This is a genomic window from Shewanella mangrovisoli, from assembly GCF_019457635.1.
In the GTDB taxonomy this organism is placed as follows: domain Bacteria; phylum Pseudomonadota; class Gammaproteobacteria; order Enterobacterales; family Shewanellaceae; genus Shewanella; species Shewanella mangrovisoli.
In genome coordinates this window covers 3,630,041-3,744,180 of sequence record NZ_CP080412.1, presented here as the reverse complement: position 1 = coordinate 3,744,180, position 114,140 = coordinate 3,630,041, and the positions used below count along the sequence as shown (strand labels likewise).

The following is a 114,140-nucleotide window of genomic DNA, read 5'->3' as shown; positions in this document are numbered from 1 at the left end:
TAAGGTCGCGCCTTTTAAGCCGCAGAATATGGCGCTCAACAGCGCAGTCACCATTGATGGTGGCGAGATTGGCCGCGCTCAGGCGCTGCAAGCCGCAGCCTGTTTTCTCGCGCCGCACACGGATTTTAATCCCATCCTGCTTAAACCAAGTTCGGACACGGGCGCGCAGATCATAGTGCACGGCAAAGCCTTAACCACCTTAGAGGCCTCGGCCTTTTTCGGGGAAAAGTCTAAGAATTATAAAGTCATGGCGCTAAATGCCGTGTTGGAGTCCTTTGCGCGTTTAGGTCAGCAATACCAAACGATTGTGGTTGAAGGGGCGGGAAGCCCGGCGGAAATCAATCTGCGCGAAGGGGATATTGCCAATATGGGTTTTGCCGAGGCGGTCGACTGCCCTGTGATCATCATTGCCGACATTGATAAAGGCGGGGTGTTTGCCCATTTAGTGGGTACCTTAGCGCTGCTGTCACCCTCCGAGCAGTCTAGGGTAAAAGGCTTTGTGATCAATCGTTTTCGTGGCGATATCAGCCTGCTACAGTCTGGTCTCGATTGGCTCGAGGCCCATACGCAAAAACCTGTGTTGGGAGTGTTGCCCTATTTGCATGATTTGCATTTAGACGCCGAGGATGCGCTTATCGAATCGCCCACTAAGCAGGAAAAAAGCCGTTTTAAGGTGCGGGTATTAGTGTATCCCCGCACCAGTAATCACACGGATTTTGACCCGCTTAGACTGCACCCAGATATCGATTTTGATTATGTGTCGCTCCAGACTCAGGCCTCTGCCCAGACGCAGGAGATTGCCGCCGATCTGCTGATTTTACCCGGTAGTAAGAATGTTCGAGCGGACTTGGCTTTTTTGCGCGAGCAAGGTTGGGACAAACAAATTGCCAAGCATCTGCGCTACGGCGGTAAGCTGCTGGGGATTTGCGGCGGCTATCAAATGCTGGGTGAAAGCATTGCCGATCCCATGGGGATTGAAGACACGCTCGGCGTGAGCCAAGGTTTGGGATATTTACCCATTACCACCGAATTTAAGACTGAAAAACAGCTACGTAGGGTCACTGGCCATTTAGCGCTGCAAGGGCAACAAGTAGAGGTGAAGGGCTATGAGATCCACTGCGGTGAGTCCGAATATCTCACGTCCAGTGATGCCGCCAAGAGTGCGCCATTACGCTTGAAAAGTGAGAGTGCTTGCGATCAACAGGCAGAAAAGTCTTTTGCCGATGGCTGTTTAAGTGACGACGGGCAAGTGCTTGGCAGCTATTTACATGGACTATTCGACTGCCCAGAGGCCTGCCAGCTAGTCCTTCACTGGGCGGGGTTGGAGAATGCTCAAGCGATTGATATCAATGATATTCGCGAACAACAGCTGGATCGTTTGGCCGATGTATTAGCCGAGCACCTCGATATGCAAAAACTCGCATCCATTATAAATGCATAAGTGTTAGCAGTAGGAAGAACAAAAGATCATGACAGTAGAGAACGAAAAACAGCTCGACAACGAGCAAGCGCAAATCAAAGCCGAACGCCATAAGGCGCGTCAGCAAAAAGTGAAGGCGGGTGTGGACGCTAAAATTGCCGCCGCCCAAGAAGAAAAAGGCATTCTGCTGGTGCTCACAGGCAATGGCAAAGGCAAGTCGACCTCAGGTTTTGGCACGGTTGCCCGCGCAGTCGGCCATGGCAAAAAAGCCGCGGTAGTGCAATTCATCAAGGGCACATGGGAGTGCGGCGAGCGTAATTTGCTTGAAGGTGCGGGCGTGGCCTTTCATGTGATGGGCACTGGATTTACCTGGGAAACCCAAGACAGAGAAAAGGACACAGCCGCCGCCCTCGTGGCGTGGGAAGCCGCCGAAGCCTTGCTCCAAGATGAGAGTATTGATTGTTTAATGCTCGATGAGCTGACCTATATGGTGAGTTACCATTACCTCGATGTGGAGCGGGTACTCACTGCACTGAAAAACCGTCCGCCGATGCAGCATGTGATTATCACTGGCCGTGCTTGCCACCGCGCGATTATCGAACTGGCGGATACTGTCAGCGAAGTGCAGCCGATTAAACATGCCTTCGAAGCGGGCATTAAAGCGCAGCCGGGATTCGACTATTAAGCCGAGCGGCTAAGGCGGATGGGTGACACCGCGAGCCGCCCTTTAAACCCAATTAGGGCTGTTGTTCCTCGGTAAAATCCGTTAGCGTCTCTATCGTTAGCGTTTTTATCGATAGCGTGAGTAGCATGGGTAACTCAAGGATGATGCGATGAATAAACGTATTGTGATTTGTGCCGACGGTACTTGGAATCGGCCAGAGAAAGACCTTAAGGTGGATTTTCCCACCAATGTGCTGCGTCTGGCGCGGGCTATCAGCCCGATGGCGGCCGATGGTAAACCCCAGCAGGTGTTTTACGACTGGGGCGTTGGTTCTTACTACGATCAAGCCATCGGCGGCGCGACGGGGCGTGGGCTGCACAAAAACATTATGGATGGTTACCGCTACATAGTACAGAACTACTCCCCCGGTGATGAGATCTATCTCTTTGGCTTTAGCCGAGGCGCTTACACAGTGCGCTGTTTGTGTGGTCTTATCAATAACTGCGGCATCCTCAAGCGCCACGATGCGAGGCTGATTCAACAAGCCTTTGACCACTATAAAAAAAGCAGTGCACCCTTTGCCCCAAGCGGCGATAAATCCGTTGAATTTAGACAACAGCATAGCCACGAATCGCGGGAGATTAAGTTTGTCGGCGTGTGGGATACGGTGGGCGCCATGGGGATCCCGATTTCGTTCCTCGGCTTATTCGAAGATAAAGACGAGTTTTACGACACTAAGATTGGCCGCAATGTGCGGGTTGCCCGCCATGCCTTGGCGATAGACGAACACCGCAGCGACTTCGAGCCTACGATTTGGCAACTGCGCGACAATATGGATATGCAGCAGGTCTGGTTTGCAGGCGCCCATAGCAATATTGGTGGCAGTTATCTGCCGGATAAGGATGGCTCGCTATTGTCGGATAATGCGCTCGCGTGGATGATGGCCGAGGCTGAGCGGTTTAATTTGAGCTTAGAGCCGCACCTAGCGGCGAGTTTGCACCGCAATCCGTTAGCAACCTTACACGACTCGCGCCGCAGCTTTTACCGAATTAAGCAATCCTATTTGCGCCCAATTGACCCTAAGGTCGCGCCCGTGTTGCTGCATCGCTCGGTGAAAACGCGCTGGGATCAAGACCCTAAATATCGGCCTAAAAACCTGCAGACCTACCTTGAGCAGTACGGCTGGCCAGAAGAGTTCATCGATTAAATCATAAGGAATATCATGTTAATGCGACGCTTTATTGCCCTCGGTCTGAGCTTGGCGCTGTTACCCATAGCGGCGATGGCCGAGCCTGCAAAACGTATTATTGCGCTTTCGCCCCATGCGGTTGAAATGCTCTACGCCATCGGCGCAGGGGAGTCGATTGTGGCCGCGACAGATTATGCGGATTATCCTGAAGCGGCGAAACAAATCCCCAGTATTGGTGGTTATTATGGGATCCAGATTGAGCGGGTATTAGAGCTTAATCCCGAACTGATTGTGGTGTGGGATACGGGCAATAAAGCTGAGGATATCAATCAACTCAAAAACTTAGGTTTTAAACTCTATAGCAGCTCCCCAAAGACACTTGAGGATGTCGCCAAAGAAATTGAGGAGTTAGGTGAGCTGACGGGACACACAGAGCAGGCGGGTCGAGTAGCGGCGGATTATCGCAGTGAGCTACTGCGATTACGCAGTGAGAATGCGGCTAAATCCGAGCCAAAGGTGTTTTATCAGCTGTGGTCGACGCCCTTAATGACGGTCGCGAAAAACAGTTGGATCCAGCAAATCATCGGCGTGTGTCATGGCAAAAATGTTTTCTACGATGCGGCGAGTGATTACCCGCAGGTGAGTTTAGAAAATGTGTTACTGACCTTGCCCGAGGTGATTTTACAGAGCGAAGAGGAAGGCAATGTCAAAGGGGTTGATTGGAGCCAATGGGCCGAAATCCCCGCGGTTAAAAACCAGCATATTTATCAATTAAATGCCGATTTATTACACCGCGCGACGCCCAGAGCGTTACTCGGAGTAAAAGCCGTATGTGATGCCTTGGATAAAGCGCGTTAGCTAAAGCGTGTAACTAAAGCGTGTTACTAAAGTGCGTTAATCGTCTATTGCAGCAGGGAATGTAGGTAAGGGGATAAAGATGTCGACACCAATCAATGTCAGTGTAGATATCAGTTCAGGCGCCAATTCAGAAATCAGTAATAAGGGCACACTCGTGCTGCTGTGCGGCAAGATGGGCGCGGGGAAATCGACCTTGGCTCGTGAACTGGCCAAGGGTGAACACTGCGTGCTCATCAGTGAAGATGAATGGCTAGCGACTTTATATCCAAATGAAATTAAAGACTTTGATGCCTATATTCATTACGCCGCTCGCCTAAAGCCGCTACTGAAGCGCCACATTGAGGCACTGCTGCAGGCCGGATTAACTGTGGTCATGGATTTTCCTGCTAATACCCTCAATCAAAGGCGTTGGTTGCTGGGCTTGAGTCTCGATACGGGGGTGGCCCATCGACTGATTTATCTAAAGCACAGCGATGAGTTATGTCTGAGTCGCCTTGCCCTGCGCCGCCAAGCAGAGCCAGAACGCGCCCAGTTCGATACCGAAGCCGTGTACTGGCATGTGAGCAGTTTCTTTCAAGCGCCCACGGAAGAAGAGGGCCTTAATATTGAAATCCTTGAGTCATCAGACTGTTGAGTAATGAACTATGTACCAAGTGATAGAGCAAGTGGCGTCGGTTGAAGATTTTATCCGTTTACGGCAGATTTCGGGCCTAAGTCCTCGACCTTTGGCGGGCGTCGTCAAGGCGCTGCCAAAGAGTTTATACGGCGTGCAAATTAAGTGTGGTACCCAAACCGTGGGTATGGGGCGGGTTGTGGGGGATGGGGCGATTAACTTTGAGATCGTCGATGTGGCTGTGGATCCTGAGCATCAAGGCAAGGGGCTTGGCCGATTGATTATGCAGCATATTATGGCCTACCTAGACCGTGAGGCTTTTACGGGGGCTTATATCACCTTAATGGCCGATGTGCCTGAACTCTATGAAAAATTTGGTTTTAAATTCAGTCGTCCCGCCAGCGAAGGCATGTATCTGGTGAAATAGGCGCAGGCTTGCATACACAACAAAAACAATAGGATCCCTTAAAGATGAACACGTTACTGATTTGCTTATTTATCGCTATGTTATTGCCGTATTTGGCCAAAGGCCCTGTCGCATGGGCAATGGCCAAAGCTGGCGGTTATGATAATCATCATCCGCGAACTCAACAGGCGCAATTAACCGGATTTGGTGCGCGGGCACTCGCTGGACATCAAAACGCCTTCGAATCTCTACTGATTTTTGGTTTAGCCGTAGTGACAGTTATCGCCACAGGCAAAGTCACTGCGACTGCTGAGTGGTTAGCGGTTGTGCATATCGTTGCGCGGGTGGCGTATCAGATCTTGTATCTACTGAACAAAGGCACGTTGCGTTCATTGTCTTGGTTTGTGGCGATTTTCAGCGCCTTTGGAGTCTTCTTCCAAGCGTTTTAACGGCCTGGTGTTGGTTAACAGTGATGTGAGTCTCTCAGACCGAAGGAGTTGAGATGAGAGTAGTGGATACTGAGAATCGAGCCTGGTTTTTGTTTGAACATGAGGGCGAATTTTATCTGGATGCCAACTGCAGTATGAGTGCATTTGGTTATCACTATTTGATCCCATTAAATGAACAGGAATCTGTGCGCTATCGTGATATGGGTCGGGCATACTTAAAGCAACTCGCCTACGACATTCATGATTCGGTACCTATTGCTGAAAACAGCCGCTCAATTTATCGAGGCAGAGATCAATCCAGAGAATTTGAACCCTTAACTCGTCGCGCTATTCTGCTATGGCGAGAAAGGCTTCCTCCGACAACTTAAGACTGCACTATAGCCTAGGCTTGACTTGCTGTGTCAAAAATCACAATTGATGAATTTATCGTCGACTTTCTGACATTAGTTAAGCAGTACATGATTTATTGTCACTTAAAAATCTATGTCAAATAATCGCTCATTTTTAATGGTTAATCACCAATTTTGACGGCTAGATGCTGACTTTGGCCTCAAATAGCTAAATTTATGTAATTAAAGGTTTTTGTGTTTTTGTATCCTATTGAATAAAGGTGGTAATTTGACAATTTCAAGCCATTAAATTGACAGTTTTCTTTATGAAAAACCTCAGTTATATTGCAGTTGTTGATACAATTGTTGAGGTTTAAAAACCATGTTACGTCAAATGACCTATGGCATTGTCGCCTTTGCATCTTGGTTTATTTATCAGGATGTTTCCGACCATTTTGGGATGGAGACCTTTGATAAGGTCTTGGTGGAGAATGTGCAACATAAGGTAGAGGCTCGAAAGGCAAAAGCAGCGGCGGAGCAATATGCTCAGCAGCTTAAGCGACAGGCCGCAGCCGACTGCCAAACGACAAACGCATGCACTCAATAACGGCGGTGTATCATCTTTGTTCTTGCTGCGCATAAGTAAGAAGCTGTTCGCCACAGTGTCAGAGTAGAGGGGCAAATAATCCTATTTGCCCCTCTCGGGCTTATGAGCCTTCATTTGCAGAGTTGCCCTGCGAAAACCTGCCAACAATCCTCTTGGTTAATCACGGTTTCTGTTTTACTTCCGCACATTATCTAATCCTACTTAAGCTTATTTTCCGTAAACGTTGGCACAGTCTTGAGTCGATAAGAATCAAAGCGATGGAGCCGAGCAAACTACGAGCTTATTTTGCGAAAATGGCATATCTCAAATTAGTCTGTGAAGATGAATAGTAAACGAAGTGGAACTTTAGCGATGGGATAGAAGCCAATACCAAAATCCGCTAGATTTAGCTGCTCGCTCACTTGGGTGAGTATGTGCAGGTTTTATATTTAAGGATGAAGATGAGAACGCTACAGCTTTTTGGATTTATGCTGACTGTTGCTGGAATTATTCTAGCGACAGTTATGTTCGCGCCTGTAGATAGTAAAATCTCGGAAGCCTCAGCTGGCGCGAGCGGTTTAGGATTCCTGTTTATGGTATTGCCTATGCTGGGCTGCTCGGCATTGATGCTGGTACCTTCTTCAACGGTATTGTTTTTCCACGACGTTAGAAGACGTACCTATTTCACTGGCCATTTCTGGTTAAATCTCTGGAGAGTGAATCTGATGATTTCCCTTGGATATATTGCCCTAGTGCTTTACCTGGCTTTGGTATGGCTAAAGGTAAGCAGTGGTCATTAGAAAGTCATAATTAACACGCCCCAATCACCTTTCGCATGGGGCGTATTATCACTGATTACTTTTGTGTGGCGCGGTAGTGGTCGAAGTTTTCGATATAGTCTTCGAGATTGGCGTCGATCATCTCTTTATAGCGCTCGATATAGTAATCCATCATTTCCTGTTTTTTGGCCTGCATTTGTTCTTTGGATTCAAAGCTGGTGGAGCCAAACCAAGCGTTGTAGCGGGCGACGGCCCACATAAAGGAAGCGCTGACCTCACCGGTTTGGATCTCGGTGTTTTGGTTTTGCTGGTTCGCGAGCTTAATCATCTCGGTGGCACGTTCGTAAAAGGCTTGTTGGTTATCAGACATCAGCAATTCCTATTGTTGGGCAAAATGAAGAGGGCGTTGCGTGCATCGCCCTTTAGGCTGTTACTAATAACCCTAAGGTATTTTGTGGTTGAGGGACAGTCGTGCGCTTCACAGAATCCGTTGATATCACACCAAAAGGCGGCGCCGAAATGAAATATGGGATAGGCGTAACATTTTTCACTGCTTTAGCGAGCGCCTTTGCCGCAGATGCTTGTTGTTACGCCAGTCAGTTTGATATGATCATTTAGCGCTCGCCCTAGTTAGCGGCAAAGCTCCACATCGCTTGGATAAGGCCATTAGCGACTTCAAACACCACCATGACTTCAAAGGGCTCCTCGCGGATGCCGCTGATCCGTTCGTGATCGACCACTTTATTACCGACTACCATACGATTGAGGATCTCGGCGTGCAGATGCGGCAAGTTAAAACGTTCATTCTGATAGAAATCACTAAAGGCAGCCTTGCCTCGGATCACGGGCTCTGTGGCGGGTGGGCGGTAAATACAAACATCGTCGCTAAAAAACGCTACAAAGCTTGCAAGGTCGCGTTGGTTATAGGCGACTAACTGGGCTTGCACTAAGGCTTCGGCTGTTTGTTCTGCTATATGGGGCATTTGCTGGCTCAAGCTATCTTCCTTTAAAATAGGGGCTGAGTCTGACAAGAGACCTTAGCCCGTTAAGGTAAACGAGAAAGGGCTTTCAACGCTTATTATCGTTATCTCAGCCTGCTTTCCCGCTATCGCGATTAATGATGAATCTATATTAAATGCTATTACTCCAATAGCTTAAGCTGCGTTTGCCCCCAAGGTGTGGCAAAGGGCATGGCTTCTTGAGGGGTTAAGATAAACTCCTGCTCACAACCATCGCCATGGGGCATTTCCCAAAACTTAATCCCATTCGCCTCGAGGGTGAGTTGAAAATACCCAGAGCCATCGGCACTTGGGCATTCGGCATCTGGTGCCGCATTGGCAAACAACTTTTCCTTAAGTGCTGGTGGGAGTGGATAACTCATGCTTTCTGGCAAGGTTTGCGTGGGTTTATCGGCGATAAACCACTGCCACGGATGGAAAGGTTTGCCATCGGCGAGGGAGAAGCTAACAAACTCTTGGCTGATCCCATTGGCGCCAAAACCCGCCGCCCAGCGATATAAGCGCACGCTGAGCCAATGCTGATTGAGGAAAATCGGTTCCGCATAGGTTTCATCGGCCACAAAATGGCCCATTTGAGACAACATTCTGCGGCGCGTGTCAAAGGTTTGTGCCAGCTGAGTATCATCGGTGAGCTTTTCCTCAAGCCACTGATTAATGGCGGGAATACCTTTTTGTGGGCCGTTAAATTCGATACCGACTTCGGTGCCATAGGTTAGCGGACGGTATTCAATGGTTTGAAAAGCTTGCCATTTTCCACGGCTCAGTGAAGGTTTGGTTTCAAGCGGCAGATTGTAGGCATCGGCGCTGCAGTCATCCTGGTTGTCGGGGCTGAGTTGGCGCTCAAGCTTTATGGGTAAGGATTTGCCTGAATTGTCTTTAAACCAATGGCCGCTGAGTTGCTGCGCCGTAGCGCTATCGAACTGCCAGTTTCCAGTATTGTTTTCTTCTTTCCAAATACCGTTTTGCAGCTCGAGCTGTATTGGGGTTAAGTAGCGTTGATAGTAATAACTGCCGCTGCCGTATTGGTTAAAGCAGACTCTAATACTGCTTTTACCCAGCGTGCCCTGCCAAATACCTGAGAGTTCATCGGCGGCAAAAGTGCTTAAAGGCAGCGTAGTGGCAAGCAATAGGCTTGAAGACAACAGCTTAAGTAACGTCCGTGTATTCATACTTTTTCTCTTAAAAGATAATAGGTTATGGTTTTACGTATCGGTTATAAAAAAGTCGCCCTAAGGCGACTCTTAACGGTGTCGAGCTTGATAAACAGCAGGCTCACAGTTTATCGCGTCAAAAGGCCTGTTTATTCGACCTGCCAATCGATTTGTTCGCCGGCGCGAATTGGCACAACGTTGTTGTCACCAAGTGGGTAACTGACGGGCACATCCCAAGATTTTTTCACTAGGGTGATGGTATCGCTGTTGCGGGGCAGATTGTAAAAATCTGGGCCGTTGAAGCTGGCAAAGGCTTCTAATTTATCCAGCGCATTGACCGATTCAAAGGCTTCGGCGTACAGCTCAATGGCCGCATGGGCAGTATAAGAACCCGCGCAGCCACAGGCGGCTTCTTTACGATCTTTAGCGTGCGGCGCAGAGTCGGTACCTAGGAAGAACTTCTTATTGCCACTGGCCGCGGCACCTAACAGCGCTTGCTGGTGGGTATTGCGCTTTAAAATTGGCAGGCAATAGAAGTGCGGACGAATACCGCCAGCCAACATATGGTTGCGGTTATAGAGCAAGTGGTGCGCAGTGATCGTGGCGGCCACGTTGTCAGAGGCGGCTGTCACGAAATCGACCGCATCCTTAGTGGTGATATGCTCGAGAACGATTTTAAGCTTCGGGAAATCGGCCACGATCTTGCTGAGGATATTCTCAATAAATACGCGCTCGCGGTCGAAAATATCAATCGATGAATCAGTCACTTCACCATGCACTAGGAACAACATGCCCACTTCCTGCATCGCTTCGAGGGCGGGGTAGATGTTCTTCAAATCGGTCACGCCAGAATCCGAGTTGGTAGTCGCGCCTGCTGGGTAGAGTTTAGCGGCAACGATTTTACCCGAGGCTTTGGCTTTACGGATTTCTTCTGGGCTGGTTTTGTCGGTGAGATACAACACCATTAAGGGTTCAAATTGCGAGCCTGCTGGCACTTGCGCCTTGATACGATCGTAATAAGCCAAGGCGGTTTCGGTATCGATAGCGGGAGGAACCAAGTTAGGCATCACGATAGCGCGGCCCATATAGCGGCTGATATCGCGAACCGTGTCTTTTAATTGTGCGCCGTCTCTTAGGTGAATGTGCCAGTCGTCAGGACGAGTAATAGTGAGTGTTGTCATAGGGCGATTCATCTTGTTGAATGTTTCTGCTGCGAGGGTGGCAGGATCTTATGTGGCAAGGATTTAGCTGTAAAGGGAAACTCAGCCATTTCACCAATAAAAGTGTTAACGCATGTTGAGTGTCCGCACTCTGTCTTCCTCTTATTTTACAAACTGCTTTTCAGCGGACACTTTCGCGAAAACCAGCGGACACTTTTTAATAAAGCCCTCGGTGTCCGCGGACACTTTTATCTTAAATTTTACTTAACTTTATGAAAGTAAATGTTTTAATCAAATTGGCATAGGCGTTGCTATTACTGGATATCGATTTTTAATAGTGTCCGTAGCGATGGGCCTATCCAGCCCTCCGACAGGGAAGCGAGAAACGCCATGATTAAAGATACCAGCGGCCAAGATAAAGTCCTTGTGCCATCGACCGCCAAACGCCTCAAGTTGCCTCTGATGATTGGCGGCTGCACCTTACTGGTCAGCGCCTTAGTGTGGGCCAGTTTTGGTAGTGATAAAGTCAGCCAGTCCATCAGCCGCAGTGAACTCACTACCGCCACTTTATATGTTGGCACGCTCACTCGAGATGTGGCCACCACGGGCAAAATTGTTGCCGCCAATGCGCCGATCCTCTACAGCACCGAAGAAGGCACAGTGACGCTACTGAGCAACCCTGGGGATAGCGTCAACAAAGGTGATGTGGTCGCAAAGCTGGAGAGTCCAAGATTAACCAATCAATTAGAGCAGGCCAAATCACTTTTGGCGGGATTAGAGAGCGCCCTTGAGCGTGCCAAGCTAGACGCCAGACGTAACCAATTACAAGTCAATCAAACCTTAGACATGGCCTCGGTCGATTTGGAAGCCGCCGATCGGGAGAGCCGTCGTGGAGATTTACTGATCCAATCTAAACTGATCAGCCAAATCGACTATGAGAAGGGCAAGGACGATCTGCACAAGGCAAAACTCAAATTTAAGCATGCGGAGCAGGAAGTGGCCTTAACCAAGGATACCTTAACCTTTGAGGTGAAAAACAAGGCCTTGGAAATGGAGCGCCAGAGTCTGGCGGTAAAAGAGCTTGAGCGTCAGGTTGACGCCTTAAATATCAAGGCGCCGGTGAGCGGCATTATTGGTAACTGGTTGACCGAGCAAAAAACGCGTCTGAGCGCCAATCAACCCATTCTGACCGTAGTCGATTTAAGTGCTTATGAGGCCGAGTTAGCGGTGCCGGAATCCTACGCCGACGAGTTAGGACTCGGAATGGAGGTCGAACTGAGCTTCGGTGAAGTCAAACTCATGGGCAAACTATCCTCGATTTCCCCCGAAGTGCGTAACCGTGAAGTGACCGCCAGAGTGCAGTTTGTGCAGAGCGAAAGCTTGAAGCTGCGCCAAAACCAGCGGATCTCCGCCAGAGTTTTGCTCGAACACAGGGCGAATGTGTTGATGGTTAAACGCGGAGCCTTTATGACCAGCGGTGGTGGCGATGAGGTTTATCAAGTCGAAGGCGATATTGCTACCCGCCGCGAGATTAAGCTCGGCAGCACCAGCATGAGTCAGGTGGAAGTGATCGAAGGCGGTAAAGCGGGTGACGAATGGGTGATCTCCAGTGTTGAGTCCTTCAACCATGCCGAACAGGTCAAAATGCATTGATGACCGATAGTCAAAAATTACTTATTAATCAAATTGATGTAATTAACGCCGCTCTGACTAAAAAGTCTGCGGCTAAGGTGTACAAGGAGTTCATTATGCGTACTAAAAACGTCGATCTTGGTCTGTTGATGTCATCCAAATTGTTTGGTGTTCTGGCCTTAGCCTTACTGGTGGTGGCAGTGGAGCTGGGCATAGGTGAGGCCAACAGCTGGTTTTTCCTCGGTTTAAATATTTTGGAATGGACGAATCCCCTAGAAGAAGCGCGCCAGGTGGGTGATGTCTCGATGGAAAGTGTGAGCTTTATATTCGCCTGTCTCAATGGGTTGTTCGATGCCTTGAGTGGGTTTGTGATGGGCCGTTTTGCGGGGTGAGGGCTTTGTGTAGCCGTTACCACTTAAAGATAAGAAACTTGCGCATTTTATAAGCCGTTTGCGCGCAAAGATAAAAATTAATCAAGGAAATTAAAATGTTATCAATGAAGAATATCAGCAAGGTTTTTAAAACGGACTTAGTGGAAACCCACGCGCTGCGGGATTTCAACCTTGAGGTGAACGAGGGCGAGTTTGTGGCGGTTACAGGTCCTTCGGGCTCAGGTAAAACCACCTTCTTAAATATCGCAGGCTTGCTCGAAGGCTTCACCCATGGGGATTACTTTTTAGATGGGATTAATGTCTCCAACCTCAGTGACAACAAGAGTGCCGCCGTACGCAACGAGAAGATTGGTTTTATCTTCCAAGGCTTTAACTTGATCCCCGATCTTAACCTCGCGGAAAACATAGAAGTGCCGCTGCGCTACCGTGGTTTTAGTGCCAAGGAACGCAAACGCCGTGTGGAACAAGCATTAGAGCAAGTAGGCTTAGGTGCGCGGATGAAGCATTTGCCGACCCAATTATCCGGCGGTCAGCAGCAAAGGGTCGCGATTGCTCGCGCTTTAGCGGGGGAGCCTCGTTTTCTGCTCGCCGATGAACCTACGGGTAACCTCGACAGCTTAATGGCCCGCCAAGTGATGGAATTATTAGAGAATATTAACCAATCTGGCACCACGATCATCATGGTGACCCACGATCCAGAACTGGCTCGCCGAGCTCAGCGCAATATCCAAATTGTCGATGGTCAAGTCTGCGACTTTACCATGTATCAACCCAATGCGGCCCGCAGTGCAAGCCACGGCAGTGTCGATAAACTGGTTGCTAACGCCCAAGGCTAGGAGCGGTTATGTTCTTCTATTACTTAGATTTAGCTTGGCGTAGCATCAAAAAAACGCCCATGTTATCGGCATTGATGATCATGGCGATTTCCATCGGCATTGGCATCACTATCACTACACTCAATATCTATAAAATGATGTCGATTAACCCCGCGGGGGAGAAGTCGGGCCAATTGTTTGCGGTGCAGCTGTGGAGCCAAGGGCCAGATGCCTGGGATCGCTTCGATCAACAGATCACTTATCAAGACGGGATGAACTTACTTAAGAGTGATATTCCGAGCCTGCAAACCCCCATGTTTCGCACGGGCGGCGCGGTGCAAACCGAAGATCCGGCTTTTTTACCCGTGCTGCAATCTCGGGTTAGGGTAACCAATAACGACTTTTTCCCACTGTTTGGCCTCGAGTTTCAATACGGTCAGGCATGGGATGACAGTGTCGATAAAGATGCTCGCTACGAAGTGGTGTTGACCGATGAGCTAAATAAGACGCTGTTTGCGGGCCAAAATAGTGTCGGCAAGACGATTTATTTCAATGCTAAGCCCTATCAAGTCGTTGGCGTTCTTAAGCCTTGGGCTCCGAGTCCAAACTATTACGATCTTAACAACGGCGCCTTTGGCAATGTGGATACCTTGTTTGTGCCCTACAGCTTAGCGCCGATTGAGGAATATGGCAGTTGGGGGAATACCAACGGCTGGAACTATGAAAGCATCAACAACTATGCACAACGTTTAACTTCGGAAAAGCATTGGACCCAGTATTGGGTGCAACTGGATACGCCTGAGCAAGTAGCTGAGTACCGTCAGTGGGTACGCCAATATATTGAACAACAAAAGAAATTAGGCCGCTTCAGCTCACCTAAGGCCGATGTACAGTTGTCCAATGTTGACCAATGGTTAGCCATCAATAAAGTGGTACCGGAGGATAACAAGGTGCTGGTGGGCCTGAGTGCACTCTTCTTGATCGTCTGTTTAGTCAATATGTTAGGGTTGTTGCTGTCTAAGTTTTTACGTCGTGCTCCCGAGATTGGCGTGCGCCGCGCTATCGGCGCCAGCCAAGGGCAGATCTTTGCCCAACATATGGTGGAAGTGTCCTTGATGGGGTTATTCGGCGGTTTACTCGGCTTGGCTTGGGCCTGGGGCTCATTGATGCTGCTGACCAAGAAGTTTGACTTGGAGGCGTCTTTAACTCACCTCGATACCAGTATGTGGTTGATAGCACCAATGATCGCGATTTTGGCGGCTGTGGTGGCTGGTATCTACCCCGCGTGGCGAGTGTGTACGACTAACCCAAGTGTTTATCTTAAGAGCCAATAATCGGGGGCAATATGTTACATATCAAACCTATTCTCAGCAGTTTATTACGCAGTAAAAGCGGCCCCTTGTTGCTGTTATTGCAGATCATTTTATCAGTGGCTATCGTCGCGAATGCGAGCTTTATTATCGCCGAGCGTTTGAATTTAATGGCGCGTGATTCGGGGGTTGTTGAAAGCGAAGTTTTCGATTTCAGTATTTATCATTTTGATAAATCGACGGATTTAGTCGCGCAGGATAAACGGGATTTGGAACTTCTGCGTGCGATTCCTGGGGTGATTGATGTTGCGCCCTCCTCTATGGCTCCCCTGAGCGGCGGCGGTTGGTCGAGTAACTTTACTTTGGGGCCTGAGGAGCGTGCTAAATCCACGCCCAATACGGGCATGTATATGAGTGATGAGCATTTCATCAACTCCCTAGGGCTGAAGTTAGTCGAAGGACGTAACTTCTATCCCCAGGAGATCACCACAGAGTTGCTGGAAGATGGTGGCAAGATGCTCGTCACTAAAGCCTTTGCCGATAAGGTATGGCCGAATGAAACCGCGCTCGGGAAAAGCGTCTATATGGGCACGCAGCACTTTGTGGTGATTGGAGTGCTGGAGCGCTTACAAACCGCGTGGGTGGATAACAAAAACTTGGAGTTTAGCTCAGTGTTGTCGGTGAATTATCCCGCTGACTATAAACGCTATTTAGTGAGGGCTAAGTCGAGCGATATGGCTCGCCTCAAGGAAGTCATTCCCGAGCTGCTGCACAAGGAATATCCGAGCCGCGTGGTCGAAGGTTTTACGACCATGGGAGAGCGCCGTATCGAGGCGTATCGTGACCATGAGTTGATGGCAACCGTACTGACCATGATGGTGGTGTTACTGCTGCTGATCACATCCCTTGGAGTGACAGGCATGGTGATGTTTAATATCCAGCGCCGCACTAAACAGATCGGCACTCGCCGTGCGTTAGGGGCAAAAAAGCGAGATATTATCAGCTACTTCCTCGTCGAGAACTATTTGCTCTGCTTGCTCGGCGGCGGCATTGGTGTGCTGTTAGCGATTCAGCTCGGCCAGCAATTGATGAGCCTCTATAGCCTGCCGATGCTGGAGATAGTCTATCCATTGTTGACTGTAGCGGGGCTGTTTGCGGTAACCACCCTTGCGGTGTACTTACCGGCTCGCAAGGCCGCGAAGATTTCTCCGGCGACAGCCACCCGCAGTGTTTAAATAAGTTGAAGGGCATTAAGTGCGATAACAGTAGGATGTTATTGCACTTTTTGTTACTTTAAGGTTAATAGTTTTACTCTGGACGCACATGCTCACATGGACACTATTCTGATTGTCGACGATAACCATGCCATCTGCCAGGCCTTAGGTTTAATGCTGGAGATCAATGGTTATCAGGTGTTGACCTGTCATACGCCCGAAGATGCCCTTAGCCTAATGGCAACCCAAGATGTTGATTTGGTTATCCAAGATATGAACTTCACCCGCGATACTACCTCGGGGGAAGAAGGGCGGCAGCTGTTTTATGCCCTGCGTGAGCGTCAGCAAGATCTGCCGATCATCCTGATGACGGCGTGGACCCAGTTAGAAACGGCGGTCGAGTTAGTGAAAGCGGGCGCCGCCGATTATATGGGGAAACCGTGGGATGATGCTAAGTTACTCAACAGTATCACTAATTTAATCGCGCTACATAAACTTGCCCGTGCAAACCAGCAGCTCGAACGAGTGAATTCCCAGCGTCAGGTGGCGATCGCCGATGCGGATCTCTGTGGAATCGTGTTTGGCAGTGGTGCCATGCAGCGCTGTATCGACTTAGCCTTGCAACTGGCACGTTCCGATGTGTCTGTGTTGATCACCGGCCCCAATGGTGCGGGTAAAGACAAGCTTGCCGATATTATTCACGCCAATTCCCCCTTAAAAAACAAACCTTTTATCAAGGTGAATGTGGGCGCCTTGCCGATGGAGTTGCTCGAAGCCGAACTCTTTGGTGCCGAGGCGGGAGCTTTTACCGGCGCCAATAAGGCGCGTATTGGTCGCTTTGAAGCGGCCGATGGCGGCACGCTGTTTTTGGACGAAATAGGTAATTTACCCCTGTCGGGCCAAGTAAAATTGCTGCGGGTATTACAAACCGGGGAATTCGAACGTTTAGGCAGCCATAAAACCTTAAAGGTGAAGGTGAGGGTGATCAGTGCGACTAACGCCGACCTGGCCCAAGATATTGCCGAAGGGCGTTTCCGTGAGGACTTATTCTACCGTCTGAATGTCATTGAATTGGCCTTACCGCCGCTGAATCAACGCATTGATGATATTTTGCCCTTAGTGAAGCATTTTGTCGGTGAGGGTTTTAGCCTGAGTAAACCAGCGCAGCAAGCTCTGTTGCAGCACCGCTGGCCGGGCAATGTGCGCGAGTTGGAAAATGCCTGCAAACGTGCGGCGCTGTTGGCCCAAAGCCGAGTGTTAACCGAAGCCGATTTTGGGTTACTGCCCGCCCATGGAAGTCATTCCAGTGCAATAAACACTACGACATTTGGGCGAACCCTGTCCGCAATAACACCGATTGAACCGCAGGTGAAAAGTTTGCATCATGACGTGCCTGCTCAATCGGACTCCAGCGACGCTATTATGGATGTTAGCCGTGAGCAGATTGAAATGGCCCTAAGGCAACACAAGGGCGTGATTGCGCGCGTGGCTAAATCCCTAGGCTTGAGTCGACAGGCCTTGTATCGCCGCATGGATAAATTTGGTCTAGAAAAATAGCCATAGCATGATAAACACTGAGCATTAGGCGGAATTTTAGGTGCAACTGCGAACAAAATTAATCATTTATTCAACCGTTTGTTGCGCCTTAGGTGTGCTCTTGACCTTAGGTGTTGTGAGCTATCGCCCGACTATCTCGCCCGTTGAGGTCGCTGAGCCCATCAAGATCCCCGATATAACTATACCGCCCCTCGATGTAGATAAGCTGCAAGAGACTGTCGAGGCAGCGATTAAAAATAATGAGCAATTACAGCAAACTCTGCCATTGCAGGAGCGTTTAAGGGCGGAACAGATTAAGCATGAGCTGCAAAAGTTGGAGCAACTTAAGCAAGAACAGCTGCAAATTAAGCTCTATAAACTCGAGCAACTTAAAGACGGACTCTTTAGCCCTTCAGTCCATCCTGAAGTGCCCCCCATAGCGCCACCTGCTGAACCTATCTCGCTGCCTAAGTTGAAGTTAGGTCACGAGGCTGTGTCCACACCGCCAATCACTGAATGGCTATTCATATTACTGTTTGCCTGCGGAATTTGTGCCTTGGGTGTGGCTTGGTTTACCCGCCATTTAGCCCGCAGTCTCAATGCATTAGAGGTTGGTTTACTCAACTTTAATGACAATGACTTTAGCGTCAGCATTCCAGCAAATGGTGAGGGGCAGTTAAAAGCATTGGCTGAGTTATTTAATGATTCGGCGGCTAAACTGCGTCAAGAGCGGCAATATATTTACCAGCGGGAATTGCTGCTGGATAAGGTGATTCAAAGCTCTCCAAATGTGATGCTACTGTTTAACGATAACCAAAAACTCATGTATGCCAACGATGCGGCGCGGCATCTTTTTCATATAAAAGGCAAGATGGAAGGCTTGAGCCTCGACGAGCTGCTGCAAGATTTACCCGAAGCCCTTGCCTTGGCACTTAAGCAGGAAAAGAGCGGCCTGTTTACCATGGGCGAGGATGATACTGAGACTTGGTATCTGAGCCGTGGCCAGTTTTTGCTGAATAACCAACAGCATAACTTAATTTTGCTCAAGCAGATGACCCGAGAGCTAAATCGTCAGGAAGTGGCGGTATGGAAGAAAGTGATCCGCATTATCAGCCATGAGTTGAATAACTCTGTCGCGCCCATCGCCTCCATGGTGAACTCGGGGCGTTTACTGACGAAAGATCTCGATAATCCCAAGCTTAAGCTGATATTCGACACCATAGAGAGTCGCACGAATCACTTGAGCCAGTTTATTTTCAATTATGCGCGCTTTGCTAAATTGCCTTTACCGCAGCGACGTGACGTGCCGTGGCAGCAGCTTATTGAGCATTTAACCCAACATTATCCCTTTATCTTAGCCAATGAGTTACCTGCTGAGATGGGCTATTTCGACCAAGGGCAAATGGAGCAAGTCCTGCTGAATTTACTGAAAAATGCCCATGAATCAGGTTCTAATCCCGATGAAGTCACGCTCTCGATTCGCCACCAAACCATGGTGGATGGGACGGGCTTTAGTATCAAAATCGAAGACCGTGGCAGTGGTATGTCCGAGGAAGTGTTAGAGCAAGCCCTATTACCCTTTTACTCGACTAAACAATCGGGCACGGGTTTAGGCCTGCCACTTTGCCGCGAAATTATCGAAGCCCACGATGGCAGCATTAGCATGCATAACCGCAACGACGGCGGCCTATCGGTACACTTGTGGCTGCCGCAATAAACCGCGTTTAAGTGTGTATCAAGAGGTTTCACTCCTTAGACGAATGTATTACCCAAATGGGCTATTTTGCGGTTTTTACCTTAGCTTTTCGGGCTAATTTCCCCCTCCCTCTAATGACGAAAGATCGGCTGTCCTGTTACCCTGCGTAAGCGAAAATGTTGACTAAGGGCTGGCCCTTAGTTCGGCTTTGGATATCGCGCAATGGGTGGCTTTCATCAACAGGGAGAGGAAAGTGAGATCGTTAAAAAAGCGGTTGTTCGTCTGCATCTTGTGTCCCTTGCTGCTTGTCAGTTCCCCCAGTGTTTTGGCCGATGATGACATTGAAATCAGTGGATTAGTTATAGACAGAACCTTAACCCGTTTTGGTAAGGATTTTGGCTTTTACTATTCAAGTTATTGGCGCGAATTGCCCTTTACCCAAGGCTTTAACGTGACCCTATATGAAACCGTGTTTCCGCAGGCGGGCACGGTTTTAACCTTAGAGGTCAACGGTACGCGCATCTATACCACGCACTTTGGCCGCCGCGCCAATCCGATTAAGGAAAGCGCAGAGCAGGCCATATTGCTGACCATTGATTACTTAGCTCAGGTTCGAGCTAATGCCATTACGGGTGATTTTTCAGGAACAACGGACGACTTTTAGGATAATAATAATGACTTACAGGACGTTACTTTCTCTTGCCGTGCTCTGCATGGCATGCACAAGCCAAGCAACCGAATTAATCTATACCCCCGTGAATCCCAGCTTTGGCGGTAATCCGCTTAATGGCTCCTTTCTGCTGAACAAAGCGCAGGCTCAAAATGATAACAAAGCCAGCTCGACCGAGAAGGACTTTGTTACCCGCTTTAAGGAATCCTTAGAACGTAACATCATTAACTCCATTACCCGTGGCGTGGCCGACGGGGAGATCACCGATGGGGTGTACGATACGGGTGATTTCCGTATTGAAGTGGCTTCAACTGGCACAGGGGTGATGCTGACCATCACCAATATCGAAACCGGTGAAGTGACAGTGATTGAAATGCCAACCTTCGGAGGCGGAAACTAATGACTCGTTTCGTGTTTATCGCCCTGATGCTGCTGAGTATGTCAGCCTGTAGCTTGATCCCAAAGCCTGACTTAAATATCACGCCCGCTCAAGTTAATCCGATGAGTGAGGTGATGAAAGGGCTACAGAGTCAGCCTGGGCCTAAGTTTCCTATCCCTGTGGCCGTGTACTCGTTTCGCGACCAAACGGGCCAGTATAAGCCTCTGGCGAACGTGAGTTCATTTTCTACTGCGGTCACACAAGGGGCGACATCGATGCTGATGCAAACCTTGATTGACTCTAAATGGTTTACCCCCGTCGAGCGTGAGGGCCTGCAAAACCTACTGACCGAGCGCAAAATCAGCAATAAACAAAATGGTACTAAGGGTGATGATATTCCAGTGTTATCGACGGCGAGATTGCTATTAGAAGGCGGTATTATCAGCTACGAGACCAACACCAGCACCGGCGGTACTGGGGTGGAATACTATGGCATCGGCGCCTCAGAAATGTACCGTGAAGATTTAGTCACTATCTATCTGCGCGCGGTCGATGTGCACACGGGTAAAGTGATGATGTCTGTATCTACGAGTAAAAGGGTACTTTCGCAGGAAATGCGTGCAGGTCTGTTCCGCTATACCAGTTTGAATCGTTTGGCCGAGGCGGAAGTCGGTTTTACCACTAACGAGCCAGTACAATTTTGCGTGTTGCAGGCTATCGAACTCGCGGTCGCCGAGTTGATTGATAAGGGCATTAAGCAAGGTTATTGGAGTCAGGCTCAGGTGACACAACCCGCTGAAAGACAGCAGGAGTTGAGCCAAGGTTAATTCCCGTTGCGATAACAAGCACCGAGCCAGCGACATGTCTGGCTCGGTTTTTTTATGGTTAATCGGCCTGTAATGCCTTCCAAAACAGTGCAAAGCTGGCATCGCGGTAATGTTTATCTTGGCCTAATTCTGGATTATCGATAAAAAAGCGCGTGGCGGCCAAGTATTGGCCGTGACAGTTTTCCAACATCAAATCAACGGGATAGTGTGCAATCAGTCCCATTAACTGCCCCTGTTTTATCAATTGCGCGATAAAGCCTAGGATGCTGTTCATCGCCTGCTCACGAATATGCAGTGCGATCTGCGGCGACATAGAATACTGCTGGAAAAACAATTGTTTGACTGGATTTTCAATCGACCAATCGATCGCACTCTGCCAGAGTGTTTCGGCATTGTGCTTAAGATCTTCCCCCTCGCCGACCTTTAACAACAAGGCATCGGCAAATTCTTGCTTGATGGTAAGAAACAGGCTTTCCATCAGTGCTTCCTTGGTCGGAAAATGATGGAAGAGGGTGCCGGTGGCGACGCCCGCCTGCTTGGCTATCGATGCGGTCGAGGTGCCATGAAACCCTTGGTCGACAAATAAGCGTAAGGCGGTCTCCAAAATGGCCTGACGTTTATCTGTCATGGGTTTAGTGTCTGTATCTGTTGGTAATAAGCTCGGCATAACTACTCCTAAGCGCCCGTATTAGCGTAAAAACAGCTTCATCAACATGCGTTGGATAAAAGTGCCATAGGGAGGATGGACAAACTTACCCGTGTTGAAGCGACCTCGGCTAAGCACGGTTTTAGCGTGGCTAAAGGTGAGGAATCCTTCCTTGCCGTGGTAATGCCCCATTCCTGATGGGCCGATACCGCCAAAGGGGGCATCATCGGCCGCCACATGGAACACGGTTTCGTTGATGCACACACCGCCGGAATGGGTTTGCTTGAGGATTTTTTGTTGGCTCGCTTCATCAAAGCTCATCACATACAGGGCTAAGGGGCGGGCGCGATGGTTCACGTAGCTAATGGCCTCATCTAGGTTGTCATAACCAATCACTGGCAGCAGTGGGCCAAAGATTTCTTCTTGTATCAATAGCATATCTTCAGTTGTGTCAGTAATGAGCTGAGTGGCGAGTTTACGATGCTGGCTATCAATCACGTCATTCGAGGCGGGGATCACCTTAGCGCCTTTAGCCTTGGCATCTTCAAGCACTGTTAGCAGACGTTCAAACTGGCGGGCATTAATAATGCTGCCGTAGTCTTTGTTGTGAGTAATGGCGCCATACATGGCCTGGAATTTCGTCTGATAGGCTTGGATAAACTCTGCCACTTTCGCCTTAGGACAAAGCACATAGTCAGGTGCTACACAGATTTGTCCAGCATTCAAACACTTACCATAAATCATTCGTTCTACTGCTATCTCAAGTGGCATATCGGGGGCGATAATCACTGGCGACTTACCGCCCAGCTCGAGAGTCACTGGCGTGAGATTATTAGCGGCGGCGCGCATCACATGGCGACCGACAGTGGTTGAACCGGTGAACAGCAGATGATCGAAGGGCAGAGCGGAAAATTGCGCCGCGACATCAGCTTCCCCTTCGACCACGGCAACATGGGATTCTTCAAACACTTCGGCGAGCAATTGCTTGATGACGCTATTAGTCGCGGGGGTGAATTCCGAGAGTTTGAGCATGGCATGGTTGCCTGCGGCGATGGCCGTGACTAAGGGGCCGATGGAGAGCATGACGGGGAAGTTCCAAGGCACGATTATCCCAATCACCCCGAGCGGTTGATAATGCACTTTCACTTGGGCGGGGGCGAGTAAGATGCCCGCATGACGGCGGCTTGGCTTGAGCCATTTCTTTAGGTTTTTCAAGCTGTACTTGATGTTGTTGACTACGGGCATAATGTCGGAAATCAAGCTATCGTCGACCGATCTGTGGCCATAGTCCTGTGAAAGTGCCTCGACGAGCGGCTGTTGGAATTTCAGCAAGGCGGCCTTAAGGCGTAGTAAGCGTTCTTTACGGATAGCGTAATCGGGATTCGGAGCGGCCAAGTAACTAGCACGTTGGCGCTGGAGTAACTCGGTGAGTGGCGAGATTTTTGCAGGGTCTGTTGCCATATTCATAGTGATCCCTCGGGTGCAAGCCTTAAGCTTTGGAAGCGATTTGTGGTGTATAAAAATAAACCGACTGATTAGTCGGTTTATCCTAACGAACAGCGTGAGCATACGCAAGTGTTATGGTGCTTTTATGAGCAAGATCACGGCCTGTTATGGGCTTAACTTCTACACTTAAAAAGTAGTTTGTTAGACAAGGAGTAGGTATGACTTTGTTAAAGCATGGTATTTCTGTTGGTATTGAGCGTTATGGCGACGATGATTTTTTTGTTGCCTTTAAAGCGGTTGGTACCTTAACTCATCAAGATTATGAGGTGATGGTGCCCGTGCTCGAGGCCGCGTTAGCAGGGGTAAAAGATCCCGATATTTATGCCTTAGTCGATGTGACTGAGCTCGAAGGTTGGGAACTTCAAGCCGCTTGGGACGATCTAAAACTAGGGGTTAAGCATGTTCGTCACTTTGAGCGGATTGCCATAGTCGGTAAAACGACCCTACAGGAGGTGATGGCAAAGCTGGCAAACTGGTTCACTCCGGCCGAGGTTAAGTTTTTTGTCGATAAGCTGGATGCTATTACTTGGCTCAAAGATGAGCTTAACGATGACTAGCCATTAAGGAGAACAGATTATGCGTTCAGGTCAAATACTCTGGCCCACAGATTTTTCGGAAACTGCGGCCCATGCGCTACGTTATGCTATTGAAATGGCAAATCTATACCATGTAGGGCTAAAGATATTACACGTTGTTGAGCAACCAATCGGTGACGAGAACTACATGATCTTAGCGATCACGCCTGAGGAACTCGCTAAGAGTATGGAAGAAGCCGCCGCAACCAAGATGCAGGCTTTGCTCGAGGGCCTCAAAACCGAATTACCTATTACCACCCTGATTCGCCGTGGCGACCCCGTCGATCAGATTTTAGAAGAAGCCAATGGTAAGGATGTGGGCATGGTGGTGATTGCGAGCCATGGCCGGACGGGGATCTCGCACTTTTTACACACCAATGTCGCCGAAGCCGTTGCCAATGGCGCCGCTTGCCCTGTTCTGGTAGTGAAATAGCATTTAAAGCTCTGATAAGAGGGCGCTAAGGCGCCCTTTGTTTTTGATTGCTAAAGCATAATTAATTTTACGACCTAGCTGCTTGCCCCGATTTACTGCTATAAAATACAGATTATCAGCCCCCATTATTGGGCGAAACAACCATAAGCGATGGATAAGATTATGCGTACTCAAGAAGTGTTATGCCCGACGGACTTTTCGGCAACTGCCGCCCACGCTCTTAAATATGCGGTTGAAATAGCAAATCTTTATCAGGTGGATATCCGCTTGTTGCATGTCGCTAGCCCGGCGCGAAGCGCACACTTTTACGGTGTGGCAGTGGAGACGCCTGCGACGTTAGAGCAACAGCTCACCGAATTTGTTGAACAAAAAATGCAAAGCCTACAGCAGGAGATGCAACAGGGATTAAAGTCAGGCCTGAGTATCAAACCCGTCATTCGCCATGGTGATGCCAGTGAAGAAATTCTCGCCGAAGCCACCGATGTGGGCATGGTGGTCATTGCCAGCCATGGTAGCACTAGCTTAATGGACTTTTTAAAACCCCATGTGAGCCAAAATGTGGTGCGACTCGCTAAGTGTCCGGTACTAGTCGTTAAGTAAGGATCAGAGCGGATCATGCTTTAACACTGAATGATCCAGCAGGGTATTAGCCGCCTCGGCCTCATTATCTAGGGACACTAAACGTCGATATTTTTCCTGTAGCGCGTTGAGTGTTCCATCTTCGGTGATCTGCTTTAATCCCTGATTAAAGTCATCACGAATTTGTTCATTTAAGAAGGCAAATTTATATTCTGTGGGTGGGAAAATACGATTGCAAATAGCCACTTGTTTGATTTCTGCCTCGGTCAATTTCCCCTCGATAAATGCCTGCTTGAGATAGTATTTAAAGATATTCTTATCCATCACCACTACATCGGCCCTGTGCTTCATCAGCATATACACCTGTTGTATCTGTCTGGCCTGTTCCTGATAACTGGGATTGGTTTTCGCCATTTGGGTAAATTCTTCCCCAAGCAATATCGAAGCGCGTTGGAAGGCCACCACCTTCTTACCGTCTAAGTCTTTAACGCTATTGATAGTGAAGTCTTTATCATCGAGGCTGATGGCGCAGTTTTGGTAGCGGATGGCGACATCGGAGTAAAAGACTTTATCAACCATGCCGTCTTTAATGTTGATAATGCCGTCGAGTTTGCCTTCCTTGAGCTCATGGAAAGTACGGGCCAAGGGCAGGTAGTGAATGCTGGCGTTGTGACCTTTAACGGCTAATGCTTGATATAACAATTCAAGCTCTAAACCGCTGTTGGATTCTTGAATGACATAGGGGGGAATAGAAAGGCTTACCCCAATTTTCAGCTCCGCCGCCTGCATTATTTGGGGATGAATTAGGGCGGCTAAGCCCAACAATCGGAAACGAAGCCGGGACATTCTGGCGGAACCTGAAGCAACTTTAGCGTGTTTCATCACTCATCAATACCTCGTTGTGAGTCACCAACCTGTATTGGCCGCTCCATGACCTACAGCAATAAGTGTAGTTTGCTAATTTATAGTTTTAGTTATTTTATTTAGCAAAAGCACAATCAGGCTTTTAGAAGGAGGACCCTGGTTGGCTTAAAAAGGCGATCTCTTCTGCGGTAGATTCTCTGCCTAATATCTTGTTTCTATGAGGATAACGACCAAATCTGTCAATAATCTCCTTGTGCCTCAGTTCAAATGCTAAATTGGCGATGGCCGCTTCTCGGTTGAACAATTTCACCGCAACTTGATGAATAAGCGGCGACTCGCTATGCATGTAGGGCATAAATAAAAAGGGCACTTGTTTTGGCTTAAGTGCTTGGTCAATCTGCTGGGCGACGGCCTCTTGGGCAAGGACGAGGGCAATGGCATCGGCCTCAAACGCGGCGGGCTTATCGCGATAAATATTTCGGGAGAATTGATCCAGCACTATGATTTCGGCTAAACGACCTTGAGGCGTGACGCGCCAATCGGCAAGCTCACCCCGCTTGGCTTGTTTGAGTAAGTCTTCAAAGCGTGACTGGATTAAAGCATCAAATTCAGGGTCTTTGATCCACCAAGATTTAGGTGAGATTTCCTCAAACCAGAAATGTAACACTTGCTTAGCGGTAATCATTTGGCTCATCACTTACTCCCATAGATTGACTCCTCTTAGAAATAACAGCCATGGGGGGATAAACACAAGTCAATGAGGATAATTTGTTCAATATTGGCGGGTGTAACCCTGTAAACTCTGCCTAATAATTTGCGCTGAGGCTATTTCTTATTCACTGAATATCAAGTAATTTTATAGTCTCTTGGTCAATTTTTGGATCGTTCCTCTATGCCCCTAGAAGCCGCAGCCACTCAATCGATGTCGAAACAGCATAAGGCATTTTTGCGTAAGTTATATTTAGCGCATTTAATGGATGATGAACGACATAACCTTTTATCACTCAATAAATTAACTGGAATGCCGCGGCGCACGCTGCAGGATTCTATCGCCGCTTTTGAAGATATAGGGATTCGAGTCGAGTTTGTGCAGGACGGCAGCCGTAACAACGCAGGTTATTATCGTATCGTTACCTGGGGGCCTATCAGCAGCGCTTGGGTTGATACCCATGTCGATGAAATTGCTGCAATCATTGGTGTTAATGCCTCGAGTGAAGCGTTGGCGTGAAAGAGCGCGGATTTTGGTTCGACACTGAGCCTCAGTTAAATCAACGAGCCGTTTTACCACCCTTAGAGCAGGATATCACCGCCGATGTTGCCATTATCGGTGCGGGGTATTCCGGGCTTTGGACGGCTTATTATCTAAAGCAATACCAGCCAAATCTGTCTGTGGTTATCCTTGAGGCCGAATGCATAGGCCAAGGTGCATCCGGTCGCAATGGCGGTTGGTTGATGGGCAGTTTCAGTGGCGATGTGGCCTATCTTAATCGGCTCGAGGGCGAGCAGCGCCTTATCGCTAAAGCCATTATTCAAGAAACTATTTCTGAAGTGGCCACAGTTTGCGCAAAGCATCATATCGACTGTGATTTACACCATGGCGGTAACTTGCGGGTGGCGGCGCGTTATCCCGAGCAATTAGCCAATATTAAAGCCGAATTAGCGCAGTGGCGCGCAGAAGGTTTTGGTGAAGAAGATATTCGTTGGCTGGATAAGCTCGAGCTCGATAAGCAAGTGTCTATGGCTGAGGGCCAAGCGGCACTTTTTACGCCCCATTGCGCGCGAATACATCCGGCGAAACTCGTCTGTGGTTTGGCTGACCTCGTACAAAAGTTAGGGGTGAATATCTACGAGCACACGCCTGTAAATCACATGGCGCATCTTGGTGATGCACTTACTCAATTACAGACGCCGCAAGGAAATGTTCGTGCGGCGATTGTGGTGCCCGCAGTGGAAGGTTATCTGCGTCAGCTCAGTGGACTGGGGCGATTTACCTTACCCGTGCAGAGTTTACTTATCGCCACCGAGCCGTTAACGGACGCCGCATGGGATGTAATTGGCTTAGCTAATCGCGCGACCTTTAGTGATGCCAGCCGCATAGTGACCTACGGTCAGCGTAGCCCTGATAATCGGCTGATATTTGGTGCCCGTGGCGGCTATGGCTTTGGGGCGAAAATACGCACCGAATTTGGTTTTGACCCTAGGCTCTTTAATGCGAAATTTCCCGTATATCAAAGTCCGCCCCAGCGTGCTTTCGAGGGGGAATTTGGCTTTCGTTATCAATTATTATTGGCGTTATTTCCTCAACTTAAGGGGGTTGAAATTACCCATGGTTGGGGCGGTACCTTAGCCCTGGCGAGGCGCTTTGCTCCCCATGCCATTTTTGATAAGAGTCTTGGTTTAGGCCTGATTGGCGGCTATGGCGGGGAAGGTGTCGGGGCGGCAAACCTATTTGCCCGCACGCTGGTGGACTTAATATTAGGACGTGATACACAGCTTGTATCTATGCCTTGGGCGTTTAATGCTCCAGTTCAACAGGTATTAGCTCCCTGGGAGCGCGAGCCTTTACCTTGGCTCGCTTACCATGGCATGAACAAGATTTTTGCGTGGGAAGATAGGCTCTACAGCCAGCCAAAGAGTGCGGCTTGGCAAAAAGGCTTAGCTAAGCGGTTCGCGAATCGATTAGAAGGCTTAATGAGTTAATCTACTTATAAATCAGATGGTTAATTAGGCCATTGCCGAGTCATTTTTATTCATACACGATTCATTTATACACAATAAGTACTTTGATGATCTGAATATGTTAACCGAGCAGTTTTTTCTACAGGGCCGCTTTAAGCTGGAAACCATTCCCCATGAAATGCGCATGTCCCATTGGGTATATGCGCCCAGATTAACCGACACCCAAAGTGGGCAAGTGCTGCTCGATCTTGTCGGCCAATGCTGGGATTGTCAGTCTGCGATAGAGCGGGACAATACGCTTTGTCTAACACTCGATGGTTACCCCGACAGAGCCAACTGGCTTGAGTTGGCCTTTTTGCCCGAGACGGGGCGAGTCCAGCTAAAGGCTGGCAATATCAATGCTAAGGCGCTAATTGCAAAAGCGTTTCTGCCAGAAGAGCTTGCCAGCTACCTTGATATGTTACGCGTTAATCTCCTGAGTTAAAGGAAGATATATGCCCCAAAACCCAGCCAGCTAAGGAGTAGCAAGGCGATTGCAGCCCATGTGACAGGAGTAAATTGAGTCTGCGGCAGTGAAAAATCTTCGCCGTCATCCATCTCGTCGGCCGCGCTCGTTTGTTGGTTTCTTGCCCTTAGCTGTTGTTTTCTTAGTTTATCGCGCTCACGGGCCTTGGCTTTTTGGCGTTTTTTGTATTCGGCAATGCCTTTTTCAATCCCCTGCGCGATAAGCTTGGTCTGTTCCTTCGTTTGCCCCGGTTTTTGCGTGGCTTTGGCAATGCTTAAGGCGTCTTGTTGCGTCTCGGTGGAAATTGTGTTTTTCATCTGCTCAATGTACTGGTGATATCGATTGGCACGATTATACCCTTAACCTTAAGTGAAAAAGCTTAGCGAGTTTGATTTTGGATTAAAAAATCAATGGGTAACCGCCCTGTGGTGCAGGAATAAACTCAGGTTCATAATCCCATACCTGCCGAATTATCTCGGCCGATAAAGCCTTGCTTGCCGAGCCTTCACTGACGATTTCACCCTGCTTGAGGACGATAACTCTGTCGCTGTAACGGGCGGCTTGATTGAGATCGTGTAGTACCACAATCACAGTGTAGGCGTGTTTGTGGGCGAGATTTTTTGCCAGCGCTAATACCTTGTGTTGCTGCGCCAGATCCAGCGCCGAGGTGGGTTCGTCGAGCAGTAAAATCGGCGGGAAGGGGGATTGGCTCAACTGAGTTAATACCCGCGCAAGTTGTACCCTTTGTTTTTCGCCGCCCGAAAGGGTGGGGTAGCTACGCTGCGCCAAGTGCACTATCTCCATCTCTGTGAGCCATTTTGTAACTAACTGCTGTCCCTCTTTTTGACTCAAGGTTAACGGATAAAGCCCCATGGCGACCACTTCATGCACCTTAAAGGGAAAGGTTAAACTTGCGTGCTGTGGTAGCACCGCGAGCGATTTTGCCAGTTCTGCCCTTGGCCAATCGACAAGCGGGCAGTGCCCAAGCTGAATGCTGCCGCGCGCGGCGGGGATCTCTTGGCACAGTGCCTTTAACAGTGTGGACTTACCCGCGCCATTAGGCCCTAACAGCGCGGTGACACTGCCCGGTTGAAATTGCACACTAATGTCCTTTAACACCGCTTTATCGCCGATAGCGTAGCTGAGTCTATCCACGGTTAGTTGAGTACGTTCAAAATGTTGTTTAGCGACGGGCGCAGCCGATAAGCTCATAGCCATGGGGTTCTCGCTTAGATTGATTTGCTGCGTTGTTGCAGGAGTAAAAAGATAAAGAATGGTGCGCCAATGAGCGCTGTCACTAAGCCAACGGGGAGTTCCGCTGGGGGTAAAAAGGCGCGCGCGCCGATATCGGCAAGTGCCAACAAGGCGGCACCTAACAGGGCGCTCATGGGGAGGAGGCGTTGATGATCTGGCCCTAGCAACATACGCACTAAATGGGGCACTACTAAGCCAATAAAACCGATAATGCCCGTTGCCGCAACACTGACGCCGACCCCTAAGGCGCAGAGCAGGATGAGTCTCAGCTTGAGTGAATCAACATCAATGCCTAAATGCCTAGCCTCGGCCTCACCGAGCAATAGGGCATTAAGTGCCTTAGCATCACGATTAAATTGCCAACTCAGCAGGGCCAACACCACTAAACACAAGCCCACATATTGCCATTGTGCGCCGGCAATACTGCCCATCTGCCACAGGGTTAAGTCCCTAAGCGCCATATCATTGGCTAAATAGGTCAACACGCCAATCCCAGCTCCGGCGAGTGCGGCAACGGCGACGCCAGACAACAGCAATAACACGACCGATGTGCCTAAAGCGCTGCTGGCAAGACGATAGACAATAAGAGTAGTGATTAAACCAGAGGCAAAAGCACTGACAGAAATCATGACAGATTCGGCGTGGGGTAATAGCACTATGCAGATAGCCGCACCTAATGCCGCGCCGGATGACACGCCAATAATCCCAGGATCTGCCAAGGGGTTACGAAATAATCCCTGCATCACCGCACCGCATTGGGCCAACATAGCCCCAACGGCAAGGGCTAATAAGGTGCGAGGTAAGCGGACATTGCTAACAACCAGTTGCTCGTGGGGAGCAAGGTTGCCAATGTTTTGCTCCGTGGCCCAATTAAACACCGCGCTGAGGGAGTCGATAAGGCTGATATTCACCGGCCCGACACTGACGGAAAGCAAGCTGCTGAGGATAAGCAGCGTTGCCATGGTGGGCCATAGCCAGCGATGTTGTAACATACTCATCAACCCCACAACTTATTGATCTTGCTTGAGCAACGTGGCAGCCAAGGTTTCAGCCGCACCGATAGCGCTAATGCCTAATCCGCCGAGTAAGGCTTGTGGGGCAAGGGTTTGGATATGGCCATTTTTGCCTGCGGGAGTGTGGGCGAGTAACGGCATTTCCTTTAAGAGTGCTTGCGCGGTTTGTTCATCCGTTTGTGCATCGCTCTGCTCGCTGCGCTTAGAGAGTAAAATCACATCGGGCTGGAGTGAGAGTATGCCCTCTTGGGATAGACTCTTATAACCTTCAAAGTCGGCAATATTCTTCGCCCCCGAGAGCGCGATAATGGTATCCGCCGCAGTGCCTTTACCGCCGACGCGGGCGCCGCGTCCTTCCTGTAATAACATAAACAGAATTTTCGGCTGGGCCTGCTGTTGGCTCAATTGCTGTTTATTTAGCCCTTCAAGCCTTCGATGCAAATCTTGTTTTAACTGTGTCGCTTGGTCAGTGCGTTTCAGTAGCTGAGCTAGGGTGTCAATATTCGTCATCAGTTGTTTCTCATCGGCACTTGAGGGTAACTTCACCACCTCTATCTTGGCCTGTTTGAGCACATTGAGTGTGGTTTCTGGGCCCATTACTTCAGAGCCGACAACTAGAGTTGGTGACAATGCCATAATGCCTTCGGCCGACAACATTCTGTGATATCCCAGTTTGGCAATCGTCGCTAAATGCTTGGGAAGATAGCTGGTGGAGTCCACTGCAACCAGCTCGTCGGCTGCATCGAGGGCAAGCACCAGCTCAGTCACCCCAGCGCCCGCGCTCACCAGTTTTATCTCCTGCGATAAGGCATTGGTCGAGAATAAGGCCGCGAACGTTGAGAGGGTGAGTGCCTGGAAAAATAGCCGCCAGTTATTGGCGGATTTATTGGCATGACGATTGGCTTGAAACAACATGGGTAAACTCCTACTTCATCTGTGTGCAAGGCAGGCAAAAGGTACTGCCAAGGGAAATGGTTTCAAAAAATGTTCTGCTTTTACCTAAGCGATTAATGTTCCATCAAAATCTGCGTCTGGCTGATGGCATTGCCCTGTAAGAGCGCTAACAACTGCATTAAGGGTTCTACTGGCGCGGCTTTATCCGCCGCGATAACAATACTGGCCTGAGGATGACGTTTTAGTCGTTCTTCAAATGCCGAACTGAAGGTGCGCAAGTCGGAATAGGTCTCACCGTTTAGCGCCCAGTGGGGAGCGCTTGCCATAATATTGATGGCGATGGATTCTTTTGGTTCGACGGCCGTGATGGCGCTGCTTGGGCTTTGCGGCACTTCCACGGGTAAACTCATCAAACGGCTATTGGCGGTCAGTAATAGAAACACTAAGACGATAAAAATAATGTCAATCAACGCCGTAAGATCGATGCTCGGAAGAGGCTCTAAGGCCGAGATCCCCGCTTGAGGTAATGAGGCTCTATCGGTACTGATCATGGCTGTGACTCTAGTTGAGTGTTAGATGCGGGTTTCGTGCGATTAACGTCGGCAAAAGCCTGGTAGTGATTCTGCTCGAGGGCGATATGTTCAACCCCAGATAGCCACAAATTGAGTTGATTCAATACATGACTCACTTTTACGCACTGACTATGGGCCCAGATCCCAAATAAATGGGCGGCAGTAATGGTCGGCACCGCGATAATCAGGCCCGCTGCAGTGGTGTTCATCGCCAGCCCAAGCCCTGCACTGAGCTGTGATGGGGTGACAGGACCTAGGGATAGCCCTAACTGTGCGAACATCTCAATCAGCCCCAGTACCGTTCCCAATAAACCGAGCAATGGGCTAATAATACCAATTACTTGCAGTAACTTGAGGCCCGCTTGTAGGTCCCTTTGCTGCTTGTTCAGCCACAGGCTGAGTAATTCTTCCCTGAGCTGCTTTGGCTTATCGGCTTGTTTTAGCAGTAAATTGGCGCCCCTTGTCAGTAAGTCCTGCTGACGACTCGTACTCTCGATAAGTGCTTGAATAGTTTCACTGTTGGCCTTGGCATCGGATAGACGCAGCGTTTTCACCCAAGCCTGTTTTTTGGGCGACATAGATGCAAAGGATTGCTGTAAAAATAAGGCGCTACGTTCGAGGCAAATCATTAACGCGATAAAAGCGCAGATAAGTAGCGGCCAAGTCAGGGCGCCGAGTTGAGCCTGTAGGGTGGAAAAGTCAGTCATGGGCATTAAGCCTCTTAGGTTAAATTCTTTATTTAATAAGTGGTTATCAAGCTATCAGCGATAACTGGAATACTGCGGTAAGGGACGTTCAATTTAAGGCGAACCGAATAGGCACTCTCACCTTGTAATGGCTGGCAAGTTTGTTGGTGGGCGCTTGAAACTCCCAGGTTTCAACCGCCTCTAATGCCGCTTGATCTAGCAGCCCCACGCCCGAGCTTTTCACTAAGGTGAGGGCAAGCTGTTGTCCAAATTCGTTAAACATCACTTCTACCGTCGCCGTGCCTTCAAGCCCTTTTTTACGTGCCATGCGTGGATAGGTAGGTTGTGGCGGTTTACTAGCAAAAGTCGGTGTTGCCAGCTCGATAACCTCGGGAGTGGCTTTAGTGTTCTTGCTGGCGTAGGTAGGCGTCACATTGGTGTTGTTAATAACGGTTTTATCTTGAGTGTTGCTTTCTGCCATTTGCGACAACACTCGGTCAGAAGGTTTTGTTATCTCTTCAGTTTCTTTCTGATGTGGAGTATTAGCGGCCATAAGCGGCATAGCCGTTGTCGCATCAGCTTTCGAAGATGTGTTTGGCGTTTGCTTGTTCTTTACATCAGATTGAACCGTTCGCGGCTTAGCAGTGGTAGGTGCAGGTGCTTGCCTTGCTATTTCAGTTACTGGTGTATCAGTGAGTGTTGGCGCTGTTTGGGGCTTACTGGTATTGGGCGCATTTGTTGAAATCGCATCTTCGGCAATCGTATTCGCAGGCGTACTTTTTACCGCAGGTATGGCCGCTGATTTTTCTGCGGCACGAGGAGTTGCAAAGCTTAAAGTTACCGCTGTATTTGCTTCTTTGAATGCGGTCATTTGTGCCGATTCATTGAGACTACTTGGTAATGGCATAGCAGGCTGCGATGCAATCACACCCGTTTGGATTGCAACGGTTAATGCGCCAAAAACCAGATATCGTTTCGGTGTCACAGTACGCCTTCCAAGTTCAAAAAACAGTCGCCCATCAATCAATGCTAATTAAGATACGTGAATATAAATAAGATCGCAAATGATAATGATTTCTATTTGATCAATTTTCCAATCTCAGTTAGAGTGCCAGCAATTACGAAAATGGATGCTCAAAAATACAGCAGCTCGACCTAGGTTGACGGACTAACCACACATGGTCGATTTGAATTCTAATCGATTAATATCATTGATGATTTAAGGATGTAACCATGCAAAAAAAGCCGTTAGTTATCGCCATTGCGATCGCATTAACGACTACGGCGCTAAGCTTCACGTTAGCGGCTGAAGAAGGTGTGACTGCGCAGCAAAAGGAAAAGAAACCGGAATTAGTCGAGACTGAGTTTGATGAAGTATTAGTCAGCGCGACACGCTTGAGTGAAAAAGTCTCCCAAACGAGCCGCAGTGTTACCGTTGTAAGTGAAGAACAGCTCAATGTGGCTCAGGCATCATCGGTTGCCGAAGTGCTAAAAAATGAAGCCAACATCACTTTAACCAATGGTCCGAGAGCGACGTCTCAAGGGGTTGAGATCCGTGGTTTAAGCGGCGATCGTGTATTACAAACCATTGATGGTGCAAGACAGAATACCAGTTCTGGTCACCGTGGTTCTTACTTTATGGATCCAGAATTACTCAAATCAATTGAGGTGATTCGCGGTCCTGCCAGTAGTCTCTGGGGCAGTGGTGCCATCGGTGGTGTGGTGGCACAGAATACTAAATCGGCTCAAGATTTCTTAGCCCCTAATGAAACCTTTGGTGGCTATCTAAAGCAAGGCTATGACACTAATGGTGACCGCACTAAAACCAGCGCTGCCGTGTATGGCCAACAAGATACTATTGATTGGTTAATCAATGGATCTTACTTCGACTCCAATAATATCAATACGGGTAATGACGAAACCTTAGCGAACAGTGCTTCTTTGGGGAGCAACGGTTTGGCTAAGTTTGGATGGCAAGCCGATGAGGCTTCACGCTTAGAGTTATCGGCAAGAGTTGGCAAGATTAATGAACTCGTGCCGAGTAATCCTTCCGCTGCGGTGAGCAGTTCAGTGCCTTTAGTGCGCCGTAAAACGGACGATCAAAACGTCACCCTTAATTACAGCTTGGCGCCGGCAAATAATCCGTATTTGGACACGAAGGTGCAGGTCTATTGGAATAGCACGGATTATGACGAAGACAGGGTGACCAAAGGTCAATTCGATAGCACCGAATACCGCACCATTGGGATTAATCTCAACAACAGTTCGCAGTTAGGCAACACTAAGCTGACCTATGGTGTCGATGGTTATCGCGATACCCTTAAAACCGTCAGAGACGATAGGGGGCAAGTGGGGCAGCGCCCAGGGGATATTGATGGTGAGACCACAGTGTGGGGCGCCTTTACCCGTGCCGATATTCAATTGACGCAAACCGTTAATCTCGACGCCGCCTTACGTTACGACAGCTTTAAAAACGAGAGCCACAATCTCAATGCTTCTGCAGATGACAATGAGTTATCGCCTTCGCTGGGTTTGAGTTGGCAGACTCAGCCGTGGCTAACCTTAAGTGCCCGTTACGATCAGGCTTTCCGTGCGCCCACGGTTGAGGAAATGTTTTCTACCGGAACCCATTATTGCATTCCGCCGATCCCCGGTTTTTTACCCCAAGGTCTGTGTAATACCTTTGCGACGAATCCTAACTTAAAGTCTGAAGTCGCCCGCAATAAAGAACTGAAAGCTGATTTTCGTTTCAACGACTTAGCTGGAGATGATGAGCTGGCTTTCACCGTAAACATCTTCCGTAACGATGTGGACGATTTTATCGTTCAGCAAGTCTCCAATCCGTTAATGGGGATCCCAGGATTTGAGCAAACCACCTCATGGAATAACGTAGAAGATGCGCAGTTAACTGGCTTTGAGCTCAGCGGCCGTTATCGCATTGGTCAAACACGGCTGGCAATGAATTACGGTCAGACTCGCGGCGAAGACCGAAAGACTGGTGACTATATCGAAGGTATGCCCGCCAATAAGTTCAACGTCGATCTCTCCCAAGGCATTATGGAAGGTGATATGAAACTCGGCACCCGAGTGACCTATGTCGCCAGCCAATCCAATACACCCGAAGGTTATCGCGTGGCTAAGTATGACGACTACACCCTGTGGGATGTTTACCTCGCTTGGGAGCCTGCGATGGGGGCTATGTCTGGCCTGAGAGTCGACTTCGCCATTGAAAACATTGGTGACGAGAAATACCAGCAGGCATGGCAGACCCTTTATCAACCTGGCCGCAATATGAAGTTGTCAGCACGTTATATGTTCTAGACCCAGCTTTAGGAGACGCAAATGACACTGACAATCGACACTGAAATCGCTCACTCGAGCCATCACATAGATGCCGACTCGCAGTCAATGTTAAGGCAGCGTTTTGTCAGCCAGCCCGATTTAATGCCTGCACAACTGGCGAGTGAATTAGGGATTGCCGAGCTTGATGTGGTCGCAGCACTGCCGCAAGCGCAGCGAGTGTTTCTACCTCTAACACAAATCGACGAGCTGCTGCAGAGCTTACCCGAGTGGGGACCTCTGACCACGATAGTGATGCTCTCGGGCAGTGTGTTTGAATTTAAAGGTGATTTTCCTCAAGGGAAATTTGCCCATGGTTACTACAACCTCTACAGCAAAGGCGATGGCCTTCATGGCCATCTCAAGCTGGATAACATGCGAGCGATCGCGTTAGTTAGCAGACCATTTAGGGGCAGCGAGAGCCATTCGATTAACTTTTTTGGCCCTCAAGGCGAAGTGGTATTCAAAGTTTATTTAGGACGAGACAAGCAAAGAGTGCTTTTTCCTGAGCAAGTTCGCCGTTTTAAAACGCTAGCGGGCACCTTTGCTACTCAATAGTCACCGACATAATTTATTAAGGTATCCAATATGAAGCCTGAAATCTCCGAGCAAGAACAACGTTTAAGGGACAAACTGTTACCCGAAATTGAGGCCTTTAAACAGCAGCGCCATACTTTGCAACTCGCTACAGTGGATGCGGATGGGCAACCCAATGCCAGTTACGCGCCATTTGCCTTAGCTGACGATGGTTTTTACATACTAGTGAGTGACTTAGCTCGCCACGGCCACAACCTTAAACAGTCGACCAAAGTGTCTGTGATGCTGGTGGAGGATGAAGCCGAAGCTAAGTCGGTATTCGCCCGTAAACGCCTCACTTTCGATGCAATCGCTCAAGCGGTTGAGCGCGATACGCCCTCGTTTAGCAAAGGAGTCAGCCTGTTATCAAAACGCTTTGGCGACATGTCCGATAACCTCGCGGCACTGATGGACTTTAATCTGTATAAGTTAGCGCCCCATCAGGGATTGTATGTGAAAGGTTTTGGCCAAGCTTTTAGTCTGACGGGCAGTGAATTACTCGATGTTAACTGGAAGCGAGATGGTCACCATGGCACGCCTAAAGCGCCCGAAGATATGCAAGTAGCTTAAGTGACTTTAGCTTAAACATTTGTGTTTTGAACATCAGCTCTTTGAGCTTGAGCGACTCAAGGCGCCAGCATAAACCCGCTATCTAGGCGGGTTTATTGTTATATTCCTCAAGGCATTTTCACTTTTACCTTCATCCTTTGTTATTGCCTTCTTTAAGCGACGCCTTGCTAAACTCACTTTGTTTATCCTTAGGGCTTTCGGGTATGCTCTGTCGATACTCGCATGTGCTAAGGTTGATGGGCGCATAAAGCCTAAGGATATCAATAGTGAACAAACCGCTAACTGAGCCTACAGAATCGAGTACACTTCCCCCACGATCATTATCAGAGTCCACTATGCCTCACAACGCTGCTAATACCTCGATTCGCCAACGGGCGGTATTGCCCTGGATTTGGCAATTTCTTAAGCCCTATCGCCTGCGGGTGGTCGCGGCGATTGTATTTCTTTTGATTGGCTCCTTGGCCTGGCTATCCCTCGGGCAGGGCGTGCGGCTGATGGTGGACGAAGGTTTTATTAAGGATAACGCCCAGCGTCTCAATGAAATTATTCTGTTGGTACTGCTGATCACCGCCGTGAGTGGCACTGCGGTGTTTTGTCGTTTTTATTTGATGACTTGGCTCGGCGAGCGGGTCAGCGCCGATATAAGGCTGACGGTTTACAATCAACTGCTGAAGTTGTCTCCAGCCTTCTATGCCAAGGTGCGTACCGGTGAGGTGATTTCGCGCTTTACCGCCGACTCGACTCTGCTGCAAACCGTGGTCGGCTCGAGTCTCTCGATGGCGCTGCGCTCCGGCGTGACAGTGATCGGTGGGCTGGCGATGATGGGGATCACCAGCGTGAAGATGACGCTGCTGGTGCTACTGGCCGTGACTTTGGTGCTCGGGCCTGTCGGTTTCTTTGGCCGAAAAGTGCGAACCTTAGCGCGGGAGAGTCAAGATAGGGTGGCGGATTTGGGGGCCTATGTGGATGAAACCTTACATGAAATCCACACAGTGCAAGCCTATGGTCATGAGGATAAGGACCGCAGTTTGTTCAATGGCCGTGTCGAAGATGTGATGACCGCCGCCAGTGGTCGCATTCGTTACCGCGCCATGTTGATTTCCTCCGTGATGTTTTTAAGTATTGCCGCCATTGCATCGGTGACTTGGGTCGGCGCCCACGATGTGATGTCGGGTAAGATGACGGGCGGCGAACTCTCGGCCTTTATGTTTTATGCCGTGATGGTGGCAGGTGCCGTCGCCACCATTAGTGAAGTCGTGGGTGAGATCCAACGCGCCTCGGGCGCCGCCGAACGCTTAATCGAACTGGCCGAAACTGAAGTCGATATTCCAGCGCCGCTGGTGCCTAAAAAACTGCCTGCGAAAGTGCGTGGCGAGCTGCAACTGCAACAGCTGAATTTCCATTATCCCGAGCAAACTCAGTTAGTGCTCAGCGACTTAGAACTGACGATAACCGCGGGCGAGCGGGTGGCCTTGGTCGGGTCAAGTGGAGCCGGCAAGAGTACCTTATTTCAGTTATTGCAGCGGTTTTATGTGCCGTCATCTGGCAGCATTCATTTGGATGGGATTGATATTGCTGAGCTTTCGCCAAAGGATTTGCGGGCGCAATTTGCGCTTGTGCCGCAGGACTCAGTGATTTTTGCCACCAGTGTATTGGAGAACGTGCGCTATGGCCGCGTCGATGCCAGCGAGCAGGAGGTGATAGATGCCTGTATCGCAGCCCGTGCCCATGAGTTTATCAGTGAGTTTAGTGAAGGTTATCAAACCTATTTGGGTGAGCGCGGCGTGCGCTTATCCGGTGGTCAAAAGCAACGTATTGCCATTGCGAGGGCCATTTTAGCCGACAGGCCTATCTTGCTGCTCGATGAGGCGACCAGCGCGCTCGATGCCTTAAGCGAGCAAAAAGTGAAGCAGGCACTCGATGAATTGATGACGGGAAAAACCACGCTTATCATCGCCCATCGCCTCGCCACTGTGATCAATGCGGACCGAATTATCGTGTTCGATAAAGGGCGTATCGTCGCCAGTGGTAAGCATCAAACTCTTATACAAACCAATGCTCTATATCGTGAGTTTGCCAGTTTGCAGCTACTCACGGATGAAGTGAGTGTGCTGAGCGAGTAAGGTTTGAATGGGGAATGTAATGCAAATAAAACCCCAGAGTGTTGCTCTGGGGTTTTATTTTGGATTTCAGACTGCTCACACATCACTAATGTTTAGGTAAGTTTAAGCCTGATGTTTCAGTTCTCTGCGCAGAATTTTACCCACGGTACTTTTAGGTAGCTGCGGCATAAATTCAATCAACTTGGGTAGCTTGTAGGCCGTGAGTTGCTCGCGGCAGAAGTTAAGAATAGCGGTTTTCATCTGCTCATGATCTTGGCTGTCATCTTTTAGCACAACAAAGGCTTTGACCGCTTCTCCTGAGTGTTCATCCTTTACGCCAACCACGGCACATTCAATGATATTTGGATGGCTGGCGAGCACGTTTTCGACCTCATTCGGATAGACGTTAAAGCCGGAGACAATAATCATATCCTTTTTGCGGTCAACGATTTGGTGGAATCCTTCCTCGTTCAAAATCGCAATATCCCCGGTTTTAAAGAAACCATCGGCAGTCATCACATTGGCCGTTTCTTGGGGATTATTCCAATAACCTCGCATCACTTGTGGCCCACGGGCGGCGAGTTCACCCGCTTCCCCTTGCGCGACTTCATTGCCGTTTTCGTCTAACAGTTTGACCTCAGTGACGAGAACGGGCTTACCGATAGTGCCAATCTTCTGATATCCGGGGGCATTGAGTGAAATTACCGGTGAGGTTTCGGATAACCCGTAACCTTCACTGATGGTATTGCCCGTGGTTTGCTGCCAGATATTGGCAGCGGCAGCGGTGAGTGCCGTACCACCCGAAATAGTGATTTTTAAATGACTGAAATCCAGCGCCTTAAATTCAGGTTGATGACACAAGGCGACAAAGAGGGTGTTAAGCCCTGCAAAGCCGGTAAAAGGGTATTTCGCCAGCGTCTTGATTAAGCCACCAATATCACGGGGATTGGGGATTAATACCGAGCAACCACCACATTCAAAATACAGTACTAAGTTCACCATAAAGGCGTAGATATGGTAAATCGGCAGTGGCGCGACAAAAATATCTTCCCCATCGCTGATAACGCTGCCAATACGAGATTTTACCTGCGCCGCATTGGCGAGCATATTACCGTGGGTCAGCATGGCACCCTTGGAGAGTCCTGTTGTGCCACCTGTATATTGCAGCGCCGCTAAATCATTTACTGCGGGAACAAAACGGCTAAAGGGCAGCTCGGCCCCTTGTTTTAGCACTTGGCAGAATTCGACATTTTTAAGCCCCGTTTTGGGCTGTACTTGTGGATCAATAAGATCTAACGGGTGAGTGGAAATCACCAATTCAATTGGTGTGGTCGCAACCACTTTAGCAAGGGTTGGCAATAGATCCGACAGCACCACTAAGGCCTTAGCACCCGAGTCATTAAACTGATGAATAAGCTCTCTTTCGGTGTAGAGCGGGTTAGTGTTAACTAGAATAAGTCCCGCCCGCAGCGCACCATAGGCCGCGATAACGAACTGGGTAATATTGGGTAATTGAATCGCGATTCGATCGCCTGGTTTTAGGTTAGTGTTATTCTGCAAATAGGCGGCAAAATAGCGTGAATCGCGTTCTATATCATTGAAGCTGCTGGTTTTCCCCAAACAAGCATATGCCGTTTTATCACCAAAGCGTTGGCTAGTGCGTTCGATTAAGTCTATGAGTGATGAGTATTTGCCAAGTTCGAGTTGTGACTCTTGATCGTATGCCATGCCTAACTACCTCAAATAGGTTTATCGTTGTTATTATTTTAAAATCAAACGAGTGTTTAGATTAGAAGGATTCAACCTGTCAGGTCAACGTTTATCGTTAAATTATTGTAGCAATTTGCACGGCTATCCAATTGTAAAAATAGAATTTTTACTCTAATGAAGGGCGGTGAACTGCAGTGCAAATTTACTACAGCACACCTGAATTTGAGATGAAAAAGCGAGAGTTAGCGTCGAAATTAGCGGGGAGATTGCTCATCGTGGCGTAGGGTGAGCACTTCGTATCCCGTAGAGGTGACAAGTATCGTATGTTCCGATTGCGCCGAGAGTTTTTTATCGCGGGTAACAACCGTCCAACCATCTTTTTTGAGCTTTATCTTTTCAGTGCCCTGATTCACCATAGGCTCAATGGTAAACACCATGCCCGCTTTGAGCTTAAGGCCTTGATTCGGCTTTCCATAGTGAAGGACTTGCGGCTCTTCATGCATTTCTTGACCGATCCCATGGCCACAGTAATCTCTGACAATGCTATAGCCAAAGGATTGGGCATATTGGTGAATCGCATGGCCAATATCGCCTAGAGTCGCCCCAGGTTTTACCTGTTTGATCCCCTGCCACATGGCAAGATAGGTAACATCGGCCAGTTTCTTGGCTGGGGCGGGTGCCTGTGGCATCACATACATTTTACTGGAGTCGGTAATATAGCCGTCTTTCTCGAGGGTAATATCTAAGTTAATGATATCTGTGCTTTTGATGACCTCATTCACTGAGGGCACCCCATGGCAGACCACTTCGTTAATGGACGAATTCAGCACATATTGATAGCCATACTGACCCTTACTGGCGGGACGCGATTTTAGCTCATTGACGATAAAGGCTTCGACCGTATCGTTGATGTCCATGGTGGTAATGCCGGGGCGGACATAGGTATCAAGCATTTGAAATACTTGAGCTAGTAATTGCCCCGCACGGCGCATCAGTGCAATTTCTTCGGCAGATTTTATCTTCACCTGATTATTCATCGGCCATTTCCTTTACTTGGGTCACATTGGCTAGGTTCACGTCCGCAGATTTCATTAAGTCGGCGACTAACTGATTAAAGGAGAGCTGTGGATGCAACTCTGCCAGCATCCCGATCCTTATCCAGAATTCCGCTTGTGAGTTGATTGAACGTGACATGACCGAACTGGCTTTTCTCAGTTCATCATGCAGCTCTTCGGAAATTTTAACTATGCCCATGAATACACTTTATATATGTTTCGTATATTTATTGTATTCGATCTATACGGTGATTCGTCAATGATAAATCGACATTGATTTACCGCAATGACAGATGAGTCACTTCTGATGCTGTCATCGTAAGCGCAAGAGAAGTGGCTAGAAGGCATTGCTTTGAATTAACGCACGAGATCTTTTTGCAGGTGAAATTGAGGCTATTTAGCTGATTTAACGAAATAAGGTGGGCAAAAAAGCCCGGCGAACCACAATGATCCAACGGGCATCATTCATAGAAGTGACTAACGGTCATACAGTGTGTTTGTTTATCAGCGAGCACACTGCTGCATTACGCTAAGGGCTAAAGAAGCCGGTTTCTTGGCTAACGCTTTGTTCAGGTTTGTTCACATCCGTTACCGAAAATTCGATAATTTTGCGCCCCGCAGGGATCGCATCCTTATCGGCTAATACTGTCACGGGATAATCCGATTGCTCGCCCGGAGCGAGGGTAATGACTGCGTCGGCAATTAAGCTGAAGGGCATTTCGCTGTTGACCGCGAGTTGATATTGCTTGGTTTGCTGAGTCTTGTTACGGATCTTCAGTTGGTAGGTATTTTCAACTTTGTTATCGGCGGTTTCGCGGTACAGGCTCTGTCTGTCGCGAATAACGTTAAGCTGAATCTCACTGCGACTAGAAAGATCTAAACCTATCACAACCAACATAATGACAACGGCGGCGCCGTAGCCTAAAAAGCGTGGCGAGCGCCAGTTGGAATGGGTGACGCCCTTTAATTCATTCTCGCTGACATAGCTAATTAGGTTTTGTTTGTAGTCGAATTTTTGCATGGTTTCATTACAGGCATCGACACAGGCGCCGCAGTTAATGCACTCGTATTGGAGGCCTTGGCGAATATCAATCCCCGTCGGGCAGACTTCGACACATAAGTTACAGTCAACACAATCACCGAGTTCAGTCTGCTGTTTGCGCTTACGTGGACCGCGCGCTTCGCCGCGTGCGACATCATAGGTCACGGTTTTAGTGTTGGCATCGAACATAACTGCCTGAAAACGCGCATAGGGGCAGCAGTGTAAGCACATTTGCTCGCGCATCCAGCCTGCATTTAAGTAAGTACAAATGGCGAAAAACCATACCCAGCAGGTTGTCCAAAAGCCGGCGTTGCCGGTAAAAATATCTAAGTAGAGTTCGCGGGCAGGGATGAAATAACCGATAAATCCACAGCCAGTAATTAAGGCGGCTAATCCCCACAGACCGTGTTTGAGGCTTCTTTTACCGAGTTTATTGGCTGACCAAGGCGCCTTATCGAGCAATTTACGTTTGTTGCTGTTGCCCTCAATCCGGCTTTCGAGCCAGACAAACATAAAAGTCCACGCGGTTTGCGGGCAAAGATAGCCACACCAGACGCGGCCCCAAAACACTGTGATGAAAAACAATCCAAAGGCGGCGGCAATAAACACCCAAGCGAGCAAGGTGAAATCCTGTGGCCAGAGCGTGAGGCCAAAAAAGAAGAACTGTTGCTGACTCACATCCAACAATATTGCTTGCCGACCATCAAAGGAAATAAAGGGCAGGGCAAAAAACAGCAATACTAATAGGCTATTCATTGTGGTTCTCAGGCGTTGAAAATAGCCCTTCTGTTCACGGAAATGAATCTGGCCACTGCTTTTATGTGCAGGCTTATCGTCCGCCTGGATATTTTTTACGGGGATAAATTGCTCGGCAGAGGGGCGTTTGGCGTTCTCACTCTGTAGGGTGTCACTCTTGGGCATATGCTGTCCTAACGGCTTAAATAAGATTCGGCTCCCTATAGCAAGCGTTAGGCCAAGAGTTTTGTGTTTTAACGTATTGATATTTAATGGTTAAATTAAATGATGATTTAACGCATGTCGCGATATATCGTTAATTGGCGATATATCGCGTTTTTTAAGGCTATTCTTCCGCAGGGGTTTGGCGTGTAATCCCGAGTTTCTTCATTCGCGATCTGAGTGTACTTGGCGGAACTCCGAGCACATTGGCCGCCCCATTGGGGCCTGAAATACGCCAATTGAGCTGCTTTAATGTTTGCTCTATATGCTGTGCTTCCACCTCGGCCAAGGTTTGTAATGGTGAAGCCGCGGTTTGAGTCTGCAGATGATGCGTAGGCATGGCATGGATTTGTAAAATATCCGTTTGGGATAAAATGGCCTCCCGTTCGAGGATATTCTGTAATTCGCGCACATTGCCAGGCCAGCTGTAGGCCATCAGTTTTTGCAGACCTTTTTGGCTTACGCCGCGCAGTTTCTTACCGAGTTTGCGGTTTAGGGAATGCAAAATGTGGCTGACAAGCTCGGGCATATCTTCAAGCCTTGCCCTCAGCGGCGGCACTTGAATTGGGAAGACATTCAAGCGGTAATAGAGATCCATTCTGAATAAGCCCTGTTCAACGCGCTTGAGTAAATCATGGTGGCTGGCGGCGACTAAGCGAATATCGACCTTGATGGTTTCACTGCCGCCGAGTCGTTCAAAGGATTGCTCTTGGATCACTCGCAGTAACTTAGATTGCGCCTCCAAACTTAATTCGGCCACCTCATCGAGAAACAGTGTGCCTTGATGGGCGAGCTCGAAGCGGCCCTTGCGCTGCTGAGTCGCACCCGTAAAGGCGCCTTTCTCATGACCAAACAACTCACTCTCTAGCAGTGAGGCTGAAAACGCCGCGCAGTTAACGCTGATCATGGGTTTCTCTTTACGGCGACTCAGTTGATGTAAATTACGGGCAACCAGTTCTTTGCCTGTGCCATTCTCGCCACAAATCAACACGGTACTATCGGTATTGGCCACCATATGCAGTTGCTGGATCATATGGCGGATCACCGCGCTACTGCCCGAAATATCCACATCGCCGGTCTTATCGGCTAACTCGGCTTGGAGATAGTGATTTTCGCTGGCAAGTTGCTCCGACAGAGCCTGAACCTGCGCCAAAGCTTGGCGTAGCGACTGCTCGGTTTGTTTCTGAATGCTGATGTCGCGAAATATCGCGACTACGCCGATAAGCTTGTTATCCCGATAGACGGGCGTAGAGCTGTAATACACTGGAAAGCTGCTGCCATCCTTACGCCAGAACACATCGTGGGTAATTTCCCTTGCTATGCCATCTTTTAACGTATTGTAGATGGGGCAATCTTCCTGCGGATAATGACTACCATCCGCGTGGCTATGATGATGGCAATTATGGATATTTTTGCCGAGTAACTCTTCATTTTTCCAGCCCGTCATGCGCTCGGCGGCGGGATTGATAAAGACAGCATTACCATTTAAATCAAATCCATAAATGCCTTCACCCACGGCATTAAGTAGTAATTGGTTCTCTGGCAGAAAATGTTTATCCAAGGGCATTGCGGCGGGCTCTATTGATGTCATTCAGCTGATTCCCTAATACGAATGAGTGCCCTAAGTATAACGCCTTGAATCGTGTCGCGATATATCGCGAGTAACTCAGTAATGCTTGAAGTGAATGCTTTAGAGGCAAGCTTAGAGGTCTGACCATTAACCTGTTGATAATAAAAAGCTTATATTTTAATCGTTCGAAAGTTGTATTTAATGCTGGCGTAAAGGATTAAATTGTTATAAAAATGTTTCATAAATATCTTTGGCTAAGTTGACCTGAACAAAGCAGGCTTGCCCTTAATACTGGGGATTCACGGCAACGCGGGGATGTTTATTGAAGTACGGTGTGAGTGATCGAGCGAGTTAAATAGCGTTTTGGGGTTAGACGGTTGTTAAGAGTACGGAGTAGTTTTCTGCCCACCTTTCCGGAAAATTGCTTTCTACTGATTTGAAGTGTGCAAAAAGGCTGCGATGCAGCCTTTTTTTTACGCGAGTGTTGAGCTTTACGGCTTCGATTTTTGAGGTTTAAGCCAAGTCAATATACCACTTACAGTGCTTTCGCCTGCGCTAAGCCATTAAGCACGGCATCTATGGTGAGTGTTGAAGGCAGCACTATGCCGTTAGGCGCCCTTGGGCCATAGACTTTATTGTAAGGTGTGCCCGGTACGCCTTCATGCTTCATGTAACCCGCAATAGTGGAATCGGCTTCGCTCCAATTTCCCTGCATCAAAATAACCTTGTCGGCCATCAGTGCATTCACCACTTGTTCCCTATGCGTGACTTCAGCCTTGTTGGTTTGGCAAATGCTGCACCAATCAGAGGTGATATCCACAAACACTGTGTAGCCATCGGCGACCAGCGGCGCGATTTTTTCAGGTGCCAGTGTGTGCCACTGCAGCTTTTGATAGGCTTGATAATCTTCGCCTTTATGTACAAAACCGATAATTCCGCCTAGGCCGACGGCGAAAAATCCCAACACAAAAATTACCGCCAGTGGAATGCGTTTACCTTTGCTGCGTTGCCAGATTAACAGGCCAATTGCACCCACAAGTAATGCGAGAATGACCAGACTGATAAGAGTGATAGTGCCCATAGATGCCTACATGAGTTTCCAATAATCCAATCTATCTTAGCGGCTAACAGCTTAAATCTGCGTGAATTTATGCTTTAAAAGCCGATTAAACCTTTGACGCATTCGGTTGCAATTGTGCTTTTGCGCCGAGTGCACAGTCTTTGTAAGCTGGTGTATTAATAAAAAGACCACAAAATAATTACAACGGAAGGGAAGGACGATTAATGCGAGCGCTAACAGAGAAGCAAACGCCCTCAAGGCTGATATGGGCAAGTGTGTTGCTGCCCTTGTTATTCACTGTGTCCATGGTCGGCCATGCCGAGCCAGCTAAAAAAAGCGATGCCAAAGTGGATAAGCTAGTGCCAGAGGTGGTGACCACTAAGCACAGAATGACGATTCAAAATCAGAAGATCAGTTATCAGGCCATCAGTGGTGAGACCATTTTAGAGGATGATAAGGGTGAGCCTCAGGCGAGCATCTTCTCTATTACGTATTTACGGGATGATGTGCAAGACAGCAGTAAACGCCCGGTCACGTTTATTTTTAACGGTGGCCCAGGTTCTGCCTCGCTGTGGCTGCACATGGGGCTCTTTGGACCAAAACGTGTGATTGTGCCAGGTGATGCTAAAGATGATGGGGCGGCGCCTTATCGGATTGAGGCCAACGATTACTCGTTACTCGATGAATCAGACTTAGTGTTTATCGACCCTGTGGACACGGGTTTTAGCCGCGCCCTCGGAGAGAAGAAAGGCGCCGATTTTTGGGGCGTGAAAGAAGATGCCCAATCCATCGCCGAGTTTATGCGCCGTTGGTTGATTGAACATAAGCGTTGGAATTCGCCCAAGTATCTGGCGGGGGAAAGCTATGGTACGACGCGAGCCGCGGCATTAGTGGATGAGCTCCAAGGCGGTTGGACCGATATCTCGGTCAATGGCGTGATGCTGATTTCATCGATTCTCGACTTTAGCCACGCTCGCTATCAACCGGGTAATAACCAACCCTACATTGGTTTTTTACCGACCATGGCGGCTACCGCGTTTTATCACCATAAAGTCAGCGAGGCCGACAAGGCCTTGGGGCTCGAAGCGTTTGTCGAACAGGCGCGTCAATTCGCAATCAAGGATTACGCCTTAGCTCTATTGCAGGGTAGCCGTTTGGCGCAAAGCGATTATCAGAGTGTACGCAAACAGTTGGCGCGTTTTACGGGCTTGAGTGAGTCTTATCTTGACCGAGTGAATTTACGGGTGAGTGCGAGTCGCTATACCAAGGAATTGCTCAGGGATCAGGATTTGACCGTTGGGCGATTAGACAGCCGCTACACCGGCAAAGATTACGACAGTGGCGGTGATTCGACCGATAATGACCCTTCGGGTTATGGTATCGATGGCGCTTATACGGCGGCTATCCATCAATATTTATATGAGGATTTAGGGGTTAAGTTATCGCGTCCCTTCAACGTGCTCTCCACCGATGTTAACCGTGGCTGGAACTGGAATATCAGCGGTAAGCAAATGCATTATGTGAATGTGGCGCCCTATTTAGGGCAGGCGCAGCGCGAGAATAAAGACCTACGCATTTTTGTCGGTAACGGTTATTTCGATTTTGCAACGCCCTTCTTCGCGACCGAAAACACCTTTGCCGATAATGGTATAGATAATAGCCGCGTCACTATGCATTACTACAAGGCAGGCCACATGATGTATATAGAGCCCGCATCGCTTGCGCAACTGGTGCAGGATATCCGCGCTTTTTATCATCCTAACGCGGCTAAATGAGAGTGACCGTATTGTTTGGCCAGTGTTAAACTGCCACTCCTGTGAAGGCCCTATAGAGGGCCTTTTTATGCTTTAAAGGGTTAAAAATGAGCTTTAGTACTTGGTTAGGGCTGTTGGCGATTTGTTGCTTGGGCGCTATGTCTCCCGGGCCGAGTTTGGCCATGGTTGTGCGTCATACCTTGGGCGGTGGTCGCGGCAAGGGGATCGTTTGCGCTTGGGCGCACTCGATTGGTATTGGCATTTATGCGTTAGTGACGTTACTCGGCCTGGCCGTTGTATTGAAAAAAGCGCCATTGATTTTTAATGGGATCGCGATTTTAGGCGCGCTGTATCTCGCATGGATGGGGATCCAAGCATTGCGCTCAAACGGTGGCATGCAGGCAAAACTTGCGGCGGGGGAGGCGACGGATACGCTCACTGCGGCGCGCGATGGTATTGCAATTTCCCTGTTCAATCCTAAGATTATGTTGTTCTTCTTAGCGCTGTTTAGCCAGTTTGTAATGGTGGCCGATAGCTTGACGGGTCAAGCACTTATCGTGCTTACGCCTTTGGTGGTTGATGGGCTTTGGTACACCTTGATTGCCTTGCTGCTGTCGCATTCGAGTGTATTGCCTAAGTTACGGGAAAAAGCGGGACTTATCGATAAACTTTCTGGTGTGGTACTGATCCTGCTCGCGATACGGGTAGTGTACACCCTCTAACGTATCACAATGCGTATTGATGAGTGCGAAGAGATAAAAAAACGCCATCACAAGATGGCGTTTTTTATGGGATTTTAGCAGGCGATGCTTGGCTTTTAGCGCATCATCAGCCTTTAAAAATTTGTACCGAGTCATCCACAGCAACCGCTTCTTCCTGCATAACGGGTGGATTAGCGATATGGTCGTCTAGGTTGTCGCTTAGCATTTCGCGGTATTCGGCGCTAAACCAGTCGAGCGCATTGTCTTTTTCTGCGCCTAAATCGGCAGATTTTATCGCGGCTTCAAAGGCGTTAAAACGCGCTGCGGCAAAACGCAGGGCTGTGCCGACTTTACCGACATCACCTTCCTGCTGGCTTAGCTGATTAGCTAAGGCAATAAATTGATCGGCAAGTTCAAAAATCGTGGTGTTGCTGGTATCAGTCATAGCGCTTACTCAAAATAATTTATTGGTGGGCGATTCTATCCTAAATTCAGCAGGAAGGAACCGCTTAGGCTTAAGTATTGGGATCTAAATCGGTTGTGATGAGCCTAATTCTTCGCACGTTACCTATGGCTCAATTGCGGTTAGTTTGATGGTTGATTGGGCGATATTGTATTTGGTATCAATGGGTTTTGCTGCATCGTTTCAAGGCGGAAGATGCAGGTCTGTTCTGTCATCGTGATTTAAATTCTTGCCGATTTGGGATGTAGATAGTCTGCCGAAATACATCTTATACATGGAGGTGCGGGGAAAATAATATCTGATTTAGCCTCCTGTGAAGATTCATCTTCTGTTCAGTTAGCCACTCGCATACTGCTTCCATCAACAGGAGAACCGCCATGAAAGCAATTAAACTTACTCTGTCAGCCTTACTACTCGCTGCAGCTTCATCTTCGGCCATTGCGGCAGATGTCGGAGTGTCGATTAACATCGGCGATCCAAACTTTTACGGTCAGATCAATATTGGTAATTTTCCTCGTCCACAGGTGATTTACGAACAGCCTATCGTGATAGAGCAGTCTCGGGTCGTGTATGAACCTATCTATCTGCACGTGCCGCCTGGTCATGCAAAAAAATGGGGTCGCTATTGTGCCTCCTACGGTGCCTGCGGCCGCCCGGTCTATTTTGTTCAGGATGTCTGGTATCGCGATGAGTACGTACCCCGTTATCGCTCCTATAAACAGGATAAGCATCACCACAAACATTACGACAAACATGAGCGCCGCAAAGATAGGGATGACGACGATCGTGGCCATGGCCACCGTGGTCGCGATTAATAGGGATTGTTTGAACAAACGCCCCTATCACGCTAGTTGATGGCTTATCAGAGTCATTTAATGAACCAAAGCGTCTAGACACAACAGGGCACAACACTCAACTTTGCTCGAGTTAACTTTTGCGATACGGGGCGTTTCTCGATAGCAATCGATTGCCTTAAGCAAAGGGACAGAACAGGTTTAGGCCGCAATATGCTTGCGATATCTCAAGACTCGGGAATAAAAACCTGAGTTGGCTTGTCATGTCGCGCTATCACTTTTAAGCTAACGGCATCGTAACTTAAGCAAGAGAAACAGATTTTGGCGACTTGGCAGGCATTTATTGACCATCAACGTTCTCAACCCTATTACCAGCAGTTGATAGCATTTGTGAATCAAGAGCGTGAATTGGGTAAGGTAATCTATCCTCCTAAAGAGGATGTGTACAACGCCTTTAAAACAACCCCATTGGAGCAAGTGCGTGTAGTGCTTATTGGTCAAGATCCCTACCATGGTCCGGACCAAGCCCACGGTCTGTGTTTCTCGGTTAAGCGAGGCGTTAAACCGCCGCCATCGCTAGCCAATATGTATAAAGAGTTGGTGAACGATATTCCCGGTTTCCAAATCCCAAACCATGGTGATTTAACCCAATGGGCGGAGCAGGGGATTTTGATGCTCAATACCGTGCTGACGGTGGAACAAGGGCAAGCCCACTCCCATGCTAATGCAGGCTGGGAAACCTTTACCACTGAGGCGTTAAAGCTGCTTAATGCGCAGGAGAGGCCGATTATTTTCGTACTCTGGGGCAGTCATGCCATCAAAAAGGGGGCGGTGATTACTGCGCCACAGCATCAAATTCTGTCGGGACCCCACCCGTCACCACTGTCGGCTTATCGCGGCTTCTTCGGTTGTGGGCATTTTTCTAAAGTGAATCAACTGCTGATGGCACGGGGCGAAGCGCCGATCCAATGGCAGGTTTAAGTTCGCTTTGATAAAGAATGTTAAAAATAAAAAGGCCTTGCATAGCAAGGCCTTTTTATTGATTTATCGCTGCCAATTAGTGGCTACGATCAACGGAGATTTTTGCCAGCGAAATTAATGCGGTTTTGAAGTCACTGTCAGGTAATACCGCCAACGCTGCAATCGCCTTGTTGGATTCTTCAATGGCTTTTTGCTGAGTGTAAGTGAGCGCGCCACAGTGATGCAAAGCGGCAACAATTTTCTCAATGGCGTGGGTGCCATCACCTTGCTCAATCGCTTGGCGAATGAGTTGCTGTTCTTCTTCTGTGCCATGGGCAATCGCATAGATCAGCGGTAAGGTCGGCTTACCTTCGGCGAGATCATCACCGATGTTTTTACCTAACTCTTCACTGTCGGCGGTGTAGTCGAGTAAATCGTCGGTCAACTGGAAGGCTGTACCTAAATATTTGCCATAGTCGCCTAATGCGCTTTCTTGCTCGGGTGTAGCGCCTGCTAATACTGCGGCCAGTAACGTGGCGGCTTCGAATAGCTTAGCGGTCTTGCAATAGATCACCCGCATATAGCTTTCTTCTGTGGTATTAGGGTCGTTACAGTTCATTAGCTGCAATACTTCACCTTCGGCCAATACGTTGGTGGTATCGGCTAATACACGCAGTACTCGCATGCTGTCGAGTTCGGTCATCATTTGGAATGAGCGGGTATAAAGGAAGTCACCCACTAATACACTGGCGCTGTTACCAAAGAGCGCGTTGGCGGTTTCGCGGCCGCGTCTGAGGGTCGATTCATCGACCACATCATCGTGCAGTAATGAAGCGGTATGAATAAATTCAATAATCGCGGCAAGCTTAAGGTGAGCTTCACCTTGGTAGTCGACGGCGCGTGCTGCGAGGACGGACAGTAAAGGACGAAGACGTTTACCACCACCATTAATAATGTAGAAACCTAACTGGTTTATCAGGGCGACATCTGACTCCAGCTGTTTATAGATCAGCTGATTGACTGCTTGCATATCAGTGTCAGCCAGTTGACGAATAGCGTTTAAATCCATAATAGACTCTGGTTGTGGGGCCATTACGTACCCGGCCTCTATTTTAGGCTCACGTGTTATATAGAATGAATTTTACCTAAAATTCCGACATATGACAGTACTCACACTACTAATGTGCGAGTTATTCCGGCCTTTTTTTATTCTTTCCTAATTAGGGCTTGCCAGATAAGGATTCTTCGCGTAAACTCCGCGCCCATTGTCAATAAAGTTTTTGTAGCACCCTGCCTCCCATAGTGTGAGCCAGCGTGTTAGGAATATCGGAGTAAAATAGCTATGTACGCTGTTTTTCAAAGTGGTGGTAAACAACACCGTGTAGCCCCAGGCCACACAGTTCGTTTAGAAAAATTAGAAGTTGCTACTGGTTCAACTGTTGAATTCGATCAAGTATTACTGATCGCTGACGGTGAAAAAGTGCACGTTGGTGCTCCTTTAGTAGCTGGCGGTAAAGTCGTTGCTGAAGTAGTAAGTCATGGTCGTGGCGAGAAAGTAACTATCGTTAAGTTCCGTCGTCGTAAGCACCACGACAAGAAGTTGGGCCACCGTCAGTGGTTCACCGAAGTTAAAATTACTGCTATCAACGCATAATAGGAGTCTAACTCATGGCACATAAAAAAGCTGGCGGTTCTACTCGTAACGGCCGTGATTCAGAAAGTAAACGTCTTGGTGTTAAGCGCTTTGGCGGTGAATCAGTTCTAGCTGGTAACATTATCGTTCGTCAACGTGGTACTAAATTCCACGCTGGTGTAAACGTGGGTATTGGTCGTGACCACACTCTGTTTGCTCTGACTGACGGTAAAGTAAAATTCGAAGTTAAAGGTCCTAATAACCGTAAGTTTATTAGCATCGAAGCTTAATTTTCGAGTCTAGCTTATACTGTAAAGCCCCGCCATTGGTGGGGCTTTCTGTTTTTTATGCTTCTATTTACCTGCGTTTCTGGTGAGTTTGGTAAATCTTTATCAAATTGAGGGCGTTGGCTGGTAAGATTGGGAGCAAGTATCTCGAGTTTTTTGGCGACCGATGAAGTTAAACGGTATAATTCCTTCATTCAGTGATGCCAGGAGTAAGTATGAAGTTTGTCGATGAGGCAGTAATTAGGGTCGAAGCAGGCGACGGCGGTAGCGGTTGTGTGAGTTTCAGACGCGAAAAATATATCCCCGATGGTGGTCCTGATGGTGGTGATGGTGGCGATGGTGGCAGTGTCTATCTGCAGGCCGATGAAAACCACAACACCCTGATTGAATACCGATTTGAACGTTTTCACATGGCAGAGCGCGGTGAAAATGGCCGTGGCCGTGACTGTACTGGCCATAGCGGTAAAGATTTGATTTTAAAAGTGCCTGTGGGTACGCGTGCTATTGATGATGAGACCGAAGAAGTCCTCGGCGATTTAACCACCCATGGCCAAAAGCTATTAGTGGCTAAAGGCGGATTCCACGGCTTAGGCAACACGCGCTTTAAGAGCAGTACTAACCGTGCTCCACGTCAGAAGACCTTAGGTACTCCGGGTGAAGTCCGTAGCCTGAAATTAGAGCTGCTGTTGTTAGCTGACGTAGGCTTGCTCGGTATGCCTAACGCGGGTAAATCGACCTTTATTCGCGCGGTATCACGTGCAACACCAAAGGTTGCCGATTACCCCTTCACGACGTTAGTGCCTAACCTAGGTGTTGTTAACCCTCGCCCTGGTCAAAGCTTTGTGATCGCCGATATTCCTGGTTTGATTGAAGGCGCGGCAGAAGGTGCGGGTCTGGGTATTCGCTTCTTAAAGCATTTAGAACGTTGCCGTATTCTGTTACATATCATCGATATCGAGCCAATTGATGGTACAGATCCAGTGGATTCTGCCCGTGCGATCGTCGGTGAACTTGAAAAATATTCGCCAAAATTGGCAAGCAAGCCACGTTGGTTAGTCTTTAACAAGGCGGATCTGCTGCTCGAAGATGAGCTGAAAGAGAAGGTTGCTCGCGTAGTTAAGGAATTAGGTTGGGAAGGAGATGTTTATACCATTTCTGCCTATAGCCGCGATGGCACTAAAGAATTAGCCACCAAGCTGCTGGACTTCATCCAAAGTCTTCCACCGGAAGATAAAGATGCGAACCCAGATGCAGAGGTTGAGTTCAAGTGGGACAATTATCATCAAGCCAACATTGATGCGATCAATGAAGACTATGACGATGAATTCGACGATGACTTTGATGATGACGACTACGATGTAGAAGTGATCTACCAAAGATAATATCCCTATCTAAGTTTTGAGAGTCCCGTGTACGCAGATACTCAAAATGATATTACTCGGCAGGTTGTGCGTGTCGCACAACTGCTACTGGCCTACGGTGCTGAATCTGATTTAGTTGAAGAAATCAGCCAGCGCCTAGGTCAGGCCTTAGGATTGGCAAGTGTTGAGCTTTCCATCTCCTCTAATTCCCTCGTGTTAACCAGTTTAGTGCATGGTCGCTGTATCACGACGACGCGTCGGATCCGCGAGCATGGCATCAATATGACCATAGTCTGCGAGTTGCAGCGCATCTGTTTGTTGGCGGAAAAAGGTCTCTATGGCCCCAACGAAGTGCGTAAACGCTTAGCGCGGATTGAACCTAAGACCTATCCGCCGTATCTCGTGATCTTGATGATAGGCCTGTCCTGCGCCAGTTTTTGTCACCTGTTTAATGGCGATGTTGCCGCATCAGTTATCACCTTTTTTGCCTCCGCGGTCGGGATGTCGGTGCGCCTTGCGATTGCCAAGCGGCATTTTAATTTGCTGGTTAATTTTGCGGTGACGGCATTTGTCACTAGCTTATTGGCGCAGACGGGTTATGTGTTTAACTTGAGTGAGACCCCGCAGGCGGCCATGGCGGCCAGTGTGTTGATGTTGGTGCCGGGGTTTCCGATGATCAATGCGATTTCTGATATGGTCAAAGGCCATATGAACGTGGGGATTTCCCGCTGGGGCCATGCCACCTTGCTTACCGTGTCATCCGTTATTGGTATCACCATTGCGATGCAGCTAGGGGGGATCTTCCTATGATCGCCTTACTGTGGACGCTATTGCACGATGCCTTTTTCTCGGCTATCCCTGCTGTCGGCTTTGCCATGGTGTTTAACGTGCCGAAACGTTTCTTACCCTACTGCGCGCTTGCAGGCGCCATCGGGCATAGCTCACGCACGCTAATGTTGCAATTTGGCTTGCCTATCGAATGGGCGACCTTTGCCGCCGCGGCTTTAGTGGGGACTATCACTATCGGCTTTGCCAAGCGTCACCTCGCGCCGCCCTTGATGTATGCCGTTGCGGCCATTATCCCGATGATCCCTGGGACCTATGCCTTTAATACCGTAATAGCCCTAGTGCAATTAACGGCGCAGTCGCAGGTTAGCCAAGAGCTGACCGGACAAGTGATCAGTAACGGCTTAAAAACCGTGTTTATCTTAGGCGCACTGTCGGTGGGCCTTGCTTTACCGAGTCTGCTGTATTTTAGAACCCGCCCTGTTATTCAATAAAAACAATACCAAAGGAGTGCCCATGCGCATTGCTATGATAGCCGCGATGGCAAACAATCGAGTCATCGGAAAAGACAATAAAATGCCATGGCATCTGCCCGAAGATTTACGCCACTTTAAAGCCATGACCTTAGGCAAACCTGTGGTGATGGGGCGTAAAACCTTTGAATCCATTGGTAGACCCCTTCCAGGACGCCACAATATTGTGATTTCCCGCCAAGCGGATTTGCAGATTGAAGGCGTGACCTGCGTGACCTCATTTGAAGACGCTAAGCTCGCGGCTGGCGATTGCGAAGAGTTGGTCGTTATCGGTGGGGGGCAATTGTATCAACAATTATTACCTCAGGCCGATAGACTCTACCTGACGCAAATTAGCTTAGAGGTTGAAGGTGATACCTTTTTCCCTGCATGGGACAGCGATAAATGGCAAGAAACCGAATCGCTCACTAGTATAAATGCTGATGGGCTGGAATATCGCTTTATCAATTTGGCAAAAAAATGTTAAATTACGTTGTTCTGTTGTGTACCCTGTGCGTATGGATTGTCAATATGTCTAAGGTATTAGATCCGATAGGCCTGACTTAGTTGAGATAGCGGTATTTTACGGCTTCCACACTAATGACTCCTAGGAGGCCAATATCCGCTAGAGATAGACGCAGCCCATATAAAACATAATAAAACTATAAGAAAGTATTAAGGAGTATCGGATGCGTCTTATGCCTGTAGCTTTGGCTGCACTAATCGGATTTAGCTATGTTTCTATGCCAACCACGGCAAAAGCCGAAGCTGATCCACTTGTCGCGAGTATTTGTGATTACGTAAAAGCGAACGATAAAAACCGTCTACGTAAAAAACTAAAAGAAAGCCGTGTTAAGTTACGCCAAGTGTACAGCGGGATTAGCTGTGATGGTCAAAGCTTGTTGCGTACTGCCTATGCCGCGAATGCAAATGATGCCGGTGAGTTTGTGGCTAAACGTCTATCAGTTAACGAACTGAGCGTACCAGAAGCCGATGGCATGACGATTCAAGCGTGGGCTGAAGCAAATGGTCACGGTGCTAGCCCTATCACTGCTGCAGTGAAAGAGCGTTTAGGCGCTGCTGCCGGCGGTGAAGAAGAGTAATCATCTGTTCCATCATTTTTAGTGTGCTTTAACACAAGGAAAGAATGATGCTTAAAATGCCGAACTGAGTTCGGCATTTTTTATGGGCGTCGTTTAGTTAGTTTTTACCGAATATCCTGTATTGATATTGAGTTGGATGTTGACTACCGAGTTCGAGTTTATTGCCTCTGCTATCTGCTTTAGCTATGGGATAGCATGAAATCTAAGCGAAAGCACAGACATAAAGGCAAGCGCAAGCCAAAGAAAAGGGCCGCAATCGCGACCCTGTTCATACTTGAGTGTTTGCTTACACTCTAAATTCACCGACAGAAGCTTGCAGCTCTTCGGCGAGTTTAGCCACTTGATGGCTCGATTGCGCGGTTTGATCGGCGCCAATCGCGGTTTCTTCCGAAATTGCTGCGATATGCTCAAGTTTCTCAGACACTTGCTGACTAACCACATTCTGCTCCTGCGCGGCATGGGCAATGTGCGTGCCCGCATCATAGGCTTTATGTACAGATTGGCTGATGGTCTCTAGCGCGAGGTTTGCTTGCTCTGTCTTATCGACACAGGCATTGGCCTGGGCACGGCCCATATCCATAGCGGCTACGGCTTGCTGCGCGCCCTGTTGCAGCACTTCGATCATTTGCTGGATCTCGCGGGTCGAGACTTGGGTACGTGAGGCTAGGCTGCGTACTTCATCGGCCACAACCGCAAAGCCGCGACCCTGTTCGCCAGCGCGTGCCGCTTCGATAGCTGCGTTTAGTGCCAGCAGGTTAGTCTGCTCGGCAATGCCACGGATCACATCGAGAATTGAGCCGATAGAAGCACTATCCGATTGCACCTTGTTGATCACTTGGCCTGCCTTAGCGACTTCGTCTGCTAGGGCTAAAATGGTGCGCTTGTTCTCTTCGGCAATCGTGCGCATATGTTTGGCTTCTTGATCGGCCTGCTTGATTTGCGCCAGTGCATCATCGGCGCTCATCGATACTTGTTGTGCACTCGAGCTTAATTCTGTGGTTGCGGTTGCGACTTGGTCGACCTGGCTCTTTTGCTCTTGGATACCTGAGGTGGTTTGCGCTGTGATAGCCGACGTTTGTTCCGCTGCGGCGGCTAACTGGTTGGAGCGATCCAAAATACCGACGATTAAGCCGCGTAAGCTATCGACTAAACGGTTACAGTTTTTCGCAAGCTCGGCAAATTCATCGTGGCCAGAATCATCTAATTTGTGGGTTAAGTTGCCCGAAGCTAATACATTCAGCGCGTTATTGACTTGATAGAGAGAGCGCTTCAACGGGGCCACAACGGCAAAGCTGATGATAACCGCGGCGACAATGGCAATTAGCACTACAATGATAGTGCGGATACTGGCGGCATCAATCTTGGCTATGGTTTCTTGGCTCATATTGGCCGCCACAGACTCGATGTTATTGCTCACATCTTCCATATTGCGATCGATTACTTTGACATCTTTCTCAATGGTCGCCAATTGATTCATGGCATTCTTGGCGTGATTCAATTGGGTTGCTTTCAACAGCACCATAGAATCCGGGCCTTCGAGCAACGCGAGTACCTTTTTAGTGTCTTCATTGACGGATTTTAAGGTGTCAGCATCAATTATGTCCTGCGCATGACGATTCACGTATTCGAGTTTGTTCTTGGTCTCGCTCAGGATGTAGTCGAGTTCTTTGGAAATGAGTTCATGTTTACTCATTTCTTCATTAGTCACTAAATCGGCAATGGTAGTGATGATATTACCCATGCTGGTATCGATAGCGCTGGCAGAGGCCGCGATACTCTGAGCATCGGGGTTTTGGCTGTTTTCTAAATCGATAATATCGAGCAAAACTGACGAGGCGTCATCGGCGGCATTTTCAAGCTTCTTCTTTAAGCCTATTAGCTGCTCTTGTGTGCTGAGGGCGGCTTCACGTTCAGTGAGCATGGCGAGACTATCGCGCTCGAAGGTCGAGAAGCTACCATCCAGTTGCGAGATCAATGCAGAAAGATTGGCTTGCCCTCGAACCAATTGCGTCAGATTGCTGATCTCGTTTTTAAACTGGGTGCCGTGGTCGTTAAAGACTTTACGGATATCGGGAATGTTCGAGGACTTGGGTGCGTGATAGGCGATCAGCACTTGGCGCTGTTGTTCACTCAGGGTTTCGGTTAAGTGGTTGGTCGCTTTTAGGGCTGGCAAGCTTAACTCTTGCATCATGGCCGAACTATCTTTGAGGCTAATGTTCGTCAGGTACGAGGTAAATCCTAACAACACAAGTAAAAGTGTAACAACACTAAACCCGCCAATGACTCGGGTGGCTACATTAACTTTCATAGGATACTCCGGTTATTATTATATTATTCCGAATGAAAAGATTATTAAATTCAGGGCATAGGGTACTGTCGTATATCGACCACTCTCGGGCTTAGTTTAACCCTTTTTTAACCTTTTTTGGGTAATTTTTTGGTCTTTTTCAAGATGCCATAGGGTTAGATATTCCCCCCAGCAACAGCCTGTGTCTAGTGCTTTTAGCTTAGGATCGTTGACTTTACCCATCAATGCCGCCCAATGTCCAAAGACTAAGGTGTGACTTTCACGTAACGCAGAGGTAAATTCAAACCAAGGCCGTAGCTGTGGATTAGTGCAATCCTCTGGCGGTTGTTTGCAGTCAAAGTCTAAATGGCCATCGACATACAGATAACGCATCCTGGTTAAGGCGTTGATACAAAAACGCAGGCGATTGATCCCTATAGCGCTGGGCTCCCACCGCTCGGCGGTATCGCTGTACATTTGGCTTATGAGTGCGTCGAGGTAATCACTCTGCTTGAGGGCTTGGCTGACAAGTTGCGACTCTTGCCTTAACACCTCTAATGACCACTGTGGCGGTACTCCGGCGTGGGTCATGATGAGCTTATGCTCTGGTAATTCCCGCATCAACGGCTGTTGTCTCAGCCAGTCAATTAAACTGGCAATATCGGGCGCATTTAACAGTGGCGTTAAGTTATCGCTGGGTTTATCCCGCTTGAGTTTGCCGTGGAGGGCGAGCAAATGCAGATCGTGATTACCGAGGACGGTTTTGCCCGCATCGCCTAAGGATTGAAAAAAACGCAGTGTGGCTAATGAATCAGGCCCTCTGGCGACCAGATCGCCCACCGCCCAGAGTTCATCACGGGATGGATTAAAGTCGACTTTAGCAAGTAATCGTTGAAGTTCGGCAAAACAGCCTTGGACATCACCAACAAAATAATGGGCCACAATATCCTTTCTATAATTAAATCAATGTAATAAACCGGGGAGTGCTAAGCGGAAGGGCTTAATCGTTGCCTTAAAGTGCTCGCCTGATTCGCTGACCATACCATAAGTGCCATACATAATGCCAAGGGGCGTATCGAGTACGGTACCGCTAGTATATTGGTAGGCAGTATTGGGGGGAATGGTTGGGGTTTCGCCGACGACACCTGCACCTTGCACTTCACTGATTTTGCCGTTGGCGTCGGTAATAATCCAGTGGCGGGTTTCGAGTTTGGCGGCTTGTTCACCGAGGTTGATGATGGTGATAGTGTAGCTAAAGAGGTATTTCTGATCCTCGGGCGAGGACTGTTGTTCAATGTATTCGGTTTTCACTTCGACTCGGATAGAGTCATCCAATGCGCTCATGCTGCTCCCTTGAATAAGATAGGGCACCCTAAAGTGCCCATCAAACTGATATTGCTTAAGCCTGCTTATCACACACCATATTCGCCATGGCGACATATTGCTCAACACTGATTTGCTCAGGGCGCAGATTGGGATCTATGCCTAGTTGCTCAAACTCTTCATCGCTTAACACTTGCTTGAGGTTGTTACGCAGTGTTTTGCGGCGCATGTTAAAGGCTGTGGTGCACAGCTGGCGCAGTACATTCACATCCTTACAAGGGAAAGGTTTTTCGGCATAGGGCAGTAAACGTACCACGGCAGAATCCACCTTTGGCGGTGGCGCGAAGCTATGGGGCGGCACTTCGAGTACCGGAACCACTTGGCAGAAGTACTGGGCCATTACTGTTAAGCGGCCATAGGCCTTGTTACCCGGGCTTGCCGATAAACGCAGTACCACTTCTTTTTGCAGCATAAAATGCATGGTTTCAATCTGCTCGGCAAATTCGAACAGATGGAACATCAAAGGCGTAGAAATGTTATAGGGTAAGTTACCAAATACTTTGAGTTTTTTACCCGGTACCACCAACTGGCTAAAGTCGAACTGCAGCGCATCGCCTTGGTGAATCGTGAGCTTATCCTTAAGTACAGGGTGATTCTGCAAGCGCTCAACCAGATCGCGGTCTAACTCGACAACGGTCAGGTTATCTATCGCCGTGGCGACAGGTTCGGTTAAGGCGCCAAGGCCGGGGCCGATTTCGACCATCACATGGTCATTATCGGGGGCGATCGCACCCACAATGCGGTTAATCACATTGTCGTCGGTTAAGAAGTTTTGTCCGAAACGCTTTCTGGCCGTGTGGCCTAAATGTACTTTGCTACTCATTAATATCTAATCGTTTAGTTTTTTGAGGATAACTCAATGGCTTTATTCAAGGCGCAGACAAAACTGCCAATATCGGCTTTGCCAGTTCCCGCAAGATCGAGCGCCGTACCATGGTCAACCGAGGTACGGATATAAGGTAAACCTAAGGTAATGTTTACCGATTTGCCAAATCCCTGTGACTTTAGAACGGGTAAGCCTTGGTCATGGTACATGGCCAACACGACATCCGCGTCCTGTAAATATTTAGGTTGGAACAGGGTATCGGCGGGTAGAGGGCCGACAATGTTCATTTGATACTCTTCACGCAGCTCATTCAGAGCCGGAATAATCACATCGATTTCTTCCCGGCCAAGGTGGCCGTCTTCACCCGCGTGTGGGTTTAAGCCACAAACATAAATTTTAGGGGAAGCAATGGCAAACTTACTGATAAGGTCAGCGTGTAAAATCTTAATAATATGATGCAAACGCTGGCGCGTAATGGCTTTTGCCACATAAGCCAGAGGGATATGGGTGGTCACCAGTGCCACCTGTAAACCTTGGGTTGCTAGCATCATGACCACATCGGGGCAGTTGGCCTGATGGGCAAAAAACTCGGTATGGCCGCTAAAGGAAATCCCAGCTTGGTTGATGATCCCTTTATGGACTGGGCCAGTAACTACGGCATCAAACTCGCCACTCATGTTTTTCTCACCCGCATAACGCAGGGTTTCAACTACGTAGGCACTGTTTTGCTCATCAAGCTGGCCGCAAACGGCGTCGGTCACCAGTTTGAAAGGCGCAATGGTGAGAGTGCCTGCTTCCTGCGGTTTCGGCGGTTGCTCGGGCAGGTAAGGGCGAAAAGTAACAGACAGGCCGAGTCGTTTCGCTCGGCTGGCTAATAATTCGGGATCCGCACAAACGACTAACTCAGCAGGCCAAGCCTGCTGAGCGAGTTGCACGACTAAATCGGGGCCGATACCCGCAGGTTCTCCGGGGGTAACGGCAATACGTTTAGTGGTCAATTTACCTTAACCTCGGTTTGACTCAGGCTGAAAGACTTCAATGTATGCGTCGGCACGCATTTCGTCTAGCCAGTTTTGCAGTTCTTCATTAAATTTGCGACGGAAGATCAGTTGGTGCGCACGGTTGGTATTAAATTGATCCGTGGCATCGGTTTTTCTGCGCTCTTCCAACTGAGTGATATGCCAGCCGTGGGTGGTACGGAAAGGCTCACTGATTTGATCTGGGCTTAAGCTGTTAAGGGTTTGCGCAAACTCAGGCACATAAATGCTTGGCTCTGCCCAGCCCAGTTCACCACCTTTAGTGGCTGAACCTGGATCTTCAGAGTATTGGCGCGCTAAATCTTCAAACTTGGCTTCGCCAGAGCGAATTTGCTTTAAGAACTGCTCCAACATGGCCTTAGCGCGGTCTTCCGACAGAATTGGCGATGGCTTGAGCAGGATATGACGCGCTCTGACTTCTTCAATTTCTTTGGTTTGTAAACCACGGGCATCCATGATCTTGATGATGTGGAAACCTGCGCCACTCTTGATTGGGCCGATAATATCGCCTTTCTTCGCGCCGTTGATGACTTCCGCAAACAGCGTTGGCATCTCGTTGATGTTCATGTAATCCCAGATACCGCCTTCCAGTGCTTTAGGACCCGATGAAGACGCGATGGCGGTGCGGCGGAAATCTTCACCACTCTTTAAACGCTCGAGTACGGCGTTCGCGCGCTTGCTGGAGGCTTCCAGTTGTTCACTGCTTGGGTTGTTCGGTACGTCAATCAGGATATGGCCGATTTGGTATTCGACGTCCTTCATGCCTTGCTCTTGGATCAGTTTTACTAGGCCGGTGATTTCCTGTGGTGACACTTGGATACGGCGTTGAACTTGGATACGTTGGATTTCACCTAGGGTGATTTCTTCACGCAGTTGCTCGCGGTACTGGCTAAAGCTTAAGCCTTCGCTCTCGATTTTTTGCTGCATTTGCGCCACGGTCATTTTTTGCTCGCGGGCAATGTTTTCAAGCGCTTGGTCTAATTGCAAGTCACCGATATGCAGACCGATACGATCCGCCATCTGCAACTGCAAACGGGTGAGGATGAGTCGCTCGATAACCTGAGTACGCAGTGCACTGTCGGATGGCAACGATTGATTCGCGGCTCTCGCATTGGCTTTTACAGTGTCAATCATATTGGTGATTTCACTTTCGAGCACAATACCGTCGTTGATTTGAACGGCAACACGGTCGATTGGCTGGGGAGCGGCCATAGTAGGCTGGCTGATAGCGAGTGCAAATAAAGCAAAAATCAGATGTTTACTGGGTTTCATCCACAAAATCCTTGGCACGTTCTAAGGTCAAATTCGACGGCTTATTTAAGTTAACTTTACCATTTATATCGAAATTACAGTGAGTTGCCTAAATGTTCTTTTGTTAGTAACTCTAAAAGCGTGCGTTCCGAGACTCTTTTTTGGGGAGCGCACGGCTTTCATTAACCTGTTTGGACTCTCAGTCCTTGTTGAGGTTCAGCAATCTACCACAAATCTTTGCTAATTCCTCAGATAAAGCGGTTTTCTGTAGTTAAACAGACCGTCATTGAGCATATCCGATACGCCTAATGGGCCCGAACCACCGAGTCCTTTGATGACTAAATTCAGGTAAACACCGCTTTCAAATTGCTCGCGCTCATCGATAACGGCCGAACCAATGTTGTCATCGTAATTGGTCTTAATTCGGTAGTGATAGCTGAGACGGATTGCATAACAGCATGATTCATATTGGAAACCTGTATAGGTTTCTATGCTGCGGCTCTCGTTGAGGTCGTAGTACCAGTTACCGACAAAATACAGGCTGTCGTTAATCGGCCAGGCACCACGCACACCCGCTTGGGAAATATTCACCAGATCGTTGGTGTTGGAGTTCAATAGATCCGGCACATAACGATAACTGAGCTGCAAGAGTTTATTGGCTTCGGGACGGAAGTCTAAGGTGACTTCGGTCTTCTTGTTATCGCTCGAGTTGGTGTCGTATTGAATCGCGGCACCTAAATACCAGTCATGGCTTAAGCGGGTATCTAACTCGGCGGCCAATACTGAGGTCGATTGATTTTGCTCGAAGAGGTTATCTTCGTAACCCAGTTTACTGTCCTGTAGATAGAGGATCTGACCTAGGCTGAACTTAGTCGCCTCTTGGTTGTGATCGTCGAAGAAACGCGTGGTTACACCGAGCGTGACTTGGTTAGCATCGGCGATGCGGTCAAGGCCTGAGAAGCGGCGGTCACGGAACAGACCGAAGTAGTCGTCCTGTAACTGGGCGGTATCGTAAATGCCGATGCCACGCTGATCTTCATAACCTACGTACAGATACTGGAACTGAGGTTCGAGCGTCTGGCGGTAGTTTTGATCGAACAGTTCGGTAAAACGCTCGAAGTTGATTTGACCATTGATCCGCACCTGTGGAATGGTGCGGCTCACAGTGTCGTCTAAACCATCGAATCCACTGTTGTTTTTTTCCTGCCAATAGTTGGTTTGCATCAGTTTGACTTGGCTGGTAAACGAACCCGAAGGGCCGTGAATGGGCAGCGTCAGGCTAGGCGCCATATGCAAACGGGTGGCGGTATTCATGTCGCTGTCTTGATGGGCGAAGTTGGTCAGCTCTGAATTGAAGCCAAAGTCCAAGTTGTTCCAAAAGTCGGCGGCGCGGTAGTTAAAGTTCACCTGCGGCATCACTTGATAAGGCTTTTCGTCCTCACCCAGCACTTTAATATCTTGCACCCGAGTGCTGATATCCCAATCTCGTTCGAAGTAGCTGACTTCACCAATCCGCGATAATTGGTTATCGGTGGCGCGGTTAACATCAGACTTTAAGTCGTTGAAATAGTTGTTATCAGACACTTCGGTAAAGTTGGCGAGTACCCGCCAGTTTTTATCGATGGCGCCTTGGTGTTGCCAGTTATAGAGGTAACGATTTGGGCTGCCGCTGATCATCTGGTCGTTGCCCAAATACTCTAAATTCAAGCGGCCACTCTGAGCCTCACCCGCGAGATAACGAAACTCTGTCTTGGTGAATAAACCACGGCTAGACATATAGTTAGGTGTAAAGGTGAGGTCGTATTCCGGCGCGATATTCCAATAATAGGGCGCGGAAACTTCAAAACCGTTGGTGGTGCTGGTGCTAAAGCTTGGGTAGAGGAAGCCGGTTTTACGTTTATCGGAAACTGGCACCGTCATATAAGGAATATAGAACACCGGAATATCGGCGACTCTCAGCTTGGCATTCCAAATCTCGCCCCATTCTTCTTCGCTGTTAATCTTGATTTTTTCTGCTTCGAGCAGCCAAGAAACATTGTCTGGCGGACAAGTGGTGAAGTTAGTGTTGGTTAAGATCAGGTTGTTGTTCATGGTGATTTGCAGCTTTTCGGCATCGCCGTGAACCTGCTGACCATGTAGCCAATACTGGGCACCCTTTAGGGTGGCGCGGTTGCTGCGCATTTGTGCCTGCAGCGAATCGGCGGTAACGGTAAAAATACTGTCTTGGAAAACGAGGTTGCCATTGGCATCGAACTGCTCGGTCGCTTGGTCGAGAATCGCTTCATCGGCGGCAATGTGTCTGTCGCCCTGACTGAAGACCACATCACCGGTAAAAATGGCTTGTTTGCCCATTTCGGCGTTGGAGCGGTCCGACACGATACGAATTTTCTCTTGATCGGCGGCGCTCAGGCCGGGTTGAGATACGATACGAGGTACTGGCGGTTCAATGACGCATTGTGACGCTGAGGCTGTGGGAGATTCGTCTGCCAGGACAACTTGCGGTAACAGGCTCAAGGCCAGAAAGTAACGGATCTGCATCTTAGGTCAATAATAATGATTTCTTTGTCTGGACAAGTATCGACGGGGAAAGTTGCAAACTACAAGTGCAACGCAGCAAATAAATCTCTCAATTTCTTAGCTGTTTCCAAATTATATGCCAGCTATAATAAAGCAATTTTTCTATAAGAGCCATGAAATGACCTTATCCGACTCGAGATTTATTTCCCTTAATCAGTGGCTGAACCGTTATTTTTCCTATGATGTGACCCCGATTCTGATTTCCGGTGATGCCAGTTTTAGGCGCTATTTCCGGGTCTCGGACCGCGATACAAGCTACATTGTTGCCGATTCGCCGCCCGCCTTAGTGCCTATCGCGCCTTTTATCGCCCTCGCCAGTGCCTATGCTGCGGCGGGACTGACAGTTCCAAAAGTCATCGCCTCCGATGCCGAGCAAGGCTTTATGCTACTGAGCGATCTTGGGGATACTCAGTTGTTGTCTGTGCTGACCGAGGCAAATATCGCGGACTATTATCGCCGCGCTTTGGCCTTATTGCCTCAGGTGGCCTCAGTGGTTGAGAGCCTTGACCCTGTTACTGGCAACACGCAGCCATTGCCTTTATATGATGAGGCATTTGTGCGCCGTGAGTTGGGGATCTTTACCGAGTGGCTGTTAGAGAGACATTTACAGCTCGAACTCAGCCACGAGGAACGCTCACTGGTGGAGAAGAGTTTTGACCTCTTGGTAGACAATGCCCTCGCGCAACCTAAGGTGGGTATGCACCGCGATTACCACAGCCGTAACTTGATGCTCAAAGAGGGCGAGTTGTGCGTGATTGATTTCCAAGATGCGGTGCTCGGGCCTGTGACCTACGATGCCGTGTCTTTACTGCGGGATTGCTATGTGCGTTGGCCGCAAACCATGGTGCAGGAATTAATGCAGCAGCATTATCAGCAAGTGCTTGAGTTAGGGCAAATTCCCGCACAAACATCCTTTACCCAGTATCAAACTTGGTTTGATTTAATGGGACTGCAGCGCCATATCAAGGCCGCAGGGATTTTTGCGCGTTTGCACTATCGGGATAACAAGCCCGCCTATATGGCCGATATTCCGTTAACCTTGTCCTACATTGTGGATATTGCCAGCATTTATCCAGCGCTCACGCCGTTTTCCGCTTGGGTGCAATCGCGCGTTGTGCCTGCGTTTGCGGCCAAGGGAAAAGAGACTCAGCAGGGAGACAAGCAATGAAGGCCATGATCCTAGCGGCAGGCAGGGGAGAGCGTTTACGCCCCTTGACCGACACGCTGCCCAAACCCTTAGTGCCCGTCTTAGGTAAACCGTTGATTGTTTACCATATTGAGAAGTTGGCCGCGGCGGGGATTGTCGATATCGTGATAAATCATGCTTGGCTTGGGCATAAGCTGGTCGAAACCTTAGGGGATGGTCACGCCTTTGGGGTCAAGATCCAATATAGCGCCGAAGCATCGGCCCTCGAGACTGGTGGCGGAATTAAACAAGCCTTGCCTTTGCTAACTGACGACTCGGATGCGCCGTTTTTAGTGCTCAATGGTGATGTGTTTATCGATGCCTTGCCGACGATTGTTCCCTTAGCGGATACTGCTCTGGCGCATTTATGGTTGGTGCCGAATCCCGAGCAACATCCTAACGGTGACTTTGCCTTGGAGCAGGATCTTGTACGTGAGCAGGGTGAGCAAAAATACACTTTCTCAGGTATGGGCTTATATCGCCCATCATTTTTTGACGGCACGCCGGATGGGGCCTTTGCCCTTGGGCCTTTGCTGCGAGCTAAGATGGCCGATGGCTTGATCACAGGTACACACTTTAACGGACTCTGGTGCGATGTCGGGACGATTCCTCGTCTGCAAGCATTAGAGTCAGCGCTAGCGTAATGGCGTATCGCCTAACGTTTAGCGCCTTGAGTGAAAGGTTTCACTCGCTATGTCGATTGAGTGACTGAATAAATTATCAAATTGGGAATTAAGATGCGCCTTTGGGGTAAGTTTTTTGGATTTGTTATCGGGTTTATGTTTGGCCGTATTTTCGGTGCGTTACTGGGCTTATGGCTTGGGCATCTCTACGACAAACGCGCCGGTGGTGCCAGTTTTAGTCAGATCTTAGGTCAGGCTAAGAATCGACAGGGGATATTCTTTAACACCACCTTCGCCGTGATGGGCCATGTGGCCAAGGCGTCGGGTCGAGTGACTGAGACCGATATCCGTATCGCGACTATGTTGATGGATCAGATGCGCTTAACGGGTGAAGCCCGTAAAGAGGCGCAGCAGGCGTTCCGTGAGGGTAAAGAGCCGGGCTTTGACCTGCGCAGCAGCCTGCAAGCCTTTCGCGCCGTGACTCAAGGCCGCCAAGAGCTGGTGCAGATGTTTATCGAGATCCAAATTCAAACCGCCTTATCGGACGGTGAGCTCGATCCCGCTGAGCATGCAATTCTGATGACTGTGGCCCAAGAGTTAGGGTATGGTCGTGGGCAACTCGATGAATTACTTAAACGTTGGCAAGCGGAATACCGTTTCCACCAGACCTCTAATGGGAATAAAACCTCGATTACCGACGCCTATAATTTGCTCGGTATCAATGCCGAGGCGACGGATCAAGAGGTGAAGCGGGCCTATCGCAAGTTGATGAATGAACATCATCCCGATAAGTTAATCGCTAAGGGATTACCACCCGAGATGATGGAAATTGCCAATCGTAAGGCGCAGGACATCCAAGCTGCGTACGACAGGGTGAAATCGGAGCGCGGCATGCGCTAACGCTTCGGTTAACGTTGTCGACGCAAGGAATAATAACGACAGATAAGGGATTAAGATGAAATACGTTAACCGATTAACTGTGATAGCAGGTTTATTACCCCTAGCCCTCGCATTACCAACCTATGCCGAACCCGAGTTGTTTGTCGCCCCCTACGGTGGTTACAGTTTTGGCGGCAGCTCGTTCGATATCAATGAACTCGATGCAGACAAGGCTGAAACCGATAATAAGCAGAGTGTGGGTATCGAAGAGGCGAGCCATTACGGCATCATGTTAGGGATTGGCACTAACGATCCCGGCAATATCTACCTGCTCTACAGTCGTCAATCCTCCGAGCTGAAAAGCGGCGGTCTGTTTACCCCTGACTTAGTCGCCTCCTTAGATGTGGACTATATCCACCTTGGCGGCACTTTATTCTTCCCAAGTGGTGATTTTCAGCCCTACATTACCGCCAGTGCGGGGGTGACTCGGATGATGCCCGATGATTGGTCAACGGAAACCCGCTTCTCCATGGGCATTGGTGGCGGCGCCGAATACCGCATGACGCAAAACTTCGCGCTGTTTGCTGATCTGCGCGGCTATGCCACCTTTATCGACAGTGACAGCTCACTTTTTTGTAATGAAGACCAATGCCTTTGGCATGTGACATCGGATGTGATGTGGCAAGTGCAAGCCAATCTTGGGGTCAAACTCAGTTTTTAATTCCCCTGCTTATGGGCAAGGCGCAAACGCAGTTAAGAGGTAAAGATGAAAATAGTCGTACTCGATGGTGAAACCTTAAACCCTGGGGATTTAACCTGGCAAGCGGTCAGCGCATTAGGGGACTTTAGTTGTTTTGCCCGCACGCCCTCGACCGAGATTATCCCCCGCGCTCAGAATGCCGAAATTGTGCTCACCAATAAGACGCCCCTCGATGCCAACACCTTAGCTCAATTGCCTAAGCTTAAATATATCGGTGTGCTCGCTACCGGCACTAACGTGGTGGATCTCGCCGCCGCAAAAGAGTTAGGCATAGTGGTCACCAACGTGCCCGCCTATGGCCCAGATGCCGTTGCGCAAATGGTGTTTGCCCATATTTTGCATCACACGCAGGCCGTTGCGGCGCACCATCAAGCCGTTGCCGCAGGGCAGTGGAGTAATTGCAGTGACTTTTGTTTTACCTTAATGCCGCTGCAATCCCTCAAAGGCAAAACCTTAGGCTTGATTGGTTATGGGGATATTGGCCAGCAGGTCGCTAAACTCGCTTTAGCCTTCGGTATGAAGGTGTTAGTCAATACCCGCACCGAACCTAGCGATTTACCCCAAGGTGTGAGTTGGACATCCCGTGATACGGTATTCAAGGAGTCCGATATTCTCTCGCTCCACTGCCCACTCACCCCAGAGACAACCGAGCTAATTAATACCCAAACCCTCGAATTAATGAAGCCGCAGGCGCTACTGATCAACACCGCGCGCGGCGGCTTAATCGATGAGGCTGCGCTGGCGGCGGCATTAGCGCAGGGCAAAGTCTTTGCCGGCGTCGATGTTCTCTCAACCGAACCACCGAGTGCGGATAATCCGCTACTCACTGCGCCGAATATCAGTATCAGCCCCCACAATGCCTGGGCGACCAAAGAAGCACGGCAGAACTTATTAAATATCGCGACGGCAAATCTCAGCGCCTATATAGCTGGCGAGCGAGTTAATTGGGTGAATCCATAAGGGCGGGTTAACTTGTTTCAGTAGGAAACGTTTTCATTCCAAAGAAATGCAGTTGGAATTGAAGGGGGAAAAATGTGTTGGATAGTTCCCTTAACGGCATAAAATTTGGGGGGAGACGATATTTAAGTGCTGAGTTATAGGTGAGCCATGGTATTCGCTCATCGACACGCAGCGAGTCCATCCTTGGACGCTCGACCGCCCCGTCCGTGGGGCGGACGGTCGTCTCGCAAACCACCATGGCTCACCTGTTTAGCATCGGCGTCGCATGTGAGTATTAACAAAGAAATACACCGCATGTTTTGGGACAAGAGTTGGCCAGAAATAGTGGGGCAGCAAAACCTATTGGATTAGTTTTATTGATTGGATGGGGTAATCAATCAATAAAACTCAAATATCGCCGAAGAAATCAGCGCGTATAACCCAAATATTCCTCCTGAGGTGTTCTCTGTTCGCTCCAGCGCCCGGTATACTCCCCTGGCCTTTGTCTCATATCAGAATGCGTTAGCACCAGCCGCCGCTTGGCACGTGATACCCCCACAAAGAAAGCGCAGCGATTAGCGTCTTGATCACCAAAAAAAATCTCGTTCTCAATTGCCATCATTATCACTGAATCGTACTCAAGCCCCTTGCTTTTATGGATGGTTAGAATACTAACTGCTTGGTCATCAGAGAATCGATTTAACGCACTCAACAAGTCAGCATCAATCCTTCTCAGCTCATTTATACGATTACGAGTTTCGATTGCTATCTCGTTAAGCCGCTCTTTTGACTCGTAGTCTGGTGATAAAGATGCAGCAGTTTCAACGCCAACGAACTTCAAGAATGAACGAACTCTTTCCCACCAAGACGAATATCGGTCTCCACCAATATCCTGTTTAGCAATTGCTTGTCTTTCTCGGCGAATAAACTGACCAAGGGTTTGCTTAGCACTTGAAGAAGACTCCTCATCCTCGAATGGAGTAAGGAGCTTAGACAATGTTCTCCAGGCTTCTGGGCAACGTTCCCCATAGAGACATTGAAGGTAATCAACGATGAGTCTGGCCAGCGGCTCGCTGGTAATATCTTGCATCTGCTGTTCATTACGATAAGGTACGCTACGGCTTTCAAAAGCCGCCATAAGTGGAGCAGCGTACAACTCGAGTTGTTTTGAGATTAGGATGGCTATTTCAGAAGTTGGCACCTTTTCGTCTCTAATCCACATTGACACAGTATCTGCTATCCATTCAGCTTCACTGGCACACGTATTAAACTTTAATGAACTGATTTCTCCTCCCTGACCAGTGAGTTGCTCATCGGGCATGATAGATGAGGGGTCCAGAGTACGAATTATCTCGTTCTGTAAACGCAGCAATGTCGGCTGCGACCGAAAGTTTCGATACATGTTTAAAGGTCTAGCTCCAAAATCTCTGGAAAACTGCAGAAAAATGCCTTCCAGAGCACCGGCCCAACCCATTATTTTTTGTTTAGTATCACCAACTGCCGTAAGACGCGCACCCGTTCCAAGAAAAGCTAATTTAACCAACTCATATTGCTGATTGGTGCAATCCTGAAATTCATCTAGAAACACATCACTATATGTTTGCCTAATTGCGTTTCTGGCAACCTCTGAACTCTGTAGAATTTTGATTGCTAAAGGAACAAGATCAAGAAATAGTATCTGCTGATGTCGAATTTTAGTTTCACCAATCGTATAACCGATATTCAGAGCATCATTTCCAGTGAGTACCACCCTAAATCTATCAATAATGCGCTTTGCAAATGCGTGGAAAGTGTAACTATCGAGGCGAGAACCTAATTCAGTACCACATCGACGCAATACTCGTTCTTTCAAGTTCTTACTAGCATCAACCTTGAAAGAAATCGCTAAAATTCGTTTTGGGTATCTTGATACTCCAGTCCGTAGAAGGAAATCTGCTCTTTGAGCCAACATTTCCGTTTTTCCGGCCCCTGGTCCTGCAGTAAGTGCCAGAGATTGATTCTGTTCTGTTGCGGCGATGTAAGCATTGGGTTCTAGTTGCAATCCATCCGAAGGTTTCCAAGAGTCTATAGCTATCATTCTGGTATAGCCTCTAGTCGCTCTTTAACTACACGCGCCAATCGGTTTATCGACTCAGGTATGTTTTGGAGTATCTCTTCATCAGTTAGTTTGGCAAACGCTTCGATATGTGACGCAGGTTTACTCCCCAGTTTGAACCGTTGATGATAGCTGTTAAACAGCTTTCGCTCATCATCACTGTATTGTTCAAAGTTGAAATGACTTTTACCCAATACAGCCTTAATTGTGGATTCTTCAGGGTCTTCCTTCTGCACATCGTAGGCTTCTGGATAAGCAATTAGCATCGAAAAATCCAAGTCCATCGGAAAGGAAAAATACACCCCGCGCTCTTCTAAGGCAGCACAATAATTTTCATAGTCCCTAACCATGTGTTTAGGACTGTTCCACGAAGGTATCACATGATTTGCTGGAAGGACTTTTGTGGGGTTAAATACCGCTAATTGATCATTCACATATTTAATCCTTCCCCAGCCAGCTTGATATCGAGCAACATCGAGGTCAAGCAGAGTTATGTAGGGGATTTCCAATGCTGATAAAAGTCGCCAAAAGTGGTTTACGTGCCGCCCACCGAGAGGGGCCACTGTTATGGCTGACTCATCAATTGGGATACCTTTGGCGGCAAGAAGTCTAGGAAGAACTATCTCTTCACTATCGCCCTCTCCAAGCACGACTAGGCGAGAGAAATATATTTCAGGAAACGCTTGGACAGCTTGCCGGACAAATTTGTGCGCTTCATCCTTGGTTGATGGCATCAGAATATGCTTCACCTGAGTGTTTCGAGAAGCATCAAGACGTAGGTAACGAATGTCCTCTGGTTTTACACGACGTAACATTGAAGGAGCATGAGTAGCAATCAAAGCTTGGGCATCACCACTGTTTGTCATTTCCTTTATTGCATTAACTATGCGACCTAGATAGTGAGGCGAGAGGCTATTTTCTGGCTCTTCCAGAGCAATCACTGTAAAAACTGGTGGCTTGAGCTTCTCAACATCGAATGATTCATTGGCTCCACTGAGAACGGCTTTATTGACCAATTGGGATGACAAAACCAAGGAAAGATACAGCATCGATTTTTGACCATCGCTCAAGCGAGTGAAATCAACGAAGCCCTCGTCATGTCCTGGGCCAAATGAAATCGAAGTATGTCTCAGTAGGGCTTCGATTTCCGATGCGGCAAATGTAACCTTAGGATCAGTGAAAAAGTTTCCTTTATGTAGTTTGTTCCACGTTGATGTTAGTCCTTGGCTCAGAGCCATAATGGAAGGATTCTCAACTAAACTACCTGTTATTTCACCTGCCAGCCGACTAATGGTTTCTCGCTCATTGCCCCACTGAATTGCGCGTAACATCCTTCCCAAAATAGCGTTAGAACCATAGGTTACATGGTCGGCAGGATCGCGTCTGGCTGGTAAGTAGTGAACATGGATATGGTTGCGTTCACCGCGGGGTACCTTCGCACAACTAAGTGGGGAGTCATCAGGGTTAACTTCAAGCACATAGTCAAATGATTCTTCAATATCCCCATCAATTCCCATTCTAGCCGTAAGGCGATAGCGAACTCTGGGCAAACCATCAGGAGTGTCCAACCTCATATGTCCAAAATGGGGGGCCACTGTACAACTATCAGCACCCTCTCTCAGCTCAGGAAAAGAAAACTCAGCTTCAAGCCAAAGTGTCCGTTCCTCCGGAACCTCTTCTTCTTTCAATGGCACGTTAAAGTCAGAGCGCTGGATTCTACGCATAGCAGGGTTGAAACCAAACATGCGGCTCAGAGCCAGTAGGGCTGCCGTTTTACCTGAACCATTTGGGCCAATTAAATAGGTCATGTCATCAAGTGTAAGAGTGGTTGGTTCTGGTCCGAACGATTGAAAGTTCGATAGCCGGATAAAACTTAGCTTCATGTTCTTCCTCAATAAAACCATGTGCTGATATGACATTCAAATAATGCATCTTTTTAAACATGCTTTCAATTTATAATCAACGTCTTATAGTGTTTTCATTGAGAGTTGGAGACTGCTAGATTTTTACGGCCTAGATGTTCTGATTTCGATAAGTTTTAGTAATGGGATGCTATGTCCCAAATGAATGTGCGGATATTGAGTCTGAATAACTTTGGGGCAAAAGCTTTTAGCCAGATGAACAGTTCGATGGTCGTAAAGATTGCCATTGTTGCAACAGTGACCGTTGGCGGCATGGCCGCTCTTTCACATCCATGTGAACGCGGCATTTACACTTCCATGTGTTGCAGATGCCGCCGTCGAGCCTATAGGGATACTTCTTGTTAAATAAAGAGGCGGCGTGTCACTGGGGAAGCAATGGCAATTAATAGCAGTGTTAAGGTTCGTTAGAGTATTTCTAATCTTGAAATAATTTGAGTCTTTAATATTCAGAATCATGCTTTATAACTTCTACACTTAACCGCATAAGTGTAGAGGCTGGAATATTCGCTCAGCTTTAGCGCCTTTCTTGGTGATATAAGAAAGGCGCTTTGTGTTTTTACTGTTTACGCTTTCTTCTGCGCCACGCGTAAGCGCCGAGTAGGGCGGCGATGATGGCAAAGCTAACGGCCACAGGCTTTTTGAGTTTGTGGTAAATCGCATTCCATTCGGCGATTTGGTTGGCCTTTTCCCGTTCGACGGCGCGGTCAAAGTCTGGGGTTTCACACTGCGTACCAAAATTCTCCGCCCAAGGCACAAAGGGACCGTTGGCGACGTATTTTTTATAGTAGCGGCGGGCGAGTTCATCATCGCGATATAACACCCAACCTGTGGCTTGGCACAATAGCGCAGCATTGGCTTGGCTGTTGTGGGGCACGAGATCGGCTGCTTTGTTTGCCAACTCGGCGGCTTGGTAGCGATAGTGGAAACGTTTATCGGGAATCGCTTGGCTGGCACTGATGCGTTGCTGCTCTTTATCGCTGAGCTTATCCGCTGCATACCAATCCCTTAAGTCGAACATCCCAGCGTAAATCGAATAATCCGGTGCTAATTCAAAGCCTAAGATTTCCATGCCTTGATGACGCGCGAGTTCGGCGGCAGTCCAATAGGCGCGGGCGCTCTCAATGCCCTTGCTACTCTTGGCTGTGCTCAGCGCCTTGCCATATTCCTGCACGTTGGCATTGAGTGTGGGATTACTGAAATAAGCTGGAGCTTCAGCAATCGCCCCTTCACGCAGTAAGCGGCGGCCCAGTAAGTAACGCAGGCGATTGTTGAGTGGCTCGACACTGTCATACCAATCGCTGTCTTTGGGATACTCGAAATTCATTACCGGCACATGCTCGTCGATAAACAGCTTAAGCTCGGCGGTAGTAAGCACGCGCTCGGCCACATAGGCAATATCCTGCCAATACTCATCACCACTGGCGAACAATTGGCTGAGGGCATCGACATATTCGCCACGCTCGAGGGATAACACGCCCTGCTCGGCGCGAATACGGCAATAGGTGGCTTGTTGGGCATCGGCGTCGATGGCTTGTTGTTGGGTATCCTTAGCATTTAAATGCTCAGTACCTGAAGTCGCATCGGTTGGAAAATGATGCACTGCTTGGGCATAGGCCTTAGCCGCTTGGGCTTGGTCACCCTTTTGCAGCATAAGCTTCGCTGTGAGCCACCAAGTTAAGCCGCTCGGTTTGGCGAGTGCCAGCATGCGCTCGGCGCTGGCATAGTCACCCAATTGGTAGTAAATCGCTGCTAACTTATCGCCCTGGCTCAGTACTACACCATCGGTTGGGAATACGGTGAGGATTTCGGCAACCTTTTGGCCCATGTCCATCAGTTGTCCGTCGAAGGCGAAATCATTGGCACTGCTCTGCCAGTAGGCAATGAGCAACTGTTGCACACTCGGCTGCTGTAATAATGGTTTTAGCTCATTGATATTTTTAGACATTAAGCTGCGGCTTAACATCAGCAACGAATCATAACCGCTACTGTCGCCCTGCACCGACTGGGTGGCATAGAGTTCAATAACCTTATCTAAGGTGGCAGGATTTAAGGCTACATCTATTTTAGGCGGCTCATATTCCCCACGAGTGACTTCAATTTGAGCTTGGCCTTGATGTAGCAGAATATAAGCCTGCTCGCCAAGTCCTGCCAAGCTCAAGCGCAGTGGATCGGCGGCGCCTTGGGTCACCTCAGTTTGTAGTTGCTGCAAATAAGCATTGGCTTGGACAAAATGGCTATTATCGTTGGCGGTTTTGCTTTTTATCAGCTCGATACGAGACAAGCTATACAGTGCCCACAGGCTGCGACCCGCGCGCTCACTCTCAGGTAGGGCGATGACTTTTTTAAAGTAATCGCTGGCCTTATCGTACTCTTTGAGATCAAACGCCATGGCACCAAGGCTGTACCAGGTTAAGGCGGGCGCTAAGCCCTCTTTTAACTGCGCGGCGATTTGCTCGGCCTCTGCCAAGCTTTGCGCATCACGCAGGCTATTGACTAGCGCGAGCTGAGCCTCGGATAACTCGCTGTTTTCATAGGCGCGAGTCTGGGAAAGATAGCGACTATGCACCTCGTCCCAGAGGTATTCCTGCGCCGCAGGTTCATCTTGAAACTGCCAAGCCAGTGGTTTGGCTAAACCGCTAAGCTGTTGGCTAAAACTGGTTTGTGGTAAATAGCTTAGGTTATTCTGCCTGTCTTGGGTTAATTGCAGCGGAAAGTCTGGGCCACAGGCTAACAGTGCGGGGGAGAAGAGACTTAAGCCAATCAGGCTGGTTTGTTTGAATTTGGTTTTCCAGCGAGGGAGAGGATTCGCTGACAATGAATGTGGCTTATGGCGCATAAATTCCCTGTAAATGTAATGACTCACAACGTGCCCAACCGATAACTCTACGCCCGTTTGGGCTTAGCTCGACCGCTGAGATTAAATTCGGCGCAAAGTGCGAGGAGGCAGGCTCTGCTGCGCGCTCCGTTGAGGTGGCTTGCGGTAACTGCCACACTAATGTTCCTTGGGTTAATTTGGCTTGATAACCGTTTTGGGCATCATACCCGCTGCACGCCTGCGCCGCTAGGGACAACTGGCCCGGCAACTTGCCCGCAATATTGCCCTTATTGACTAACACTAATTGAAATAAGCTGGTTTTCGGTGCCTCATGTTGGGCAGGCTCAGTATTGGCTTGGTTTAAGATTTCTAGCTCAATCTGCGGGGCGAGTGGTTGCTGCTTGGCGACCGCAATCAGGGTCGAGAGTGGCCAAACCCGTTTATCCCCTTCTAGGGGTAATCGAAACCAAATCATCCCCTTAAGCCTTGGGTCGGCAAAAGTGTGCAGTTTTTTAACGAAGGACTGCAACATCTGTGGATCGGCCATCAATTCCTGGCGCGCTACATGCTGCGAAGATGCTGAGTCTGCCAATGGCATTCGCATCGGCACTTCACTCTCCACTCGATAACCCGATGCTGTGCTATACACCGCCGAGCCATAGGACGGCAGGGCGATGAGGTAGGGCACCTTGGCTAACCGTGACAGCTGCTCGACCCACTGCCAACCCTGCGTGGCATCGAACAACCCTAAACGTGGGTCGCTGACACTGTGAATTTGCAGTACCAGCTCATTGATATTGTCAAACAGCGACGGAAACTCTGTGCTGCTCAACCAAGCGGGCAATGAGGTAATGCTAAGTTTAAGTGTTTGGGGTAATTGGCTTTTTAACTCGCGTAAAAAGGCGTTATAGGCCGCGAGTTTACTGCTGGCGCTATCGTGGTCGATTTCAATTCCCGCAAGCTTGGTGCCCTTTGCCTGCCAATCTTGAATGAGCGCGAGGATTTTTTGGAGAGCTTCGTGATTATTAAGGCGCGTTAGTTGGCCATCTAATCTTATTACCGCCACTTTAGGGCGAGGATCGGCCTGTAACCAAGCATGGTTGACCTGCACTTCAAACCAGATATCCGCGCCATTGGGTTTGGGGTGGGCTTGTAATGCCAAGATGCGCACGCCATTAAATGTGCTTTGGCTTTCGATCAAGGCGTTTTGATTGGCATCGCGCCATTGCCGCTGCCACACATACACCTCTTGGCTTAATTCACGCTGGGCGGAGGTGTCTGTTTTTATGCTCAATGTATCTTGATTCGCAGGTTGACAGGCACATAGGAAAACTAAGCCAAAGGATAACGCCAGTAACAGGGAAAGGGGGCGATGTATCGCTTGCAAGGATTTTGAGCGCCTAGGCTCAAAGTGCTTGAGCTCAAAGAGCTTGGACTGAAAGCGTCTAGAGTGAAAGCACCTAGATTGAAAGCGCTTAGAGTGAAAGAGAGTGGAATAACGACTGCGTAAATCCATGGGATAAGAGTAAAAGCCTAGCGTGGAGCATGCCAAATAGAGGACTACTATGCCTCAAAACCACCTTGGATTGCATCAGGCTTTTGCATTAGACGCGAAATCAATTGGGGTAGAAGTGGTATGGCGGTTAACTCGGCTTAAACGCCTTAATAAAGCGCCCTGCAATAGTGCTGGGCGCGGTGCTAATCACGATACTGAACACTAAGGTGTCGGCGATAAGTCGTTAAGCAGATAAGCCTAGAAAATCACTTTTACCTTAGATGCACTATCCAGCGCTTTGTTGACTGCGCTTTCAATATCCTTATCACGGGCGAGGGCAACCCCTAAACGGCGGCGACCATCGATTTCAGGCTTAGCGAATAATCTGAGCTGAGTATTCTCTGCGGTCAAGGCATCGGCAAGACCTTGATAGCGAATGTTTTTCGACTTGCCTTCCACCAATACTACCGCCGAAGCGCTGGGGCCATGTTGGTGGATATTTGGAATCGGCAGACCAAGAATCGCCCTAACATGCAGTGCAAACTCGGATAAATCTTGGCTAATTAAGGTGACTAAACCGGTATCGTGCGGACGAGGCGAGACTTCAGAGAAATACACATCGCTCCCCTTCACAAACAGCTCGACCCCAAATAAGCCATAACCGCCGAGGGCTTCAACCACTTTGCTTGCGATTGCTTGGGATTTTGCTAGCACGTCGGCCGACATGGCTTGAGGTTGCCATGACTCGCGGTAGTCGCCATCTTCTTGTCTATGGCCAATTGGCGCGCAGAAGTGGATGCCATTCACTGCGCTAATGGTCAGCAGGGTAATTTCGTAATCGAAGGGGATAAAGCCTTCGACAATCACACGGCCACCACCCGCGCGGCCGCCTTCTTGGGCGTATTGCCAGGCTTTGGCGCTTTGGGCCAGATCACGGATAACACTTTGGCCCTTGCCCGATGAACTCATTACGGGTTTGACCACGCAGGGCACGCCAATCTTGCCAATGGCTTGATTAAACTCGGTTTCAGTGTCGCAGAAGAAATAGGGCGAGGTTGGAAGGCCTAGGGTTTCGGCGGCGAGGCGACGAATGCCTTCTCTGTCCATGGTCAGTTGAGTCGCACGTGCTGTCGGCACGACATTGAGGCCTTCTGCTTCCATCTCGACCAAGGTTTGGGTGGCGATTGCTTCAATTTCGGGGATCACTAAGTGGGGCTTTTCTAGCTCGATAATGGCGCGAAGCGCTTTAGCATCGAGCATATTGATCACATGGGAGCGATGGGCAATTTGCATGGCAGGGGCATTGGGATAACGATCGACGCCAATCACTTCAACACCTAAGCGTTGGAGCTCGATGGCGACTTCTTTACCTAGCTCACCGCAGCCAAGCAACATGGCGCGTCGAGCGCCCTCTGTGTAGGGAGTTCCTATCATGGTGTGGGTACCTTTTTATATTGGGATAATTGACGCCTTTGGACGTTCTTGGGCCATAGTTTACCCCGATTGGCGCTAAAGCATGAGACTGAAATTAACAACTGTGTTTTCGATCAAGCTATTTAAGAGCGATTAGTACTTGGCATAGTAAAAGTCCTGTTCAGTCTCTGGTTTTATGTTAACTTTTCGTTTCATAACGGATTATGGAAACCTAAGATGCAAGACATTCGCGATTTGACCGCTGTACTACGCTCTAAAACGCCCATCGTAGTAATTGAAACCTATGAGGAATACCGTGTTGTAGACATGCTTAAGCGGGTGGCGAATGTGCTCTATCAACCCTTATTTACTTGGAGCATTACCCAAGGGCTGACGCGGGTTGATAAACCCATGGCGGCGCAGAAATTTAATACTGAACCTAGCGATATCCTAGGGCAGATAAAATCGACGACTCAGCAGGGCATCTATGTGCTCTGTGATTTTCATCCCTTTGTGGTTGATGCGCCAAAGAATATTCGTTTGCTTAAAGAAATCGCCCTCGAATATGATGCGCTGCAACACACGCTGGTACTGGTGAGTCATGCCTTTGAGATCCCGCCCGAAATTAAGCGTTATTGCGCCTATTTTCAGCTCACCCTGCCGAGCACCTCCCAGCTTGAGAACTTGATTTACCTTGAAGTGGATAAAGTGCGCGGCCAAGGCATGCCGCTCACTGTGGATGATAAAGCCGTGGGTAAACTGGCGGAAAACCTGCGCGGTGTGACTTTAGATGATGCCAGACGGTTGATCCACAAGGCCATTGTGGATGATGGCGCCATTACCCATTCGGATGTCGATCTTATCAACAAAGCCAAATTCCAATTACTCGATCTTAACGGTGTGCTGCAATTTGAATACGACACCAGTGATTTTTCGCAGATTGCCGGATTACATAATCTCAAGAAATGGTTAAAGCAGCGCGCGCCAGCGACGCAGGCAACCACAGATGACAAGGCTACGGTACAACCCGATGCGCCAAAAGGCGTGTTATTACTCGGAGTGCAGGGCAGCGGCAAGAGTCTTGCGGCCAAAGCGGTCGCGGGCGTATGGCAACGGCCTTTGCTCAGGCTCGATATGGGCGCCTTATATAACAAATACATAGGCGAAACTGAAAAGAATCTGCGCAACGCCCTCGAGCTGGCCGATATGATGTCGCCCTGCATCCTTTGGATTGATGAAATAGAGAAAGGCTTAAGCGGCAGTAGCAGTGATGAGGGCACTTCGACCCGTATTCTGGGCACACTGTTAACTTGGATGGCGGAGCGTAAGTCAGAGGTGTTTGTGGTCGCCACCGCTAACGATATTCAAGCCCTGCCGCCCGAGCTGATGCGTAAGGGGCGAATGGATGAAATCTTCTTTGTCGATTTGCCCGACGAGGCCATACGTAAGGCTATTTTCCTGATCCATTGCCAGCGCCGTGGTATCGATGTGACTCGGCTCGACCTTGCACAGCTATCGCGCCACAGCCAAGGGTTTTCGGGAGCTGAAATCGAGCAGGCCGTGATCGCCGCCATGTACAGCGCCCGCAGTTTAGCGCGAACGCTCGACCAAGACATGTTGTTAGAAGAACTGACCAAAACCAAACCTTTATCCATAGTGATGGGCGATAAGATTAATGCCCTAAGGCAATGGGCTGCAGGACGCACAGTCAATGCCCATGAGTAGCAACTTAACCCGCGATGAGTGCTCGCGGCGTATGGGGCCAAGCCTTATTCGCCATAAAGCGATTTTAGATTTTAGTATTGGCTTTTGGTTGGGGAAGAGTTGGATATCAGCGCCGTCGATGTTAACTTGCTGGTCGATATGGATTATTTAGAACTTAAACGGCAATTTTTTAGCATGAGTAATATTCTCCGTTCGAGTCGTACAGCATGATAAGCAGGGATGAGATGAGTTTCGAGCAAGAGTTTACAGAAAAAGTCGGTGGCTACTTAGATAAGCTCACCGATGAGTTACAGCCCATTCTCAAGCAATTGATTGAGCATGATTATCCCCAAGAGGTAGCCACGCTAGCATTTGAAGTCTTTGTCGATGGTTTTTCATCCCAATTCCCGGTGCGGGTATTTTTTATGGATATCGATGGCAAGGCTGCATACCCCTCGCCAGTTAATCCTCATTTACTCGATATAGACCATGTTTATCCAGATGAATTTGAAGAGGAATATATTGAAAAGGATGAAGATCTTGACCCTTGGCAGATTGCGACAAACGCGCTTATTGAATGGTTCTCCCAGTGCTGGATTGCCGCGGGTGGTCAAAGCTTTAAATTAAACGCCAATATTGCTCCCCATGATAGCCACTATGAGTTCAATTTAGTCGAGTGTCAGTGGCAAGAAAGAGGTTAACTCGCTTGAAGTTAAGTACTTAGCTGTTGTGGTTCTTGGCGTAATACTCTGCATTGTGGAGCTGTGACATTGCTATCCTGCGCCTCTACATCGGACGTTAACTTATAAAAAACTAATAGAAATCTAAGCTGACATTAGCTTCCTGCAAATCTTGTCTTTGCTTACGTTACGCTTTGCTTACTCATGCTACGCGCCTTCTCGATACAAGAAGTAAAGGCCTAGGCTTTTAAAGATCCCTTTCCTGTTATTTGCTGTATTTGGCAAGCAACAATCCCACCTTAGTTATCGCAATTGGTCGTTACTGATAGTGCCTCCTTTGGAGGCCATTAGTCGTATCGAAATACACAATTGTGTTTTTGATCAAGCTATTTAGATGGATTTGTTGCGAATTTGTTTTCATGGTGTAGAACTATATTGTGCTGCACATTGATAGGCACGGTTGGCAAAGGGCGGTTTCGGCAAGGGGATTGATTTCTAACCGAAATAAAGAGCGGGAAGGGAGTGGGAGCTGAACATGTTTTTGGATTATTTTGCCTTAGGCATTTTGTTTTTTGTCATAGTGGTGATTTTTTATGGCGTGATTGCCATTCACGATATCCCCTATGAAATTGCGAAAAAGCGCAATCATCCCCAGCAGGATGCATTGCATATCGCGGGCTGGGTCAGTTTATTTACCTTGCATGCCCTTTGGCCGTTTCTGTGGATTTGGGCGACCTTGTATCGAGAGGATAGAGGCTGGGGGTTTAGTACTGTGATGAAGCGCGAGCAGGCATTGGAGGATGATGTTAAAGCGCTAAGGGAAACGGTATTGGCCTTGCAGGCAAAGCTTGAACAACTGGAATCGACAGCCAAGCCTGCGGTGGTGAAGCAATCCGAGGCAATACCCACAGAAGCCAGTGTGACCGAAAATAGCCAAAAAGCCGAGGTGTAACATGGATTTACTACTGATATTAACCTACGCCTCGATCTGCATTGTGATTTTTAAAGTGTTTAAGATCCCAATGAATAAATGGACAGTGCCGACCGCCGTATTAGGGGGCGTGGTGTTGATTGGGGCGCTGCTACTTATCATGAACTACAACCATCCCTATTCCCGTTTTGCGCGGGAATACTATGTCACTATCCCCATTACGCCCGCGGTAAAAGGTTTAGTGATCTCGGTGGAAGCTAAGCCAAATACGCCGATGAAACAAGGGGATGTGCTGTTTCGAATCGACCCAACTCCCTTTGAGGCCGTGGTAAAACGTAAAAAAGCGGCGTTGTTAGCGGCGGAGCAAGAGGTGCCACAACTTGCGGCCGCTTGGGAAGCTGCCAAGGCGAATGTGGCCAGAGTGGCTGCCGACAGGGAACGCAACAAATCGGCCTATGATCGCTATGAGCAAGGCCATCGTAAAGGCGGGGCAAATTCTCCCTTCACTGCGCTGGAACTAGACAATCGCCGCCAACTGTTTTTAGCCTCTGAGGCTCAGCTAACGGCCGCACAGGCCGAAGAGTTACGCGCACGTCTTGCCTATGAGTCCAATGTCGATGGGGTAAATTCGAAGGTGGCAGGGCTTCAGGGGGATCTTGAAAGCGCGCTCTATAATCTCGAGCAAACCGTCGTGCGGGCGCCCGCCGATGGCATAGTCACCCAAATGGCGCTGCGTCCAGGTGCGATGGCGGTGCCTTTACCTTTACGGCCGGTGATGAGTTTTATCCCCGACGAGCAGCGTTATTTTGCTGGCGCATTTTGGCAAAACTCCCTACTGCGATTACAGGAAGGGGATGAGGCGGAAGTGGTATTAGATGCGGCGCCTGGACAAGTGTTTAAGGGCAAAGTTGCTAAGGTTCTCCCCGCAATGGCCGAGGGGGAAATTCAGATGAATGGTACGCTGCAATCGTCTAATCAATTGTTCCAAAGTGGCCGGGTTATCGTATTAATCGATATTGAAGATGATGCGATACGCAGCCAATTCCCGGCGGGCGTTGCTGGGCAAGTGGCTGTGTATACAGAACATTTCCACCATGTGGCCGTGATGCGTAAAGTGCTGCTGCGGATGCAGGGCTGGCTAAACTATCTGTTCTTCGATGGGCACTAGTGGAGTTTTACGCTAACGACTTCGCTCGGAGCTGGTGTTAAGCTGCCAAGAGTGAATAAAAAAAGCGCTGACATGACTGTCAGCGCTTTTTTGTTATGTGCAGTAGACGAATGCTGGCTGCGATTAAATATCGAAGGCCAAGCTGCCCGGCGGGAGGAAGGGCCAACTTTGACGCACAGGCGAGCCATTACCTTGTTCACCAAAGAAATAAGCCGTTCTTGGGGTGGCGTAGACCACACTGCCTTTTTGCAATCCTAATTCTTGCAGATGATGGTGGGTAAAGGTGGCTTCCCACAGTTCTTCACTCTGCCAGCCGATAGGCGCCAGTTCGACACGCACTTCTGCGCCCACCGGTGTTATCGCCACTATGGTAAAGGGAATATGGGCTTGGCTGTTGGGTTTATCCGCCAGTGCTAGCTCATGGCTACGAACATAGAGCGCGCCGTTTTGTTGCAGTGGCGTTTGCTCCGGTGGTACTAAGAAGGCGTCACCATTAGTCCAACGATTTTGTTGCCAGCTCGCTTCAAACCGATTGACGTTACCTAAAAAATCAAACACAAAGCGGCTATTGGGTTGGGCGTACAACTCAATCGGAGTATTGACCTGCTCGATATTGCCGTTGCTCATCACCACCACCCTATCGGAAAGCTCTAAGGCTTCGTCTTGATCGTGGGTCACAAACACGCTAGTGAATTTCAACTCATCGTGAAGACTGCGCAACCAGCGGCGCAGTTCTTTACGCACTTTAGCATCGAGGGCGCCAAAGGGCTCGTCCAGTAATAGCACTTCGGGCTGAGTCGCTAAGGCGCGTGCCAAGGCGATACGCTGTTTTTGTCCGCCCGAGAGCTGCTCAGGGTAGCGCTGTGCTAAATGGCCAAGTTGCACCATTTCGAGTAAATGGCTGACGCGCTTTTGGATTTCGGCCTTAGACGGGCGCTGTTTTTTCGGAATGACTTCGAGCCCAAAGGCGACGTTGTCGGCGACCGTCATATGGCGGAACAGGGCGTAGTTTTGAAACACAAATCCGACTCTGCGGTCGCGCACATGCACTTGAGTCACATCGCGATTGCCGAAATGGATTTGGCCGCTATCAGCGCCCTCAAGGCCGGCAATAATCCGCAATAGGGTGGTTTTACCCGAGCCAGAAGGGCCGAGAAGACCTATCATCTCGCCTTCTTGAATATCCAGATTGAGCGGCGAGAGCGCCTGAAATTGGCCAAATTTTTTGGAAATATTAGTTAAACGAATACTCATAATGATTGGCTCTGCTCTTGGTTGTCATTGGCGGATAAGCTGCGTTGTTGGCGCCACTCTACTAAGGCTTTCAGCAGTAAGGTACATAGGGCGATCAAGGCAAGCAGTGACGCGCTCGCAAAGGCGGCTTCGGCCTGATAATCTTCGTAAAGTAATTGCACATGCAAAGGTAAGGTGTTGGTTTCACCGCGGATATTGCCAGATACTACGGCAACGGCACCAAACTCACCCACGGCCCTAGCGTTGGTGAGGATCACCCCATAAATCAGTGCCCACTTGATATTGGGCAGAGTCACGCGGCGAAACAGTTGCCACCATGAGGCGCCAAGAATAACCGCGGCTTCTTCCTCCGATGCGCCCTGTTGCTGCATCAAGGGGATTAATTCTCGGGCAACAAAAGGGCAAGTCACGAAAATGGTGACTAACAGAATCCCCGGCCAGGCAAACATAATTTGTAAATCGTGTTCGAACAGCCAAGCGCCGAGCCAGCCACTGTTGCCGTAAAGCAGCAGATAGAGCAAGCCTGCGACCACGGGCGATACGGCAAAGGGAATATCAATCAAGGTGATGAGTAACTTACGCCCCGGAAACTCAAAGCGCGTTACGCTCCAGGCGAGCAATACCCCAAACACTAAGTTAATCGGCACGGTCAGCGCCGCGACCATAAGGGTCAGCCCGATGGCGTGGAGTGAGTCGGGTTGGCTGAGATGCTCGATATAACGCTCCCAACCACCGACGAAGGCCTGCTGGAAAATACTGACTAAGGGCAGCAGCAATAACACCATGGCCAAGAACACGGCTAGGGTGATTAGGCTCCATTTGATGAGGGGCGCTTCACCGACTCTTAACGGTTTAAATGAGTTCATGGTGGCTCCTTATCGGCCGTGAATGCGGCGTAAATAACTCGCCTGCCACAGGTTAATCAGCAGTAGCAGCAACAGCGAGGTCAGCAGTACAACGGAGGCAATGGCGCTGGCCCCGGCAAAATCAAATTCCTGTAGGCGAACGAAAATCATCAGGGAGGTGATTTCACTGATATAGGGCATATTGCCTGCGATAAAGATCACCGCACCAAACTCACCCAGACTGCGGGTAAAAGACAGCGCAGTGCCGACCACTAAGGCAGGCCAGAGGGAAGGTAAAATCACCCGCCAAAATACGGCGCCATCGGTTGCGCCTAAGGTCATGCCAGCTTCTTCTTCATCGTGGGATAACTCTTCCAATACGGGCTGAACGGTTCGCACTACGAAGGGAATGCTGGTGAAGATCATCGCAACCACAATCCCCAATGGTGTGTAGGCCACTTTGATCCCGATTTCGGCCAATAGGCTACCAATCTGGCCATTTTCTGCGTACAGAGTTGCTAGGGTGATACCCGCCACGGCTGTAGGTAAGGCAAAGGGTAAATCAACTAAGGCGTCGAGGATACGCTTACCCGGAAACTCGTAACGCACCAACACCCAGGCGAGTAACAGGCCGAAAAGGCAGTTAAACAGGGAGGCGGCCAGTGCAGATAAAATAGTGACTTTATAACTTGCCAGCACGCGGGGATCAGCAATCACGCCCCAATACTCGGCCCAGCTCATCTGGCTGGTTTGCATAATCAGGCCAGTGGTGGGAAGCAAGAGAATTAAGCTAACAAACAGTAAAGACACACCTAGGCTGATACTAAACCCCGGCAAAACCCGCTTGTGGCGTAAGCGCCCATTATTAAATATCACTGAATAACCACCCGATAAGGTTAATGGAGTTAATCCAATATTATTATGCCATTAGCACGTTATTGCTCAATCGCGATAAAGACAACTTGTGATAGCGACCTTGTCCGTTGCCGCAATATAACCACAAAACCCGGGACATTGCCCGGGTTGTGGATTTGGTGACTTAGGTACCCAAGCGGATGATCAACGTTTTAATAACTGATCCAGTTTGGCGCCATTGGCAAATTGGGTCTTCATGGCGTTGTCCCAGTTACCTATGATTTGCTCAACGGTCATTAACTCAACCGCTGGGAACTGTTTGGTAAATTCGGCAACAACCTTCTCGTTGTGAACGCGGTAGTTAAACCCGGCTAACAAACGTTGTGCTTCTTCGCTGTAAAGATAGTTTAAATACTCGGTCGCTAATTCTTGAGTGCCGTTACGCTTTGCGTTTTTCTCAACGACGGCAACGGGGAATTCCGCCAGAATCGAGGTTTTAGGCACGACAACTTGGTAATCATCGGCACCATATTGCTGACGGATATTGTTCACTTCAGATTCGAAGGTGATCAGCACATCGCCGATGCCACGCTCTACAAACGACGTGGTTGCACCACGGCCGCCCGTATCGAATACGGCAACGTTACCGAGGAACTTCTTCAAGAACTCATCTAATGAAGCCTGATTATCTTTACCATAGTTTTTCTGGGCATAACCTAAGGCTGCTAAGTAGGTGTAGCGCGCATTACCCGAGGTTTTTGGGTTCGGGAACACCAGCTTAACGTCATCTTTAGCTAAATCATTCCAGTCGCTGATTTGCTTTGGATTGCCCTTACGCACCAAAAACGCGATGGTAGAGTAGTAAGGTGAGCTCGCATTAGGCATCAGTTGTTGCCAGTTTTCTGGGATCAACTTGCCGCGGTCATGCAGAATTTGCACATCTGTGACTTGGTTAAAGGTCACCACATCGGCGGGTAAGCCCTGAAGAATCGAGCGAGCCTGAGCGGAAGAACCCGCATGGGATTGCTTGATTTCAACGGTCTTGCCTGTTTGTTCTTGCCAATGTTTAGCAAAAACAGGGTTATAGGCATTAAATAATTCCCGCGCGATATCGTATGAGGAATTTAATAGTGTCTGATCGGCGGCCGCCACATTGAGGGAGGTTCCCAGTAATAGGGTTCCCAGCAGGGCTTTAGTCAATTTTACTGGCATTTTGTACTCCTTAATCTGGCAACTGTGTCAGTGTATAGGAATAGAGTAATAGAAGATTTTATTTATAAAAAGCCACACAAATAGAACTTTTTTGAATAACTATGAGCGATTAATTGTATGCCGTTGATGATATTCACGTGTTTGTTGCGTCCAAGCATCTTAAAATACTCGAATACTGAGTCGCTTTTATCAAATAAAGGATAACCGAGTGTCTGACTTTCCGACTATTGAAGCCTGTATTGGGCAAACTCCGCTGGTGCGTTTGCAGCGGCTTGATTGTGGTAGCTCAACGGTATTGTTAAAGCTGGAGGGGAATAACCCGGCTGGCTCGGTAAAGGATCGCGCGGCGCTGAATATGATTATTCAGGCGGAGCTTCGCCAAGAGATAGCCCCCGGGGATACCCTGATTGAAGCCACCAGTGGCAATACGGGCATAGCCTTAGCCATGGCTGCGGCGATTAAAGGCTACAAGATGATCCTGATCATGCCGTCGAATTCGACCCAGGAGCGTAAGGATGCCATGCAGGCCTATGGCGCCGAGTTGCTGCTGGTGGACAATATGGAAGCCGCGCGCGATTTAGCCTTAGATCTTCAGGCACAAGGCAAAGGTAAGGTGCTGGATCAGTTCAATAATCAAGATAATGCTAACGCCCATTTTCAGACTACTGGCCCCGAAATTTGGCAGCAGAGCCAAGGTAAGATCACTCACTTTGTCTCTAGCATGGGTACCACAGGCACTATTATGGGCGTGTCGAAATACCTAAAGAGTCGTAATCCCGATATCACTATTGTCGGGCTACAACCCGCCGATGGCAGTTCGATTCCGGGGATCCGCCGCTGGCCGCAGGAATACCTACCGGGTATTTTCGATGCTGCCCGTGTCGATGCCGTGATGGACATTGAGGAGCAAGACGCCAAAGCCATGGCGAGAACCTTGGCCCGTGAAGAAGGTATTTGTGCTGGTGTGAGTTCCGGCGGTGCTGTGTTTGCGGCGCTTGAGATTGCGAGGCAGAATCCGGGTTCCGTTGTAGTCGCAATTGTGTGCGATAGGGGCGACCGTTATCTATCATCTGGGTTATTTTCTTAATCCTAACTTAGATAGAAATTTGTCTTTTCTTCGGCAATAAAAATGGGCGTCTATCGCCCATTTTTATTGGTTATTATATAAGCCACAGTGATTTAAACCATTATGGTTAAAGCCATTATGGTTTAAACCATCAAGGACTAACCGCCATCAGATCAATCTGCGCCGTTTTAATCAGACCTATGGCTGCGGTGGAAACTGCGCCAAAATCCGGCTAACGGCTTTGGCTGTGTCTTGAGCTTTTTTATCGCCGCCGCCATCAAAATCGAAACTATCTGTGCCGCGCCAAATCAGCTTATTAGTTTTAGTGTCGATAATATCAATTTGAATAGTTTGGATTTTTGCCGTGTCACTGCCAAGCGGCACGCCGACGCTCGTACCTACGCCAATGCCGCCAGAACGGCCAAAACTGCCCGTGCCTAAGCCTATGGATAGGCCTGAGTCTTTGGGCTTATCTTGGGTCAGCAAGCCATAGGCGACTTTAAAATCGGGGGAAGAGGCATTTTCAGTAAAGCCCTTTTGGCTTAATTGCTGGGTGATTTCGGTTTGAATGCGCTGGGCGCTGAGTGGGTCGTCACTGGGCTGGGGAGCGAGCTGGGTGAAGCTCTGTAATGCCTTAAAGTCGTAATTGAGATCGTAATCATTTTTCGGCTTACTGCTGCAGGCGCTGACTAAGACCAAGGCGACAAACAGACTGGCGATATTTTTGTATCCCATGATGGCACTCCAAGTTGTACAAACTCTGTTCAATGTGCCTTGATTAACAGTAAGACTGCAAGTAATTTAGTGAAAAGTGTTTAATTTTTGTCTTGTTTTACTTGTGTATCTAAGGTCACGTATTTTAGATGCTTAACTGGTAGAGTCGCTCAACATCATGGAACAGTTAGCCTTTTTCGAAATACCCAGCCCCTGCATCGGTGTGTGCCAAACCGATGCTCGCGGCTATTGCAAAGGTTGCCTGCGTAATCGTGAGGAGCGATTCAATTGGTTGCATTTTACCGATGCCCAAAAGCACGATGTGATCCGTTTATGCCACCAACGTAAACGTCGGCGGCAGTTGGCCTTATATAAAGCCCGTCAGCAAGCACTTGAGCAGGAGAGGGCGGCGCTTAATCCACAACTCGATTTTGAGCCGCAAGACGCCGCTGAGTTAGACCTAGGGGATTTTGACCTAGAGGAATAATCTGACTTTGAGAGCGATAATTAAACGCTTAAATTTCCCGTTTCTTTGGCCAGCTTAAGGTAAAGCGCGTTTGAGTGGGATTGCTACTGACGCTCACTTCGCCCTGATGACGCTGCATAATTCGTTTGATAATCGCCAAACCTAAGCCATGACCCTTGTTACCATTTTGCACCGATTGGCTGCGGTAAAAGGGCTCAAACACCATAGGTAAATCCACCTCGGGAATAGGCTCTCCATCATTGCTCACACTTAAAGTCACCCTTTGCGGAGTTTGGCTGACTTCTATCAGGATTTGCTGGCGAGCAAAACGCTGGGCGTTGGTCAGCAGGTTTTGCAGGGCGCGTTCAATCAGAGCGGGTTCGCCGACTAAAGGTAGAGTCGCCATCTCCGCCTGTAAGTGGATGGGGGTATCACTTAAGCTGCTTAAGCGTTTGATGCTCTGGTTAACTAAGCTGAGCAGATCGTATTCATCTAAAGGTGTGCCTTCGCGCTGAGCCTCTAGACTGGCGTAAGTCAGCAGTTCCTGTAACAGGTTTTCCATTTCCTTAATGTCGAGCTGCATCTCATTGAGAAAGTTCTGACGCTTTTGCTCGTCAGAATCGGGCTGGCAGTACATCGGCATTAGGGCGAGGGCGAATTTCAGCCGTGCGAGTGGGGTGCGGATCTCGTGGGAAACCGCATTGGATAAATGTTTTTGGTTTTCGATTAACGCACTAATATGGCGCGCCATTTCATTAAAGGTGTTCGCTAAGGGTTTAACCTGCGAGCGGTTTGAGAGGCTAATGCGTGTATCCCATTTGGCCTCGCCAAAATCCTTGGTGGCCTTACGTAGAATACTCAAATCACGCGACAACGGGCCGACCCAAATCAGCGCAACCAATGCCAACGAGAGATAGAAAAACAGCGTAAACAGATTCCGCAGTGAGGCTCTAGGGTCTATCTCTATGGGACCTGCCATTAACACTTGCTTGCCAACCTGAATAAACTGGAATTGTTCGCCCTCGCTGGTTGTGGTGGTAACCACATGATTGGGCGTGAGCTGTTGGTCTTTGGCTAGCGCAATTTGATCTGGGCTGAGCAGATTAAGGGGCAACTGATCATGGCTGGGCAGCGCCTCAAGATAGTCGTTACGATTCTCCTCTGGCAGTTGGGTTAGCAACTGGGCTAACGCAACCAGAGGAGCGTCTAACGCATTATTTTCGTCCACATTTTTCTGCCACAGGCTGTCCAGTGTCCAGCCTATGCCTAGAAAACTGAGGCTCAGCAGTAAATATAAGCTGATAAAGAGACGTTTCACGGCAGCTCTTAGTTGTTCCAAGCCTCGGGGGCGAATAGATAACCCTGTCCCCAGACGGTTTTAATTCTGAATGGGGTCTCGATATTGTCGTTGAGCTTTTTACGCAGCCTTGAAATACGTACGTCTATCTTTCTATCTTTACCATCAAAATCAATGTTAAGCAGTAATTGATAGATGTACTGACGGCTCAGCACTTGTCCCGCTTGTGAGGCCAGTAACCACAGGAGTTCAAACTCATGGCTGGTGAGATCGACTTCTTTATTGTCGAGGCGGATAGCATGGGTATGGGGATCGATACTCAGCTTACCAAAGGTCAGGCAGTGGGATTCGGCCTGCGGCGGTTGGTTTTGGCGACGTAATAGGTTGTTGATACGAGCAACCAGCAGCGCGGGGTCGACGGGTTTCACCACATAGTCGTCGGCACCGAGTTCTAAGCCTTTGATCTGATCTTCGCTCGACCCTAGGGCACTCATCAGCAGGATAGGGCCGGCAAAGTAATCGGGCAGCTTTTCACACAGGCTAAGGCCATCTAGACCTGGCAACATAATGTCTAGCAGTATGATATCGGGCTTGTAGTTGATTAAGCGGGTTAAGACTGTGTCACCGCGGCGCTCGACTTCAACGTGCATACCGTGTGATTTCAAATAATCTACGATTAAATTCGCAAGACGGACATCGTCTTCAACCAATAACACTCTGTGGGGTGATTGTGGATTCGTCATTAAAATAAACTCCAAGGGTTACGGTAACGTCTGCGCACCTGAGGCTGCGAGGTTGACGTAATTTTTAATTTGGCTCCAGCCAGTGTTTGATTGGTGTCCTTACTCACTAAGATAAATTGAATATCGTTTAACGTACTGACATTCAACGTTATTGCATGCTGTTCCAGTGATTCGCTACACCATTTAGGATAGGCGTTATTATCGGACAAGATACAGACTAGCTCGTCGTTGGCGAGTTGCCACTGTAGCTCTACGCGGATCTCACAGGCTTGGCTTTCATCCCCAGTGATACAGATTTCGGGGGTGAGTTTTAAGGTTGACTCTTCATTCGATGCTGCAAGTGTATGACTGGGCCCCATCAAGCTAACGCTTAGGCCTAACACGCACAGCATCCTGATATGAAGAGGAGTCACTAGTGTCAGAACCTATACGCCGCGCCAATAAAATATGTGCTGCTATAGTCTTGATCGAGCAAGGGGCTGGCGGCAATTTCGTCTGCAAGTTGTGTGTAGCGGAACGCAAACAGCATGTCCCAGTTATCAGTTAAGATATAACGGGCTGTCATTTCTATCCCTTTATTCCAACCTGCATCGGCATGGTAATGTTGGCTCCAATAATCATTTTCGCTCGGGCGAACACCATAGTAATAGTCGACCACATTGGTACTCTTCCAATCGAATACGAGTGACATATCCATCACCCAGCGCGTTAAATGCCAGCCATAGGTCCATTTGATTTGCGCTTCAGACCCTTGGTGCACATTAAACATATCATGGGTATAGGCTAACCTCACTACACCTAACGGGCTATAAATAAAGGCTTCAGCGCCGCCGAGCATGGTAAAGTTGCGCGATTCTAAGGAGTTAAATACGGGGTCCGGCTCACTGCTCAGGGCGGTATTCGTTGAGAGCAGTCTGGCCTCTTCCTGTGAACTGCGTTTTAGGAAGATATTGGACGGATCCCAACGGTAAAAGTAGGCCCTATCTAAGCTATAACTGGTGACTAAGTTTATGCTGAAGTACTTCTGCTCGGTTAAACTGTAGCCCAAGTTGCCATTATCAAAAAACCAATGCTCACCATAGTAAGCTACGGTGGGAATAAAGAAGACTGGGATATCATCAAAATCTCGCAATGGATTGGTCTTCTGTCCCCAGCCGATCGCCACCCCTAAATCCCAGTTACGCATTTCAATACATTCATCTTTAGTGACGCACGGCTCCTTCGCCATTCCTATTGAAGGCAGGCTAAGTGCGGCGAGTAAGATAAATAGAATTCGATACATGATTTTGCGTTCGGGTTTAATGTCTGTCGATAATGGGCAACAGATTAGCATTTTATGCTTAATTCCACAGTGCTTTCACCTTTAGGGATGCAAAATGATACAGATATCATATAAATAGCTGATATGTAGATTACGCAATCACTTGAAAGACAAAATAAAAGCAAAAAATACCTTTGTTTAGGGTTTTTAAGGTTGCTGATTTTTGGTTGCTATTTTGTTGTGTTTTTCGAGGTGAAAGTTTGCAAAATCTGTTTGTCTGCCCAATAAAAATGCCATTCAGAATGTGAATGGCATAAGGACAAGGCGCTAAAACCCGAAAGAGCTTATAGGCTAAAGGAAGTAAAAACGATCAGTTAAGCTCTTTTACGGTTTGATAACCCATTTCTGTTAGCTGGTCATTCACGCAGTCGAGCACATATTGCTTAAGCTCGGCATTTTCGACCTGATCTTCAGAGGCCATTTGTTGGCACACTTCTGTCAGTTGAGCGATATCATTTGCAGGGGCGGGAGGAAGTGTCGATTCGTCGGCAAAGGTTGCGAAACTCATTAGTGCCGATAGTGTGATAACAGCTGATAAGGTTTTCATTTTATTTCCTTTAGTTATTGATAGTTAACAACAGCCTAACTGGTTTCCCATCATGCCGCTGCGTCAACAGATAGCAATCTATCACTGCTATTATTTTTTAGATATAAATAATTTTTCGCTAATTTGGTGAGCCATTTTTGCCAGCAAAAGTCGCTTGTTTTATGGGCAGCTTTATAGAGGGTTAAGGGCTGTTTTGCAAAATGAACCCACCATGCAATGCCACTCAATCGTATCCTCTCTTACACCAAGCTTGAGTTCTTCCCTCTAAGACTCTCTAAAAGGGCTTAAGTTTCCTTGCCACGCGCGCCTAAATGTTATCAATTTGTCTAAAACTAGACTTATCTCATCTTTGATGGCGTTATGGGATGAAGTTAATGTTTTTTAGGCTTTAGCCCTATGTGGGCTAACGTTATTTTTAGGTGGGAAAATGTGAAGTTTGAAGTCGAGCAAAATTAACCGATAAATCAGATGTGGCGCACTCTTTGTGTCGATTTTTTGTAGTTGTTTGAATCTTATTGGATTAATTTTTAAATTTTAGGATTGATTGAATTTTGTGTTTATTATCTTTATGATTTTTAACGATAAATTTATGTTTTTGTCTAGTATTGATGTTTTGATTGTGATCTCCTTATTAGTTATCTAGAATTCGCCGATTTTTATAAAATAATAAGTACCTAGAGTGTATCTAGGTGCTGAGATTAATTTATTTATTTTTGGGGACTTCCTGTGTCGACGAAACTGGCGAATCCTGCTCCATTAGGCTTAATGGGCTTTGGTATGACGACTATCCTGCTGAACATTCACAATGCGGGCTATTTTCCGATTGATGCAATGATCTTAGCGATGGGCATTTTCTATGGCGGACTCGGCCAAATCATTGTCGGCATTATGTGTTTTATGCGGGGTGATACCTTTGGGACAACCGCATTTACTTCCTACGGTTTATTTTGGCTAACCTTAGTCGGACTGATTTTAATGCCTAATGCCGGGATTGCGGCGAGCCCAACCCACTTTATGGGGTGGTATTTAACCCTGTGGGGGATCTTTACTGCTTTTATGTTCGTCGGTTCGCTACGCTACCCAAGAGCGAAACAGTTTGTGTTTGCTTCGCTCACTATTTTGTTCTTCCTGTTGGCGGCAAGAGATTTCACTGGCAGCGCCTTGATAGGCACTATTGCGGGGTTTGAAGGGATTATCTGTGGCGCGAGTGCGATTTACTTTGCGATGGCGCAAGTGCTCAACAATGAATATGGTCGCACGATTTTGCCGATTGGCGAGTTAAAAGCAAAGGCTTAAGCGTCATTATTGATATTTAGTATTTAACAAAAAGGCTGAATGATTCAGCCTTTTTGTTTTTGAATGCCTGTACCGTTTAGGTTAGATTTTTGCCTTAATAAACGCGCTACAGGTATCATCTAAACTGCGATTGGAAATATAACTGGTGCCGGTTTTATGGGTGATCAGAAAACCCTTTTCCGTTGGCACAATACGGTAAATATCCGTCCAAAGGATTTGGCTTTTAACGTATTGTGATTGGGTGCTAATCCCTTGTTCATCCACGATAAGCGTGACTTCATTATTGGCAGCCTTACTCATCATCTGCCGCATCAACCACCAGGCTTTGTTGTATTTCACATTCAAGGCTTCAATCACCCCGAGTCCGACAAAGAAATAGGCCAGATAGAGGCTGACATCCGCAAAAATCAGTGCAATACCAATGAGTCCAAACCCCATGGCCTTATAGTAAGGTTTGAGCGTGGGGTCGGGTTTAACTGACTGGGTATAACACTCGTCAAAATGCGCTTTATCTAAGATATAAGTAGTGGAATAACAATAAGGTGTTGTCATCGAGTTATCTAATATTGGAAAGCCTGATTGTGCGCTAGTTTAGCGGTTTAGCCTGTCAAAGTAACGATTTTTAGGGTTGGATCTAAGGAGTGGATAAGGCGAGGAATACTGAATGTATGTATCCCGTCGCCTTCGGATTAGCACTTAATAACGATTGCGTTCGTTGGGCAGATCGCTGAGATACTCTACAAACTCGACCTCAAAGCCATGGGCATCGAAGAAGTAGATATTGCGCCGGAAAGGATCTTCCATGCCATCTTTGGCTATCGGAAAACCGGCTTGGGTTAGTCTTGCGATCACTGCATCTAAATCACTTACCACAAAGGCAAAATGGGCTAAGCCAATTTGATGACCCGTTAAGTCGCGGTTTTCGCCTTCACCGTTATCGCTAAAGGCAATGTACTGATAGTCATCGCCAAAGTGGATCCAATTGCGAGGTTTGCCGTACCAAGTCCCTTTATCTCCGCCACGGACGCGCCAATGGGGGAAGGCGGCTTGATAAAAAGTGAGTGCTTTGGGGATGTCGTCAACGACTAGGTTGATGTGTTCTAAATAGAGCATGATGCGTTCCTTGTAATGATTTTAGTCTGAGTGATAAACATCCAAGCTGCTTACATACCGTAGCAGTATTCCTGCTGCTTGGGGTAGGGTTGATGAACATGGCGTTGGCGTATCGGTGCTAAGGCTTGGGCGTATTGATGCAACATAAACAGGCTATATTGCACTCTTTCCCTGAGGTCGATATCCCGCGTACCTTGGGGCGTAGCGTTGAGTACATTCTCGACATTACGGATGATCAAATGGTCGGGAATCGGCACTAATTTATTGTTTTTGAGTGCATTCATTTTGACTTCCACAATGGGGTAGGCACCGCTAATGCCGCTGCAAACTGAAATCAACAACACCGGCTTATGGGCGGTTTCCTGACGGCTACACATCAACAGGAAGTTTTTAAGCAGTGGCGATGCCATTCCACCCCATTCGGGCGTAATCAAAACCAGGGCATCCGCAGCATCTACTCTTTGTTCAATCTCAGGCCAATGTTCGCCCTTGTTGTCCTCTTCACCGTCCCAAAATGGCAGATTGAACTGGCAAAGATCTAAGTGATGGATAGCGTCGTAACCAACACTATGGGGTGATAAAAAACTGGTTTCGGCTATGTATCTCGCGACTTTAGCGCTTTGTGAGTGAGCTCTTTGGCTAGTGCTGATGATGAGTAACTTCATTATGTAAATCTATTTGTTTATAAATTATTTATAAGGTAATTGCTTTATTTAATCTTGTAAAGAGTAAAATAAATAAAAAACTTTATTTATTCTGTTAAAAGGTGGGCGATTGAGGGATAATCCGAGGCGAAGAGCGGAGAGCGCATATGAAAACCACTGATAAGATTATTCAATTACTTAAGCTGCATGGTCCTTTAACGGCAAAGACCCTAGCGGAAGAACTGGCTCTGACCACTATGGGGGTTCGGCAGCATTTGCAGGCCTTAGAGGATGCGGGTGATGTCGATATTGAAGATAGAGTCGAAGGTCGTGGACGCCCAACCCGATATTGGGGACTAACGGAGCAGAGTCGGACTCACTTTGCCGATCGTCACAGTGAGCTTAGTTTGCAATTGATTGATTCCGTTAAAATGATATTTGGTGATCAAGGTTTGGATAAACTGATTGAGCATAGGGAGCACACCGCTATGCAGCAGTATCGTAGCGCGATGCAAGGCATGACGGATATTGCCAGTCGTTTAACGAAATTAGTGGAGCTGCGTACCCTAGAAGGCTATATGGCGACGCAGGAACAAGCGGATGGCGTTTTCTGGTTGCTTGAAAATCACTGTCCAATTTGCAGCGCAGCGACTAAATGCCAAAACTTTTGCCGCTCCGAACTGCAACAGTTCCAGCAATTATTTGCCGATATCGCTACTGTAAGCCGTGAAGAACATATCATCGACGGCGCCCGTCGCTGCGCCTATCGCATTGCACCTTTATCTTAGCGCTGGGTAGGGTTATGCAATCAAAACGTGGTCGTCTCGACAGATATCTTGCCGTTAAGCTGCAAATTCACCGTAAAGCCGTGCGAGAACTCTTGCTGACGGAGCGAGTGTATGTGGATGGTTTCCCCGCCAAAGCGCTCGATCTGCTGGTGGATGAATTTTCCCATATTGTATTTGATGGGCAAGTCTTACAGGCCAATAAGCCCGTTTATCTAATGCTGCACAAGCCTGTTGGCGTAGTGAGTGCCACCAAAGACACAAAGCATCGAACAGTGATTGATTTACTCGACTGTGAGGCTCGCCATGAGCTGCATATTGCTGGGCGGTTAGATCTAAACTCTTCGGGGTTATTGCTGCTGACCAATGATAGCCGTTGGTCCGAGGCGCTCATGTCGCCTGAGCAAAAGGTAGATAAAGTGTATCGGGTGACTTTAGCGAATCCTTTGAGTGAGGAATATATCGCGGCATTTGCCCTGGGGATGTATTTTGGCTTTGAAGATATCACCACGCAGCCAGCAAAGCTGACTATCCTCGACACTCATATTGCTGAAGTTACGCTAAGGGAAGGAAAGTATCATCAAATCAAGCGGATGTTTGGTCGTTTCCGTAATCCAGTTGTGGGATTACATCGCCTTTCTATCGGTGAGATTACCCTGGATGAAGGCTTAAAGCCGGGCGAGAGTCGCATGTTAACAGCGCAGGAGGTGGCTTCTGTCTATCTTGCTGGGACGTCAGCTTAACTCTGTGCTTATGGAATAAGTATTAAGCCACCTTGCCTTGCGGGAAGATGGCTTTGTACTTTAACTATCTATTGATGATGGATAACGACGTTGCAGCCTTAGAGTTCGGCATGGGGGCCAAAAACTTCATAGTGCATTTGCTCGTTAGGTACACCTAGGGCGAGTAATTGCTGTTTGATCGAGGCCATAAAGCCAATCGGGCCACAGAAATAGTAATGTGCATTAGCCACGATTTTATCGGCCACGGAGTTTAAGTTCATTGTGCCTACAAAATCATAATCTTGGCCTAACACATCAGCCTTTGTCGGCTCTCTGTACCATACATGGCTGGCAAGATTCGCATGTTGGCCGAGTTTGTTTTTGATGGCCGATTTAAACCCGTGCACTTCACCGTGTTCGCAGGCATGTAACCAAGTCACTGTGCTTGGGTGTTTTAGTTTTAGTAGCTGATTCAACATACTCTTCATTGGCGTTTGCCCAACTCCAGCTGAAATCAATACGACAGGTGTTTCAGCTTGAACCGCTAAAGTGAAATCGCCCGCAGGTGGCATAACTGAAAGTGTGTCACCGACTTGCAGTACATCGTGCAGTAGATTTGATACTTGGCCATTAAGTTCTCGCTTTACCGTGATCCGATAGCTCTGACCATTCGGAGCATCCGAGAGTGAATATTGGCGAATTTCATCGAAGGCAAGCTTAGGATGTTGCGCCTTAATGCTTAAGTATTGTCCTGGAACAAAGTCTTTTACCGCTTTGCCATCCACGGGCGTTAATACAAAGGAGGCTATTTCTAAGGACTCGGCTTTTTTCTCACTGATGATAAATTCACGCACTCCCGACCAGCCGCCATCCTGCTGAGCACTTTCTTGATAAATCTGCGCTTCACGATTGATAAAGATATTGGCTAAAAATCCATAGGCATCGGCCCATGCCGTTAATACTTCTTCTGTGACGGCTTCTCCACCCAGCTCTTTGAGTGTCGCCAATAGGTGGCTACCGACAATCGCATATTGTTCTGGTTGGATTAAAAATCCTGTGTGTTTGTGGGCAATGCGCTCTACAGCCGAACCGAGTGCACCTAAGTTATCAATGTTTTTGGCATAGGCCGCAACTGCGTTAAATAGCGCGACGGGCTGACCGCCTGAATGCTGATGTGCCAAGTTAAATACATCTTTTAACTCAGGATTGTGTTTAAACATCCGTTCGTAAAAATGTTGAGTGAGTGCGGGACCAGCAGATTCGAGTAGGGGAATGGTGCTTTTAATCACTTGGATGGTACGGCTATCCAACATAATGAATCCTTAACATGCTTTATTTATGAATGTTATTTAAGTTTAAAGATACATTTGATTTGGATCAATAAAAATCACACCTAAAACTGTTAGGTGTGATTTTTGTGAAGATAGGTATTGAGTAATGAAGTCGTAGGCACAGTGAACCTGTGCCTACGAAGAAATGTTAAAGCCTAAATGCACTCACCTGATTACGCATACTGTTGGCAAGTTTTGTGAGATTAAGTACGGATTCACTCAACTCTAAGGCTGAGTTAGTGGAGTGTTCGGCAATATCACTGATGGCGATAATGCTGCGGTTGATGCTCTCGGCCACGCTGCTTTGCTCCTCGGCAGCCGTGGCGATATGAGTATTTAACTCGGTGATATTGTCGACGGAGGCGACAATCTCTTTTAACGCTTGGCCAGCTTGATTCGCCTTATCGTTGGCATCATCCACTTGATTAATCCCCACTTCCATCGCATTCACCGCTTCTTTTACGCCTTGTTGTAGAGTGGCGATCATCGCTTCAATTTCTTGGGTCGATTTTTGGGTGCGCTGCGCTAATGTCCTGACTTCGTCGGCGACCACCGCAAAGCCTCGACCTTGCTCTCCGGCGCGGGCGGCTTCAATCGCCGCATTTAATGCCAGTAGATTGGTTTGTTCGGCAATGCTTTTGATCACATCCAATACTCGACCTATGTTTTGGCTTTCATTGGATAAAAAGCCAATCACTTGCGCCGTTTTTTGAATTTGCTCAGAAAGTTGTGACATGCTGGTGATGGATTGCATCACAATATGATTACCGTTGGCGGCATAACTATCCGCATCCTTGGCAGAATCTGCGGCCGCTGCGGCGCTTTGAGCCACTTCAGCAACTGTGGCCGTCATCTCATTCATGGCCGTTGCCGTTTGTTCGGTTTCCGCCTGTTGCTGCTGCATACGTTTATTGGTCGCTTGGGTAAAACTGCTCAGCTCAGTCGCTGAGCTATTGACCGTGTTTGCGGCTTCGGCAATTGAGTGCAAAATGCCCCGCAAATGTTCAATCACTTGAGTCAGGCTAGTGGAGATCTGCCCGAGTTCATCGTCGTTGAAGGTTTTAAACTTAACAGTGAGATCAGAGTCTTGTCGTATCGTCTTAAGATTTTCAACAATATCACGGATCGGATTCATCACGCTGCGATTCACCCAGAGCCCAATCACTATGCTGATCAGCATGGCGATACCCGCGAGGGTGATAAAAATAGAAATGGAGGATTGGTAAATACCGTTTACGCCATCTTTCTCCTGACCGGCGATCTTAATTTGCAGATCAATCAGTTCGGAGACTTTACCGCTGATGGGATCGATGGCGTTATACAAAGGTAATATTTTGTCGTTCAGTTGATGCACCACATCGCCATTTATTCTCCGGAGATACGTGATTAACTGCTCTATTTGTTCATTGGCGGGAGTAAATAAACGCTCAGCTTGCTGCGCGAGTTGCGATTCTTCCTTGGTAAGCTCAGTTGATAGGTATTTCTGCCAGCGTTGATTGACTGTGGATTTAGCACTTTCAAGGGCATTGATGGCCTGAGAAGCCGTAAAACCGCCAGCATTAGCCTTGTTCACCGCATCAATCACATCGACGGCATATTTATCGGCAATCACTTTGAGATCATCAAGGGGGACGACTCGGTCGTTATAGATGCGTTCGACACCATATTCGATTTTTCCCATCATATTGATAGCGATAAAACCGATAGTCAGTAGCATTAGGAGTGGCACGAGAATGCCAATAAACATCTTTTGTTTTATTTGTAGACCATTCATATGGATTTCCTCGGTGAAACAAGGGAGTCCTTTAGGCAGAGCTCGAGCTGTCCCTATGATGAGTCTGTATGAATAGTTATAGCAAATTTAAGGAAGGTGATAAGTTACTTAAGGAAATTTAATCGCAGATACAAAAAAACCTCGCTAAGCGAGGTTTAAATGTTGGTACAGATGAGAGGACTTGAACCTCCACGCCCGCAAGGGCACTAGCACCTGAAGCTAGCGTGTCTACCAATTCCACCACATCTGCATTGGTATTCGACATTGTGTCGAATTTTAATTTGAATCGCAATTTGGTACAGGTGAGAGGACTTGAACCTCCACGCCCGCAAGGGCACTAGCACCTGAAGCTAGCGTGTCTACCAATTCCACCACACCTGCACTGTACTTTATTGCGATTCTTTAACACTGGTCGCTAAGGCAACCAATTTAAAGATGGTGCCCGAACCCGGAATCGAACCAGGGACACGAGGATTTTCAATCCTCTGCTCTACCGACTGAGCTATTCGGGCGACGGGCGCAATTTAAAGGCTTTTCGGCTTTTGAGTCAACTGATTTTTACGAAATAATGTAAAAAGTAGTGCGGTTGGATAAGTTTTACTCGAATAGCGTATTTATTGACTCTTACCCAGATGAAACGGAACTTGGCGCGCTGCAGAACCCAAAAGGGAAGGGGCATCAAACGGTGAACTTAAGATAAAAAAAATGCCCCTTATAAAGGGGCATTTACGCTTAGTTCGATAAGATTTCGTTGTTTGGGAAGTTAGCTTGCATTACCATGAGCACGTTTTGCTTCAGTTGGTTCTGACCTAACTCGCCATAAGCTTCTGCCATAATCTCCAGTGCACGTTCCGTTGAAGGGGTGCCGGGATATGTTTCCAACACAGATTGAGCACGAACGGCCGCAGCACTCCAAGCGTTCATTTTGAGATAATACTCAGCAACTTGAATGGAATACTTTGCTAAACGGTTTTTCAGCGACAACATGCGTTTTTGCGCATCGGCAGCATATTTGCTGTTGGGATAGGTTTTGATTAAACGATCAAAATCCTTAAAGGCATCTTGAGCATTTTTAGGATCGCGGTCGGTTCTATCGATATTCAACATATCGTGGAACAGATAGCTGTCCGCCTGCATATTGACGAGTCCACGCATATAGTAGACATAGTCGATATTAGGATGAGTTGGGTTTAAACGGATGAATCTGTCAATGTTAGCAATGCCAGAGGCAACATCGTCCATTTTGTAATAGGCATAAATCAGATCTAACTGAACCTGAGTTTTATGTGGTCCGAAGGGAAAGCGTGAGTCTAACGCTTCCAATGAACGGACGGCTTTAGAGTAATTGCCAAGTTCCATGGAGGTTCTTGCCTGAGAATAGAGCACATCAGGTGAGGTTTTGGCGGCAATATCGTTATCTTCAGGACTGCTGCTACAGGCTGATAACGCTAGCGAAAATAGGACTAAGGTTAAGCCTTTGGAGAATTTATACATACTTGAATTCAATTCTTTATAAGTTGTAGTTAAGAATTTTTCCATTTCACGATAAAATAGAAAGCATTCGATTGTAACAGATAGCACACATTTTTTGACCCCAAAATGGGGATACGGTTCCTATGACACAAGAGATTAATCTAAAAAGCGAGATTTCGGCAACACAAACTGGCCTGAGATTGGATCAAGCACTGGCTGAGTTGTTCCCAGATTACTCGCGCACACGCATCAAGGAATGGATCCTATCTGATGCAGTCTATGTTGATGGCGTGATGGTGAATAAGCCGCGTGAAAAGGTATTCGAGCTGCAGCGCATTGAAATTAATGCCACGCTCGAAGAAGAAGTGCATGCGGCCGCACAAGCTATTGAGCTGGATATTGTCTATGAAGACGATGATATCTTAGTCATCAATAAACAGGCGGGCTTAGTGGTTCACCCCGGTGCAGGCAATGCCGATGGCACTCTGATGAACGCCCTGCTGCATCACTGCCCTAATATTGAGCACGTGCCACGTGCGGGTATTGTGCATCGTCTGGATAAAGACACCACAGGTTTGATGGTGGTGGCCAAAACGGTTGAAGCCCAAACCCATTTAGTGGCTGCGTTGCAAGCCCGTGAAATCACCCGTGAGTATGAGGCGATTGTCCTCGGCACTATGACGGCGGGCGGTACAGTCGATGAACCTATTGGTCGTCATCCGACAAAACGCACCCACATGGCGGTGCATCATTCGGGTAAACCTGCGGTGACTCACTACCGTGTGGCGGAAAAATTCCGTAATCACACCCGTTTAAGATTGCGTTTAGAATCGGGCCGTACTCACCAAATCCGCGTGCATATGGCATATATTGGCCATGTGTTGGTGGGCGACCCAGTTTATGGCGGTCGTCCAAAACCACCAAAAGCAGCAAGCCCTGAGTTTTTCGAGATCCTGAAAAACTTTAAACGCCAAGCGCTCCATGCGGTGCGTCTGGAGTTAGCGCATCCTGTGACCTGTGAAATCATGAGCTGGACCGCGCCTATCCCTGAAGACATGGTGATTCTGACTAAAGCGCTGCGTCAAGATACCTTAGAACACCCTGTCGAGTACTAAGCTATGCTGCTTCACGATTGGCCTGTACCGGATAATGTGGCAATTGCGATGACTGACCGCCACGGCGGTGTGAGTCTCGCGCCCTACGATAGCCTGAACTTAGGGCTGCATGTGGGGGATGCGCCGCAGCAGGTATTGGCTAATCGTGGCATTTTGGCAAAGCAGTTAGGGCTTGTGACTGAGCCAGTGTGGTTGGAGCAAGTCCATGGCACTCATGTGGTTGATTTGGCCGATATCGCCCCAATCAATCTTGCCCAAGAAGTGCAAGATACGCCACCTTTGGTGGCCGATGCCAGCTATACCGACCTTGCTGGACGGGTTTGTGTGGTGATGACCGCCGACTGTTTGCCAGTACTTCTGTGTAACCAACAAGGTACTGAAGTCGCCGCTGCCCATGCTGGCTGGCGTGGACTCTGTGATGGGGTGATTGAGGCGAGTGTGGCAAAATTTGCCTCTAAGCCGAGTGAGCTGATTGCCTATCTAGGGCCTGCCATTGGGCCCAAGACCTTTGAGGTTGGTGCCGAGGTGCGCGCGGCTTTTATGGCAACAGTTCCAAACGCCGAAAACTGCTTTGTCGCTCAATGTCAGGCAACTAAGCCTGATAAATACCTCGCCGATATTATCGGATTGGCTAAATTGCGCTTAAAGCAACTTGGCATTAAGCAGGTCTACAGCGCCGATATCTGCACTGTCTCTAACCCAGATTATTTCTCTTATCGCCGCGATAAAATCACTGGCCGCATGGCGTCATTGATCTGGCTTAAGTCTTAGGTTTATTCCCCTACAATTTGTATTAATTTCCCGCCGTCTTGCTTGAAATCGGTTAAATAGCCCCCATCTTTTAACTAACAAAATGTTATACCTCATTTGTGAGTTTTAGGAGGCTGTATGCGACTCGATCGTATGACCAATAAATTTCAGCTTGCCATCTCAGATGCCCAGTCGCTCGCGCTCGGGCGTGATCATCAGTTTATCGAACCGTTACATTTGATGATGGCGCTGCTCAACCAGGATTCTGGTTCAATCCATCCTTTGTTAACCCAAGCTGGCATTCGGGTGAGTGCGCTGCGCTCGCTCTTGAGCCAAGAGCTTGAACGTCTGCCACAAGTCGAAGGCACTGGCGGCGATGTGCAATTATCCCAAGGTTTAATTCGCTTATTAAACCTGTGCGACAAGTTGGCGCAAAAGCGCAAAGACAAATATATCTCCAGTGAGTTGTTTGTCTTAGCTGCACTCGAAGGCAGCGATGCCTTAGCGCAATGCTTAAAGAAATCCGGCGCCACCAAAGAGCTGCTGGAGCAAACCATTGAGCAAGTGCGCGGTGGTCAGAATGTGGATGATCCTAACGCGGAAGACCAACGCCAAGCGCTGAAAAAGTTCACTGTCGATCTCACCGAGCGTGCCGAGCAGGGCAAACTCGACCCTGTGATTGGCCGTGACGATGAGATCCGCCGCACCATTCAAGTGTTGCAACGCCGTAGTAAAAACAACCCTGTGTTGATTGGTGAGCCTGGCGTGGGTAAAACCGCGATTGTTGAAGGCCTCGCTCAGCGTATTGTGAACGGTGAAGTGCCTGAAGGAATTAAAAATAAACGCGTTTTATCCTTAGACATGGGCGCACTGATTGCGGGCGCTAAATACCGTGGTGAGTTTGAAGAGCGTTTAAAAGCCGTGCTTAACGAGCTGGCACAGGAAGAAGGCCAAGTAATCCTCTTTATCGACGAGTTGCACACTATGGTGGGCGCGGGTAAAGGCGATGGCGCCATGGATGCGGGCAATATGTTAAAGCCTGCGCTGGCCCGTGGCGATCTTCACTGTGTGGGCGCGACCACTCTCGACGAATATCGTCAATATATTGAAAAGGATGCCGCCCTTGAGCGCCGCTTCCAAAAAGTACTAGTGGATGAGCCTAGCGTTGAAGATACCATTGCGATTTTGCGTGGTCTCAAAGAGCGTTACGAGCTGCATCACCATGTGGAAATTACCGACCCGGCGATTGTGGCGGCGGCGACTATGTCGCACCGTTATGTGTCGGACCGTAAATTACCCGATAAAGCGATCGACTTGATTGACGAGGCGGCATCGAGCATCCGTATGCAGATGGATTCTAAGCCTGAATCCCTCGACAGATTGGAGCGTCGTGCTATCCAGTTGAAACTGGAAGAGCAGGCATTAGCCAAAGAAAACGATGAGGCGAGCCGCCGTCGACTCGACCATTTACGCGTCGAGTTACATGAGGTTGAGGCTAAGGCGTCGGAGCTTAATGAAATCTGGCGCACCGAAAAAGCGGCGCTAGCGGGGACTCAGCATATTAAAGCTGACCTCGAACAAGCTCGGATGGATTTAGAAGTGGCACGCCGCGCGGGCGATCTAACCCGTATGTCCGAGCTGCAATATGGCCGTATTCCAGAGCTTGAAAAGCAACTGGACTTAGCATCGCAAGCCGAAATGCAGGACATGACGCTGCTACGCAATAAAGTCACTGACTTAGAAATCGCCGAAGTGCTATCAAAGGCGACGGGGATTCCGGTTTCTAAGATGCTTGAAGGCGAGCGTGAAAAGCTACTGCAAATGGAAGTGGCACTGCATGAGCGGGTGATTGGCCAAAACGAAGCCGTGGATGCGGTCGCCAATGCGATTCGCCGTAGCCGCGCAGGGCTTGCCGATCCGAATCGTCCTATTGGTTCGTTCCTGTTCTTAGGACCAACCGGTGTGGGTAAAACTGAGCTATGTAAGTCGTTGGCTAAGTTCCTCTTCGATACGGAATCGGCCTTAGTGCGCATCGACATGTCTGAATTTATGGAGAAACATGCGGTTTCCCGTTTAGTTGGTGCGCCTCCAGGCTATGTCGGCTATGAAGAGGGCGGTTACTTAACTGAAGCGGTGCGCCGTAAACCTTATTCAGTGATTTTGCTCGATGAGGTGGAAAAGGCTCACCCAGACGTGTTCAACATTTTGCTGCAGGTGTTGGATGATGGCCGCTTAACCGATGGTCAAGGTCGTACCGTCGATTTTAGAAATACGGTGATCATCATGACCTCAAACTTAGGCTCTGACATTATCCAAGAAGGATTCGGTCACCTAAGTTACAGCGAAATGAAGAGCGCGGTGATGAATGTAGTTACCCATAGCTTTAGACCCGAGTTCTTAAACCGGATCGATGAGTCTGTGGTATTCCATCCCTTGGATGCGGAAAATATCAAGCATATTGCTTCTATCCAAATTGCTTCATTGCGTAAGCGTTTGGCAGAGAAAGACTATACGCTGGAGATCACCGACGAGGCATTATCGTTAATCGCCGAAATTGGTTTCGACCCGGTTTATGGCGCAAGACCGCTGAAACGTGCCTTGCAGCAAGAGATAGAAAACCCATTAGCGCAAAAATTACTGCGTGGCGATTTACTGCCCGGCAAACCTATCAAGGTCAGTTGCGTCGATGGTGAGTTGGTATTCGAGCAATAATTTGCGCGGATGGTTACCGTGCTAAATGCTGCTTAACCTAAACAAAAAACCGAAGTCTTAGACTTCGGTTTTTTTATATCTATATGCTACTGATAAAGTGTTCGCTAACCCTAAAAGAGTGGCTAGCAGTAGCGTGGCTTTGCTATTAAGGCTTCGGTCGATCCTATAACAAACGTAGAGCATTATTTCTTATTGCAAAACAGTTTTATCCGCTGCTGATTCTCGCTAATTGCCGCTTGGCGTTCTTCTTCTGTCATCGCGACAGGTTCTTTATTACCGTCTGCTTGACGGGTAAGTTTGGTATGAGTCGTTAACACATCTAAATTATGTTTAGCATTTTCACAAATCGCTTCGGCTTGCTTAGCGTCTTTCTCTTTAATTAACGCCGCCGACTTTTCGGACTCGGACATTTCAGGGGGGGCATCTTTTTTAACGGGAGCGATATAGCCAATCTTACCTGGCTCGATATCTTCGCTATAAAGTTGCTGCGTTTTAGATTGCTCCTGCTCCGGTGGTTGTTGACTGTAATGGGTGACACCATTCTCATCAACCCAAGTGTAAATCACCCCAGCTAATACGGGCTGAGTGAGCAGCATTAAGCATGCAATCCGCAGAAACATTGCGCTAACCTTGGCTTTTCTTAACATAAAAATCATCCCTAAGGGCCACCATCGACATGATAGTAAAATATGCTATCTTGAAGCCTACTTCCATTTCAGCTCATAGCTTTATAAGTGTATGCAAAATTCTTCGAATCAAACAGTAAAGAATAAAGGTATCTATTTACTGCCAAATTTATTCACCACTGCAGGCTTGTTTTCCGGTTTCTATGCTGTGATTGCCTCTATGAATGCTAACTTTGAAGCGGCGGCGATTGCGATTTTTGTGGCCATGATTTGCGATGGCTTAGACGGCAGAGTGGCAAGGTTAACGAATACGCAAAGTGACTTTGGTGCCGAATATGACAGCATGGCGGACATGGTGTCATTTGGTATGGCGCCTGCGTTGCTCGCCTATAATTGGGCGCTTGCGGATTTAGGCAAGGTAGGTTGGCTGGCTGCATTTATCTATTGTGCGGGCGCTGCATTAAGGCTTGCTCGTTTTAATACTCAGGTAGGCGTGGCAGATAAACGTTATTTTCAAGGCTTAGCGAGTCCTGCGGCTGCGGCAGTTATTGCAGGTAGCATTTGGCTTGGCAATCAATATAGCCTTGATGGTAAGAATATCAGTTGGATAGCCGGATTGATTACGGCTATTACGGGATTATTAATGGTGAGTAATTTCCGTTATCACTCATTTAAGGAAATTGACTGGCGCGGCAAAGTGAATTTCATTGCTATCTTATTTGTGGTTGGCGTGTTTGTGGTGGTGTCGGTGCAACCAGCATTAATTCTCTGTATTGGTTTTTACCTCTACGCCATCTCTGGGCCAGTGATCACTATTCGTACCGTGAGAAAACTAAAAGTGGCACACATTGTGGGCGATGGAGAGCATGAAAAGGAGCTGGACGCGGGAGAGGGGGCCAAGAGTTCGACAAATTCTGCGGATAAGCCTTAGGCCGACAGTTCCTACATTCACAAGCTTTTATTCCATGAGTTAGTTCTACGGTTCAAGAGTCGCTATTCGTTACTCTTGAACCGTTTTTCTCATCCGACATATATACATCTATATATGCAAAAGTTTTAAAGCGTCCTTTCTTAAGGCTATTCAGTCTATAGAATTCCCTGCACATCCATGCCGCGTATGCCAAACTTATCAACCCAAGTGACAAAGATTGCAGCATATTTATCCGATACTTGCCGTTTTGCTGGTTATTTGTTCACTTGACGTAATTTGTTAAAAAAGCCCTTGCACAAAAAGTTCTGCTGCCTATAATGCGCATCCACTGACACGGCGGACAGCGAAAGCGAATGCGGTATCAGTGCGAATCGAATGCAAAATGTGCACTTGATTCGAAAGCATCAAGAAGTTTGCAAAAACGCCTTGACGCCAAATGGGAAATGCGTAGAATACGCAGCCCTGACCCGCTGAGCGGTAACGCGAAGTGAATGGTCAAATGCTCTTTAACAATCTAAACAAGAAATCTGTGTGGACACTCACAGGTGTTGAGTTAATCGAAATTACTCTGTCGTTTGGCGAGTAATCAAAATTTACATCAATGAATGAGTGTTCATAGCAATATGTACAGTTTGTTTTGGCTTTTGAGTTGAAACGACAAATCAGAATTCATTGAGCCGAACCTTCGGGTTCACAAAACTTTTAATTGAAGAGTTTGATCATGGCTCAGATTGAACGCTGGCGGCAGGCCTAACACATGCAAGTCGAGCGGCAGCACAAGGGAGTTTACTCCTGAGGTGGCGAGCGGCGGACGGGTGAGTAATGCCTAGGGATCTGCCCAGTCGTGGGGGATAACAGTTGGAAACGACTGCTAATACCGCATACGCCCTACGGGGGAAAGGAGGGGACCTTCGGGCCTTCCGCGATTGGATGAACCTAGGTGGGATTAGCTAGTTGGTGAGGTAATGGCTCACCAAGGCGACGATCCCTAGCTGTTCTGAGAGGATGATCAGCCACACTGGGACTGAGACACGGCCCAGACTCCTACGGGAGGCAGCAGTGGGGAATATTGCACAATGGGGGAAACCCTGATGCAGCCATGCCGCGTGTGTGAAGAAGGCCTTCGGGTTGTAAAGCACTTTCAGTAGGGAGGAAAGGTTGTAAGTTAATACCTTGCAGCTGTGACGTTACCTACAGAAGAAGGACCGGCTAACTCCGTGCCAGCAGCCGCGGTAATACGGAGGGTCCAAGCGTTAATCGGAATTACTGGGCGTAAAGCGTGCGCAGGCGGTTTGTTAAGCGAGATGTGAAAGCCCCGGGCTCAACCTGGGAATTGCATTTCGAACTGGCAAACTAGAGTCTTGTAGAGGGGGTAGAATTCCAGGTGTAGCGGTGAAATGCGTAGAGATCTGGAGGAATACCGGTGGCGAAGGCGGCCCCCTGGACAAAGACTGACGCTCAGGCACGAAAGCGTGGGGAGCAAACAGGATTAGATACCCTGGTAGTCCACGCCGTAAACGATGTCTACTCGGAGTTTGGTGTCTTGAACACTGGGCTCTCAAGCTAACGCATTAAGTAGACCGCCTGGGGAGTACGGCCGCAAGGTTAAAACTCAAATGAATTGACGGGGGCCCGCACAAGCGGTGGAGCATGTGGTTTAATTCGATGCAACGCGAAGAACCTTACCTACTCTTGACATCCAGAGAATTCGCTAGAGATAGCTTAGTGCCTTCGGGAACTCTGAGACAGGTGCTGCATGGCTGTCGTCAGCTCGTGTTGTGAAATGTTGGGTTAAGTCCCGCAACGAGCGCAACCCTATCCTTATTTGCCAGCGCGTAATGGCGGGAACTCTAGGGAGACTGCCGGTGATAAACCGGAGGAAGGTGGGGACGACGTCAAGTCATCATGGCCCTTACGAGTAGGGCTACACACGTGCTACAATGGCGAGTACAGAGGGTTGCAAAGCCGCGAGGTGGAGCTAATCTCACAAAGCTCGTCGTAGTCCGGATTGGAGTCTGCAACTCGACTCCATGAAGTCGGAATCGCTAGTAATCGTGGATCAGAATGCCACGGTGAATACGTTCCCGGGCCTTGTACACACCGCCCGTCACACCATGGGAGTGGGCTGCAAAAGAAGTGGGTAGCTTAACCTTCGGGAGGGCGCTCACCACTTTGTGGTTCATGACTGGGGTGAAGTCGTAACAAGGTAGCCCTAGGGGAACCTGGGGCTGGATCACCTCCTTACCTATACGACTAACTCGATGTTTGTTGAGTGTTCACACAGATGGCTTGTTGAACTTCTCGAAAGAGGAGGGAGAGCGAAATGCACCGCTTGCCGGTAAGCATTGTTCTTTAACAATTTGGAAAGCTGATAGTAATTAATACAATGATGTCTGTCGTTGTGTTAATACGAAAAATTGAGTTCTTAAAACACTTTTTAAGTGTCTTGAATATTCAAGTCTAAGGCGAGTCCATCTTCTTGGTCGAAGATGAGACAAGTAAAACCAGCTGGTCGCAACAGCGCAAGTGATGTGAAACTCATTTGGGTTGTATGGTTAAGCGACTAAGCGTATACGGTGGATGCCTTGGCAGTCAGAGGCGATGAAGGACGTAGTAACTTGCGAAAAGCGTTGGCGAGCTAGTAACAAGCATTTGAGCTAACGATGTCCGAATGGGGGAACCCAGCAGCATAAGCTGTTATCGTAACGTGAATACATAGCGTTGCGAGGCAAACGAGGGGAACTGAAACATCTAAGTACCCTTAGGAAAAGAAATCAACCGAGATTCCCCTAGTAGCGGCGAGCGAACGGGGATTAGCCCTTAAGTCAGAGGGGTGTTAGTGGAATGGTCTGGAAAGTCCAGCGGCACAGGGTGATAGCCCCGTACACGAAAACTAACCTTTGATGAAAACGAGTAAGGCGGGACACGTGATATCCTGTTTG

The 114,140-nt window shown here is 48.4% G+C and carries 111 protein-coding genes, 3 tRNA genes and 2 rRNA genes (2 of these 116 running past the window's edge); 61 read left to right on the top strand and 55 right to left on the bottom strand.

Features of this window, described 5'->3' with window-relative positions; all coding sequences use genetic code 11:
- From K0H60_RS16435 to K0H60_RS16390, 10 genes are all read left to right on the top strand, one after another.
- A protein-coding gene (locus K0H60_RS16435) for a cobyric acid synthase (protein ID WP_220056395.1) crosses the window boundary here: on the top strand, window positions 1-1,441 show its 3' portion. It extends 185 nt beyond the left edge of the window; the window shows 1,441 of its 1,626 coding nt (coding positions 186-1,626); the start codon falls outside the window, past its left edge; it ends in the stop codon at window positions 1,439-1,441.
- 28 nt (window positions 1,442-1,469) lie between these two features.
- Window positions 1,470-2,105: a cob(I)yrinic acid a,c-diamide adenosyltransferase gene (gene cobO / locus K0H60_RS16430; protein WP_011718082.1), complete on the top strand. Its 636-nt coding sequence runs from the start codon at window positions 1,470-1,472 to the stop codon at window positions 2,103-2,105.
- Window positions 2,106-2,253: 148 nt separating this feature from the next.
- Window positions 2,254-3,291: a T6SS phospholipase effector Tle1-like catalytic domain-containing protein gene (locus tag K0H60_RS16425; RefSeq protein WP_220056394.1), complete on the top strand. Its 1,038-nt coding sequence runs from the start codon at window positions 2,254-2,256 to the stop codon at window positions 3,289-3,291.
- Between the two features lie 15 nt (window positions 3,292-3,306).
- On the top strand, window positions 3,307-4,131 hold the full coding sequence (locus K0H60_RS16420; protein ID WP_220056393.1) for a cobalamin-binding protein: 825 nt from the start codon (window positions 3,307-3,309) through the stop codon (window positions 4,129-4,131).
- Between the two features lie 79 nt (window positions 4,132-4,210).
- Window positions 4,211-4,765, top strand: coding sequence for a P-loop nucleotide/nucleoside kinase family protein (locus K0H60_RS16415; protein WP_220056392.1), 555 nt, complete (start codon window positions 4,211-4,213; stop codon window positions 4,763-4,765).
- Between the two features lie 10 nt (window positions 4,766-4,775).
- Entirely contained in the window at window positions 4,776-5,171 is a 396-nt protein-coding gene (locus K0H60_RS16410) for a GNAT family N-acetyltransferase (protein WP_220056391.1), read from the top strand.
- Between the two features lie 44 nt (window positions 5,172-5,215).
- On the top strand, window positions 5,216-5,599 hold the full coding sequence (locus tag K0H60_RS16405) for an MAPEG family protein (RefSeq protein ID WP_011718077.1): 384 nt from the start codon (window positions 5,216-5,218) through the stop codon (window positions 5,597-5,599).
- A 53-nt stretch (window positions 5,600-5,652) separates the two neighbouring features.
- Window positions 5,653-5,967: a hypothetical protein gene (locus K0H60_RS16400; RefSeq protein WP_220056390.1), complete on the top strand. Its 315-nt coding sequence runs from the start codon at window positions 5,653-5,655 to the stop codon at window positions 5,965-5,967.
- 343 nt (window positions 5,968-6,310) lie between these two features.
- Complete coding sequence (locus K0H60_RS16395; protein ID WP_220056389.1) at window positions 6,311-6,535, top strand: hypothetical protein; 225 nt, start codon at window positions 6,311-6,313, stop codon at window positions 6,533-6,535.
- Between the two features lie 440 nt (window positions 6,536-6,975).
- Window positions 6,976-7,314 (top strand): carbon starvation protein CstA, encoded by a 339-nt coding sequence (locus tag K0H60_RS16390; protein WP_220056388.1) that lies wholly within the window; start codon window positions 6,976-6,978, stop codon window positions 7,312-7,314.
- A gap of 55 nt (window positions 7,315-7,369) precedes the next feature.
- Here the strand turns inward: K0H60_RS16390 and K0H60_RS16385 are convergent, their stop codons facing one another.
- The 4 genes from K0H60_RS16385 to pyrC form a co-directional block, all read right to left on the bottom strand.
- Window positions 7,370-7,663 (bottom strand): DUF3144 domain-containing protein, encoded by a 294-nt coding sequence (locus K0H60_RS16385; protein ID WP_011621652.1) that lies wholly within the window; start codon window positions 7,661-7,663, stop codon window positions 7,370-7,372.
- Window positions 7,664-7,919: 256 nt separating this feature from the next.
- On the bottom strand, window positions 7,920-8,276 hold the full coding sequence (locus K0H60_RS16380) for a nuclear transport factor 2 family protein (RefSeq protein ID WP_220058187.1): 357 nt from the start codon (window positions 8,274-8,276) through the stop codon (window positions 7,920-7,922).
- 158 nt (window positions 8,277-8,434) lie between these two features.
- Window positions 8,435-9,481: a hypothetical protein gene (locus tag K0H60_RS16375; protein WP_220056387.1), complete on the bottom strand. Its 1,047-nt coding sequence runs from the start codon at window positions 9,479-9,481 to the stop codon at window positions 8,435-8,437.
- 131 nt (window positions 9,482-9,612) lie between these two features.
- Complete coding sequence (gene pyrC / locus K0H60_RS16370) at window positions 9,613-10,644, bottom strand: dihydroorotase (protein ID WP_220056386.1); 1,032 nt, start codon at window positions 10,642-10,644, stop codon at window positions 9,613-9,615.
- Between the two features lie 369 nt (window positions 10,645-11,013).
- Here pyrC and K0H60_RS16365 point away from each other — a divergent pair, with 369 nt between their 5' ends.
- From K0H60_RS16365 to K0H60_RS16320, 10 genes are all read left to right on the top strand, one after another.
- Window positions 11,014-12,276, top strand: a complete 1,263-nt coding sequence (locus K0H60_RS16365) for an efflux RND transporter periplasmic adaptor subunit (protein ID WP_220056385.1) — start codon at window positions 11,014-11,016, stop codon at window positions 12,274-12,276.
- A gap of 95 nt (window positions 12,277-12,371) precedes the next feature.
- A complete protein-coding gene (locus K0H60_RS16360) occupies window positions 12,372-12,647 on the top strand; it encodes a hypothetical protein (RefSeq protein WP_041413130.1) in 276 nt (91 codons plus the stop codon).
- A gap of 95 nt (window positions 12,648-12,742) precedes the next feature.
- The gene (locus K0H60_RS16355) at window positions 12,743-13,483 is read left to right on the top strand and encodes an ABC transporter ATP-binding protein (RefSeq protein ID WP_011621658.1); all 741 of its coding nucleotides are present in this window, start codon (window positions 12,743-12,745) and stop codon (window positions 13,481-13,483) included.
- Between the two features lie 8 nt (window positions 13,484-13,491).
- Entirely contained in the window at window positions 13,492-14,796 is a 1,305-nt protein-coding gene (locus K0H60_RS16350) for an ABC transporter permease (protein WP_220056384.1), read from the top strand.
- A gap of 11 nt (window positions 14,797-14,807) precedes the next feature.
- Window positions 14,808-16,007, top strand: coding sequence for an ABC transporter permease (locus K0H60_RS16345; protein ID WP_220056383.1), 1,200 nt, complete (start codon window positions 14,808-14,810; stop codon window positions 16,005-16,007).
- 96 nt (window positions 16,008-16,103) lie between these two features.
- Window positions 16,104-17,543 (top strand): sigma-54-dependent transcriptional regulator, encoded by a 1,440-nt coding sequence (locus K0H60_RS16340; protein WP_220056382.1) that lies wholly within the window; start codon window positions 16,104-16,106, stop codon window positions 17,541-17,543.
- Between the two features lie 40 nt (window positions 17,544-17,583).
- The gene (locus K0H60_RS16335) at window positions 17,584-19,239 is read left to right on the top strand and encodes a sensor histidine kinase (RefSeq protein ID WP_220056381.1); all 1,656 of its coding nucleotides are present in this window, start codon (window positions 17,584-17,586) and stop codon (window positions 19,237-19,239) included.
- A gap of 232 nt (window positions 19,240-19,471) precedes the next feature.
- Window positions 19,472-19,882 carry a curli production assembly/transport protein CsgE gene (locus K0H60_RS16330; RefSeq protein ID WP_086902698.1) on the top strand — a complete coding sequence of 137 codons (411 nt, stop codon included), beginning with the start codon at window positions 19,472-19,474 and terminating at the stop codon, window positions 19,880-19,882.
- Between the two features lie 10 nt (window positions 19,883-19,892).
- A complete protein-coding gene (locus K0H60_RS16325; protein ID WP_011627049.1) occupies window positions 19,893-20,288 on the top strand; it encodes a curli assembly protein CsgF in 396 nt (131 codons plus the stop codon).
- Window positions 20,288-21,094, top strand: coding sequence for a CsgG/HfaB family protein (locus K0H60_RS16320; protein ID WP_220056380.1), 807 nt, complete (start codon window positions 20,288-20,290; stop codon window positions 21,092-21,094). The genes K0H60_RS16325 and K0H60_RS16320 overlap by 1 nt, the downstream gene beginning before the upstream one ends.
- A 58-nt stretch (window positions 21,095-21,152) precedes the next feature.
- On the opposite strand, the gene K0H60_RS16315 is transcribed toward K0H60_RS16320, so the two are convergent.
- Both K0H60_RS16315 and K0H60_RS16310 read right to left on the bottom strand, forming a co-directional pair.
- Complete coding sequence (locus K0H60_RS16315) at window positions 21,153-21,761, bottom strand: TetR/AcrR family transcriptional regulator (RefSeq protein WP_220056379.1); 609 nt, start codon at window positions 21,759-21,761, stop codon at window positions 21,153-21,155.
- A 21-nt stretch (window positions 21,762-21,782) separates the two neighbouring features.
- Window positions 21,783-23,207 carry a coniferyl aldehyde dehydrogenase gene (locus tag K0H60_RS16310; RefSeq protein ID WP_220056378.1) on the bottom strand — a complete coding sequence of 475 codons (1,425 nt, stop codon included), beginning with the start codon at window positions 23,205-23,207 and terminating at the stop codon, window positions 21,783-21,785.
- 197 nt (window positions 23,208-23,404) lie between these two features.
- Here K0H60_RS16310 and K0H60_RS16305 point away from each other — a divergent pair, with 197 nt between their 5' ends.
- From K0H60_RS16305 to K0H60_RS16295, 3 genes are all read left to right on the top strand, one after another.
- On the top strand, window positions 23,405-23,803 hold the full coding sequence (locus tag K0H60_RS16305; protein WP_011718063.1) for a SpoIIAA family protein: 399 nt from the start codon (window positions 23,405-23,407) through the stop codon (window positions 23,801-23,803).
- 19 nt (window positions 23,804-23,822) lie between these two features.
- Entirely contained in the window at window positions 23,823-24,254 is a 432-nt protein-coding gene (locus K0H60_RS16300) for a universal stress protein (RefSeq protein WP_011718062.1), read from the top strand.
- A gap of 162 nt (window positions 24,255-24,416) precedes the next feature.
- A complete protein-coding gene (locus K0H60_RS16295; protein ID WP_220056377.1) occupies window positions 24,417-24,854 on the top strand; it encodes a universal stress protein in 438 nt (145 codons plus the stop codon).
- Between the two features lie 3 nt (window positions 24,855-24,857).
- On the opposite strand, the gene K0H60_RS16290 is transcribed toward K0H60_RS16295, so the two are convergent.
- The gene (locus K0H60_RS16290) at window positions 24,858-25,679 is read right to left on the bottom strand and encodes a substrate-binding periplasmic protein (RefSeq protein ID WP_258405756.1); all 822 of its coding nucleotides are present in this window, start codon (window positions 25,677-25,679) and stop codon (window positions 24,858-24,860) included.
- Between the two features lie 160 nt (window positions 25,680-25,839).
- Window positions 25,840-26,391, bottom strand: a complete 552-nt coding sequence (locus tag K0H60_RS16285; protein ID WP_220056375.1) for a DUF924 family protein — start codon at window positions 26,389-26,391, stop codon at window positions 25,840-25,842.
- A gap of 198 nt (window positions 26,392-26,589) precedes the next feature.
- On the opposite strand from K0H60_RS16285, the gene K0H60_RS16280 reads away from it, so the two are divergent.
- From K0H60_RS16280 to K0H60_RS16270, 3 genes are all read left to right on the top strand, one after another.
- A complete protein-coding gene (locus K0H60_RS16280; protein ID WP_220056374.1) occupies window positions 26,590-26,925 on the top strand; it encodes a winged helix-turn-helix domain-containing protein in 336 nt (111 codons plus the stop codon).
- Complete coding sequence (locus K0H60_RS16275) at window positions 26,922-28,397, top strand: NAD(P)/FAD-dependent oxidoreductase (RefSeq protein ID WP_220056373.1); 1,476 nt, start codon at window positions 26,922-26,924, stop codon at window positions 28,395-28,397. The genes K0H60_RS16280 and K0H60_RS16275 overlap by 4 nt, the downstream gene beginning before the upstream one ends.
- A gap of 97 nt (window positions 28,398-28,494) precedes the next feature.
- On the top strand, window positions 28,495-28,860 hold the full coding sequence (locus K0H60_RS16270; RefSeq protein ID WP_220056372.1) for a hypothetical protein: 366 nt from the start codon (window positions 28,495-28,497) through the stop codon (window positions 28,858-28,860).
- On the opposite strand, the gene K0H60_RS16265 is transcribed toward K0H60_RS16270, so the two are convergent.
- From K0H60_RS16265 to K0H60_RS16235, 7 genes are all read right to left on the bottom strand, one after another.
- The gene (locus K0H60_RS16265) at window positions 28,857-29,198 is read right to left on the bottom strand and encodes a DUF2956 domain-containing protein (protein WP_220056371.1); all 342 of its coding nucleotides are present in this window, start codon (window positions 29,196-29,198) and stop codon (window positions 28,857-28,859) included. The genes K0H60_RS16270 and K0H60_RS16265 overlap by 4 nt on opposite strands.
- A gap of 82 nt (window positions 29,199-29,280) precedes the next feature.
- Complete coding sequence (locus K0H60_RS16260) at window positions 29,281-30,099, bottom strand: heme ABC transporter ATP-binding protein (protein WP_220056370.1); 819 nt, start codon at window positions 30,097-30,099, stop codon at window positions 29,281-29,283.
- An 11-nt stretch (window positions 30,100-30,110) separates the two neighbouring features.
- The gene (locus tag K0H60_RS16255; RefSeq protein WP_220056369.1) at window positions 30,111-31,127 is read right to left on the bottom strand and encodes a FecCD family ABC transporter permease; all 1,017 of its coding nucleotides are present in this window, start codon (window positions 31,125-31,127) and stop codon (window positions 30,111-30,113) included.
- 18 nt (window positions 31,128-31,145) lie between these two features.
- A complete protein-coding gene (locus K0H60_RS16250) occupies window positions 31,146-32,063 on the bottom strand; it encodes a hemin ABC transporter substrate-binding protein (RefSeq protein WP_220056368.1) in 918 nt (305 codons plus the stop codon).
- Window positions 32,064-32,155: 92 nt separating this feature from the next.
- The gene (locus K0H60_RS16245) at window positions 32,156-32,593 is read right to left on the bottom strand and encodes an ExbD/TolR family protein (RefSeq protein ID WP_220056367.1); all 438 of its coding nucleotides are present in this window, start codon (window positions 32,591-32,593) and stop codon (window positions 32,156-32,158) included.
- A complete protein-coding gene (locus tag K0H60_RS16240) occupies window positions 32,590-33,327 on the bottom strand; it encodes a MotA/TolQ/ExbB proton channel family protein (RefSeq protein WP_220056366.1) in 738 nt (245 codons plus the stop codon). Before K0H60_RS16240 ends, K0H60_RS16245 begins: the two co-directional genes overlap by 4 nt.
- An 82-nt stretch (window positions 33,328-33,409) precedes the next feature.
- The gene (locus K0H60_RS16235; RefSeq protein ID WP_258405755.1) at window positions 33,410-34,285 is read right to left on the bottom strand and encodes an energy transducer TonB; all 876 of its coding nucleotides are present in this window, start codon (window positions 34,283-34,285) and stop codon (window positions 33,410-33,412) included.
- A 248-nt stretch (window positions 34,286-34,533) separates the two neighbouring features.
- Here K0H60_RS16235 and K0H60_RS16230 point away from each other — a divergent pair, with 248 nt between their 5' ends.
- The 4 genes from K0H60_RS16230 to K0H60_RS16215 all read left to right on the top strand — a co-directional run bounded on the left by K0H60_RS16230 (window position 34,534) and on the right by K0H60_RS16215 (window position 39,908).
- Window positions 34,534-36,621: a TonB-dependent hemoglobin/transferrin/lactoferrin family receptor gene (locus tag K0H60_RS16230; protein ID WP_220056365.1), complete on the top strand. Its 2,088-nt coding sequence runs from the start codon at window positions 34,534-34,536 to the stop codon at window positions 36,619-36,621.
- Between the two features lie 21 nt (window positions 36,622-36,642).
- The gene (gene hutX / locus K0H60_RS16225; RefSeq protein WP_258405754.1) at window positions 36,643-37,197 is read left to right on the top strand and encodes a heme utilization cystosolic carrier protein HutX; all 555 of its coding nucleotides are present in this window, start codon (window positions 36,643-36,645) and stop codon (window positions 37,195-37,197) included.
- Window positions 37,198-37,227: 30 nt separating this feature from the next.
- The gene (gene hutZ, locus K0H60_RS16220) at window positions 37,228-37,785 is read left to right on the top strand and encodes a heme utilization protein HutZ (protein ID WP_089067131.1); all 558 of its coding nucleotides are present in this window, start codon (window positions 37,228-37,230) and stop codon (window positions 37,783-37,785) included.
- Window positions 37,786-38,120: 335 nt separating this feature from the next.
- Complete coding sequence (locus tag K0H60_RS16215) at window positions 38,121-39,908, top strand: ABC transporter ATP-binding protein/permease (protein WP_258405753.1); 1,788 nt, start codon at window positions 38,121-38,123, stop codon at window positions 39,906-39,908.
- Between the two features lie 102 nt (window positions 39,909-40,010).
- Here the strand turns inward: K0H60_RS16215 and K0H60_RS16210 are convergent, their stop codons facing one another.
- From K0H60_RS16210 to K0H60_RS16185, 6 genes are all read right to left on the bottom strand, one after another.
- On the bottom strand, window positions 40,011-41,615 hold the full coding sequence (locus K0H60_RS16210; RefSeq protein ID WP_220056363.1) for a long-chain-fatty-acid--CoA ligase: 1,605 nt from the start codon (window positions 41,613-41,615) through the stop codon (window positions 40,011-40,013).
- A gap of 236 nt (window positions 41,616-41,851) precedes the next feature.
- Window positions 41,852-42,634, bottom strand: coding sequence for a type I methionyl aminopeptidase (map, locus tag K0H60_RS16205; RefSeq protein ID WP_220056362.1), 783 nt, complete (start codon window positions 42,632-42,634; stop codon window positions 41,852-41,854).
- On the bottom strand, window positions 42,627-42,851 hold the full coding sequence (locus K0H60_RS16200; protein ID WP_011621680.1) for a ParD-like family protein: 225 nt from the start codon (window positions 42,849-42,851) through the stop codon (window positions 42,627-42,629). The genes map and K0H60_RS16200 overlap by 8 nt, the downstream gene beginning before the upstream one ends.
- A gap of 330 nt (window positions 42,852-43,181) precedes the next feature.
- The gene (ccoG, locus tag K0H60_RS16195) at window positions 43,182-44,615 is read right to left on the bottom strand and encodes a cytochrome c oxidase accessory protein CcoG (RefSeq protein WP_220056361.1); all 1,434 of its coding nucleotides are present in this window, start codon (window positions 44,613-44,615) and stop codon (window positions 43,182-43,184) included.
- 160 nt (window positions 44,616-44,775) lie between these two features.
- A complete protein-coding gene (locus K0H60_RS16190) occupies window positions 44,776-46,242 on the bottom strand; it encodes a sigma-54 interaction domain-containing protein (protein ID WP_220056360.1) in 1,467 nt (488 codons plus the stop codon).
- Between the two features lie 514 nt (window positions 46,243-46,756).
- Window positions 46,757-47,302 carry a thioredoxin family protein gene (locus K0H60_RS16185; RefSeq protein ID WP_220056359.1) on the bottom strand — a complete coding sequence of 182 codons (546 nt, stop codon included), beginning with the start codon at window positions 47,300-47,302 and terminating at the stop codon, window positions 46,757-46,759.
- Window positions 47,303-47,505: 203 nt separating this feature from the next.
- On the opposite strand from K0H60_RS16185, the gene K0H60_RS16180 reads away from it, so the two are divergent.
- Both K0H60_RS16180 and K0H60_RS16175 read left to right on the top strand, forming a co-directional pair.
- A complete protein-coding gene (locus K0H60_RS16180; RefSeq protein WP_220056358.1) occupies window positions 47,506-49,056 on the top strand; it encodes a S10 family peptidase in 1,551 nt (516 codons plus the stop codon).
- Between the two features lie 86 nt (window positions 49,057-49,142).
- Window positions 49,143-49,757: a LysE family translocator gene (locus tag K0H60_RS16175; RefSeq protein ID WP_011621685.1), complete on the top strand. Its 615-nt coding sequence runs from the start codon at window positions 49,143-49,145 to the stop codon at window positions 49,755-49,757.
- Window positions 49,758-49,863: 106 nt separating this feature from the next.
- Here K0H60_RS16175 and K0H60_RS16170 read toward each other — a convergent pair whose 3' ends face one another.
- Window positions 49,864-50,181: a DUF3144 domain-containing protein gene (locus tag K0H60_RS16170; protein WP_086902723.1), complete on the bottom strand. Its 318-nt coding sequence runs from the start codon at window positions 50,179-50,181 to the stop codon at window positions 49,864-49,866.
- A 395-nt stretch (window positions 50,182-50,576) separates the two neighbouring features.
- Between K0H60_RS16170 and K0H60_RS16165 the strand changes: the two genes are divergently transcribed.
- Together K0H60_RS16165 and ung are read left to right on the top strand one after the other, a co-directional pair.
- The gene (locus tag K0H60_RS16165; protein ID WP_220056357.1) at window positions 50,577-51,014 is read left to right on the top strand and encodes a hypothetical protein; all 438 of its coding nucleotides are present in this window, start codon (window positions 50,577-50,579) and stop codon (window positions 51,012-51,014) included.
- Window positions 51,015-51,314: 300 nt separating this feature from the next.
- On the top strand, window positions 51,315-51,974 hold the full coding sequence (ung, locus tag K0H60_RS16160) for a uracil-DNA glycosylase (RefSeq protein ID WP_220056356.1): 660 nt from the start codon (window positions 51,315-51,317) through the stop codon (window positions 51,972-51,974).
- Window positions 51,975-52,050: 76 nt separating this feature from the next.
- On the opposite strand, the gene ispB is transcribed toward ung, so the two are convergent.
- Window positions 52,051-53,022 (bottom strand): octaprenyl diphosphate synthase, encoded by a 972-nt coding sequence (gene ispB, locus K0H60_RS16155; protein WP_220058184.1) that lies wholly within the window; start codon window positions 53,020-53,022, stop codon window positions 52,051-52,053.
- 273 nt (window positions 53,023-53,295) lie between these two features.
- Between ispB and rplU the strand changes: the two genes are divergently transcribed.
- The 7 genes from rplU (at window position 53,296) to K0H60_RS16120 (ending at window position 57,635) form a co-directional block, all read left to right on the top strand.
- Window positions 53,296-53,607, top strand: a complete 312-nt coding sequence (gene rplU / locus K0H60_RS16150) for a 50S ribosomal protein L21 (protein ID WP_011073451.1) — start codon at window positions 53,296-53,298, stop codon at window positions 53,605-53,607.
- 14 nt (window positions 53,608-53,621) lie between these two features.
- Window positions 53,622-53,876, top strand: coding sequence for a 50S ribosomal protein L27 (rpmA, locus tag K0H60_RS16145; RefSeq protein ID WP_007650346.1), 255 nt, complete (start codon window positions 53,622-53,624; stop codon window positions 53,874-53,876).
- Between the two features lie 212 nt (window positions 53,877-54,088).
- The gene (gene cgtA, locus K0H60_RS16140) at window positions 54,089-55,255 is read left to right on the top strand and encodes an Obg family GTPase CgtA (RefSeq protein WP_011621692.1); all 1,167 of its coding nucleotides are present in this window, start codon (window positions 54,089-54,091) and stop codon (window positions 55,253-55,255) included.
- Window positions 55,256-55,282: 27 nt separating this feature from the next.
- Entirely contained in the window at window positions 55,283-56,044 is a 762-nt protein-coding gene (locus K0H60_RS16135) for a threonine/serine exporter family protein (protein ID WP_220056355.1), read from the top strand.
- Window positions 56,041-56,514, top strand: coding sequence for a threonine/serine exporter family protein (locus K0H60_RS16130; protein ID WP_011621694.1), 474 nt, complete (start codon window positions 56,041-56,043; stop codon window positions 56,512-56,514). The genes K0H60_RS16135 and K0H60_RS16130 overlap by 4 nt, the downstream gene beginning before the upstream one ends.
- Window positions 56,515-56,536: 22 nt before the next feature.
- Window positions 56,537-57,019: a type 3 dihydrofolate reductase gene (gene folA / locus K0H60_RS16125; RefSeq protein WP_220056354.1), complete on the top strand. Its 483-nt coding sequence runs from the start codon at window positions 56,537-56,539 to the stop codon at window positions 57,017-57,019.
- Window positions 57,020-57,221: 202 nt separating this feature from the next.
- Window positions 57,222-57,635, top strand: coding sequence for a DUF3718 domain-containing protein (locus K0H60_RS16120; RefSeq protein ID WP_220056353.1), 414 nt, complete (start codon window positions 57,222-57,224; stop codon window positions 57,633-57,635).
- Window positions 57,636-57,921: 286 nt separating this feature from the next.
- Here the strand turns inward: K0H60_RS16120 and K0H60_RS16115 are convergent, their stop codons facing one another.
- From K0H60_RS16115 to lptD, 7 genes are all read right to left on the bottom strand, one after another.
- Window positions 57,922-59,943: a methyl-accepting chemotaxis protein gene (locus tag K0H60_RS16115; protein ID WP_220056352.1), complete on the bottom strand. Its 2,022-nt coding sequence runs from the start codon at window positions 59,941-59,943 to the stop codon at window positions 57,922-57,924.
- A 96-nt stretch (window positions 59,944-60,039) separates the two neighbouring features.
- A complete protein-coding gene (locus tag K0H60_RS16110; protein WP_220056351.1) occupies window positions 60,040-60,864 on the bottom strand; it encodes a symmetrical bis(5'-nucleosyl)-tetraphosphatase in 825 nt (274 codons plus the stop codon).
- Between the two features lie 21 nt (window positions 60,865-60,885).
- The gene (apaG, locus tag K0H60_RS16105; protein ID WP_011718031.1) at window positions 60,886-61,266 is read right to left on the bottom strand and encodes a Co2+/Mg2+ efflux protein ApaG; all 381 of its coding nucleotides are present in this window, start codon (window positions 61,264-61,266) and stop codon (window positions 60,886-60,888) included.
- Between the two features lie 55 nt (window positions 61,267-61,321).
- Window positions 61,322-62,128, bottom strand: a complete 807-nt coding sequence (gene rsmA / locus K0H60_RS16100; RefSeq protein ID WP_011627022.1) for a 16S rRNA (adenine(1518)-N(6)/adenine(1519)-N(6))-dimethyltransferase RsmA — start codon at window positions 62,126-62,128, stop codon at window positions 61,322-61,324.
- 14 nt (window positions 62,129-62,142) lie between these two features.
- Window positions 62,143-63,129 (bottom strand): 4-hydroxythreonine-4-phosphate dehydrogenase PdxA, encoded by a 987-nt coding sequence (gene pdxA, locus K0H60_RS16095; RefSeq protein WP_011718029.1) that lies wholly within the window; start codon window positions 63,127-63,129, stop codon window positions 62,143-62,145.
- A 6-nt stretch (window positions 63,130-63,135) separates the two neighbouring features.
- Window positions 63,136-64,440, bottom strand: a complete 1,305-nt coding sequence (gene surA, locus K0H60_RS16090) for a peptidylprolyl isomerase SurA (protein ID WP_220056350.1) — start codon at window positions 64,438-64,440, stop codon at window positions 63,136-63,138.
- A 219-nt stretch (window positions 64,441-64,659) separates the two neighbouring features.
- A complete protein-coding gene (gene lptD / locus K0H60_RS16085; protein ID WP_220056349.1) occupies window positions 64,660-66,957 on the bottom strand; it encodes an LPS assembly protein LptD in 2,298 nt (765 codons plus the stop codon).
- Window positions 66,958-67,072: 115 nt separating this feature from the next.
- Between lptD and K0H60_RS16080 the strand changes: the two genes are divergently transcribed.
- The 5 genes from K0H60_RS16080 (at window position 67,073) to K0H60_RS16060 (ending at window position 71,404) form a co-directional block, all read left to right on the top strand.
- Complete coding sequence (locus K0H60_RS16080) at window positions 67,073-68,164, top strand: aminoglycoside phosphotransferase family protein (protein WP_220056348.1); 1,092 nt, start codon at window positions 67,073-67,075, stop codon at window positions 68,162-68,164.
- Complete coding sequence (murU, locus tag K0H60_RS16075) at window positions 68,161-68,826, top strand: N-acetylmuramate alpha-1-phosphate uridylyltransferase MurU (protein ID WP_220056347.1); 666 nt, start codon at window positions 68,161-68,163, stop codon at window positions 68,824-68,826. Before K0H60_RS16080 ends, murU begins: the two co-directional genes overlap by 4 nt.
- A gap of 93 nt (window positions 68,827-68,919) precedes the next feature.
- The gene (djlA, locus tag K0H60_RS16070) at window positions 68,920-69,705 is read left to right on the top strand and encodes a co-chaperone DjlA (protein WP_220056346.1); all 786 of its coding nucleotides are present in this window, start codon (window positions 68,920-68,922) and stop codon (window positions 69,703-69,705) included.
- 55 nt (window positions 69,706-69,760) lie between these two features.
- Window positions 69,761-70,405, top strand: a complete 645-nt coding sequence (locus K0H60_RS16065) for an outer membrane beta-barrel protein (protein WP_220056345.1) — start codon at window positions 69,761-69,763, stop codon at window positions 70,403-70,405.
- A 45-nt stretch (window positions 70,406-70,450) separates the two neighbouring features.
- On the top strand, window positions 70,451-71,404 hold the full coding sequence (locus K0H60_RS16060; protein WP_220056344.1) for a D-2-hydroxyacid dehydrogenase: 954 nt from the start codon (window positions 70,451-70,453) through the stop codon (window positions 71,402-71,404).
- Window positions 71,405-71,810: 406 nt separating this feature from the next.
- On the opposite strand, the gene K0H60_RS16055 is transcribed toward K0H60_RS16060, so the two are convergent.
- The 5 genes from K0H60_RS16055 to purT form a co-directional block, all read right to left on the bottom strand.
- Window positions 71,811-73,460, bottom strand: coding sequence for a UvrD-helicase domain-containing protein (locus K0H60_RS16055; RefSeq protein ID WP_220056343.1), 1,650 nt, complete (start codon window positions 73,458-73,460; stop codon window positions 71,811-71,813).
- Entirely contained in the window at window positions 73,457-75,361 is a 1,905-nt protein-coding gene (locus tag K0H60_RS16050; protein ID WP_220056342.1) for an ATP-dependent nuclease, read from the bottom strand. Before K0H60_RS16050 ends, K0H60_RS16055 begins: the two co-directional genes overlap by 4 nt.
- Window positions 75,362-75,956: 595 nt before the next feature.
- On the bottom strand, window positions 75,957-78,236 hold the full coding sequence (locus K0H60_RS16045) for a tetratricopeptide repeat protein (RefSeq protein WP_220056341.1): 2,280 nt from the start codon (window positions 78,234-78,236) through the stop codon (window positions 75,957-75,959).
- Entirely contained in the window at window positions 78,226-79,731 is a 1,506-nt protein-coding gene (locus K0H60_RS16040; RefSeq protein ID WP_220056340.1) for a DUF3142 domain-containing protein, read from the bottom strand. Before K0H60_RS16040 ends, K0H60_RS16045 begins: the two co-directional genes overlap by 11 nt.
- A gap of 237 nt (window positions 79,732-79,968) precedes the next feature.
- Window positions 79,969-81,144, bottom strand: coding sequence for a formate-dependent phosphoribosylglycinamide formyltransferase (purT, locus tag K0H60_RS16035; protein ID WP_220056339.1), 1,176 nt, complete (start codon window positions 81,142-81,144; stop codon window positions 79,969-79,971).
- A 216-nt stretch (window positions 81,145-81,360) separates the two neighbouring features.
- Here purT and K0H60_RS16030 point away from each other — a divergent pair, with 216 nt between their 5' ends.
- The 4 genes from K0H60_RS16030 (at window position 81,361) to K0H60_RS16015 (ending at window position 85,606) form a co-directional block, all read left to right on the top strand.
- On the top strand, window positions 81,361-82,848 hold the full coding sequence (locus K0H60_RS16030; RefSeq protein WP_220056338.1) for an AAA family ATPase: 1,488 nt from the start codon (window positions 81,361-81,363) through the stop codon (window positions 82,846-82,848).
- A 224-nt stretch (window positions 82,849-83,072) separates the two neighbouring features.
- On the top strand, window positions 83,073-83,528 hold the full coding sequence (locus K0H60_RS16025) for a hypothetical protein (protein ID WP_220056337.1): 456 nt from the start codon (window positions 83,073-83,075) through the stop codon (window positions 83,526-83,528).
- 514 nt (window positions 83,529-84,042) lie between these two features.
- Complete coding sequence (locus K0H60_RS16020; RefSeq protein ID WP_220056336.1) at window positions 84,043-84,459, top strand: DUF3302 domain-containing protein; 417 nt, start codon at window positions 84,043-84,045, stop codon at window positions 84,457-84,459.
- Window position 84,460: 1 nt separating this feature from the next.
- Window positions 84,461-85,606, top strand: a complete 1,146-nt coding sequence (locus tag K0H60_RS16015; protein WP_220056335.1) for an HlyD family secretion protein — start codon at window positions 84,461-84,463, stop codon at window positions 85,604-85,606.
- Between the two features lie 123 nt (window positions 85,607-85,729).
- On the opposite strand, the gene K0H60_RS16010 is transcribed toward K0H60_RS16015, so the two are convergent.
- From K0H60_RS16010 to cysP, 4 genes are all read right to left on the bottom strand, one after another.
- Window positions 85,730-86,860 carry a sulfate/molybdate ABC transporter ATP-binding protein gene (locus tag K0H60_RS16010; protein ID WP_220056334.1) on the bottom strand — a complete coding sequence of 377 codons (1,131 nt, stop codon included), beginning with the start codon at window positions 86,858-86,860 and terminating at the stop codon, window positions 85,730-85,732.
- Window positions 86,857-87,726 (bottom strand): sulfate ABC transporter permease subunit CysW, encoded by an 870-nt coding sequence (gene cysW / locus K0H60_RS16005; RefSeq protein ID WP_011627003.1) that lies wholly within the window; start codon window positions 87,724-87,726, stop codon window positions 86,857-86,859. Before cysW ends, K0H60_RS16010 begins: the two co-directional genes overlap by 4 nt.
- A 9-nt stretch (window positions 87,727-87,735) precedes the next feature.
- Window positions 87,736-88,581: a sulfate/thiosulfate ABC transporter permease CysT gene (gene cysT / locus K0H60_RS16000; protein ID WP_220056333.1), complete on the bottom strand. Its 846-nt coding sequence runs from the start codon at window positions 88,579-88,581 to the stop codon at window positions 87,736-87,738.
- A gap of 183 nt (window positions 88,582-88,764) precedes the next feature.
- The gene (gene cysP / locus K0H60_RS15995; RefSeq protein WP_220056332.1) at window positions 88,765-89,772 is read right to left on the bottom strand and encodes a thiosulfate ABC transporter substrate-binding protein CysP; all 1,008 of its coding nucleotides are present in this window, start codon (window positions 89,770-89,772) and stop codon (window positions 88,765-88,767) included.
- 208 nt (window positions 89,773-89,980) lie between these two features.
- Between cysP and cysM the strand changes: the two genes are divergently transcribed.
- A complete protein-coding gene (gene cysM, locus K0H60_RS15990; protein ID WP_011718010.1) occupies window positions 89,981-90,859 on the top strand; it encodes a cysteine synthase CysM in 879 nt (292 codons plus the stop codon).
- A gap of 177 nt (window positions 90,860-91,036) precedes the next feature.
- Here the strand turns inward: cysM and K0H60_RS15985 are convergent, their stop codons facing one another.
- Entirely contained in the window at window positions 91,037-91,573 is a 537-nt protein-coding gene (locus tag K0H60_RS15985) for a DUF4136 domain-containing protein (RefSeq protein ID WP_220053689.1), read from the bottom strand.
- Between the two features lie 157 nt (window positions 91,574-91,730).
- On the opposite strand from K0H60_RS15985, the gene K0H60_RS15980 reads away from it, so the two are divergent.
- Complete coding sequence (locus K0H60_RS15980; protein WP_088210376.1) at window positions 91,731-92,039, top strand: DUF1289 domain-containing protein; 309 nt, start codon at window positions 91,731-91,733, stop codon at window positions 92,037-92,039.
- 28 nt (window positions 92,040-92,067) lie between these two features.
- On the opposite strand, the gene K0H60_RS15975 is transcribed toward K0H60_RS15980, so the two are convergent.
- From K0H60_RS15975 to K0H60_RS15955, 5 genes are all read right to left on the bottom strand, one after another.
- Window positions 92,068-93,336 carry a sensor histidine kinase gene (locus K0H60_RS15975; RefSeq protein WP_220056331.1) on the bottom strand — a complete coding sequence of 423 codons (1,269 nt, stop codon included), beginning with the start codon at window positions 93,334-93,336 and terminating at the stop codon, window positions 92,068-92,070.
- Between the two features lie 8 nt (window positions 93,337-93,344).
- Window positions 93,345-94,058 (bottom strand): winged helix-turn-helix domain-containing protein, encoded by a 714-nt coding sequence (locus tag K0H60_RS15970; RefSeq protein ID WP_011718006.1) that lies wholly within the window; start codon window positions 94,056-94,058, stop codon window positions 93,345-93,347.
- Window positions 94,058-94,450, bottom strand: a complete 393-nt coding sequence (locus K0H60_RS15965; protein WP_165953568.1) for a DUF3019 domain-containing protein — start codon at window positions 94,448-94,450, stop codon at window positions 94,058-94,060. Before K0H60_RS15965 ends, K0H60_RS15970 begins: the two co-directional genes overlap by 1 nt.
- A 26-nt stretch (window positions 94,451-94,476) precedes the next feature.
- Complete coding sequence (locus tag K0H60_RS15960) at window positions 94,477-95,340, bottom strand: MipA/OmpV family protein (protein WP_220058183.1); 864 nt, start codon at window positions 95,338-95,340, stop codon at window positions 94,477-94,479.
- Between the two features lie 349 nt (window positions 95,341-95,689).
- Complete coding sequence (locus K0H60_RS15955; protein ID WP_011718003.1) at window positions 95,690-95,926, bottom strand: hypothetical protein; 237 nt, start codon at window positions 95,924-95,926, stop codon at window positions 95,690-95,692.
- Between the two features lie 726 nt (window positions 95,927-96,652).
- Here K0H60_RS15955 and K0H60_RS15950 point away from each other — a divergent pair.
- Entirely contained in the window at window positions 96,653-97,222 is a 570-nt protein-coding gene (locus K0H60_RS15950) for an acetate uptake transporter (protein ID WP_011718002.1), read from the top strand.
- Window positions 97,223-97,303: 81 nt separating this feature from the next.
- Here the strand turns inward: K0H60_RS15950 and K0H60_RS15945 are convergent, their stop codons facing one another.
- The 3 genes from K0H60_RS15945 to K0H60_RS15935 form a co-directional block, all read right to left on the bottom strand.
- The gene (locus tag K0H60_RS15945) at window positions 97,304-97,774 is read right to left on the bottom strand and encodes a YcxB family protein (protein WP_220056330.1); all 471 of its coding nucleotides are present in this window, start codon (window positions 97,772-97,774) and stop codon (window positions 97,304-97,306) included.
- A gap of 144 nt (window positions 97,775-97,918) precedes the next feature.
- Window positions 97,919-98,335, bottom strand: a complete 417-nt coding sequence (locus tag K0H60_RS15940) for a VOC family protein (RefSeq protein ID WP_220056329.1) — start codon at window positions 98,333-98,335, stop codon at window positions 97,919-97,921.
- Window positions 98,336-98,385: 50 nt separating this feature from the next.
- Window positions 98,386-99,000, bottom strand: coding sequence for an NADPH-dependent FMN reductase (locus tag K0H60_RS15935; RefSeq protein ID WP_220056328.1), 615 nt, complete (start codon window positions 98,998-99,000; stop codon window positions 98,386-98,388).
- Between the two features lie 146 nt (window positions 99,001-99,146).
- Between K0H60_RS15935 and K0H60_RS15930 the strand changes: the two genes are divergently transcribed.
- A complete protein-coding gene (locus K0H60_RS15930) occupies window positions 99,147-99,767 on the top strand; it encodes a helix-turn-helix transcriptional regulator (RefSeq protein WP_220056327.1) in 621 nt (206 codons plus the stop codon).
- Window positions 99,768-99,781: 14 nt separating this feature from the next.
- Window positions 99,782-100,507 (top strand): pseudouridine synthase, encoded by a 726-nt coding sequence (locus K0H60_RS15925; protein WP_220056326.1) that lies wholly within the window; start codon window positions 99,782-99,784, stop codon window positions 100,505-100,507.
- Between the two features lie 98 nt (window positions 100,508-100,605).
- Here the strand turns inward: K0H60_RS15925 and hmpA are convergent, their stop codons facing one another.
- The 6 genes from hmpA to K0H60_RS15895 form a co-directional block, all read right to left on the bottom strand.
- Window positions 100,606-101,799, bottom strand: a complete 1,194-nt coding sequence (gene hmpA / locus K0H60_RS15920) for an NO-inducible flavohemoprotein (RefSeq protein ID WP_220056325.1) — start codon at window positions 101,797-101,799, stop codon at window positions 100,606-100,608.
- Between the two features lie 166 nt (window positions 101,800-101,965).
- A complete protein-coding gene (locus K0H60_RS15915) occupies window positions 101,966-103,591 on the bottom strand; it encodes a methyl-accepting chemotaxis protein (RefSeq protein ID WP_220056324.1) in 1,626 nt (541 codons plus the stop codon).
- Between the two features lie 163 nt (window positions 103,592-103,754).
- Window positions 103,755-103,841, bottom strand: a tRNA-Leu gene (locus K0H60_RS15910).
- A 44-nt stretch (window positions 103,842-103,885) separates the two neighbouring features.
- Window positions 103,886-103,972 (bottom strand) — tRNA-Leu (locus tag K0H60_RS15905).
- Window positions 103,973-104,027: 55 nt separating this feature from the next.
- Window positions 104,028-104,103: transfer RNA gene (locus K0H60_RS15900), tRNA-Phe, on the bottom strand.
- Window positions 104,104-104,323: 220 nt separating this feature from the next.
- Entirely contained in the window at window positions 104,324-105,085 is a 762-nt protein-coding gene (locus K0H60_RS15895) for an outer membrane protein assembly factor BamD (RefSeq protein ID WP_088210383.1), read from the bottom strand.
- A 122-nt stretch (window positions 105,086-105,207) separates the two neighbouring features.
- Between K0H60_RS15895 and rluD the strand changes: the two genes are divergently transcribed.
- The 3 genes from rluD to clpB all read left to right on the top strand — a co-directional run bounded on the left by rluD (window position 105,208) and on the right by clpB (window position 109,641).
- A complete protein-coding gene (gene rluD / locus K0H60_RS15890) occupies window positions 105,208-106,179 on the top strand; it encodes a 23S rRNA pseudouridine(1911/1915/1917) synthase RluD (RefSeq protein ID WP_011623739.1) in 972 nt (323 codons plus the stop codon).
- 3 nt (window positions 106,180-106,182) lie between these two features.
- Entirely contained in the window at window positions 106,183-106,950 is a 768-nt protein-coding gene (gene pgeF, locus K0H60_RS15885; protein ID WP_220056323.1) for a peptidoglycan editing factor PgeF, read from the top strand.
- Between the two features lie 117 nt (window positions 106,951-107,067).
- Window positions 107,068-109,641 carry an ATP-dependent chaperone ClpB gene (clpB, locus tag K0H60_RS15880; protein WP_220056322.1) on the top strand — a complete coding sequence of 858 codons (2,574 nt, stop codon included), beginning with the start codon at window positions 107,068-107,070 and terminating at the stop codon, window positions 109,639-109,641.
- A 182-nt stretch (window positions 109,642-109,823) separates the two neighbouring features.
- Here the strand turns inward: clpB and K0H60_RS15875 are convergent, their stop codons facing one another.
- Window positions 109,824-110,288, bottom strand: a complete 465-nt coding sequence (locus K0H60_RS15875; RefSeq protein WP_011717991.1) for a DUF4124 domain-containing protein — start codon at window positions 110,286-110,288, stop codon at window positions 109,824-109,826.
- A gap of 91 nt (window positions 110,289-110,379) precedes the next feature.
- On the opposite strand from K0H60_RS15875, the gene pssA reads away from it, so the two are divergent.
- The 3 genes from pssA to K0H60_RS15860 form a co-directional block, all read left to right on the top strand.
- Entirely contained in the window at window positions 110,380-111,198 is an 819-nt protein-coding gene (gene pssA / locus K0H60_RS15870; protein WP_220056321.1) for a CDP-diacylglycerol--serine O-phosphatidyltransferase, read from the top strand.
- A 703-nt stretch (window positions 111,199-111,901) separates the two neighbouring features.
- Window positions 111,902-113,442 (top strand): 16S ribosomal RNA (locus K0H60_RS15865).
- Window positions 113,443-113,751: 309 nt separating this feature from the next.
- Window positions 113,752-114,140 (top strand): 23S ribosomal RNA (locus tag K0H60_RS15860); it runs 2,503 nt beyond the window's last position.
- The 16S and 23S rRNA genes sit together here, the layout of an rRNA operon.

What these genes read in the sequence shown, in the direction of transcription:
- cobO (WP_011718082.1), top strand. Translation starts at nt 1,470, where the DNA reads ATGACAGTAGAGAACGAAAAACAGCTCGACAACGAGCAAGCGCAAATC.
- K0H60_RS16425 (WP_220056394.1), top strand. Translation starts at nt 2,254, where the DNA reads ATGAATAAACGTATTGTGATTTGTGCCGACGGTACTTGGAATCGGCCA.
- K0H60_RS16420 (WP_220056393.1), top strand. Translation starts at nt 3,307, where the DNA reads ATGTTAATGCGACGCTTTATTGCCCTCGGTCTGAGCTTGGCGCTGTTA.
- K0H60_RS16415 (WP_220056392.1), top strand. Translation starts at nt 4,211, where the DNA reads ATGTCGACACCAATCAATGTCAGTGTAGATATCAGTTCAGGCGCCAAT.
- K0H60_RS16410 (WP_220056391.1), top strand. Translation starts at nt 4,776, where the DNA reads ATGTACCAAGTGATAGAGCAAGTGGCGTCGGTTGAAGATTTTATCCGT.
- K0H60_RS16405 (WP_011718077.1), top strand. Translation starts at nt 5,216, where the DNA reads ATGAACACGTTACTGATTTGCTTATTTATCGCTATGTTATTGCCGTAT.
- K0H60_RS16400 (WP_220056390.1), top strand. Translation starts at nt 5,653, where the DNA reads ATGAGAGTAGTGGATACTGAGAATCGAGCCTGGTTTTTGTTTGAACAT.
- K0H60_RS16395 (WP_220056389.1), top strand. Translation starts at nt 6,311, where the DNA reads ATGTTACGTCAAATGACCTATGGCATTGTCGCCTTTGCATCTTGGTTT.
- K0H60_RS16390 (WP_220056388.1), top strand. Translation starts at nt 6,976, where the DNA reads ATGAGAACGCTACAGCTTTTTGGATTTATGCTGACTGTTGCTGGAATT.
- K0H60_RS16385 (WP_011621652.1), bottom strand. Translation starts at nt 7,663, where the DNA reads ATGTCTGATAACCAACAAGCCTTTTACGAACGTGCCACCGAGATGATT.
- K0H60_RS16380 (WP_220058187.1), bottom strand. Translation starts at nt 8,276, where the DNA reads ATGCCCCATATAGCAGAACAAACAGCCGAAGCCTTAGTGCAAGCCCAG.
- K0H60_RS16375 (WP_220056387.1), bottom strand. Translation starts at nt 9,481, where the DNA reads ATGAATACACGGACGTTACTTAAGCTGTTGTCTTCAAGCCTATTGCTT.
- pyrC (WP_220056386.1), bottom strand. Translation starts at nt 10,644, where the DNA reads ATGACAACACTCACTATTACTCGTCCTGACGACTGGCACATTCACCTA.
- K0H60_RS16365 (WP_220056385.1), top strand. Translation starts at nt 11,014, where the DNA reads ATGATTAAAGATACCAGCGGCCAAGATAAAGTCCTTGTGCCATCGACC.
- K0H60_RS16360 (WP_041413130.1), top strand. Translation starts at nt 12,372, where the DNA reads ATGCGTACTAAAAACGTCGATCTTGGTCTGTTGATGTCATCCAAATTG.
- K0H60_RS16355 (WP_011621658.1), top strand. Translation starts at nt 12,743, where the DNA reads ATGTTATCAATGAAGAATATCAGCAAGGTTTTTAAAACGGACTTAGTG.
- K0H60_RS16350 (WP_220056384.1), top strand. Translation starts at nt 13,492, where the DNA reads ATGTTCTTCTATTACTTAGATTTAGCTTGGCGTAGCATCAAAAAAACG.
- K0H60_RS16345 (WP_220056383.1), top strand. Translation starts at nt 14,808, where the DNA reads ATGTTACATATCAAACCTATTCTCAGCAGTTTATTACGCAGTAAAAGC.
- K0H60_RS16340 (WP_220056382.1), top strand. Translation starts at nt 16,104, where the DNA reads ATGGACACTATTCTGATTGTCGACGATAACCATGCCATCTGCCAGGCC.
- K0H60_RS16325 (WP_011627049.1), top strand. Translation starts at nt 19,893, where the DNA reads ATGACTTACAGGACGTTACTTTCTCTTGCCGTGCTCTGCATGGCATGC.
- K0H60_RS16320 (WP_220056380.1), top strand. Translation starts at nt 20,288, where the DNA reads ATGACTCGTTTCGTGTTTATCGCCCTGATGCTGCTGAGTATGTCAGCC.
- K0H60_RS16315 (WP_220056379.1), bottom strand. Translation starts at nt 21,761, where the DNA reads ATGCCGAGCTTATTACCAACAGATACAGACACTAAACCCATGACAGAT.
- K0H60_RS16310 (WP_220056378.1), bottom strand. Translation starts at nt 23,207, where the DNA reads ATGAATATGGCAACAGACCCTGCAAAAATCTCGCCACTCACCGAGTTA.
- K0H60_RS16305 (WP_011718063.1), top strand. Translation starts at nt 23,405, where the DNA reads ATGACTTTGTTAAAGCATGGTATTTCTGTTGGTATTGAGCGTTATGGC.
- K0H60_RS16300 (WP_011718062.1), top strand. Translation starts at nt 23,823, where the DNA reads ATGCGTTCAGGTCAAATACTCTGGCCCACAGATTTTTCGGAAACTGCG.
- K0H60_RS16295 (WP_220056377.1), top strand. Translation starts at nt 24,417, where the DNA reads ATGCGTACTCAAGAAGTGTTATGCCCGACGGACTTTTCGGCAACTGCC.
- K0H60_RS16290 (WP_258405756.1), bottom strand. Translation starts at nt 25,679, where the DNA reads ATGTCCCGGCTTCGTTTCCGATTGTTGGGCTTAGCCGCCCTAATTCAT.
- K0H60_RS16285 (WP_220056375.1), bottom strand. Translation starts at nt 26,391, where the DNA reads ATGAGCCAAATGATTACCGCTAAGCAAGTGTTACATTTCTGGTTTGAG.
- K0H60_RS16280 (WP_220056374.1), top strand. Translation starts at nt 26,590, where the DNA reads ATGCCCCTAGAAGCCGCAGCCACTCAATCGATGTCGAAACAGCATAAG.
- K0H60_RS16270 (WP_220056372.1), top strand. Translation starts at nt 28,495, where the DNA reads ATGTTAACCGAGCAGTTTTTTCTACAGGGCCGCTTTAAGCTGGAAACC.
- K0H60_RS16265 (WP_220056371.1), bottom strand. Translation starts at nt 29,198, where the DNA reads ATGAAAAACACAATTTCCACCGAGACGCAACAAGACGCCTTAAGCATT.
- K0H60_RS16260 (WP_220056370.1), bottom strand. Translation starts at nt 30,099, where the DNA reads ATGGCTATGAGCTTATCGGCTGCGCCCGTCGCTAAACAACATTTTGAA.
- K0H60_RS16255 (WP_220056369.1), bottom strand. Translation starts at nt 31,127, where the DNA reads ATGTTACAACATCGCTGGCTATGGCCCACCATGGCAACGCTGCTTATC.
- K0H60_RS16250 (WP_220056368.1), bottom strand. Translation starts at nt 32,063, where the DNA reads ATGTTGTTTCAAGCCAATCGTCATGCCAATAAATCCGCCAATAACTGG.
- K0H60_RS16245 (WP_220056367.1), bottom strand. Translation starts at nt 32,593, where the DNA reads ATGATCAGTACCGATAGAGCCTCATTACCTCAAGCGGGGATCTCGGCC.
- K0H60_RS16240 (WP_220056366.1), bottom strand. Translation starts at nt 33,327, where the DNA reads ATGCCCATGACTGACTTTTCCACCCTACAGGCTCAACTCGGCGCCCTG.
- K0H60_RS16230 (WP_220056365.1), top strand. Translation starts at nt 34,534, where the DNA reads ATGCAAAAAAAGCCGTTAGTTATCGCCATTGCGATCGCATTAACGACT.
- hutX (WP_258405754.1), top strand. Translation starts at nt 36,643, where the DNA reads ATGACACTGACAATCGACACTGAAATCGCTCACTCGAGCCATCACATA.
- hutZ (WP_089067131.1), top strand. Translation starts at nt 37,228, where the DNA reads ATGAAGCCTGAAATCTCCGAGCAAGAACAACGTTTAAGGGACAAACTG.
- K0H60_RS16215 (WP_258405753.1), top strand. Translation starts at nt 38,121, where the DNA reads ATGCCTCACAACGCTGCTAATACCTCGATTCGCCAACGGGCGGTATTG.
- K0H60_RS16210 (WP_220056363.1), bottom strand. Translation starts at nt 41,615, where the DNA reads ATGGCATACGATCAAGAGTCACAACTCGAACTTGGCAAATACTCATCA.
- map (WP_220056362.1), bottom strand. Translation starts at nt 42,634, where the DNA reads ATGAATAATCAGGTGAAGATAAAATCTGCCGAAGAAATTGCACTGATG.
- K0H60_RS16200 (WP_011621680.1), bottom strand. Translation starts at nt 42,851, where the DNA reads ATGGGCATAGTTAAAATTTCCGAAGAGCTGCATGATGAACTGAGAAAA.
- ccoG (WP_220056361.1), bottom strand. Translation starts at nt 44,615, where the DNA reads ATGCCCAAGAGTGACACCCTACAGAGTGAGAACGCCAAACGCCCCTCT.
- K0H60_RS16190 (WP_220056360.1), bottom strand. Translation starts at nt 46,242, where the DNA reads ATGACATCAATAGAGCCCGCCGCAATGCCCTTGGATAAACATTTTCTG.
- K0H60_RS16185 (WP_220056359.1), bottom strand. Translation starts at nt 47,302, where the DNA reads ATGGGCACTATCACTCTTATCAGTCTGGTCATTCTCGCATTACTTGTG.
- K0H60_RS16180 (WP_220056358.1), top strand. Translation starts at nt 47,506, where the DNA reads ATGCGAGCGCTAACAGAGAAGCAAACGCCCTCAAGGCTGATATGGGCA.
- K0H60_RS16175 (WP_011621685.1), top strand. Translation starts at nt 49,143, where the DNA reads ATGAGCTTTAGTACTTGGTTAGGGCTGTTGGCGATTTGTTGCTTGGGC.
- K0H60_RS16170 (WP_086902723.1), bottom strand. Translation starts at nt 50,181, where the DNA reads ATGACTGATACCAGCAACACCACGATTTTTGAACTTGCCGATCAATTT.
- K0H60_RS16165 (WP_220056357.1), top strand. Translation starts at nt 50,577, where the DNA reads ATGAAAGCAATTAAACTTACTCTGTCAGCCTTACTACTCGCTGCAGCT.
- ispB (WP_220058184.1), bottom strand. Translation starts at nt 53,022, where the DNA reads ATGGATTTAAACGCTATTCGTCAACTGGCTGACACTGATATGCAAGCA.
- rplU (WP_011073451.1), top strand. Translation starts at nt 53,296, where the DNA reads ATGTACGCTGTTTTTCAAAGTGGTGGTAAACAACACCGTGTAGCCCCA.
- rpmA (WP_007650346.1), top strand. Translation starts at nt 53,622, where the DNA reads ATGGCACATAAAAAAGCTGGCGGTTCTACTCGTAACGGCCGTGATTCA.
- cgtA (WP_011621692.1), top strand. Translation starts at nt 54,089, where the DNA reads ATGAAGTTTGTCGATGAGGCAGTAATTAGGGTCGAAGCAGGCGACGGC.
- K0H60_RS16130 (WP_011621694.1), top strand. Translation starts at nt 56,041, where the DNA reads ATGATCGCCTTACTGTGGACGCTATTGCACGATGCCTTTTTCTCGGCT.
- folA (WP_220056354.1), top strand. Translation starts at nt 56,537, where the DNA reads ATGCGCATTGCTATGATAGCCGCGATGGCAAACAATCGAGTCATCGGA.
- K0H60_RS16120 (WP_220056353.1), top strand. Translation starts at nt 57,222, where the DNA reads ATGCGTCTTATGCCTGTAGCTTTGGCTGCACTAATCGGATTTAGCTAT.
- K0H60_RS16115 (WP_220056352.1), bottom strand. Translation starts at nt 59,943, where the DNA reads ATGAAAGTTAATGTAGCCACCCGAGTCATTGGCGGGTTTAGTGTTGTT.
- apaG (WP_011718031.1), bottom strand. Translation starts at nt 61,266, where the DNA reads ATGAGCGCATTGGATGACTCTATCCGAGTCGAAGTGAAAACCGAATAC.
- rsmA (WP_011627022.1), bottom strand. Translation starts at nt 62,128, where the DNA reads ATGAGTAGCAAAGTACATTTAGGCCACACGGCCAGAAAGCGTTTCGGA.
- surA (WP_220056350.1), bottom strand. Translation starts at nt 64,440, where the DNA reads ATGAAACCCAGTAAACATCTGATTTTTGCTTTATTTGCACTCGCTATC.
- lptD (WP_220056349.1), bottom strand. Translation starts at nt 66,957, where the DNA reads ATGCAGATCCGTTACTTTCTGGCCTTGAGCCTGTTACCGCAAGTTGTC.
- K0H60_RS16080 (WP_220056348.1), top strand. Translation starts at nt 67,073, where the DNA reads ATGCCAGCTATAATAAAGCAATTTTTCTATAAGAGCCATGAAATGACC.
- murU (WP_220056347.1), top strand. Translation starts at nt 68,161, where the DNA reads ATGAAGGCCATGATCCTAGCGGCAGGCAGGGGAGAGCGTTTACGCCCC.
- djlA (WP_220056346.1), top strand. Translation starts at nt 68,920, where the DNA reads ATGCGCCTTTGGGGTAAGTTTTTTGGATTTGTTATCGGGTTTATGTTT.
- K0H60_RS16065 (WP_220056345.1), top strand. Translation starts at nt 69,761, where the DNA reads ATGAAATACGTTAACCGATTAACTGTGATAGCAGGTTTATTACCCCTA.
- K0H60_RS16060 (WP_220056344.1), top strand. Translation starts at nt 70,451, where the DNA reads ATGAAAATAGTCGTACTCGATGGTGAAACCTTAAACCCTGGGGATTTA.
- K0H60_RS16055 (WP_220056343.1), bottom strand. Translation starts at nt 73,460, where the DNA reads ATGATAGCTATAGACTCTTGGAAACCTTCGGATGGATTGCAACTAGAA.
- K0H60_RS16050 (WP_220056342.1), bottom strand. Translation starts at nt 75,361, where the DNA reads ATGAAGCTAAGTTTTATCCGGCTATCGAACTTTCAATCGTTCGGACCA.
- K0H60_RS16045 (WP_220056341.1), bottom strand. Translation starts at nt 78,236, where the DNA reads ATGCGCCATAAGCCACATTCATTGTCAGCGAATCCTCTCCCTCGCTGG.
- K0H60_RS16040 (WP_220056340.1), bottom strand. Translation starts at nt 79,731, where the DNA reads ATGGATTTACGCAGTCGTTATTCCACTCTCTTTCACTCTAAGCGCTTT.
- purT (WP_220056339.1), bottom strand. Translation starts at nt 81,144, where the DNA reads ATGATAGGAACTCCCTACACAGAGGGCGCTCGACGCGCCATGTTGCTT.
- K0H60_RS16030 (WP_220056338.1), top strand. Translation starts at nt 81,361, where the DNA reads ATGCAAGACATTCGCGATTTGACCGCTGTACTACGCTCTAAAACGCCC.
- K0H60_RS16025 (WP_220056337.1), top strand. Translation starts at nt 83,073, where the DNA reads ATGAGTTTCGAGCAAGAGTTTACAGAAAAAGTCGGTGGCTACTTAGAT.
- K0H60_RS16020 (WP_220056336.1), top strand. Translation starts at nt 84,043, where the DNA reads ATGTTTTTGGATTATTTTGCCTTAGGCATTTTGTTTTTTGTCATAGTG.
- K0H60_RS16015 (WP_220056335.1), top strand. Translation starts at nt 84,461, where the DNA reads ATGGATTTACTACTGATATTAACCTACGCCTCGATCTGCATTGTGATT.
- K0H60_RS16010 (WP_220056334.1), bottom strand. Translation starts at nt 86,860, where the DNA reads ATGAGTATTCGTTTAACTAATATTTCCAAAAAATTTGGCCAATTTCAG.
- cysW (WP_011627003.1), bottom strand. Translation starts at nt 87,726, where the DNA reads ATGAACTCATTTAAACCGTTAAGAGTCGGTGAAGCGCCCCTCATCAAA.
- cysP (WP_220056332.1), bottom strand. Translation starts at nt 89,772, where the DNA reads ATGCCAGTAAAATTGACTAAAGCCCTGCTGGGAACCCTATTACTGGGA.
- K0H60_RS15985 (WP_220053689.1), bottom strand. Translation starts at nt 91,573, where the DNA reads ATGGGATACAAAAATATCGCCAGTCTGTTTGTCGCCTTGGTCTTAGTC.
- K0H60_RS15980 (WP_088210376.1), top strand. Translation starts at nt 91,731, where the DNA reads ATGGAACAGTTAGCCTTTTTCGAAATACCCAGCCCCTGCATCGGTGTG.
- K0H60_RS15970 (WP_011718006.1), bottom strand. Translation starts at nt 94,058, where the DNA reads ATGACGAATCCACAATCACCCCACAGAGTGTTATTGGTTGAAGACGAT.
- K0H60_RS15965 (WP_165953568.1), bottom strand. Translation starts at nt 94,450, where the DNA reads ATGCTGTGCGTGTTAGGCCTAAGCGTTAGCTTGATGGGGCCCAGTCAT.
- K0H60_RS15960 (WP_220058183.1), bottom strand. Translation starts at nt 95,340, where the DNA reads ATGTATCGAATTCTATTTATCTTACTCGCCGCACTTAGCCTGCCTTCA.
- K0H60_RS15955 (WP_011718003.1), bottom strand. Translation starts at nt 95,926, where the DNA reads ATGAAAACCTTATCAGCTGTTATCACACTATCGGCACTAATGAGTTTC.
- K0H60_RS15945 (WP_220056330.1), bottom strand. Translation starts at nt 97,774, where the DNA reads ATGACAACACCTTATTGTTATTCCACTACTTATATCTTAGATAAAGCG.
- K0H60_RS15940 (WP_220056329.1), bottom strand. Translation starts at nt 98,335, where the DNA reads ATGCTCTATTTAGAACACATCAACCTAGTCGTTGACGACATCCCCAAA.
- K0H60_RS15935 (WP_220056328.1), bottom strand. Translation starts at nt 99,000, where the DNA reads ATGAAGTTACTCATCATCAGCACTAGCCAAAGAGCTCACTCACAAAGC.
- K0H60_RS15930 (WP_220056327.1), top strand. Translation starts at nt 99,147, where the DNA reads ATGAAAACCACTGATAAGATTATTCAATTACTTAAGCTGCATGGTCCT.
- K0H60_RS15925 (WP_220056326.1), top strand. Translation starts at nt 99,782, where the DNA reads ATGCAATCAAAACGTGGTCGTCTCGACAGATATCTTGCCGTTAAGCTG.
- hmpA (WP_220056325.1), bottom strand. Translation starts at nt 101,799, where the DNA reads ATGTTGGATAGCCGTACCATCCAAGTGATTAAAAGCACCATTCCCCTA.
- K0H60_RS15915 (WP_220056324.1), bottom strand. Translation starts at nt 103,591, where the DNA reads ATGAATGGTCTACAAATAAAACAAAAGATGTTTATTGGCATTCTCGTG.
- K0H60_RS15895 (WP_088210383.1), bottom strand. Translation starts at nt 105,085, where the DNA reads ATGTATAAATTCTCCAAAGGCTTAACCTTAGTCCTATTTTCGCTAGCG.
- rluD (WP_011623739.1), top strand. Translation starts at nt 105,208, where the DNA reads ATGACACAAGAGATTAATCTAAAAAGCGAGATTTCGGCAACACAAACT.
- pgeF (WP_220056323.1), top strand. Translation starts at nt 106,183, where the DNA reads ATGCTGCTTCACGATTGGCCTGTACCGGATAATGTGGCAATTGCGATG.
- clpB (WP_220056322.1), top strand. Translation starts at nt 107,068, where the DNA reads ATGCGACTCGATCGTATGACCAATAAATTTCAGCTTGCCATCTCAGAT.
- K0H60_RS15875 (WP_011717991.1), bottom strand. Translation starts at nt 110,288, where the DNA reads ATGTTAAGAAAAGCCAAGGTTAGCGCAATGTTTCTGCGGATTGCATGC.
- pssA (WP_220056321.1), top strand. Translation starts at nt 110,380, where the DNA reads ATGCAAAATTCTTCGAATCAAACAGTAAAGAATAAAGGTATCTATTTA.